Here is an 88,763-nt window from a genome sequence, read left to right on the forward strand (position 1 = left end):
CTCAGAAGGACAGGTCCAGGCCAGCCGCACGGACGGCGCGCTCAGCGGCCGCCTGGGCCTGGTCTACAAGCCGGCCAGCGAGGGCTCCATCTATGTCTCCTACAGCCGCGCGGCCCAGCCCTCGGCCATGGGCGTGACCACGAACAACGGCGTCTACGGCACGGCCGCCCAGCTGGCCTATGCGCCGGCCCTGTCACGAACCTGGGAGGCAGGCAGCAAGTGGGACGTGCTGGGCGGGCGCCTGTCGCTGACCGGCGCCGTGTTCCGCACCGAGCTGAGCGAATCGTGGGAGTACAGCCCCGACAGCGTCTCGCCCGTGCGCGCCCTGCCCGCCAAGCGGGTGCAGGGTTTCGAGCTGGGCGCCCAGGGCGAGATCACGTCGCGCTGGTCGGTGTACGCCGGCCTGTCCCACTTGAAGAGCCGCCTCACCAAGGGCGCAAACGAAGGTGCCGAGGCCAGGAACGTGCCCGACTGGAGCGGCAGCGTCTGGACCTCCTTCCTGGTCACGCCCGCCGTCACCCTGAGCTGGGGCGCGCAGTACGTGGGCGAGCGCCGCTATACGGACAACGTCATGGTGGGCGGCCAGAACAATACGTCGAGCACGGTCAACGGCCCCAACGGCGTGCACCCCATCTATGTGGCCGACCACGAAAAAGCGCCCAGCTACTTCGTGCAGAACCTGGCGCTGAGCTGGCGCATCAACCGCCAGCTCACGGCCCGCTTCAACATCAACAACCTCACCAACCGCTTCTACTGGAGCCGCATCGGCGCCTCGCTGGACGGCTTCCAGCTCTACGGCGTGCCGGGCGCGGGCCGCACCTACACGGCGGGCCTGGACCTGTCCTTCTGAGCCGGGGCCATACCATGACATCCATCCAACGTCTCCCCACACGCCGCGCCCTGCTGGCCCTGGCCGCAGCCTGCGCCGCCGCCCTGCTGTCCGCCTCCGCGCTTGCGGCCTCGCCTGCCGGCACCGCTGCCAATGCACCGGCCACCACCGTGGTCGACATCGTCGGCCGCACGGTCGAAATCCCCGCCAAGGTGGAGCGCATCCTGCTGGGCGAGGGCCGCTTCCTCTACGCCCTGGCCCTGATCGAGGGTGACCAGCCGCTGGCCCGCATCGCCGGCTGGCAGGGCGAGCTGCCCTTCGCCGACCCCAACGGCTATGCCGACTACCGGCGCCGCTTCCCGGCCATAGACCGCATCCCGGTCATCGGCCGCACCTCGGAAGACAGCGTCAGCGCCGAGCAATCGGTCTCCACCCGGCCCGACATCGCCATCTTCGGCCTGGGCGGACATGGGCCGGGGCGCCAGAGCGGCCTGGTCAACGATCTCAAGAAGGCCGGCGTGCCCGTGGTCTTCATCGACTTTCGCGCCCAGCCCGTGCGCAACACCCTGGCCAGCATGCGCATCCTGGGCAAGGCCGTGCACCGCGAGGAACAGGCCGAGGCCTATGCGCGCTTCTACGAGCAGCACCTGCAGCAGGTGCGCCAGCGCGTGGAGGGCATTCCCACCAGCCAGCGCCCGCGCGTCTTCGCCGAGCTGCTGGCCGGCGTCTGGGACGGCTGCTGCCACACCGTGGGCAAGGGCAACATGGGCGAATTCATCGAGGCGGCGGGCGGCATCAACGTCGCGGCCGGCAAGGTGCCCGGCGCCATAGGCGACATGCACCAGGAAGCCCTGATCGCCGCCGACCCCGAGGTCTACATCGCCACCGGCAGCCGCCCGCAGAGCAACCGCCTCATGCTCAAGGCCGGCAGCGGCGTGGCACCGGCCGACCTCTCGGCCAGCCTGCAGGCGCTGACCGCGCGCCCCGGTTTCGAGGTGCTGGGCGCCGTTCGCCAGGGCCGCGCCCACGGCCTGTGGCACAACTTCTACGACGCGCCCACCAACATCCTGGCCATCGAGGCCATGGCCAAGTGGTTCTACCCAGAGCGCTTTGGCGACATCGATGCCCAGGCCACACTGGACGAGATCAACCGCCGCTTCCTGCCCGCCCTGCCCATGCACGGCGCCTTCTGGGGCGATGCACCTGCCAAGGCAGCGGCCACAGCGGCCAGCGGAGCCGCGCGATGAACATGGCCGCCGACCTGCCCGTGGAGCTCGCCAGCCCGGCCGCCAGCGCCACGCCGCTGGCCAGGGGCTACCGGCGCCTGACCGCCCTGCGCGTGCTGGTGCTGGCCCTGCTGGCTGCGGCCATCGTGGGCGCGCTGCTGCTGGACTTCACCACCGGCCCCTCCGGGCTGGCGCTGAACCAGTTGATCGCCACCCTGGGCCATGCCGACCAGGCGCCGCCTGCGCTGCGCGTCATCGTCTGGGACATTCGCCTGCCCTACGCCTTGATGGCCGTGGCCGTGGGCCTGTCCCTGGGCCTGGCCGGCGCCGAGATGCAGACCGTGCTGGCCAACCCGCTGGCCAGCCCGTTCACGCTGGGCCTGTCCTCGGCCGCCGCCTTCGGCGCGGCCCTGGCCATCGTGCTGGACTGGAGCCTGCCCGGCGTGCCCACGGCCTGGGCCGTGCCTGCCAACGCCTTCCTGTTCGCCATGGCCTCGGCCCTGCTGCTGGACCTGGTGGCGCGCTGGGGCGGCATGAGCGCATCGGGCGTGGTGCTGTTCGGCATTGCACTGGTGTTCAGCTTCAACGCCCTGGTTTCGCTGCTGCAGTTCGTGGCCACGGCCGAGGCTCTGCAGGGCCTGGTCTTCTGGACCATGGGCAGCCTCTCGCGCGCCACCTGGCCCAAGGTGGCCGGGCTGGCCGCCGCGCTGGCACTGGTGCTGCCGTTCTCGCTGCTCAACGCCTGGCGCCTCACCGCCTTGCGCCTGGGCGAGGACCGTGCCGCCAGCTTTGGCGTGGACGTGCGCCGACTGCGCCTGGGCGCCCTGCTGCGCATCAGCCTGCTGGCCGCGCTGTCCGTGGCCTTTGTGGGCAGCATCGGCTTCATCGGCCTGGTGGCACCGCACATCGCGCGCCGCATGGTGGGGGATGACCACCGCTTCTACCTGCCCGCCGCCGCCCTCATCGGCGCGCTGGTGCTGTCGCTGGCCTCGGTGGCGTCCAAGACGCTGATCCCGGGCGTGATCATCCCGGTGGGCATCGTCACCTCGCTGGTGGGCATTCCCTTCTTTCTGGCCATCGTGTTGCGCACGCGGGGGCGGACATGAACACCACCCTGAACACCTCCCTGAATACTCCGCACTTCGCACCCACCTACCTGCCACCTCTCACGCAAGATGGTCTGCAGATCGAGGGTCTCAGCGTCGCCTACGGGCGCCGACGCGTCATCGAATCGCTGGACATCGCCCCGCTGCGCGCCGGCACGCTCACCGTGGTGCTGGGGCCCAACGGCAGCGGCAAATCCACCCTGCTGCGTGCCCTGGCCGGCCTGGTGCCCGCCCAGGGCAGCATCACGCTGGAAGGCCAGGAGCTGCAGCACGCCAGCCTGGCCGAGCGCGCGCGCCGCATCGTCTACCTGCCCCAGGCCCTGCCGGCCGCCGTGCACCTGCGCGTCATCGAATCACTGCTGGCCGCGCGCAAGGCCTCGCCACACGCCACGCGCCCGCAGCAGGCCGGCTCCCCGGATGCGGTCACCCAGGCTGCCGCCCTGCTTGAGCACCTGGGCATCGCCCACCTGGCCATGCGCCATCTGGATGAGCTGTCTGGCGGCCAGTCCCAGCTTGCAGGCCTGGCCCAGGCCCTGATCCGCGAACCGCGCGTGCTGCTGCTGGACGAACCCCTGTCCGCCCTGGACCTCAACCACCAGTTCCACGTCATGCAGCTGGTGCGCGAGCAAACGCGCCGCCACGGCATGACCACCCTGGTCGTCCTGCACGACCTGGGTGCCGCCCTGCGCCACGCCGACCGCGTCATCGTGCTCAAGCAAGGCCAGCTGCTGGCCGACGGCCCGCCCGCCCAGGCCGTCACCCCCGCCCTGCTGGCCCGCGTCTACGGCGTGCAGGCCCGGGTGGAGCCCTGCTCCCAGGGTCTGCCCCAGGTCATCGTGGACGGGCTGACGGCTGCGGCCTGAGCCCGGTCCCCGATTCCAGATCCATCCGCTTTTTTGGAGATTCCGAATGCATACCCGCATCACCGCAGCCGCTGCCTTGCTGGCCGCCTTCTGCCTGAACGCCCAGGCCCAGCATGCCCACGCCACGCCCGCATCCAGCGTGGCCCATCCCGCCTGCGAAACCACCATTGAAGGCCAGCCCGGCAAACGCTTCAGCCTGGCCGAAATCCGCGTCAGCGCGCGCTGCGAGAACTTCACTGTCCACCTGGTCCACACCGGCAGGAAGCCCTGGCAGGAAGCCGGCCACAACTGGGTGCTGGCCCGCAGCGCCGACATCGACGCCGTGATCGCCGACGGCCTGCGCGCCGGTCCAGACCGGGCCTGGGTGGACCACGCCGACGCACGCGTCATCGCCGCCACGCAAATGCTGTCGGGCGGCGAGCATGCCTCGGTCACCTTCCCCGTGGCGCGCCTGCAAAAGGGCGAGAGCTATACCTACTTTTGCTCGTATCCCTCGCATGCACTGCCCATGCGGGGAAGGCTGGTACTGGAGGATTGAGGCCGCGTCACCGCGCGGCAAAGGCCCAAAGGGCCTGCGCGTTCAATGCAGCAGCGTGGCCACCAGGGTCACCTCGGGCACGCCTGCCAGCGCCTTGGACAGCGGGCACTGGGACTTGGCCTCCTGGGCGATTTTCTGGAACTGCGCATCGTCGATGCCGGGCACCTTGGCCTGCAGCGTGAGCGCGATGCGGTCGATCTTGAAGCCCTCGCCATCCTTGGCAAGCCGGACCTTGGCCGTGGTGTCCAGCATCTCGGTGGCGATGCCCGCCTTCTCGCAGGCAAAGGCAAAGGCCATCGTGAAACACGCCGCATATGCGGCGCCCACGATCTCCTCGGGATTCGTTCCCTTGCGGTCATCCCCGAAGCGGCTGCCGAACCCGTAGGGATGGTCCTTGAGCGCGCCGGTCTCCGTGCTGATGCGGCCCTGGCCGGTCTTGCCTGCACCTTCCCAATGGACGGAAGCGGTTTTCTCGGACATGTGTTTCTCCTGTGCGTTGATTGGACAAGCCGCCATCACAGCACAGGCGCCACGGGGCAAGGCGTGGTCCCGGGGCGCGCCAGCCCCTGCGCGCACGTCCTACAGAGACAGAATCGACGACCCTGTCCCGGGCCATTCCTCCCTATTCGACACGAACAAGGCCATCTTCAAATTGCGGTGAACAGACGGGACGGACGAATGCGGCATCAAGTCGGCCGGGTGCATTGCCGACCCCGTTCGGTCGATCAGCACTTCCTCAGCCGAGGTTGCTGGCGTTGCCCAACTACGGCGAGGATATTGACAGTTTGCGCCTGGTCATCCACTTCATACAAAAGGTTCTGACCGGCAACACTGATGCGGCGGACACCATCGCCATAGCGCGGGTCAGCTTCATACAAGCGCGGAAACTCTGCAAGGCGGTCTGTGGAGCGCAGCACTTGCTCCGTGACGTTCTCCGCGTCCCACAGCGAAGCATGCTCGAGCAAATATTCAAAAAGCGCCCGCATATCCTCAATTGCAGGCGGACGCCAGTCGACCCTATGCGCCACCACGCAACTCCTCGGCACGATCCCGCAGGAGTTGCCGCACCTGATCCGTACTCATCCCGGTCTGTTTGTCCGAACGGGCGGCTGCCACCTTCGCGCGCACCCAATCGTCATATTCCGCCTGGGCCAGTTCCTCATCCGCCAGGCGCTGGAGCAGCTCCATCTTGTCGGAGCCACTGGTGGGGAGGATACGTGGCAGGTTCTCCGCAAGTTCACGCAGAAAATTGGCGTTCTCATAGTGCGTAGTGGTGGTCATAGCCGCTCTCCAGACGTTGCAGGCCGCACTGCCAGCGCAACAGACGGCTGTTACGCGGATGGACCTGACGGATGATGATAGCCCACGGTTTGTCGCTCTTTCTGCCGCTCCATCGCGTGAGCAATCGGCACCCCGTCCGCGCAGCGGTGCCTGCGCCAAACCCGAGCCCAGGCCCCGCCCACCCCATGGCACTACAAAGACTGCGGATACCCCCTCCTGCGGCTGGATCAGCCTCCTGCCTCCTCACCCCACAAACACCTGCCGCGTATCCGTTCGCCCCACGATCACCGCCGCCAGCACCGCCGCCCCGGCCGCAACCCCAAAATTCGCCAGATAGGCCGCCTGGGCCGAAGTCTCCAGCAAGGCCGCGAACAGCGATCCGCCAATGGCCAGGGTGGCCGCCACGGCAATGGCCTCGCACAGCTGCAGGGCCGAGCTGTTGGCACCCTGCTCGCCGGGCGCGGACATGGACAGCGTGAGCACCGACAGGCTTGCCGACAGCAGGCCCATGCCCAGCCCCGACACGATCCAGCCCACCACCGCCACCCACACGGGCACGGCCGGCCAGGCCACCGATGCCGTCAGCAGCACGCCCGCCAGCACCGCGCTGGTGCCCACGCGCAGGAAGCGGTGACGGCTCCAGCCGTTGCGGCTGTGTCCCTGGTACCAGGAAGCGGAGCACCAGCCCAGCGCACCCGCGCTCAGCACCAGCCCCGCCATGGGCGCTGACAGCCCGTGCTCGCGCGCCAGCACCAGCGGCAGAAACGCCTCGGCCCCGAAGAACGCTGCAAACACCAGACCGCGCAAGGCGATCACGCTGGGCAGCCCGCGCCCGGCGCGCAGCGTGCCGGCCGGCAAGAGCTTCCAGGTGCAGACCAGCGACAAGGCCGCGGCCACCGCCACCGCCCCCAAGGCGCCCGCCGATTGCCTCTGCCCGCCCACATACAGAAGGCAGATGCCCGTGGCCGCGCCCAGGGCCCACAGCCCGCGCCGCACACCGCCCTGCATGCCCTGGCCATGGCCGCCCAGGCCCTGGAGCGCCGGGCGCAGCATCGCCCCGGCCGGCAAGGCCAGCAGGGGCACGCCCAGGAACACCCAGCGCCAGCCCAGGTGCTCCACCACCAGGCCGCTCAACGCCGGCCCCACCAGCGCGGGCACCACCCAGGCCGTGGCAAACGCCGCAAAAATGCGCCGCCGCAGTGCCTCGGGATACCGCCGGCCCACCAGCACGTACAGCGCCACCGACATGCCACCGGCCCCCAGCCCCTGAACCAGCCTCCCCGCCAGAAACACCGGCATGGAAGGCGCAAAGCCCGCCAGCAGCAACCCCGCCACAAAACACGCCATGCCAGACCACAGCGGCGCCGCCGGCCCGCGCGCGTCGCACCAGCCGCCGGCCACCGTCATGCCCACCACGCTGGTAGCCAGGGTCACGCCAAACGCAACCGCATACAGCGGCACCCCATCGAGCGCGCGGGCCACCGCTGGCATGGCGGTGGCCACGGCCAGGGCCTCAAAGGCAATCAAGGCCACCAGCGAGACGATGCCGATCGTCGTCAGGCGGTAGGGGGAGGACAGGATGGACCAGCTCTCGGCGGTCGTCGGCCGGACCTGATCGTCCAGCGTGAGGGAATCTTGATGGGGCATGAATGCTTCTTGGTTGCAGGGTCTGCGCCGGCCATGGCGCAGTGCCATGGCGACGAGAAGCCTGGAGCATGCAACCTCAAGTGCGGTTGAGATCAAGGGGGTCCTGCCCCCAAGCGCCTCTTACCGATCAATCACACGCCAATACTGGCCAGAGGAGCGGCTGGTGGCCGGCAGCATGACGGCAATGCCATTGTCATTGGCCGTATCCAGCACGACGGCATCCGACAGGAAGCGGTTGTAGAGATGGAACTGGCCCGGCAGGTCGCTGGGCGCACAGCGCCATTGCTGGCCGCTGAAGCGTGGCGAGTCTCCCGCCGACGCCGTCATCTTCAGTTCAAGATGCGGTTTCCCCGCCACGCTGGTGACATCGAGCGCCATGGTGCCCGGTCCGAACGCCGCATTCTGGACCAGCCAGTAGCCCTTGCCGGTGCGCAGGAACCTCCATCTGTCGGCGCCCACAATCATGGCCGGGAAGGAAATCTGCCATGGCTTGACGTTGTACAGCCCCGGGGGCGACACAAGGCCCGTGCCCTGCAGCAGCGCTACCGCGTTGCGCCTTTCGCTCCAATACAGGTTCTGCAGCCCGACCCATTGGCGGTCCTTGAGCATGGGGCATTGGTCGTACAGGTAGTCGCCCGTCTCGTAGCGCCGAAAATCCGCATCGCTGAGCCGCTGGGCCGAGAGCGCGTGCGCCTCGGCGGAGATCCGCGCCAGTTCCCGCATGGCGGCCGTCATGGCGATCAAGGGCGCAGACGAGCCGCGCACCGGCCTCACCGGCAAGATGCGGCGAGCATTTGCAAGGTCGGAGGCCACGGCCCGCCAGCGCAACGCCAGGGTGCTGAATTCCGTTGCCATCGCCTGCGGCGCGGGCCCAAGGCGGACCACCGCGTTTGCCGGTGGCGGCTGCCTGGCATGGTGCGCGGCGGCCACGCGAAGCAGCGAGGCATGACTTTCCAGCTGCGCCACGACGGGTGCAGCCGCCGCAATGGCCGTATCCATCTCCGTCTCGACGGCTGCGACACCCGCATTCCACCGGGCCTCGTCCAGCGGTGCGTCGGGGGCCAGCGAAACGGCATCCAGCTGGTCGCACAGCTGCTGCAAACGCCCCACGGCCTGCCCCAGCTTTTGCACCGTATCGGCCAGCCCGTCGATACGAGCACGCAGCGTGCCCCAAGCGGCCGATGCCGCCTTCAGCGCAGGGAACGACTGCATGCTCTCCAGATTCCTTACCAGCGTCATGCGGCCGCTGGCATCGTCCAGATCAAGCCCGGTCAGGAACGAGAACTCGGCGATATCGGTCCATACCTGCCGTGCGACTGGCTCACGCGCGGGCTCGGCTTCGACGCGGCAGCTCGCTGCCATGGCGCCACCGCAGCACAGCGCCGTGGCAGCGGCGGGCAGCCACAGAAGCCGGGTCATCTGGCGGCAGTGCCGGCCATCAACAGGCGCAGGGCCCGAGGCGCTGCCGGCATCTGTCGGGGCTCCAGCACTTCGATCAGCCACGTCGTGAACGGCGTCGGGCAGACATCTCCCAGATGCTGCGAGAACTCGATCTGGTCGCCGGCGTAGGTGAAGTTGATCTTCAGGGGCGAGCAGAAAAGCCTCTCGTCCCCGTTGCCCGTGCTGTCGTGAAAGTCGCTTCCGGTCACCATGTCGATATTGATGCGCTGGGCCGAGGCATCGGCAAACTCCAGCCAGGCCTGCACCGACGAAAGGCGGATGCGGTGGTAGCTGGCCAGTGCCGGATGGCTGGTGGCAATGGACAGGCTGATGGGCTGCCCATGCGCCAGCTGCTGCAGCAGCGCGGCATCAGTGACCCGCAATTCCCGCCGCAAATCCCCCTTGGTCCTCGCATTGGCCGCCTGCGCGCTGGCGTGGTCTGCCAGCAAGGTGGCGTGTGCATCTGCCATGGCAGCGGCCGTACCTGGCATCGACAGACGGTGGCCGGGCTGCTTGCCGGTCTCGTAGGCCTGTGCGGCGCGGACACCGAAGCAGTCCACGAAGAAGCCGCGGCGCGCACTTTCTGCCCTGAGGGTGATTTCGCCCTGCAGCCGCGCGCTGCGCTCCAGCTCTGTCAGCGCCTGCTGCTCCAGCGCCTGCAGGCGCCTGCGCTTGCCGATCACCGCAACGTACTCCAGCTTGAGCGTGGCAAGCTCACGGGCAATGGCATTCTTGGATGCGCTTTGCTCAGCCAGCAGGCGGCCATAGACGGCCACCTTTTGCACCTGTGTCTTGAGGGTATTGGCAGCGTTGCGCACGGCCGCCTCGGTGCCTTCCGTGGCAAGCACCAGATCCAGCCGGTTGACTGCATCGTTCTCCAGCACCGTCCAGGCGGCCTTGGCTTCATTGGCATCCGGCATGAGCGCAAGTGCACGCATGGTGTCGCCCAGCTCCCGGGAAATCCCCTCGACATCCAGCCCGCCCAGCGGCCCACGGATCACCGGCAGCACCGCATTCAATGCGCCCTTGGCGGGATCCACCAGATTCTTGAGCGTGCTGGAGTTGTGCCTGGCCCATTGCAGCGGAATGGCAAACGACTGGCCCAGGGCCTTCAGCGCCTTGAGCGGGCCGTCTATGCTGCCGCCGAGCGTCTTGGCCTGCCCGTACAAATCCTTCAGGCCGAGCACGCCTTTCTGACCGGTCTCGGTCAACGCCTTCGGGTCGGGCGGCACGCCCACGCACAGGGCGGCCACACTGCCCGCGACTGCGATGACGCCAAAGGCGATTTCCAGGCTCATCTTCACGGTGCGCACGATCTGGGCAACGTCGCTTTCAAGCTTGAGCCGCATGGCGGAAAGTTCCGCTTCAAGCTCCTCCTGGCGCACCGTGCGTGCGGCGCGGTCAAGGGCCTCGATCTGCTGAATCAGCCGCTGCTCCAGCTCGGTGCAACGTGCCTCCAGCGTCTTGAGGTCCAATGTGTCCCGGTCTGCAAACGCCTGCGCGACGCTGCCCACGGCACCTGCCAGCTCGCCGCTGGCGCGCAGGCTGCGCAGGTGGGCCTCCATGGCCGCCATCACCTCCTGCCGGGCCTTGGCCAGCGACAGATAGCTGCCGGCGCTCAGATCAGGAATCGGCCTGGCCAGCCCGTCAACGTCCATGACCGGCAGCAGACGCTGCAGCGAACCCGCCGCCTGGATCAACTCGCCAAACCCGGACTCGACCCCTGACCAGCGCGTGATCCAGCCCAGCGCCTCATGGCACAACGCCAGCTCGGCCGCGCTGTGGTCGCTATGGCCGGGCCTGCCCGCCATGCCGGCGCTCAGGGCAAACAGCGCGGCCAGCACCCTGTGCATCGGCTCGCCATGCTCCAGCAGGCCGGGCGGCACGGGGGTGTGCTTCACCACAGCCCGGTTGTCCTGCCACAGGAAATTGCTGAACTGCGGCCGCGCCACCGTGTCCCAGGCCCCCTCCAGCGCATAAGGGGTGTCGCGCGTGGGGCCGCCGTACAGCGTGAACCGGCCCTCCACGGTTTCCACGAAAATGCGCACCCTGCTGAGCTCGTTGTCCGCGTCATGCAGCATCCTCAGAACCGTCGTACCTTCGGAAACAATGCGGCGGGCAACCACCGTCAGCCGCCGCACCGCACCGTCAAGCCGCCTGTCGAACCCCTCGGGCACCACCACGGTATCGGCATGGATGTCCAGCGCCTGCAGGCCAGCCGCGTCGGCCTCGTCCAGCGACACCTTCAGGTCCACCACCAGATCGGCCACGATGCCGAAGGGATTGAAGCTGCCGTCCGGCGCGCGGCCACCGCTGCATACCAGCGGCCCTGGCGGCACCAGGCCCTCGGCACGGTAGCGATCGATCAGGGTCCGCAATTCAATGGGAGTCATCGCGGAAGTGAGCGCGGGAGTCATTGCTGAAGTCATGGCGGGTGGTTCCAGGTAAGGCACTGCACCTGTGCAGCGGTGGGACAAAGGCCGGAGCAGACCGCTCAGGCTGCCTTCTTGCTGGCAAGCTCCACCAGTTGGTCCACGCTCTGCGCCTTCTTCGGCGTGCCGCCAAAACGGCGGAAATGGTCTGCCTGTCCGGCGACACGCGCCCAGCCCTTCTTGGCCGTTCCCAGCACCACCGTCAGGCTGAACCAGTTTTCCCCTTGCAGGGACTTGCGGCCGGTGGTGCTCAAGACCTTGTGTATGTTGCCCAGATCGGCAGAAATCGCACGCCATGCCTCGCCCAGCGTCTTGAGCTTGGGACCCAGGTCTTCAATGCTCTTGCTGATGCTGTCGAAGCGATCATTGCTTCGGTTGTAGTAGCCGATGAAGCGCTCGTTCGTGGCCATCGTGGCCTGGATGGTTCTCACCTCATCCACCTTCTCGGCAATCTTCCTGCGCGTGACCGCAAGGTCCGCACCCACACCGATATCCACCCCCGCCAGAATCAGCGGCCCGAAAAGCGGAATCGCCAGATAGGCCGGAGACGTGGACAGCACGATGACCTCATCCTTTTCCTTGCGGCGCAGGGCCTTCAAGTCGTTCTCCAGCTTCTCCACGGCGGCCTTCAGCTTCTGGTTGGCAGCACCCTCGGCGCCCAGAGTGGTCGTGAACTTCTGCTTTTGTCCATTGAACGCGGTCTTGCAGGCATTCAGGCGCATCAGTATTCCGTTGCCGTTGTCAAGAATGGAGTTCTGCAGCGCGAAGGCACGCACCGATCGCGCATTGGCGTCTTCAATCAACTGCTCCAGCGCGCTGCTGAAATTGCGCTTGATCTGCTCCGACCGCCCGCTGGGCGTATCGCTTTCCCAAACCTTGACCAGTGCCTTCCATTTCGCTTCCACCGCCGGCTCCGCCGATGGGGTAGGCGCTCCCTCCAGATCGAAACGGTCCACCAGCTCGATCAACCGCTCATAGGTGGTTGCCGCCACATCGTTGTACTGAACGATATCGTCGGCCAGCGTCAGCATCTTGTCCTGCACATCGGCCTTGAACTTCTGGCCGACACCCTTGAGCGTGACGAACAGCTCCACCGCTTCGGAAAACTCCGGCCTGAAAGCATCCTGCTTCTGCATGCCCAGCATGGCGCGCATCAGCTCCGTGGTGGTCGGGTTGTCGGTGACTGCAGACTCGAAGAACGTCGTCAGCCCGATCCAGTCCTCTGAACTGAGAACGGAAATTCCCTTGTAGATATCGGCAGACGGTGTGAATGCATTCGTTGAATTTGCAGAGTCGGACATGGCGAAGGCTCCTGATGGTGAAAGGCCGGATTCGGCCTCGAATCGGTGTGCAAACAAGCGGCGGCGTTGAAGAAATGACCGCACCGCAGTCATCGCCCGCCCCCCTTTTTGCGCTCCAGTCGACCGGATGCTAGGTAGCCACCGTGGCCCTGTATGTCCCCCAAACAAGTGACACAAATTCATACAGCACTGGGGATAAGGACAGCAGCCGGACTGCTCTCTCACACTCCAAGGAGCCTGTCCCCTGCGCGACCCATGGCAATGAGCACGATCAATCCATTGCCCCAAATGACAAGACAAGGAATTTTGCAGACCAGGCATACACCACCTGCTATGCAATCAATAGCGCATTGCACGCATTCATCGCCAGCCAGAAGACATCGTGAATGTCAATTTCTCTTGATTTCACCGCACCCATTGGCACAGGAATTCGCCTCACCCATAAATGTTGCAAAATGTTCGGCAATTTGAACGATGGAGGAGCGGGAGTGGCAAGAAAACGAAAGACCAGCACGGCAGAAGACCTCATGGATCTGATCGCCATGCTGCCCTGGTGGGCCGGCATTGCATTGGCACTCACCAGCTACATGGTGCTGCACTCCATTGCCGTCCGCCCCTTGCCTGCAGCACAAAGCCCGCAGCAAATAGGCCAATTGGCCACCACGGCCATATGGCAGGGCCTGGCTATCGGGGGCCAATACATCCTGCCCCTCATCTGCCTGGCCGGCGCGGCCATTTCCGCCGTGCGCCAACGCCGCCGCAGGCAGTTGTTCGAAACCACCTCGTCCAGCTCCAGCGCGGATGCGTTGCAAAACATGCCATGGCGGGAGTTTGAAACGCTGGTGGGTGAGGGATTTCGGAGGCGCGGCTACGGCGTCAAAGAAACCGGTGGTGGCGGGCCTGATGGTACGTGGACCTGATCCTCTGGAAGGATGGTGAAAAGATACTGATCAGCTAAAAATGGCCGAGGATCTCAAGCTCACACCACTTCTCCAAGCAGTCAAGGGTTTAGCGCTAGCGAATCACAATTTCACTGTTCAGATATGCACTCGACTCTGAGAAATTGTTGTAAAGTTCTGAATATTTAATTAGATATTTTCTAAGACAACATTAATATGTTTGATGCAGCCCGTAAATCAAAAGAGCCAGGTCGCAATGATCCGTGCCCCTGTGGGTCAAATAAAAAGTACAAGAAATGTCATGGAGGCATTGAAGTAATTCCAATTACACACCCCTCTCAATTGGACGTGCAACTGAAGAACTACGATCCGAAGAAGACTTGCCTAGCCCCCTTCGGCTGTTTGAAAGATTGCAAAGGACAGGTTATCGCTTCCCACACAGTTTCCCGTTCGGGGAGTCTCGGGGCGATCGCACGCAATAGTCACGTCTATTCGTACATTCCGAGCATTAAATCTCTTGATGCCGCACGGGGAAGGCTAGTTCCCAAATTGCTGGGATGGCGGACTGCATCGACATTTCCTGGGTTCTGCGCACATCATGACAAGCACGTCTTCGCCGCGCTAGAAGATGTGGAATTTACCGGAAGTCAACAACAATGCTTTCTTCTCAGCTACCGAGCGATTGCATGGGAGTACTTCACTAAATTGCGGGCAGTGAGCCGTGGGCCTCTACACGCTGCTATGGTTGCACAAATGCCTGAGTCGATAAGGGCGTTTATAGCGAAACAAAGCTATGCAAATGATTTAGGTCTCAAAGACATAACTCAGCATAAGACTACTTACGATGCTGCTCTCGAAAAAGAAAAATGGACTGAGTGCCACGGGCTATTGATTGAATTCAATGGAAGGTTCCCAATTCAATGCGCGGCGGCTTGGGCTCCTCTTGAAGACATAAATGGTACTAAGATTCAAAATCTTGACTTCTCGCCACGTGTGCCGCAGACAGCCGCGTTATTGTCATTTGCTGCGAACGAAAAAAGTTACTTTCTCCTTTCATGGCTTGACTACAGCGCAAAAGTAACTGAGCAACTGGCGAATTCGATCAGGACATTGCCGACCTCTGATATTTCGGGAGCGGTAGCTGCTCTTTTGCTGCTAACCTCTGAAAACTGTCACTTCTCTCCTGATTGGTATGATGGGCTCTCAAATGAGGGGAAAGAGTGGGTGCACGATTTGTGGCATCCTGCAGTCGGACCCAAACCTTCTGCCGTCGGCGCGGCTGGATCAATTTATGTACAGGGCATTTCAGTCGCTGCACTTCAGTGGTTTTAGAAATGAGCCGTCAACCTAGTACCAAATCAAATGTATTTAACTTGGGAAGAATGGTCTGCAATATCGCAAATACTGGTATATCTAGGAATATCTTGTCGCGATGAAAACTCTTTGGCAGTTAGTAGTATGTGAATTCAGCCTGAAGCCATCGTTCGGCGATGCACTGCGGCCCGTCCGTTTCTGACCGCCAACAGCTCCTCGCAGCGGGCTGCCACCGACCCTAAGAAGTCTTTCTGATTTAGATCTAAAGGCGGCCCCTCGATAGAGGGTTTATACTTTTTTGCAACAATACCAATTGCGGCTAGTGCCTAAAGAGGCTTCAGTGCCTTAAATTTACCAATTCATACAAGACCACATTGCTTTGCTGCGCGGTTAAATTCCAACACTTTTCCATAAAATGACTCTCGCTAATCATGTACAAAAACGTCTAGAAGCACTTGGACTATCTTGTGCGGTTGTAGATGACGAAGTACACGTAACACGTGATCCTCGACCCGTCAAGATCAAATTCGACGATGAATGGCGTGAAGCATTTCATCGCTATCAACGTGCCCGCAGTCTTTCCTTTGATGCGGAAACTCGAACCTTACAACACAACAACTCAGTGGAAGTCATGGCTGCGCGTCTGGCGCCTGTTTCAATACTCTCGCCAGACCAATACACGCTTACGGACCGGCTGGGCAATACTGTGATTATTGGCATATCAAGTCAAACATTTGCCTTGGCGTTTTTTGACTCTCCCGCTTACGAGGAATTTTTCAACTCACGCATCAAGAAGCGCCTCTTAGTAAATGAAATATTCGTTCGACGCCCTTCACATATTCTGTGGATGCCCACTACAGCCGTCTACACAATCAAAGCACGTAAAACGCCGACCGACCTAAAGGTGCGTGCGCAATCGGCATTCCGAGCCAGCCTTTTTAAAATTGCTGTCGAACAGGATGACTGTCTTTCGCTCTGGAAACCCCGCAAACCGCGCCTGAAGCATCGATATCCAATTGCAACCGGAGAAGATAATTCCATTCCGCATGCTATTTACGATGAGAATGTTATTAGCTACTACAAGGTTGCAAAGGCCAGCCCATTTCCCAGTCAAAGCTATCTAGCCTACTACCACGTACTTGAATACTATTTTCTACGGGTATCGGAACTCTTGCTGCATGACCGATTGACTGCGATTCTCAATAATCCCGGTTTTCATGTAACCCGAGAGTCCCTCGACAAAGTTATCTCCACTGTTCGTGGCCAAGATTCACGGTCTGACGAAACGGAAATGCTGCGAAACGTCCTTGAGCGCTTCGTTGAAGAGGTAGACCTTATTGACTTTATTCAAAAATTTGAGACTTTGGCTGGCGAGAAGGTCTACACTAAACAACGCAAGATATTTGGCGAACAACTTCACGTATCGCCTCAAAAGGGCCATGCGCTATCCAATTCAGCAAAACTTCTTAAACACATCCGAAATGCAATCGTTCACTCCAGCGATCGATATAGTCGAGAGGAGTGTCATATTCCATTGAGCGACTCGGAAGGGCTTATTGAGGAATTTGTTCCGTTGGTGAGGTTTTTTGCTGAGCGTGTCATCTATGGAACCTCCACGTGAGAGATTTTCTCTCCTCAATCCCACGCACCGTTTAGTCTCATATTGAATGCAACAGTTGTTTAACCGTTTCCTGTTGATTTTTTGCACTGCATTGGGCCGATAGCAGTCCTCAACAGACGCTCTCTCCACATGCTCCAACCCCCGCTAGCAGCCCCAAACCACCTAGAAAGGCCACGCATATCATGCGTGGCCTCCCAGCGCAGCACCCAGTCAATCCATCCCCCGCACCACCCCGCGCTCACTCAATCCCCCCATCACCCCCTCAAGTGCCTCTTCCTGCGCCTGAATAAATGCAAGCAATTGACCAGGAGTCACCGGCTCCAAGGCATGCCCCGGGTAGGCGCCAATGATCAAACTGGAAATCAGACCCAACTGATCCTGCACGCGCCGCAGGCTGTTGTACTCCGGCTCGGAAAGTTGAAAGTACAGCATGGCAACTCCTCAATGAGCGCGCTTGGCGGCTGAAACAAAGGAATGCTCATGCGCCAGAAGCACGGAGCCATGCAATGGATGGGGAGAGGGTTCGGGCATTGATACGCCCGCAAGGAAAGCAGCCATAAGGCCTCCTGTGAGTACGTCCAACTGCTTTCGGGAGTGTGGCGTGACCGCCTGTGAAGGTGTGTTCAGCACCTGGGCGAGATGATACAGCGCTCAGGCGCAGCTCCCGCATCCTTGTATTGCCCGCCCGCCGCAGCTCAGCCCGGCGAAGCGCCGCGCTCAAAGACCCCAGCGCCCTCGGAACGCAAGGAAGGCCCCCACGCAAACGCATGGCCAGACGCATACCATCAGGGCGACTCCAGCACGGCTTCGGGGCTTGCAGCCTTGGGTCTGCATCCAGGCCTCGGCCTGCTGGCGGCTGTCGGCCAACACGGCCGGGGGAAGCAGCCGCACGGTGAGCCAGATCAGCGCGGGCAGCAACAGGACGTCATCCACATAGCCCAGCACGGGGATGAAGTCAGGGATCAGGTCGATGGGGCTCAGGGCGTAGGCGACTACGAAGGCGCCCAGGGCCTTGGCATACCAGGGCGTCTGCGGGCTCTTGCAGGCAAACCACAGGGTGACGCCATCGCGCTTGATGCGTCGTGCCCAGGCCTTCAATTTTTCACCGGCTGTCATGGATATACGAGATTGTGACCGGGCTGGATGATGGCGGCTGGCCGTTGCGGTTGGGGCTGTGCTGCCGCGCTCGCTCGGCACCCGAGGATATGGACCGCCAGCCCGCTGCGCACAGTTTCCTTATACCGGGTCTTCATGACCGCATCGCCACGGTGCCGTGCCTGTGGCCGCAAAGGCCCGCAGCACGGCGGTGCCGGCTGGCCTGCGCCCACTGGGGCAAATGGCTGCACTGACTGGCAAAGCCTTGCCACCGCCCTCTTCCCCATTCCAACTCCATATCGACTGCACTCAAGGCGTGCATCTCGCATATGCATCTAGGAATAATCTGAAAATAATCAGCCACAAGCCTTTCTGCTTGACTTCCAGATACCCAAGAAATCAAATAGCCGGACTCCCACAACGGAATTCCCAGGCCATTGATTGACATTGGCCTTGGGAATGATTGCGAACGCGCAATTCCCACTCCCATACCTTGATCGGACCTGATTTCTCACAGGCCTGATGGGAGGCCTGCGTTTGTGATTTTTCTGGCATTTGGCAAACCACCATTTACTTATTCATTCCATTAACCATTCGCTTGCAGGCCATGGCACCATCCACCGATCTCACCCGCCCGTATATCAGATATGAAAAGGCCTTCAACAGGCAGATCACCCGTGCCATGGACAGCCAGCAGGTGGACGTGGTGGTACTCACGCCGCAAGAGTTCCTAGGCGTCCTGCAAGACAGGTCGCGCAATGACCCACGCCTGGAGGCCAGCCTGCGCGCCATCCTGGCCCAAAGCGCCTTGGGCAAGTATTGGACGCAGACGGCCAGCCCCAATGCCGGCAAACCCTGGACCATCCCCGCCTCCATGCTGGCCAATGACGCCTACCTGTTCACCAGAACGCTGATTGCATTGCGCCTTGCCGGTGCGCGCACCTATGTCAAGGCGACGCCCAAAGGCACCTATATCATCATCACGGGCCGAGCCGGGTTTCGCGGCAATCTGCTGCAGGGCACGCGCTTTCTCACCACCAATCCCCGCATGGTCCAGATGGGTCTGGGTATGCGCGGCCTTCAAGGCGTGGCCAGAGGGGGCTTCATGTTGAGCTTGGTCGTTGGCATCGGCGTGGAGACATTGGACTTCATCTTCAACGACGAGAAAACCATGCATGACCTTGTGGGAGGGATTGGAGTGGAAGCGGTCAAGGCGGGGTTGGCGACGATGGTTGGTATAGGGGCGGGAATTTTTGTCGCAAGCGTAACCACTATTGCTGTTTTTTCTTTAGGTGCCATGGCCTTAATGGTACTTTTTACCGGGATAACTTTAAATGGAATCGATAAAAGTTGGGAAATAAAGAAAAATGTTATTACTTCATTAAAAATTTTGACAAACAGCACACCTTCTGGCATATACCGCGTTAATACTGACGCTCTCGTCACAGAACAGTTGAGTGGCAATCATGAAACAACAGAGATCAAAGAAATACCTCAGAACCATCCTAAAAACTTACCATCTCCTATCAATCGCAAAAATTTATTAGTCTTGAAATGGAAAAAAGAAATTTAACCGAAATCAGAAAATCAATAATATGGAGTATTCCACTTTTTCTGCTGCTTCTAGCAATGTCAATTTGGAGTATTTTCTATTCTCTATGCGAAACCGTAAATGATTTGAATAAACTCGCACCATCAGTAAGAATCACACCATTTGAACCAATTGCGTTGTGTGTGCCAATAATTTCAATCACAGGAATTATCATTGCAATACAAAAAGCAATCCCTTGCATGGAAGACGCCATAAAAATCCCAACGCGTATTTTTTTATCCGCCATAGCCGCAGGAGTTTTTATTATGTTTTTTTGTATTTTTGCAATTACGCCTTTTCAATACTATGCCATGCCAAAACTTGGCTATACCCGCTGCAACATTCTGGAAGATCATCCCACCATATATTTCACGGACTGGGTAAAGAATCCGGATTGGTGCGTGCGCGGCAAAAGCCGGGAATGGGTCAATGAGCAAGCTCGCCTGCCCAATGATTCAGACCATGGATCTCGGTGAAATGTCGTCCAAGGCGTATCCACCTGAGTGGTGGTATGACAAAGGGAAATCAGAGATAGCGCCATCAACCTGAGAGAGTTAAGCAACAGAAGCAAAAGAAGAAAAACAAAGACAAACTCTCGGGAAAGTCCAGCAATCTGCTGGCACCTATTAACCAAAAAAATATGGATATTTAAGTGGAAGAAAATAATCTGACCGAGTTCAGAAAATCTTTAATCCATGGCATTCCTTCCCTTCTATTGGTTTCAGCACTATCAATATGGAGTACAAAATACTCATTTCTAAACACAATAATTGATCTGAAAAATTCCGCTCCATCCGTAAGAATTACACCATCCAGTTTGCTAGTGGCGTATTTCCCAATAATGTCAATCACAGGAATTATTTTTCTTGTACAAAGATCAATTCCTTGCAGATCAAGTATCCTGAAAATCTCAGAGCGCATTTTCACGATTACCACAATCACGGGAGTAGTGATCATGATTACTTGTCTTCTTGTAATAACTCCTTTGCAATACTATGCCATGCCAAAATTAGGCTATACACGCTGCAATATTCTGGAAGACCACCCCACCATTTATTTCACAGACTGGGTAAAGAATCCCGCCTGGTGCGTGCGTGGCAAAAGCCGGGAATGGATCAAAGAGCAAGCCCGTCTTGCCCAATGACCCGATGATTTTTCCCGGGTAGGTAAAAGAGGGTCGAATGGCCTACCGGCCCAGGAACAGGCGGGTGGCGCGCAGGCCCAGGGGCGTCCAGTGCAGGCCCGGTGACATGGCCTGTACCAGCAACTCATGCTGGGCCGCTGGATCGAGCGTGGGGTAGCGCTGCTCGAAGAGCATCAGGTCTGTGTCCAGCTCCTGCGCGCTGCGGCCCGGGTCCGGCCGCGCACCACGGGATGAGCGCAGGCGCTCGGCCACGCGAAAGCTCATGCGCCGCGCCGGTTTGCCGGGCTCGGCCACGGATTCGAAGGATGCGCCATCCGCACTGGCCGGCCCCCGCAGCCAGTCATGAATGACTTGCAGCTCATAGGGGGAGAAAACACCAAACATCTCTGCCCGCTCGCCCTGCAGCAGTTGCCAGAAGCGGCTTTCCTCCGCAGGCCGGTTGCGTTGTATCCAGCGTGCCTGCTCCAGCGCGGCCAAGAAAGCAGGCATGTCCTGCGGACGGGACAGCCAGTCATTGACGCTGCGGCCGGCCACCTTGCAGAAGTCCGAGTGCGCGCCATGCCCGGAAGGCGATTTGCGCGCCAGGATGCGCACCACCTCAGCTTCGATGTCGAAGGACCTGATCACGTCCAGCGTGCTGGTGCCTGTGTCTGCCAGCCGGGCGCCCGCGCGTACGCGGCGCCAGTATTCGCCGCCATCGTCAATGCGCGGCGCGTTCTCCCAGGCGGCAATGCAGGCGCGCCGGGCATGGCCGGTGTCGGCGTTGTCCACGGTGACATGCAGCGTGAAGTAGTAGGGGTCTATTCCCAGTTCATTGAGTTCGTAGGCGGTGATAAGCAGGTGCAGCGGCAATTGCTCATAGCCCAGGTTGAATCCCACGATCTCGGGCAGGAACTGCTGCGCATTCCAGCCCAGCGCCAGCTGTACCAGCCCCTGCCGGTACAGGTGGTCGGGCAGGTCCTCCACGGGGTCAAGGCCATACCTGGCCAGCAGCTCCCGGTAGAGCTTGACGTGGTTCTTGTCGGCCATGCCGTCGCCCAGTTCTTCCACATAGGTGGTGACCAGGTCCGACATGCGTGAGTTGCCCGCGTGCGCGCACAGGCCGTAGAGCCAGGAACCGTCCACCAGCTTGGTAGGTGCCACATTGCGCAGGAAGTACAGGGCATGGGCGCGGTTGCCGAAGTAGCGGCGAGCGGCACCCGCCTTGCGCTCTGCCAGGTAGGCCTGGTACTGGGCGTGCACTTTCTCGACATTGGCACGCATCCAGTCGGTCAGGTGCTCCGGGTTGTCCGGCAGGCCATCGGCATCGGCAGAGGTCTCGGCGATCACGCCGTGCAGGAAGTCCGCAGCAGCCTGGCGCTCCTGTTCGGTGGGCAGATGGTTGGCCAGGCGCTCGTAGAGCGGCACATGCAGGAAAGAAGGCTCAAGCGTGCCTGCGCCAGCGGCCAGCTCGGTACGTGGGGGGTCCAGCAGTTCTGTGTTCATGGTGGGGCTTTGGTCCGTAACGCCTTCAGGATGCGGTGTGGCCCTCGGTACAGCCATCGGGCCAACGCCTTCCTGTGCGTCGTAATACGCCTACCCTTGGCGCAGGCGCCCGGGCCGGACCGCCGTCGCCCTGGCGCCCGCGCTCATGGCAGGGGAACAGGATCCGGCCCGGCCTTGCCGGCGAGCATTGGCTGGTACTGGGCGCCGGCCTGCTGGCCCTGCTTCGTGCTCTTGGCCAATCCCTCGAATGTCTCCACAAGGTTGCGAAGGCAGGAGCCTGCCTGCTCAACCGACCAGTGCCTGAGCGTGTAGAGCCAGATTTCCTCCAGATCGGCTTCGGCCAGCGGCGACAGTCGGTAGGGCTTATCCATGCTTTGCGTGCATGCGGCTCAAAAACGCTTCGCTGTCAAACGGGCGCGGCTCGCCGGACTGACGGCCAGCGTTCAGAGCCTCTTGCAATGCCTTCACCCTGATTTCGTGCTCTTCCAGCAGCCGCAACCCGGCTCTGACCACATCACTGGCGGAGCCATAGCGCCCGCCTTGGACTTGGGCATCAATGAATTCCGTGAAGTGCGGCCCCAGGGCCACGGATGTGTTTCGGCTCATGGCGTTCTCCAGATGACGTACCGATATATCCAAATATTGGTACATCGTCACTGCAACAGTCGTTCAGCGCGCATCTTGGTGCCCACGTGTACTCCCCCTCCCCACCACCTCAAACCCCACATCCTGCGCGGCCGCCGCCACGCCACCGGCCATGCGCGCAATCAGCGCCTCTGCGCCCAGGCGGCCGATGGCGGCGCCGTCCACGCGCACGGTGGAGAGGGCAGGCCAGGCGTCCAGCGCCAGGGCCTGGTCGCCAAAGCCCAGCACGCCGAATTCCTCTGGCATGCGCAGGCCCAGTGCGTGGGCGTGGGAGAGAACGCCTTGCGCCAGCGCGTCGGAGCTGCAGAAGACGGCATCGACCTCCGGTGCCTGGGCGCGCAGGGCGTTCAAGGCATCGCGGCCACGGCCGGATTGGGGGATGGCTTCCGAGAAGACGATTTGCGCGGGAACCGGGGCACCGGCTTCCGCGGCGGCGCGGGTGAAGCCCAGGGCGCGGCGGGCGGCGCGGCTGTCATCGGCGCGCAGGATGGCCGGGCGCCGGTAGCCGCAGGCGGCGAGGTGACGGAAGGCGGCGCGGCCCGCGTCTTCCTGCGAGAAGCCGACCACCATGTCCAGCGGATGGGGCTGGTAGTCCCAGAGTTCGACCACGGGCACGTCGGCATTGACTAGCAGGCGCCGCGTGCGGGCCGTGTGCTCGGTGCCGGTGAGCACGATGCCGTCCGGGCGGCGGCTGAGCATGGCGGCCAGCCAGGTTTCCTCATGCTCCGGGTCATAGCTGGAGATGCCCAGCGTGGTTTCATAGCGCTGCGCGGCCAGGGTGTGGATGAGCGCATCGAGCATGTCGGAAAACAGCGAGTGCCCCACCGAGGGCACGATGGCCGCCACCAGCCGCGTCTGGCGCGAGGTCAGCCCGCCCGCCAGGGAGTTGGGCACGTAGCCCGATTGCTCCACGGCCTGCACCACGCGCAGCCGCGTGGCCTCGGCCACCAGTTCAGGCCGGTGCAGCGCGCGCGAGGCGGTGATGGGCGACACGCCGGCAATGCGGGCCAGGTCCTTGAGCGTGGGCGCATTGGCGTTGCGCAGGGTGCGGAGGGTCATGCGAGGCCTTTGCCTGGAATGGCGATGGAGAGGCGGCTTGAGGATGATTGCGTGCTCATGTTAACGATGATGTCCATCAGCACGGTCTGATTGTTTCCCCTCGTAGGTCCGAATGGAGAGCGCTGCCTTTGCTTGAAATGATTGCGCAATCATTCAAGAGGAGACCACCATGCGCCCTTCGCTCTCCAACCGCCGCAGCGCAATGGCGCGCCTGCTGGCTGCGGCCCTGGCTCCGGCCTCGATGCTGGCCCCGGCACACGCCCAGGCCCAGGCTGCCTGGCCGGTCAGGCCGATCACGCTGGTGATTCCCTTCCCTCCTGGTGGCCAGACCGATGTGGTGGGCCGGCTGGTGGGAGAGCGCCTGTCGCAGCGCCTGGGCCAGCCCGTGGTGGTGGAGAACCGGCCCGGCGTGAATGGCTCGCTGGCCTCCGAGGCCGTGGCGCGGGCGCGGGCCGATGGCTACACGCTGGTGATTGGCGGGCCGGGCACGCATGCCATCAACCAGCTGGTCAATTCCAACGTGAAGTACGACGCGCGGCGGGATTTCACGCACATTGCCATGCTGGGACGCGTGCCCATGCTGCTGCTGGCCTCGCCCAGGCTGAAGGTCGCTTCGGTGGCCGATGTGGTGGCCCTGGCCCGGGCCAGCCCCGGCACGGTGAATGTGGCGCTGACGGGCATTGGCTCGTCCAGCCATGTGACGACGGAGCTGCTGCGCCAGGCGGCCGGCGTGAGCTTCAACAACGTTCCCTACAAGGGCGATGTGCCCGCCATGACCGATGTGATGGGCGGCCAGGCCGACCTGCTGTTCGTGCCCGCCACCTCGGCCGTGGGCTTTGCGCAGGCGGGCAAGCTGCGTGCGCTGGCCGTGGCAGGCGAGGGGCGCCTGGCGGCCCTGCCCGATGTGCCCACCATGGCCGAGGCCGGCCAGCCGCAGGTCGTCAACTATTCATGGACCAGCCTGGCGGGGCCGCCGGGCATGCCGGCCGATGTGGTGGAGCGGCTCAACCAGGCCTGCCAGTCCCTCCTGGCCGAGCCCGAGGTGGTGGCCCGGCTGGCCGCCATGAGCAACGAGCCCACGCCGGGCACGCCCGCCCAGGCCGCCAGCTTCATCGCCGCCGAGGTGGCGCGCTGGAGCGAGGTGGTGCGCAAGGGAAACATCCAGGTCCAGTGAACAGCTTCAGGAGAGTCCCCATGAGCATGCTGCCCGCCAATACGTTCAAGCGCGCGCTGCGCGAAGGCCGCCCGCAGATCGGCCTGTGGTCCACCATTCCCTCCCCCTTTGTCTGCGAGATGATCGGCGGCGCGGGCTACGACTGGGTGCTGCTCGATACCGAGCACACGCCCACCGACGTGCCGCTGATGCTGGGCCAGCTGCAGGCCGTGGCCGCCGCCCTGCCCGCACCGGGCGCCCTGCCCGTGCATGCCGTGGTGCGGCCCGCCTGCAACGATGCAGTGCTGATCAAGCGCTACCTGGACCTGGGCGCCCAGTCCCTGCTGCTGCCCTTTGTGCAGAACGCGCAGCAAGCGCGGGATGCCGTGCGCGCCATGCGCTATGCACCCCAGGGCATGCGCGGCATGGGCGGTTCCACTCGCGCGGCCAACTTCGGGCGCACGGCCGACTATGTGGCACGTGCGGCCGACGAGCTGTGCCTGCTGGTGCAGGTGGAGACGGCCGAGGCGCTGGAGCAGATAGAGGCGATTGCGGCCGTCGATGGCGTGGACGGCATCTTCATCGGCCCCGCCGACCTGTCGGCCAGCCTGGGTTATCCGGGCCAGGCGCGCCACCCTGTGGTGAACCGGGCCATCGACCAGGCCATCGCCCGCATCCGCGCCTGCGGCAAGGCGCCGGGGATCCTGATGGTGGACGAGGCACGGGCGCGCGAATGCCTGGAGCTGGGCGCGCAGTTCGTGGCCGTGGCGCTGGACACGCTCTTGCTGCGCGACGGGCTGGATGCGGCGGCGGCGCGCTTCAGGAAAGGGCCGCTGGCCGCGAACCCGCCAGGGCCCGCATCCACCGCCGGCAGCTACTGAGGAGCCCCACAACCATGACACGTTCCCCCGAATCCCTGCGCAGCGCACGCTGGTTTGCCCCCGATGATTTCCGCTCCTTCGGCCACCGCTCGCGCGTGCTGCAGATGGGCTATGGCTACGAGGACTGGATGGGCAAGCCCGTGATCGCCATCGTCAACACCTGGAGCGATGCCAACCAGTGCCATGCCCACTTTCGGCAGCGCGTGGAAGACGTCAAGCGCGGCGTGCTGCAGGCGGGCGGCTTTCCGCTGGAGCTGCCGGCCATCTCGCTGTCGGAAAGCATGGTCAAGCCCACCACCATGGTCTATCGCAACTTCCTGGCCATGGAGACGGAGGAGCTGCTGCGCAGCCACCCGGTGGACGGCGCCGTGCTCATGGGCGGCTGCGACAAGACCACGCCGGGGCTGGCCATGGGGGCGATCTCCATGGGCCTTCCCTTCATCTACCTGCCGGCCGGCCCCATGCTGCGCGGCAACTGGAAGGGGCAGGTGCTGGGCTCGGGCTCGGACGCCTTCAAGTTCTGGGATGAACGCCGCGCCGGCCGCCTGGACGAGCAGGCCTGGCGCGAGATGGAAGCCGGCATTGCCCGCAGCCACGGCACCTGCATGACCATGGGCACGGCGGCCACCATGATGGGCATTGCCGAGGCCGTGGGCCTGGCGCTGCCCGGCGCTTCGTCCATTCCGGCCGCCGACGCCAACCACATCCGCATGAGCGCCGAGTGCGGCCGCCGCATCGTACAGATGGTGTGGGAAGACCTCACGCCCGCCCGCATGCTCACGCGTGCGCATTTCGAGAACGGCATTGCCTGCGCCATGGCCATGGGCTGCTCCACCAACGCCATCATTCACCTGATCGCCATGTCGCGGCGCGCGGGCCATCCGGTCAGCCTCGATGACTTCGACGCCTTCAGCCGCCGCGTGCCCGTGATCGCCAACATCCGGCCCAGCGGCGACCGCTATCTGATGGAGGACTTCTTCTATGCAGGCGGCCTGCGCGCCCTGCTGGAACGCATCCGCCCGCATCTGGACACCGAGGCCATGACGGTCAACGGCAAGACCCTGGGCGAGAACATTGCGGGCAGCCAGGTCCACCAGGACGACGTGATCCGCCCCCTGTCCCGCCCCATCTACGCTGAAGGGGCGCTGGCCGTGCTGCGCGGCAACCTGGCGCCGGACGGCGTGGTCATCAAGCCCAGCGCCTGCGCCCCGCACCTGCTGCGCCACACGGGCCGCGCGCTGGTGTTCGACGACTACCCCAGCCTCAAGCAGGCCGTGGACGACCCCCATCTCGATGTGAACGGCGAAGACATCCTGGTGCTGCGCAACGCCGGCCCCAAGGGCGCAGGCATGCCCGAATGGGGCATGCTGCCCATTCCCACCAGGCTGCTCAAGCAAGGCGTGAAAGACATGCTGCGCCTGTCCGACGCCCGCATGAGCGGCACCAGCTACGGCGGCTGCCTGCTGCATTGCTCTCCCGAGTCCGCCGTGGGCGGGCCGCTGGCCCTGGTGCGCACGGGCGACCGCATCACGGTGGACGTGCCCGCCCGCCGCATCCACCTGGAAGTCAGCGACTCAGAACTCGCCACCCGCCGCGCCGCATGGACTCCCCCGCCCGCGCGCTACGAGCGCGGCTATGGCTGGCTGTTCGGCCGCCATATCCTGCAGGCCAATGAGGGATGCGATTTTGATTTTCTGGAGACGGGTTTTGGAAGCGCTGTGCCGGAGCCGGACATTTTTTGAGAGCGTGAATGGCACAGGGTCTGCCCAGGCGCAGGGCGGCCCGTGCAGCCCTGCCTATCCAGGTCCTACGACATAAGCCGCCTCCAGGCTGACGGCCAAGTCCTACATCGCCACTCCTTTTTGTCATGAATAGTGGCTCTGTTTTCGACAAGATATTGATTCAAGCAAGCCAATGGAAACGCCATATCCAATTGAATATTGATGAATACGGAAACCACCGCATTCATCAAATATCGATAGGCATTTTCTAATAGCGACACACCGTTTCCCCCAGGTCCACGCGCACGCAAGCCCCCTGCCCTTCGCGGGCAGCCGTTCCCGTTTCCCCGCTGCCTTGCATCGCCGTGGACCTCAACCCAGAAGCAGAGGTGGCTGTGGACTTTCTCAGAAGCATCTTTCATCAGGCTCCGGAAATTGCGCTGTTCGCGGCCTTGGCGCTCGGTTACTGGGTGGGCAAGTTCAGGTTCGGGTCGTTCCAGCTGGGGGGCGTGGCGGGGTCGCTGCTGGCGGCGGTGCTGATCAGCCAGGTGGGGGTGACCATTGATTCGGGCATCAAGGCGGTGCTGTTTGCGCTGTTCATCTATGCCGTGGGTTTCGAGAGCGGGCCGCAGTTCTTCCGTTCGCTGGGGCGGCAGTCGGTCAAGGAGATCCTGATGGCCCTGGTGGTGGCCGTGTCGGGGCTGGTCACGGTGGTGGTGATCGCCCGGGTGTTCCATCTGGACAAGGGGCTGGCGGCGGGGCTGGCAGCGGGCGGGCTGACGCAGTCGGCCATCATCGGCACGGCGGGCTCTGCCATCGAGAAGCTGGGGCTGGCGCCCGACGAGGTGCAGCGCATGCAGGCCAATGTGGCCATCGGCTATGCGGTGACCTATATCTTCGGCTCCTTCGGCGCCATCATCATGTGCGTGAACGTGCTGCAGTGGCTGACGGGCCGCAAGATCCGCGAGGACGCGATCCAGGCCGAGCAGGAGCTGCTCAAGGGCGTGCGCGTGTACGGAACCGGCGAGTCACCGGCCGTGCCGGATCTGGTGGGCCGCATTTTCCGCGTGGGCCAGGCGGGCCGCACCGTGGCGGAGCTGGAGGCCAGCGCCACCGCCAACGGCGGCACGGTGACGGTGGAGCGCATACAGCGCAGGAACGCGATGGTGGGCGTGGACGGCCGCCTGGCGCTGGAGGACGGCGACATCATCTTGCTGGTGGGCCGGCGCGCGGCCGTGGTGGCGCTGGGCGCCTCGGTGGGCGAGGAGCTGCAGGGCGCCGAGGGCATGGACGTGGTGATGGTGCGGCGCGACGTGGCCATCTCCAACAACCAGTACCTGAACCGCAGCGTGAAGGACATCCTGGACAGCCTGTCGCAGGAGTTCAAGCACGGTGTATACGCAGTGGCGCTGATGCGCGCAGGCACGCCGGTGCCGATTGCGCCGGCCACCATGGTCATGCCGGGCGATGTGGTGACGCTGTTCGGCACGCCGCAGGATGTGCAAAAGGCTGCGCAGTCGGTGGGCCCCATCATCGTGCCCAGCGACAAGACGGACTTTGTCTTCCATGGCCTGGGCATCACGGTGGGCCTGCTGATCGGGCTGCTGGTGCTGCGCCTGGGCTCCATTCCCATCACGCTGGGCAGCGGCGGCGGCGCCCTGCTGGCGGGCCTGCTGTTCGGCTGGTGGCGCAGCCGCAAGCACACTTTCGGCAACATGCCCACGGCCGCTTCCACGCTGCTGCGCGACCTGGGCCTGGCCGGCTTCGTGGCCATGGTGGGCCTGCAGTCGGGCCAGCAGGCCGTGACCACGGTGATGCAGCAGGGCCTGACGCTGTTCCTGCTGGGCGTGGTGGTGACCATCGTGCCGCTGCTGATCGCCATGCTGTTCGGCAAGTACGTGCTGCGCTATGACAACGTGGCCGTGTTCGCGGGCTCGCTGTCGGGGGCGCGCAGCGCCAACCCGGCGTTTGGCGAGATTCTGGACAAGGCCGGCAACTCGATTCCCACGGCACCGTTTGCGATCACCTATGCGCTGGCCAATGTGTTCCTCACATTGCTGGGCCCGCTGGTCATCGCCTTTGCCTGATCACCCCTGACCGATCCCCAAGGACCACCAAGGACCATCACAAGGAGCTGCGCAATGAGCAAGGATTATCGGAGTCTGGCGAATTTGAGCCCGTTCGAACTCAAGGACGAACTGATCAAGGTGGCCTCGGGCAAGGCCAACCGCCTCATGCTCAATGCGGGGCGCGGCAATCCCAACTTCCTGGCGACCACGCCGCGCCGGGCGTTCTTCCGGCTGGGTCTGTTCGCAGCGGCGGAGTCGGAGCTGTCGTACTCCTACATGACGGTGGGCGTGGGCGGGCTGGCCAAGCTCGACGGCATCGAGGGGCGCTTCGAGCGCTTCATCGCCGAGCACCGCGACCAGGAGGGCGTGAAATTCCTGGGCAAATCGCTGAGCTATGTGCGCGACCAGCTGGGGCTGGACCCCGCCGCCTTCCTGCACGAGATGGTGGACGGCATCCTGGGCTGCAACTACCCCGTGCCGCCGCGCATGCTCACCGTGAGCGAGCAGGTCGTGCGCCAGTACATCGTCCGCGAGATGGCAGGCGGCGCCGTGCCGCCCGAGTCGGTGGACCTGTTCGCGGTCGAGGGCGGCACGGCAGCCATGGCCTATATCTTCGAGAGCCTGCGCATCAGCGGCCTGCTCAAGGCCGGCGACAAGGTGGCCATTGGCATGCCGGTGTTCACGCCGTATATAGAGATCCCCGAACTGGCCCAGTACGACCTCAAGGAAGTGCCTATACACGCGGACCCCGACAACGGCTGGCAGTACTCCGACGCCGAGCTGGACAAGCTCAAGGACCCGGACGTCAAGATCTTCTTCTGCGTGAACCCCAGCAACCCGCCGTCCGTGAAGATGGACCAGCGCAGCCTGGACCGCGTGCGCGCCATCGTGGCCGAGCAGCGGCCCGACCTGCTGATCCTCACCGACGATGTCTACGGCACCTTTGCCGATGAATTCCAGTCCCTGTTCTCGGTCTGCCCCCGGAACACGCTGCTGGTGTATTCGTTCTCCAAGTATTTCGGGGCCACGGGCTGGCGCCTGGGGGTGATCGCGGCGCACAAGGACAACGTGTTCGACCATGCGCTGGCGCAGTTGCCCGAGTCCGCCAAGAAGGCGCTGGACCACCGCTACCGCTCGCTGCTGCCCGATGTGCGCTCGCTCAAGTTCATCGACCGCCTGGTGGCCGACAGCCGCGTGGTGGCGCTGAACCACACGGCCGGCCTGTCCACGCCGCAGCAGGTGCAGATGGTGCTGTTCTCGCTGTTTGCGCTCATGGATGAAGCCGACGCCTACAAGCAGGCGCTCAAGCAACTGATCCGCCGCCGCGAGGCCACGCTGTACCGCGAGCTGGGCATGCCCCCGCTGGAAAATCCCAACTCGGTCAATTACTACACGCTGATCGACCTGCAGAACGTCACCTGCCGGCTCTACGGCGAGGCCTTCTCGCAATGGGCCGTGCAGCAGTCGTCCACGGGCGACATGCTGTTCCGCGTGGCGGATGAGACCGGCATCGTGCTGCTGCCGGGCCGAGGCTTCGGGTCCGACCGCCCTTCCGGTCGTGCCTCGCTGGCCAACCTCAACGAGTACGAGTACGCCGCCATAGGCCGCGCCCTGCGCCGGCTGGCCGACGAGCTGTACGAGCAGTACAAGGCGCTGGGCAAGGAGTAGGCCCTGCGCCAGGGCCCGCACGGCTCATCGCAGCTGTCGGGCCTTGACCACCAGCAGCGCCCCGGCCATCAGGCCCACACCGGCCAGTTGCACGGCGCCCAGCGTACGCCCGTAGACCACCCAGTCCAGCACGATGGCCGTCAGCGGATAGACGTACTGCAGCACGGCAATGCGGCCCAGCGTGAGGCGGGCCATGCCCGCAAAGAGAATGGCGTAGGCCAGGCCCGTGTGCAGCACGCCCAGCCCTGCCAGCCAGGCCCAGGACGACGGCGCCTGCGGCCAGCCATGAACCAGCGGCACCCACAGCAGCAGCACGGTGCCGACCGCGCATTGCCACCAGGCCAGCGCAAACGGCGTGACCACTTTCTCGGTCTTGGCCAGGATGGTCACAGCCGCATAGCACAGCGAGCCGGCCAGGCACATCAGCAGCCCGGACACATGGTCCGGCCCCCAGGCCGCCGCATCGCCACCCAGCAGCCCCGTGGTCAACACCAGTCCCAGCAACGCCGCCAGCATGGCCGCCACCTGCCGTGGTGCCACGGCCTCGCGCAGCACCAGGGTGCCGAACAGCATGATCCACATCGGCTGGATGTGGAACACGATGGTGGCCACGCCAATGGAGGTGCGCGGTATGGCGGCAAAGAACAGGGCCCAGTTCATCACCATGAGGACGCCGGTGGCCACCACCACCGGCCAGCTCCTGCCGCGCACGCACAACTCCCTCATGCGGCCCGTGGCCAGGCCCCAGGCCAGCAGCGCCAGGGCACCAAAGGCGCAGCGAAACAGCACGGTGACCAACGGGTGCTGGCGGGCTTCTTCCACAAATATGCCGACGGTGCCCAGCAGCACGCCGCCCGCAATCATCAGCCACTGACCGCGTGTCTCCGGCGCTGTGGGAGCGGCTTGTGCGGGCGCGGCGGAGGCTACGGATGCGGCCTGTAAGGAATGGGTTCTGTCTTGCATGGCCGCGATCGTCTCGTGGCAGGAAATTCTCGTAAAGCAAATAGTTTGCAGGTTTAGTATTCGATATTCGAATCCATGGAGCGTGCCGTGAACCACCCCGACCTGCAGATCGACTGGCTGCGCGCCCTGGTGGCCGTGGTGGATGCGGGCTCGCTCTCGGCTGCCGCGCCGCTGCTGCACCGATCACAGGCCGCCGTGAGCATGCAGATCAAGAAGCTGGAGACAGCGCTGGGCCAGCCCGTGCTGCTGCGCGGCCCGCGCCATCTGCAACTGACGCCCGCCGGCGCGGAGCTGCTGGGCTATGCGCGGCGCATGCTGGAGCTGCAGGCCCAGGCGCAGGCGGCCCTGTTCGGCCCCGACCTGTCCGGGCGCGTGCGGCTGGGCGTGCCGGACGACTACGCATCCACCTATCTGACGCCGGTGCTGCGCAGCTTTGCAGGCCGCTACCAGGGCGTGGAGATCGAGCTGACCTGCGAGCAGTCCACCGCGCTGATCCCGCAGGTGGTGCGCGGCACGCTGGACCTGGCCCTGGTCTCACGCGACAGGCCCCAGCGCGGGCGCCTGCTGTTCCACGAGCCCCTGGTCTGGGTGGGCGCGCCGCAGCACGAGGTGTGGAGGAAGAATCCCCTGCCGATTGCCGTCTACGAGGCGGCCAGCCTGGCGCGCACGGCGGCGCTGTCCAGCCTGGCGGCCCAGCGGCGCGCGCACCGCGTGGTCTATCACAGCTCCAGCCTTGCCGGCCAGCTGGCCGCCGTGGAAAGCGGCCTGGCCGTGGCCGTGTTCACGCGCTGCAGCGTGCCTCCGCACCTGCAGGTGCTGCAAAACCTGCCGGCCGGCTTCGAGCTGCCGCCGCTGGTGTCCATGCAAGTGTCGGCCCTGCGCAGCAAGGCCTCGCAGGGCTCGGCGGCCGTGGATGCCATGTACGAGCAGTTGATTGCGACGCTGGGCCAGGCACCTCAGGAACTGACCAAGGCCTGACGCCTGGCGAGGTTCGGCAAGCATTCTGCGCACGCATTTCGCTGTATTCTTGAAAACATAATGAAATCATCCACCGGCCATTTGCCGCAACCTGATTGGGCGCACGTGCAGGCCCGCGCTGGAGAACCGACTTGACGCAAAAATACATCCCCCATCTGCTGGCCCTGGACCGCGAGCGTGACTGGGCGCGCGCAGCGCAGGCCTGCGGCATCTCCGACAACGCGCTGGCCCAGGCCATACGCTCGGCCGAGGCGGAGTTCGGCCACGCGCTGGTGCGTGCGGGCCGGCCCTTCCAGGGGTTCACGCTGGAGGGCGAACAGGTGCTGGCCTGGGCCCGGCAGTTCGCCCAGGCGGTGGATGCACTCAAGCACTGCTTTGCCGACACGCGCAAGCGGGCGGGCCTGGCTCCCCTGCTGGCGCGGCGCTCCGTCTCGCCCAGGCGGCTGGCCATGCCGGGGCCGGACAGCGGCGACATGGACCTGATGATCGAGGCGGCGCTATGTTCACCAGATCATGGTGCATTGCATCCCTGGCGCATTCTGGAGTTTCCAGTCCATCAGCGTGCAGCATTGGCTGCTCTGTTCGAGCAGGAAAAACTGCGCCGTGACCCGCTGGCCCCGGCCGACGATATCCGCCGTGCGCGCGAGCATGCAACGCGCGCCCCGGCGCTGATCGCCTTCATCATCTCGCCCCGGCCGCGCTCGCGCGTGCCGGTACGTGAGCAATGGCTGGCTGCGGGTGCGGCCCTGGGCAACTTCCTCAATGCCGCCCACCATTTGGGCTTTGGTGCCATCGTGCTCAGTGGCGAGCGCTGTTTTGACCCGGCCCTGCATTCAGCGCTGGGTTTGCGCGAGGGCGAGCACCTGGCCGGCTTCATCAGCCTGGGCACCATCACCAGCCAGCCATCCCCGCGCGCAACGGTGGCGCCCTCTTCCATGCGCACGGCATGGCAGGCGGAGCAGACAGCAGCGGTCACGGCACAGGCCCTTCTCCAGCCAGACGGCAACCACGACAGCCACGGCAGCGATCTTTGAAGCCGCAGCCGGCGCGTGCTGGGTGGCGCATAAGTGGCGCACAGGTGGCGCGCAGGTGGCGCACTGACTGCGCGGGGGCGGTTAGAGTTGCGGGGCTGCTGCGCCCTCTTGCGTCCTCTTGCACCCTCTTGCGCCCTCTTTTCCATCACGGAACAAGCTTTCATGATCATCCGGACCCGCCCCCACTGGCTGCGCATGCTCTTCGTGCTGCGCGGCTCGGTGCTGCCCGACATCCTGCCCCAGCTGATGGCTGCCACCCTGTTCGCCGTGCTGGTCACGGCCCTGCACGGCCAGTTGTTCGCGTGGAAGGTGCCGCTGAACTTCGTGCCGTTTTCGCTGATCGGGCTGACGCTGGCCATCTTCCTGGGCTTTCGCAACAGCACCAGCTATGCGCGCTATTGGGAGGCGCGCACACTGTGGGGCACCCTGCTCAACGAGACACGCACCCTGGTGCGCCAGGCCCGGACCTTGACGGACGCGCCGCAGCACGCCCCGGCCCTGGCCATGGTGCTGGCGGCCTTCGTGCACGCGCTGCGCCACCAGTTGCGCGGCACCGATGCCGCGGCCGACATGCGCCGCCTGCTGCCCGCCGCCGACTGCGAGCGCCTGGCCACGGCGCGCTTCAAGCCTGCCGTGCTGCTGCTCATGGCCGGCGAATGGCTGCAGGCGCGCCGCCACGATGGCAGCCTGCAGCCGGTGCTGGTGCCCGCCATGGAGGCGCCGCTGTGCAAGCTGGGCGAGGCACTGGGCGGCTGCGAGCGCATTGCGGGCACGCCGATTCCCTTCACCTACGCGGTGATCATCCACCGCACCATCTACCTGTACTGCCTGCTGCTGCCCTTCGGCCTGGTGGACTCCATCGGCTTCATGACGCCGGTGATCGTGGCCTTCATCGCCTACACCTTCTTCGCGCTGGAGGCGCTGGGCGCCGAGCTGGAGGAGCCCTTCGGCACGGCGCCCAACGACCTGGCGCTGGACGCCATGTCGCAGATGATCGAGGCCACGCTGCGCGAGCTGACCGGCGAGGTGCTGCCGCCTGCGCCGCAGCACAAGGATGTGCTGTTCCTGACCTGACCCTGCCTGCCGGCCCGGACGGCGCCAGCGGCACAATCTGCCCACCCGCATCACAGAAAAAGGACAAGCGCCATGACGGAGACAAGCAAGGTCAAGGGACCGGCCTCGTATTTCCCTTCCATAGAGAAGACCTACGGCCAGCCGATTGCGCACTGGATGGACCTGCTGCAACAGCAGGACACCCGCAAGCACATGGAACTGGTGGGCTGGCTCAAGGCCCAGCACCAGATGGGGCACGGCCATGCGAATGCGCTGGTGGCCGTGTTCCTGGCACAGGCCTGACCTGCACCCAGCAACCCTCAGCCGATGGCCGTGCCGAAAGCCTGGCGCACGGCGGCACCCGCTTCGTCAAACAGGCGGCGTGATGCCGGCGCCAGCCCCAGCATGTGCATGCAGGCGTGCACCATGCCGGGCAGGCGCACGGCCTGCACCGCCACACCGGCCTGCGCCAGCCGCTGTGCATAGGCTTCGGCCTCGTCGCGCAGCGGGTCGTATTCGCAGCTGATCACTGTGGCAGGCGGCAGGCCTGCCAGGTGTTCCGCGCGCAGCGGAGAGAAAAGTTCTTGCCGCCCCGGTGCCGCATCGCCCAGGTACGCGCCATAGCAGTACTCCATGGCCGCACGCGTGAGGTAGTGACCCTCTCCAAACTGGTGGAACGACGGCGAGTCCATGGCCGCGTCCAGGGCCGGGTACAGCAGCAGCTGGTGGGCGATGGCCGGTGCGCCCGCCGCTCCCCAGCCTTGCTTTTCCTGCGCCAGCAGGCAGGCGGCGGCCGCAAGGTTGCCGCCCGCGCTGTCTCCGGCCACGCCGATGCGCCTGCTGTCCAGCCCTAGCGCATCGGCCTGCTCAAAGGTCCAGGCAATGGCATCGCAGAAGTCATGCAGCGGCCCGGGAAAGCGGTGCTCGGGCGCCAGCCGGTAGTCCACCGAGACCACGACGGCGCCCGTTGCCATGGCCAGCGCGCGGCAGGGGTTGTCATAGACCTCCAGCGAACCCAGGCACCAGCCGCCGCCGTGGGCGAAGACCAGGGCGGGCTGGGGCGTGGGTGTGTCCGAGACCAGCGGCCGGTAGATGCGCACGCGCAGCGGCGCACCGTCGCGCGCGGGCAGCGTGAAGTCTTCGGTGCGGACCATGGCCTCGGCCGGGCCGTGCAGGGCGCGCAGCCCGGCGTCGGTGGCCTCGCGCAGCGCCGCCAGCGTGGGCGGCGTGGGCGGGGCCACGGCCTGGGTCGCCTGCGCCAGCTCGGCGAGATAGCGCGCAATGTCAGCGTCCAGGCCCATGGTCACAGCGTCCTTTGCAGGAAGGGCAGCAGCTCGGCGATGAAGGGCTCGGCGGCTTCCTCCATGATGAAGTGGCCGCAGCCCGGCACGATCACGCCCGACAGGTCATCGGCATGGCCGCGCAGCGTGGCCAGCGGCGCATCGGCCGTGGCATGCTCGGCGCCAATGGCCAGCACGGGCATGGCCAGCGGGCGCAGCGCACGCTCGCGGTTCTGGCGGATGGTTTCGGGAATGGCGCGGTAGTAGGCAAAGCCGCCACGCAGGCCACCGGGCGCCGCATAGGCATCGACATAGACGTCGACGGCCACGCGGTCGCGCCGCAGCGACCAGCGGTTGAACATGAATTCCAGGTAGGCACGCTCGCGCCCCGCGATCAGGGTCTCGGGCAGGTCGGCCAGCTGGTTGAACATGAAGTGCCACAGGAAAATGTTCTGCTCGGGCGGCGCAAAGATGCTGGGCTCGGGCGCCAGGCCGGGGATCACGGCCTCGGTCAGCGCCAGGGACTGCACGGCCTGCGGCTGGTCGCTGGCCAGCGCATAGGCCACCCACATGCCCACGTCGTGGCCGGCGACCTGGTAGCGCTCATGGCCCAGCGCCAGCATGGTGCGGTGCAGGGTCAGCGCAATGGAGCCCGTGTCGTAGCCGGTGTCGGGCCGGTCCGAAAAGCCCGTGCCCGGCGGATCGACGGCAATGGCCTGGAAGCCCTGCGCCGCCAGTGCCTGCATGACATGGCGCCAGGCATACCAGGTCTGGGGCCAGCCCGGAATCAGCAGCACGGGCGCGCCCTGCCCGGCCGTGATGCAGTGGATGCGGCGGCCGTCGATGCGCACGTAGTCGTGCGAGAACTCGTGGGCCTGGTCTTCCTGCTTGCGCAGGGCGTTCGATGTGAAAGCGTTCATTGTTGGATTCTTTTTGAGGTTCTTTGGCTGCGGGCGTGCTCAGGCGATGCCGAGCATGGCGTTGATCTGGCGCTGGTCCACGGGGGCGCCGGCGAAGTCGTCAAAGATCTTGTCGGTCACGCGGATGATGTGGCGGTTGATGAAGTCCACGCCCTCGCGCGCACCGTCTTCCTGGTCCTTGAGGCAGCACTCCCATTCCAGCGAGGCCCAGCCCTGGTAGTCGTACTGGGCGAACTTGGAGAAGATGGCCTTGAAGTCCACCTGCCCGTCGCCCAGCGAACGGAAGCGCCCTGCCCGCTCCAGCCACGAGGAATAGCCGCCGTAGATGCCCTGGCGCCCGCTGGGCAGGAACTCCGCATCCTTCACATGGAACATGCGGATGTGCTCGCGGTAGATGTCGATGTAGTCGAGGTAGTTGAGCTGCTGCAGCACGAAATGGCTGGGATCGAACAGGATCTTGCAGCGCGTGTGCTGGCCCACCAGCTCATGGAAGCGCTCGAAGCTTGTGCCGTCGTGCAGGTCTTCGCTGGGGTGGATTTCGTAGCACAGGTTCACGCCCTGCTCGTCGCAGGCGTCGAGGATGGGGCGCCAGCGGCGCGCCAGCTCCTCGAAGGCGGTTTCGATCAGGCCGGCCGGGCGCTGCGGGAACGGGAACAGATAGGGCCAGACGAACGAGCCCGAGAACGTGCCCATGTCGCTCAGCCCCATGCGGCGCGATGCACTGGCCGACAGCTTGAGCTGCTCCAGCGCCCAGGCCGTGCGTGCGGCCGGATTGCCGCGCAGCGCCTCGGGCGCAAAGCTGTCGCACATGGCGTCGTAGGCCGGGTGCACGGCCACGAGCTGGCCAAAGATGTGCGTGGTCAGCTCGCTGGCCACCAGGCCGTGCGAGGCCAGCATGCCGTTGACATCGTCGCAGTAGGTCTGGCTGCTAGCGGCCGTGGCCACGTCGAACAGGCGCTGGTCCCAGGCGGGAATCTGCAGGCCCTTGAAGCCTACGCCGGCCGCCCAGCGTGCGATGTCTTCCAGGGAGTTGAACGGCGCCTTGTTGTCGGCGAACTGCGCCAGATGAAGGCTGGGGCCCTTGATGGTCTGCATGTGATTTCCTTGCGTTGAGCTATTGTTTGTTGATCGACAAAGAATAGTATCACGCCAATGCGGCTGCTTTTGCGAAGCCGATGCAAGACAGCATCACGGCGCCGCTAAGATGCCGCCCTGACTGTTGAGAAGGATGAGGAAGATGGCCGGAAGACCCAGGGAATTTGACCGAGACCAGGCGCTGGAGCGCGCCATGCTGGCGTTCTGGCGGCGCGGCTACGAGGGCACGTCCATGGCCGACCTGGTGCAGGCGCTGGGCATTGCGTCAGCGCGCATCTATGCGGCCTTCGGCAGCAAGCAGGACCTGTTCCGCGAGGCCGTGCAGCGCTACGAGGCCGGTGATGGCGGCTTTGCCGACCGCGCCATGGCCCAGGAGCCGCGCGTGCGCGACGCCCTGGCCCGCGTGCTGCGCGATGCCGTGGCCACCTACACGGACGATGCCCATCCGCTGGGCTGCATGGTGGTCACCGCCGCCACCAACTGCGCCGAGGAAAACGAGGCAGTCGCCGCCTGGCTGGCCGAACACCGCCGCCAGCGCACGCAGTCCCTGATCGACCGCCTTCAGCGCGCGCTGGATGAAGGCGAGTTGCGCGCCGGCACCGATGTGCAGGCGCTGGGCGATTTCTATGCCACGCAACTGCACGGCATCTCGGTGCAGGCCCGCGATGGCGTGCCGCGCGAACGGCTGCTGGCTGCAGTGCAAACCGCCTTGCTGCTGCTGGACACGGCGCTGGAGCCGGCGCTGCAGCCCGCATCCAAGGCGGGCTGAGCCGTCAAGCGCCGAGCTTTTGCAGTTTTTGCAGCTCGGCGCGCAACTGGATCACGCTGGGCGTGACGATGGGGATGAAGGCCGATTCACGCCAGCGGCGGGCAAAACCATCGTCCGCATCCAGGCTGTAGGCGCGGCCACCGGCCGTCTGCAGCTCCAGCTGCATGGCCTGCTGCACGCAGTCGTGCAGGGCCAGGCGCAGCGCGAAAAGCCGCTCGGGCGCCTCCACGAAATCGCCGGCCTCTACACCGGCCTTGAGTGCGGCCACCGCCTGCTCCAGATGGCTGCGGGTATCGTCCAGCGGCTGCTGCAGCACATGCCCGCCCTGCCCCATGCGCGAGGCGGCCTGCGCACAGGCCGCGCGCGCCAGCCCGATGGACAGGCCGCATTGCATGCCCAGGAAGGCCGGCCGCACACGCGGCAGGAATCCGCCGGCGCGCTCGGCCAGCAGATCGTCTTCGGTGATGGCCACGTCCTTGAGTTGCAGCGCGGCGGTGTTGGTGCCACGCAGGGCAATCAACTCCAGATCCGGCGAGCGCTCCAGGCCGGGACGATCGGACGGCAGGGCCACGATCATGGGCGGCGCGCCGTCGTCACGCGCCACGGCAATGGCGGCCAGAAAGCGCGGCCCGCGCAGGTTGGTGCACCAGGGCACGCTGCCGTTGAGCAGCCAGCCGCCGCCTTCCCGGGCCGTGGCGCGGATGTTGAGTGCCTCCAGCCCGCTGAGGAATTTCATGATGTTGGACAGCCCCGAGGCACCGGCCGCCTCGCCCGCCAGCAGCGCGGGCAGCCAGTGCTCGCGCAGGGCCGCATTGCCGGTGTTCGCCAGCATCTCGATCAGCACGCGCTGGCCCCAGAAGGCAAAGGCGGCGGACATGGAGTGCGTGGCCACCTGGGCAATCGCCTCGATGGCATCGCCGGCGCTGCCGCCCTGCCCGCCCAAGGCGTCCGCCAAGCCGTGGCCCAGCAGCCCGGCTTCGGCCAGATAGGGCACGACGGCGGCCGTGGCCTCGCCGTTGCCGGCATCCAGCGCCTGGGCACGTGCATCCAGCCATTGGCGGTTGGCGCCGGTCAGCAGGGGGAAATCGGGTATGTGGCTTGTCATCTTGCGGGTCACCATAAAAAAAGGGACCGCTGTGGGCACAGCGGTCCCTTGCCATCCTAGCGCAGCGCACAGGCTGCGCAGATGACGCAGCGCAGGCTCAGTGCGCCGCCACCTTGCCGGGGCGTGTTTCCTCGCGCAGGGCCTTGACCTTGTCGCTCAGGCCGGCCCAGGGCTGCAGGCCGTACTGGCTGCGCATGGTGTTGAGCAGCGTGGCGATCTGATCGTCGCTGAGGTTGTGGCGGAAGGCGGGCATGGTGCCCAGCTGCGGGCGCGCCGGTTGCGTGATGCCGTTGAGCACCACATGGATGGCGTTGGTCGGCGAGTCGCTGTACAGATTGGTGTTCAGCGACAGCTGGGGACGCACGCCGAAGCTGCTGCCGGCCAGCACGCCGCTGGGGTCGGCGCGGTGGCAGGCCATGCAGGCGCCCTGGTACAGGCGATAGCCCTGGGCGTCGACCGGCAGCTTGGCAACCTCGGTCTTTTCCTTCACCAGCGCCTGGGCGTCCCCTGCGCCAGCGGCGTCTGCCACGGGCTTGCGGTACGACATCAGGTAGGTGGCCATGGCGTTGATGTCCTCGGTCGACTGGTGGGACAGGCCTTCGATCACGGGCGCCATGGGGCCGGCGGCCACGCCGTGGCGCTCCGAGAAGCCGGTCTGCATGTAGCGGACCAGGTCTTCTCGCGTCCAGGGCAGCGGAGCCACGGCCTTGTCGTTGAGCGCGGGCGCATCCCAGCCGTCGATGAAGGCGCCGGCCAGGTGGTCGGCACCCTTTTTCTCGGCGCCGAACTGGTTGCGCGGCGAGTGGCAGGCGGCGCAGTGGCCCAGGCCTTCGACCAGGTAGGCGCCGCGAATCCACTCGCCCGACTGGTTGGCGGGCGCGGGCTGCTCGCCCGGCTCCAGGTACAGCGCATTCCACAGAGCCAGCCCACGGCGCACGTTGAACGGGAAGTTCAGCGCGGTCTTGGGTGCCTCGTTGGAGACAGCCGGCTCGGTCATCAGGAAGGCGTACAGCGCCTTCATGTCCTCATCGGTCACGCGGGTGAACGCGGTGTACGGGAAGGCGGGGTACAGGTAGTTGCCCTCGCGGTCCACGCCATGGCGCATGGCGCGCTCGAAGGCCTCGTACGACCAGCGGCCGATGCCGGTTTCGGCATCGGGCGTGATGTTGGTCGAGTAGATGGTGCCGAAGGGGCTGGGCATGGCCAGGCCGCCTGCGTTGCGCTGGCCGCCCGGTGCCGTGTGGCAGACAGCGCAGTCGCCCATGTGCGCCAGGCGGCGCCCCTGGTCGATCTGCTGCTGGCTGAATTCCTGCACCGGGATCTGCTGCAGGGGCGCGATTTCGCTGCGGCCCGTGGCCAGCCAGAAGGCGGCGCCGGCCACGGCGGCCAGGCCGACCACGCCGAGGGTGATTTTCTTGAGTGTGTGCATGTTCCGGTCCTCCGCTCTCAGTTCTGTGCCTTGTCGGCCGGGGCTGCATCGGCAGCCTGTGCCTTGAGTGCGGCCAGCACGCGTGCCGGGGTGAACGGCACTTCGCGCAGGCGCACGCCGGTGGCGTCGAACACGGCGTTGGAGACAGCGGCGGCGCTGGGCACGGAGGCGGATTCGCCCGCGCCCATGGGGTCTTCGCCCGGGCGCTCGACCAGTTGCACGTCGATCTCGGGCAGCTCGTCAAAGCGCAGGATGGGGTAGCCGCCCCAGTCCAGCGAGGTCACGCCCTTGTTGTCGAAGGTCACGTACTCCTTGAGCACGCGGCTGGTGGACTGGATGATGTTGCCGTGCACCTGGTGGCGCACGCCGGCCGGGTTGACCATCTCGCCGCAGTCATGGGCCACGAAGACCTTGTCCACCTTGATCACGCCGGTCTCGCGGTCCACGGTCACGTCGCAGATCCAGGTGGCCCAGGCCGCGCCGTAGCCAGGGAACTTGCTGTGGTAGTAGCGGGCATAGGCAAAGCCGCGGCCCTTGACCAGGCGCTGGTCGGCCGGCGCGGGGTTGCGGTGGGCCGGGCCATCCTGCCAGCCGGCCTGCTTGTGCGCAGCGTGCGTCAGCGCCACGGCGCGCGGGTCCTTCAGGTAGCGCAGGCGGTAGGCCAGCGGGTCTTCACCGGCCAGGTAGGCGCATTCATCAATCCAGCATTCATGGGCAAAGACGTTGGGCAGGGCCGAGACGCCGCGCATCCACGAAGCGCGCACGATGGGCGCCGCATCCTGCGAGACCACGCGCATCTTGGGGTACTCGTACTGCGGGATGGCCGTACGGTCGCCCATCTGCAGCACCTTGGGCTTGTTGGGCACCTTGCCCGTCAGGATCAGGGCCAGGGCCGCCGCGTCGTTGGACGGGTAGCAGGTCTTGAGTTCGTAGCCCAGCACGGCATGGTTCTCGTCCAGGCCGCCGCGCACGCGGATCAGCTGGCCCGTGCCCTTGGGCTCCCAGGCGGCTTCCTGCTCGCGCATCAGCTGCACGCGCACCGGGCGGCCCACGGCCTGCGACAGCAGCACGGCGTCGGATGCCACATCGTCCGCGCAATTGCGGCCGTAGCAGCCCGAGGCTTCCAGGCGCGTCACATTGATCTGGTCGGCCGCCATGCCGGTCAGCGTGGCGATGTCCTTGCGCACGTCGTGCGGGTTCTGCGATCCGGTCCAGACCTGGATCTGGCTGGCGGACACCTCGGCCACGGCGCAGGACGGGCCGATGGAGGCATGCAGGTGGTAGGGCCAGACGTAGTCGGCCTCGATCACCTTCTTGGCGCCCGAGAAGGCCTCGTCAATGCCCGCGTCCTCGCGCAGCATGCGGTCGGTCTTCTCGTGCTTGACCAGGGTGTCGTGCATGGCGTTCAGCGACAGGTCGGGCACGCCGGCCCAGTCCTTCCACTTCACCTCCAGCTGGCGCATGGCGGCAATGGCCTGCTCTTCGCGCTCGGCCACGATGCCCACGAAATCGCCCTGCACCACCACCTTGACGATGCCCGGCAGATGAGCGACCGACTGCTCGTTCACCGAAATCAGGCTGCTGCCCAGCGGCGCCGACGCATCGGCACCGCCATAGGGCGGGCGCACCACGCGGCCGTGCAGCATGCCGGGCACGCGCACATCGTGCACATAGGCCAGCGCGCCCAGCACCTTGGCCGGAATGTCCACGCGCGGCACGGACTTGCCGATGTAGTTGAAGCCGCCGGTGCGCAGCGGCACTTCCTTGTCCAGCGCAATGTTCAGGTCCTGGCCCTGGGCCAGTTCGCCGTAGCCGATGCGTCGCCCGCCCTTGGCCACCACCGCGCCCTTGGACGTGGTCAGTGCAGACACGGGCTGCTGCAGCTTCTCGGCAGCCAGGCCCAGCAGCAGCTGGCGCACCTGCGCGGCGGCCTTGCGCATGGGGATGGCATCCACCTGGATGGTGTTGCTGGCAATGGTCGGGCCCTGGTTGGGCGTGCGGCCCGTGTGGCCCAGCACCATGGTGATGCGCTCGAACTCCACATCGAGCTCATCGGCCACCAGTTGCGCCAGCGAGGTACGGATGCCCGTGCCCAGGTCCACGTGGCCGTGGTAGGCCGTGACGCTGCCGTCCGCGCCAATGGCGATGAAGCTGCTCACCCGGTCGATGGGGGGAATGGGGAAGGCGCCGGCCACGGCGGGCGCCGTACCCGTGCTTTCAGCCACCAGGCCAGCGGCCGCGACCGAGCTGACCATGACCATGCCGCCCAGCTTGAGCAGGTTGCGGCGCGTCAGTTGAAGAGGGTTGGATGCACTCATGCTGCACCTCCCTGGGCGATCAGCACGCGGGCGCGAGCAGCCGCACGCATGATTTCCACGTGCGTGCCGCAGCGGCACAGGTGGCCGGACAGGGCCTGGGTGACTTCCTCGTCGGTGGCCGTGGGCTTGTGGTCGAACAAGGCCACCAGGGCCATGACCATGCCGTTGGTGCAGTAGCCGCACTGGGCAGCCTGCTCGTCAATGAAAGCCTGCTGCACAGGGTGCAGTCGGTAGACGGCCTTGCCCTGTGCATCGGCTGCGGGCTTGCCGGCAGGCATGCCCGGCACGGCGGCCGGATGGGCTGCTTCCCAGTCACGCGCCACGCGGGCGTGCTCGGCCTGGGTCGCATCCTGGGACAGGCCTTCCAGCGTCGTGACCTTCATGCCCTGGACCACGCTCACGGGAACGGAGCAGGAGCGGGCCACCTTGCCGTCGATCAGCACGGCGCATGCGCCGCATTCGCCCAGGCCGCAGCCGAACTTGGGACCGTTGAGCTGCATGTCGTTGCGCAGCACATAAAGCAGCGGCGTCTCAGGGCTCACGCCCTGGATCTCGACCTCTTGTTGGTTGAGAGTGAATTTCATTGTGTGCAAACCTTGTGGTTGACAACAGGTGCAAACCATAGGTGCGCACTGAAAAATCAGGCGACGGGCTCGCCGCGGCCAAGCCCGAAAAAGAAAGCCCACCGCCAACGGGGTGGGCTGTTTTCACGTGGTTTTTAGAGGCAACTCTGATAGATGACTGCCTGTTGTATGCAAACGATTCTATGCCTCGGACTTGCCCATCACTGCCAGCCAGCGTCCATCCAAGGACCTGCACAGACCCGCAAACTCCGTGGCTTTTTGCTCACATAACTCACCATACAGATCGGAAATATCCGAAAAAACACAGCGCTACCAGCCGATCCGGAAACCTGCACCAAGCCCCGAAAGATGTGCACCACCACAGTGCACAAAGGGCAGAAATCCTTGCATCACAGCCCCGGCCCAGTCTTGCAGCCATGCACGGCTGGGCATAAAGACAGCAGGCCACCGTGGCAGCCGGCGCATCGGCACGGCCATCGCACCAACCAAGCAAAATACTCGGCTTTTATCTGCATCAAATTCCAGTGAGAACGCTTGAAATTCCCGAGCACGCCATGCACAGCACCCGCAAAACACGCGCCCGCCTGCAGCATCGATGAACACAAGGCGCGGCCCAGCGGCCCAGCCGTCAACGGGTGCCCGGCGTGATCTGGATGGTGCCCAGGCCCGAGCCCACGGCCTCACGCCGACGAGGTGCCAGCCAATGCACCCAAAGCCCCTTGAGCCAGCCCAGCGCAAAGGCGCCTGCCAAGGCCAACATGCCCCACTGCCCGGCCAACAGGGCCACATATATCCAGTAAGGCATGCATCCCAGGCCGAGAAGGCAGGCCCACCGCCGCAGGGCAACGGAACGGGACTGCGACAGCCAGACGGCAAGGACTGCGGGGAGTGCGAAGGCGATCTGATCGATGCTCATGGCTGCATCATACTGTATGAATAAACAGTTTTGTAGGCAAGAACGCGTGTCTTTTGCGAGGGATGTCACGGCACCACCAACACCCTCATATTTCGCTTGCAGTCCGCTCGCCACCCTCCCCCAACCCCACGCAAAAAACCGTTGGCAAGCAGCGTACAGACTGGACTTCAAGAACTTCCAATGTGCGGTGCAGTTTGATCACGGCATCGCCTTTCACATCCCCTTCAATAAGCCCAAACTCCTTCGCAGCCGGTCACTCACTCCTGTGAACCACCGCGCTTCAAACCTGAAAGCGAGGGCATACAGGATTTTGAAGGGCTCCGGAACATACAGCGCCCCATAACTGCCAGCTCTTTACATGGCCTTTACCTGGCGTTGACCGGTCATTTTGAACACGGTCAGGACGGCCAATGGCAGTCATAGGAGAAAATGATCGAAAGCATGCAAACTTGTTCTTAAAAAACCGTTAATATTCGCGCTTCAATCCATGAAAGGCAAACTACCGTGAACACCACATACAAAGAACTTCTGGCACAGCGCGAGGCACTCGAGGCCCAGATCCAGACAGCACGCAAGCAAGAAGTCAGTGATGTGATCGCCAAGATTCGCGGTCTGGTTCAGGATTACGGCCTGACTGCCGACGACATCTTCACGGCACGCCGCGCCCCCTCCACCGTGGCCCCCAAGTTCCGCAATCCCGAAACCGGTGACACCTGGACCGGCCGTGGCAAGCCCCCCGCCTGGATCAAGGACAAGGATCGCGCCCAGTTCGCCATCTGAAGCCTGGATAAACGCCTCCATGAAAACAGCCTGCAGTTCTCTGCAGGCTTTTTTCATTCTGGCGGCACTTGCTGCCACACCTGAATGCCCGGGCTTGGGCTTCCAAGGCCAGACGCCGCGCAGGTGAAACAAGAATGCTCTATGGACATGTCCTTAAACATGCACCATGCATGGATGCCGTGGTCCAATCTTCCAGCCGGATCTGAAGCGTCCAGCGAGTGACTGACTGCAGATGCCGGCTCCAGATGCTCGGCCACCCATGAAAAAACAGACATCCACCTTGGACAGTGCACCCACACCATACCGTTCTGAAAAGATCTCGACTGCCGCCGAATCGATAACCACCACAGAAGAGCCCCCCTCCTCCGCTTTGTCATTTTCAGGCGAGCAGGTTTTGTTCATCTCGTCCTCCGATGAACTGCACGCCCATCTGCTCCCGCACCTCAAAAGTTGGGGCCTGGCGACCACGGCCTGCCACCATCCCACGGCCATTCGCCAGGATCGCCTCCAGAAGTTCCAGGTTGTTGTGCTTTGCGGACCGAAAACGTCCTGGAATCCCAAGGATGAAAACCGCCTGGTGGCAGGAGCTGCAAGCATCATCGAATGCGAGGCTGATCACCCCCTGCAACCCAAGGTGATCAACGCCCGCATCATCGAAGTCTCCTGGCGTTCGCTGCAGGGCCTCTTTGATGCACTGCAACTGGCCGTTCAGCCCCGGCCTGCCAACAGCGGCCGCATTTCGTCGACCGATGACGTCGCCCATTTTCAACAGATCCCGGCCCCCATCAGAACGGCCTTTCTGGAGTCTGCACGTTCGTCGCTGGCGATCATCAAATCCAGCAAGAATCGCAAGGATGTGCAAAGAGAGCTGCACAATCTCTCCGGTTCACTGCGATTTTTTGACCTGACTGAGCTGTCAATACGCTGTGCCGGCCTGGAAAACGGCATCAACCATGATGGGCTGATGCACCATGCGCATTCGCTGCTGGCGCTGGAACTGCAGCTTGACCAGCTCCTGGAAGAAATCCGGACCTTGAACGGCAGATAAAGAGCCGGTCATCATTGAGATCTCGATGAGGTCACCCATCCGCACTCAAGGGCATACTTCATCAGATCAATGTCTCGTTCAATTCCAAGCTTGTGCATGGCCTTGACTTTCTGGGTACTGATGGTTTTCTTGCTTCTGTTCAGCTTGGCCGCGATCTCGTCGATACGCAAACCGGCCGCATAAAGCCTTACCACCTCAGATTCCTTGGGACTGAGCACCCCCGGTGATTTTCCTTCGCCTCCCATGACACCCGCATTCATTTTTTCCAGTCGCTCGGAAATGGCGGGGGAGAAGTAGGTGCCTCCTGTATAGGCCGCATGAATGGCTGGAACCAGATGCAGCACCGGGTCCGCCTTGCTCACGATGCTGATGTTCGACACCTTGCCCAGCGCCTGAAGAATGGCCGAATTGTCCAGCATGGTCAGAACCACCAAACCCAGGTTCGGGAATCTTCTGGATATATAGCCAAAAAGATTCAAGCCATCTCCGTATTGACCCGTAGGCATGGAGTAATCCGACACAAGCACGTCAAAGCCACCTTCATCCAACTTTTTCACCAGATCGGTTGAATTTGAAACGCTGGCTTTCAAAAGAATTTCCAGCTCGGAAGACAGTTCATGCCGGATGCCTGAGATGATTCCAGGATGATCATCAGCCAGCAGTACGGATATATTCAAATCTTTTCTATGATTCATATTGGAAAACATGATTTGGCACCATCAACGGAATAAACACAATCGTTTCAGTGCAGCATCATTGCACCATGGCTCATCAGATATCTTTCAGGTTCTCCAGCAGGTCAGTCAGGGCATCGTCCACTGCACGGAGGTGCCGCATATTGACAAGAGATGACAATCGGTCCATATCTTCCACTCTATCCTTCAGGCCAGCCACCGCAAATGACCCTTTCATGGCATGAATTTCACGGTGCACAGCCATCAGATCACCTTGCAGCAAATGCTTTCTCAACGCAGCCAATGAGCTTTCTGTTGCTGAAATCAATACATCACGATAAGGCAATCTGCTGCCCGGAACTTCCGCAGCTTCAGCGACACCCTTGCCAGACTTTCCTATATTTTTTCCAATGAATTCCTTGATGTTTTTCAAGGAGGCCGGCTTGACAAGAATATCTACGATGCCAAATTTTGCACATTTGAATTTTTCCTGCTTGCCTGCATGTGCCGTTATTGCGCCCACAGGAATTCCCGGATAATTCTGCTTGATGCGCTGAGCAAGTGCATAACCGCTCATGCCGGGCATTTGCAGGTCCGTAAGAACCAGGTCATAGATATTCCGCGACATCATTCGCAATGCGGATTCCCCGCCTTCTGCAGATTCCGCCTCGAAGCCGAGGATTTTCAGCTGATCCAGAAGCAGCAGCCTGTTGACCGGGTGATCATCGACGATGAGAATCCTTGCGCAATAACCTGCGCTTTCATCGTCTGCAAGCATGACATCGCCATGGTCCCACCCCAGGGAAGCAGGAACAGGCTGGGCGTGGCATGCGGGCAAGGTCAATTCGAAAATGCTGCCCTTTCCCGGCACGCTGAAGAACCGGATTTCCCCGCCCATGAGATGTGCCATACGCTGACACAGCGTCAGGCCCAGCCCCGTACCACCAAATTCCGCCGCTATATCCGAGCCTGCCTGCTTGAATGCATCAAAGATGAAGGGATGCTGTGAGGGATGGATGCCTATCCCGGTATCTGACACTTTGATCTTGAGCTCACCGGCCCTGTCTGATGCAAATACGTCAATCTTGCCAGCCTTGGTGAATTTCAAGGAGTTGCTGAGAAGATTGTTGAGGATTTGCTTTATTCTTTCGCCATCTCCTATATATCCTTCCCTCAGCGAATGGTCAATGATCAAGGAAAATCCTATACCTAGTTCCGCAGCCAGCGGTTTGTAAATGGCAGCCACCTGCCGGATCACAGACTTGAGATCAAAGCTGGCCAATTCCACACTCATCTGACCAGACTCGATCTTCGAGAAGTCAAGGACATCATTCAGCAGCGTCAAAAGAGAATGGGATGAAGATGATATGGTGGTGAGCCTGGTTTGCTGCTCTGCTGACATGGAGCTTCTTCCCAGTATTTCCAGATTGCCCAATATTGCATTCAGTGGCGTGCGTATCTCGTGGCTCATGGCAGCAAGAAAAGAAGATTTTTCCTGGTTCGCATCTTCTGCGGCCTTTTTGGCATCTTCCAGATTTCTTTGCACCTGCTTGTGCGCAGTGATATCGGCAAATCCACACAGCAGGACATGCCTCCCCTGATATTTGGCCTTCACCATGATCACTGAAAGCTCTGCAACTGTTCCGTTGTAAGAGATCACGACTTCGCTGACTACCGGCAAATATTCAGTCTTTTTTCCACTCAGATATTTCTCACCGTAGAATCTGAGAAAATATTCAATCAAACGCTCACCAGCAGACTTATCATCCAACACCATGCTTTCTTTGTACTTGTACATCATGCTGTTTTCCAACAGCATCTTCTTTTCCTTGAAATCAAGAAGACCAAGTCCATAAGGCGCCATGGCAATGATGGTGCGGCTCAGATGTTCCGTGTCGAACACATTCTTGGCTTTCCCATATATTGGAATAAAAACCCTATCATAAAAATATATCAAAAAGCACCAGAAAAAAATGATGAATATCAATGAAAACAGCAAATATACAAGAGACTTCCCATTTAAATACACAGCATCTTTCCAGGAAAACACCTGGAGAAGTATCATGTTCGTATTTGATATCCTTGAATAGTAATAAAAATGGCCATTTCTATAGACGGCACCATATTTGCTCAAAATATATCTACTTATCAGTCCTCCGTGAAATTTCGACGCCTCGATATCAAAAAAATCCCCTATTGCATCGCCGATCTCCCCCCCACCCAACGCAACGTTGCCTTGAGAATCAATAATAAACAAGGAGTTCCTGCCTTCACCCTGCTGCATAAGGCTCTCAATATATTGAGTCGGCATGTCGCTCACCACCGTGAGAAATGGCTTTCCATCTTGGAAAGCCGAGACAACAATCTGAAATGACATCTCCCCGGTCAGAATGCTTTTACTCGGAGGCAGCCATATGGGATGACGCAGCTGGACGGACGGAATGATGGTGCCGTTATCCTCAGGCAAAGTCGAAATCTGTTCCCTGAGTTTCAAGAGCATGTCTTTTCGCTCATGCTCGTTTGGCACCTGCGGCACAAGGACGCCTATGAACGATCTGTCCGGACTGAAGACATAGGCAGATATTGCTCTTCCATTTTGAAGAAAGCTGGAATTTGCCAAATATGCCAGCTCTCCCAACATATCTCTGTAGTGCTTGTGTACATTCTTGTTGATCTTATTCTCAAGCAATACTACAGGGCTCACCCCTGCCATCACAGCATCTGTCCCGGCAAAGACACCGGGATGAGATGTGTGCGTCTGCCCCCAAAGCAACTCTGATGCAATGATTCCTCGCATCATAATCACTTGCTTTGTTTCTATTTCCACCAAAACCCGGGTTCTCTTGCTCTGGAATACTGCTCTTCTTTCCTCCATGAAGTCATTGAGCTCGAACAGGGCCGCAAGCATTGCCAAAACAATGATAAGAAGAGAGAAAACCAAGCCACCGCCAAAAAGCAGTGTCTTGTTGTATTTGGTCAGAAGGTGGAGCTCTTCCTTTTCTCCAGCCTCTTTTTTATATATTTCCATCTGGGCATCAAGATACAACCATCGATCAGGCTGTGGATCTCCTCATGTAATAAAAGAAATCTTTGCAAGAAAGCTGCGGATGGCATGGAGCTTGGTCGGATCGTCTGCGGCAATGACGATGCATTTCTGCACCTATTTTCTTACGTCAATCCAGCCCATCTCAATTCCATAGCGAATGAGATCAATGTCCTTGCGTATACCCAGCTTGTTCATGACAGCCACCTTGTGCGTGCTGACCGTCTTGATACTGCGATAGAGCTTTTTTGCTATCTCGGACACCGTCATGCCAGAGATGAAAAGAAGCAGAACCTCTTCTTCCCGTTTTGAGAGTTCTATCGATGTACGAACCGCGCCCAGCCATTCTCCTCCCAGCAGCTTGCTCGCACTGGGAGATATGAATTGACCATCCGTGTATGCAGCGTAGATGGCGGGCAGCAGACTTCCCAAAGAATCCGTTTTATGGACAATTCTGTAGATTCCTTGGTTGGTAAGAGATTTGATGATTCCAATATTCTCGATCATTGTCAGCATGACGATCTTGACACTTGGAAATCTTTTACGAATGACATTCAGCATCACCAGACCATCACCGTAGGTTCCACCGGGCATGGAGTAATCAGTTACCAGAACATCACATTCATTTTTCTTCAGAAAGCTTATGATTTCCGTGGAGTTTTTCGCTCGACCTACAATCTCTATTTCATGCTTATCCTCCAAAACACTTTCTATGCCTGCCAGAACTGCCGGATGGTCATCGGCAATTAATATCCGCAAGACGAAATTTTTCATGACTCAAAAAATTAAAATAATTCGCACGAAGAACATTCCTATTCTAGGCAGCCGGCTACTAGGATTTAATTGGATTTGTCTGATTTTTCAATCCAAAAATCTAAGATTTGTCTGATTTGCAAGATTTATTGCCGAAAAATCGGGTACCAGTCCTAGGGTTCACTCCTAGAATTCAACAGACAGTTGAAGCAATGGTTGAATGGATTCAGGCCAGATGCCGTCGGGAGCTGAAGCGCCCGATCTGCGGGAAGGCGCCAGACCTGCGCGGGAGGAGATCAATGCGGCGCTTGGCGGGCGGCTGAAGAGATGGCGGAATCCCGGCACAATCGAGGGATGCGAATCCTCCACACCATGCTGCGCGTTGGCAACTTCCAGCGCTCCATCGATTTCTACACACAGGTTCTTGGCATGCAGCTGCTGCGAACCTCCGAGAACCCGGAGTACAAATACTCCCTGGCCTTCCTGGGCTTCGAGGGCGGCAACCCGGCCCAAGCCGAGATCGAGCTGACCTACAACTGGGGCACCGAGGCCTATGACATGGGCTCGGCCTATGGCCACATCGCCATTGGCGTGCCGGACGCGTATGCCGCCTGCGAGAAGATCAAGGCGTCCGGCGGCAACGTGACGCGCGAGGCAGGCCCCGTCAAGGGCGGCACCACGGTGATTGCCTTTGTGACGGATCCGGACGGCTACAAGATCGAACTCATACAAGAGAATTCGCGAGCCCACGCCGGGACCCAGCCTGACGGTGACGCGAAGTTCGACCCGCTGCGCAATTCCTGATCCACGCAGCCATCAAAAGAAAAGGCCCGGAGCGATTGACGCTCCGGGCCTTTTCTTTTTGGCCGTTTACAGCGGCAAGGCTGAGGCTCAGTCCACCAGGATCACTTCCACGCGGCGGGCTTCGGCGTTGCTGCCGTCAGCCTGCAGCTGCTCGGGCCTCTTGAGTTCGACCTTTTCCTCAGCCACGCCCAGAGCGGACAGGGCGGCCTGGACTGCCAGGGCGCGCTTCTTGGCCAGTTCGGCGTTGAGTTCGGCGCTGCCCGTGGCGTCGTGGTAGCCCGAGATCACGGCGCGCTTGCCGCCCTTCACACCGGCGACCACGTCGGCCAGCGCTTCATTGGCGCCCACGGCCAGCTCGGCCTTGGCCGATGCGAAGTAGAACTTGACCACGCCGTTTTCGACAACGACGCGGGCCACATCTTCCTCCACGACCACGGGCACCATTGCTGCCACAGGGGAAGCGCCGCCTGCCATCTTCGCCGGGCCATGCGCAATGCCGCGCTGGTAGACGACGACGCCAACGACCGTGGAGACGACGAGCGCAATCAGCGCGAACAGGAAACCCAGGGCAAAACGTTGTTGGCTGTCGTCGTCGGAATGACTGAAGGACATGAAGCACTCTCCGTGAATGAGCTGTTGGATGAAAACCAGAAAGACTGCGAAAAACCGGTGGATTGTAGAGGGCCACCGTCTAGGGCCCCGCGCCACGCCCAAACCCCGCAGTGACGGCCGGCAAAAACTGTGGTGCGGCGGAGACAGAAGACCAGCGCTGCAAGGGCAAAGCACGCGCTTGTGCACCGTTTGGGCGTCCAGGCGTTAAAACGTCATTGTTCTTTCATGCTGTCGCGCCCATGTCCGCCCTGCCAGAATTTTCATTCGCCCGCCGAGAGTCACAGCCCATGCTGGACGAGGCGCTGCACCGATGGGGCGGGAGCGATGACCTCTGGATCTTTGGCTACGGCTCGCTGATCTGGCGGCCGGATTTCGATTTCTGCGAACGCCGCACGGCGCGTGTCTTTGGCTGGCACCGGGCGCTGAAGATGTGGAGCACCATCAACCGCGGCACGCCCCAGAACCCTGGTCTGGTCTTTGGCATGCTGTCCGGCGGCAGCTGCCAGGGCATGGTGTTCCGCATTCCCCGGCACCACGGCCATGACGTCATGAGAAAGCTGTGGCAGCGCGAGATGGCCAATGCAGTCTACGACCCCCGCTGGCTGCCCTGCCGCACCGGCCAGGGCACGGTCCAGGCGCTGGCGTTCACGCTGTCCCGGCAAAGCCCCAATCACACAGGCGAGCTGGCGCCCGAGGACTATCGCCGCATCTTCAGCGAGGCCAAGGGCATCTACGGCAGCACGCATGACTATGCGCGCGCAACCTTCGATGAGCTCAAGCGCCTGGGCATCCGGGACCGCGCGCTCCAGCGCCTGCTCAGCTACGCAGGCCAGCCCGACGCAGGCGCGCGGCAAGGCTCCGTTTGACGCCATCGCCGCGCACGGCCGCAGAACGCTGTGCTCTCCGACATGGCCGCCGTATCGCACGCTGCATGATGGCGGCTGCGCGCCGTGCGCCCCGTGACTTTTTCAGTTCCCATTCCAACCAGGAGATTGCCGCCATGCCTTTGAACGCTTCCCAATCCAGCCACGCCGCCACTTCGCAGCCCTCCCCCCCGTCCACCGCCGTGAAGCTGTTGATGGCTGCCGGCATGGTGCTGGCCCTGGGCGCCTGTGGCAGCCAGCCCAAGCCTCCTGCCGCAGCCTCCGCCGCGACCCCGGCAGCCGTCGCGACAGCGCCCGCCTCCCGCAATGTGGCCATGGCCCAGCTGCAGCCCACGCAAGGCAGCAAGGTCAGCGGCAGCCTGCAGTTCACGGCACAGGCCGATGGCAGCGTGCGCGTGCAAGGCTCCGTCCAGGGGCTGGCGCCGAACAGCGAGCACGGCTTTCACGTCCATGAAAAAGGCGATTGCTCCAGCCCCGACGGCCTGAGCGCTGGCGGCCACTTCAACCCCACAGGCCAGGCCCATGGCCGATTCGATTCCGCGGCCCATCACACGGGCGACCTGCCCAGCCTGCGATCCGATGCGCAAGGCATGGCAAGCATCGACTTCGTGTCGCGCGGCCTCGCATTGGACCAGGGCCCCAACAGCGTGGTGGGTCGTGGCCTGATCGTGCACAAGGACCCGGACGACTACACCACGCAACCCACCGGCAATTCGGGGGCGCGCCTGGCCTGTGCGGTGATCACGCGCGGATGATGTGCTCGGCCGGGTCTGCGTTCAGCGCAGGCAGTCGCGCAGCCACGCCGCGCACTGCTCGGCGCGCGCGCCCGGCCATTGGACGCTGACCGTGGTATCGCCACGGCGCAGCTCGACATGAATGGTGTCGGCAGCGCCCGCGCTGCCCTCACCGCTCAAGCTGCCGATTAGCCGCCCCCACCAGCCACGGCCCCGCAGGTCTTGGGCCGTGGAGGAGAGCTCCGAAGCTGGCGCTGGTGCTGGCGAATTCCGGGCTTGCACCACCGTTTCCGTGGCTGGCTCGGAGGCCGGCGCGGGCGCGACAGGTGCAGGCGCCTGCATGGTCGCCTCGCCCGCAGCGGGCTCCCCTCCCCCGCCTTCGAGCCGCGCGGCCAGATTGTTACCGAACTCCTCCCATATTCGGTCGGCCTTGGTCTTCATCACGCTCAGGCCGAAGGCGCCCAGACGGCCCAGCAGGTCCACGTCGATCTTGATGCGCAGTTCGGTGCCTCCATCCGGCGTGGCGCTCAGGAAGATTTCACTGCGCTGCTTGAGCGAGCTGGCCACCGAGGTGTCTTCTCCCGTTCCTTCCACGCGCAGATACTCGGGAGCGCGTTGCTCGACGATGCGTGTGCGCAGCTTGAATCTGGCGCTGATGAAGGAGATCTTCTGGTGCATCACCGCCACGTATTCGGTGGGGCTGACCACTTCGATGGACTGCATGCCCGGCACGGCACCTCCCATGACCTGGGGATCGAGCAACAAGGCCCATACCCGCTCTCGCGAGGCAGAAACAGTCAGGGTTTTCTCAATTTCCATGCATTTTCTCCGCGGCCACAAGGACCGATTCCACGATCTGGGTGTAGCCCGTGCAACGGCACAGGTTGCCGTTGAGGCCATGGCGAACTTCGTCCGCGCCGGGAAGGGGGTTACGCCCCAGCAGATCGCAGGCGGCCATGATGAAGCCCGGTGTGCAGTAGCCGCACTGCAGGCCGCCGCATTGCATGAAGCTTTGCTGCAGCGGGTGCAGCCGTTGTGACGGGTCTGCGCCCGCACCCCCAGCATTACGGTCGGCCAGGCCTTCGATGGTGGTGAGCGCGCGGCCCTGGACCTGCACGGCCAGCAGCAGGCAGGACTTCACCACTTCGCCATCCAGCAGCACCGAGCAGGCGCCGCACACGCCCGTCTCGCAGCCGCGCTTGGTGCCCGTCAGGTGCAGGTCATCACGCAGAAAATCCGACAGCAGCCGGCGCGCAGGCACGTCCACGCTGCAGGGCTCGCCGTTGACGGTGCATTCGATGCGATGTCGGCTCATGCCAGCTCTCCTTGTTCCAGTGCCAGGTCCAGGCCAAACAGTTCGGCCACGGTGCGCCGCACGTTGACGCGCACCATTTCTCGGCGGAAATCCGCCGAGCCGCGCAGGTCCGAAACCGGTGTGATGTCGGCCGCGACGATGTCACCCGCCTCGGCCGCCAAGGCCCAGGTGAGGGCGCGGCCTTCAAGAAAGCCCTCGGCGCGCCGCTGGCGCACGGGTATGGGCGTAGAGGCGCCCACGACGAGACGCGCGTCGCGGCAGATGCCCCCGGCGGTGTGCGCCACCAGGGCCACGCTGGCCAGCGGCCGGTGTTCGGCCGCTGTGCGCAGAAAGCGCGTGTACACACCGCTGCGCCGGTCGTCTCCTTGCCCCATGGGCGGCACGCGGATCTCGCTGACGATCTCGTCGCCTTCCAGCGCCGTGGCGTAGTAGTCGACCAGGAAGTCCTCGATGTCCAGCAGGCGCTCGCCTCTTGCGCTGGCCAGCACGATCTGGGCGCCCAATGCCATCAGGCAGCCGGGCGGGTCGGTGGAGGGGTCGGCATAGCAGAGATTGCCGCCCACCGTGCCCTGATTGCGCACCTGCGGGTTGGCCATGCGCTGCGCCATGCCGGCCAGGACAGGATAGTGATGCGACACCAGCGGCGAGGCCGCCAGTTCGGCATGGCGCACCAGGGCGCCGATACGCAGGCCACGCACCGGGTCGAAGTCCAGGCCGCGCAACGCATCGATGCCAGCCAGCGAGACCAGGTGCGTGGGCGCGAGCATGCGCTGGCGCATGCCCAGCATCAAGGCCGTGCCGCCGGCGATCACGCGGCAGTCCTCGCCCAGTTCGGCCAGCAACCGGCTGGCCTCCGCCACCGAGGTGGGCTCCAGGAAGTCGAAGTCATGCATGACGGCCCTCCTCGGCGCGTGCGCGCAGCGCCGCCAGGATTTTCTCGGGCGTGATCGGCAGATCACATATGCGCACGCCGATGGCGTCGTACACGGCGTTGGCGATGGCAGGCGCTCCCGGCAGGATGGCGGTTTCGCTGGCCCCTTTGGCGCCATAGGGGCCGTTGGGGTCGTTGGACTCGACAAAGCCGCCGCGCAGCAAGGGCACGGCGTCGGCCGTTGGCATGGTGTAGTCGGCGAAGTTGCCGTTGGCCAGGCGCCCGCCTTCCAGGTGCAGTTGCTCGTAAAGGGCCCAGCCCATGGCCTGGACGGTGGCCCCGTTGGTCTGCCCATGGATGGCGACGGGGTTCAGCGCCTTGCCGCAGTCGTCGGCCACATAGCTGTCAAGCACCCGGACCTGGCCGGTTTCCGTATCGACCTCGACCTCCACTGCCTGGGCCGCGAAGGAATAGGCCGGCGCGATGTTGCCGTGCAGCTGGGCGTCGTGCATCTGCGTCTGGGCATCCCAGGTGTGGCTGACCTGTATGCCCTCGCCGCCATGGCGCCAGATGTGCTGGCGTGCGAGCTCGGCCATGCCTGCCGCACGGTCGGTGCCGCGCACGCGCACCTGGCCATCGGCCAGCTCCAGGTCGTCGACCTGCGCCTCCAGCACGACGGCGGCCAGGGCCAGCAGCTTGCTGCGGGCCGCCTGCGCGGCACCTATGGCGGCATTGCCTGCAGCCATGGTCACGCGCGAGGCCAGCGAGCCTATGGCGAAGGGCGCGCTGTCCGTGTCGGGTGCGGCCACGCGGACCTGCGACAACGGCAGCGTGAGTTCATGGGCGACGATCTGGCTGAGCATGGTGGCCGCGCCCTGGCCCATGTCGCACTCGCCACTGAGCACAAGCACCTGGCCATCCTCATGGATGCGCACCACCACGGTGGAGCCGTCCCAGTTGCCCATGGTGCGGTTGCCGCTGACATGCATGGCCGCGGCCATGCCCACGCCCCTGCGGCGGGCGCCAAGGGCCTGGCGGGGGCGGGCGCGCTTGCCGCGCCAGTCGATGGCATCGGTGGCCTGGTCTATGCACTCCTTGAGGCCGGCGCTGCCGATCTTCCAGCCATGCACTGTCACGTCGCCGGCCTCCACTGCATTGAGCTTGTGGACTTCGGCCGGATCCAGCCCCAGCTGCTCGGCCATGATGTGGATGTGGCTGTTGAGCGCGAACAGCATCTGCGTACCGCCAAAGCCGCGGAACGCGCCGTGCGGCGGGTTGTTGGTATAGACCAGGGTGGCGTGCGATCGGACGTTGCCCTGCCTGTGCATGTTGTCGCTGCGCATGGCACTGACGTGCATGACCTCGGCCGACAGACCCGCATAGGCACCGCACTCGGCAACGATGTGCACCTGCTTGGCGAGGATGCGGCCATCACGCGCCATGCCCAGCTTGAGCGTGATGCGCTCGGGGACGCTGGAGCAGCAGGCCAGGAAGTCCTCCAGCCGGTTGTTGACCAGGCGCACGGGCCGCCCGGTGCGCAGGGCCAGCAGGCCCGCCACGAGCTGGTTGTCGTCCTCGACGATCTTGCCGCCAAAGCCGCCGCCCGTGGTGGCCTGCACCACGCGGATGGCGGACACCGGCAGCTCCAGCGCCGCCGCCAGCCGGGCACGCGCCAGGAAAACCGACTGCGTGGAGGTCTGTACCAACAGGCGGCCATCGGCGTCGATGGAGGCCAGGGTTGCCATGGGTTCCAGGTAGCCCGGGTACTGCGCATGCGTGGTGTACGTGGCTTCGTGAACCAGATCAGCTGCGGCGAATCCGGCATCGGCATCGCCGCGCTCGAAGCGGATCTCGTGGGCGATGTTGCCCCGGCCCGGATGAACGCCGGGCGCTTCTTCATCCAGGGCTTCCTCGGGCGACAGGATGGCGGGCAGTTCTTCGTACTCGACCTCGATCAGGTCCAGCGCATCGCGGGCGATCTCTTCTGTGGCGGCAGCCACGGCTGCCACCTCTTCCCCCGCAAAGCGCACCAGGCCGTCGGCCAGGATGCGCCGCTCCTTGTGGCTCACGCCCCAGGGCGTGCGCGGTGCATCTGCCCCGGTCAGCACGGCTTTCACACCGGGCAGCGCACGCGCTGCAGCAATGTCGATGCGCACGATACGCGCATGCGGATAGGGGCTGCGCAACAGCTTGGCATGCAGCATGCCCGGCAGCTTGAGGTCGCCCGCGTACTGGGCACGACCTAGTACCTTGGACAGCGCCGTGACCTGGGCCGTCTCGCGGCCCAGCGTGGAATTCGAGGTATTCATGTCATTCAGCGGTGATGCCGAGTTCGCGGATCACCTTGCCCAGGCGCTCGTAGTCGGCAGCGTTGACATCGGCCAGCACCTGCGGCGACCCGCCCACGGGCACGGCACCGAAGGTGGCCATCTTTGCCACCACCTCCGGCATCCTGAGGATCTCGTTGAGATGGGTGTTCAAGGTCTGCACCACGGCGGCCGGCGTGCCCTTGGGCGCGAAGAAGCCATTCCAGGCACCCGCGGCGATGTCCCTGTAGCCCAGTTCCGCCAGTGAAGGCACATCGGGCAGCAGGGGCGAACGCTTCGGGTCGGTCACGGCCAGCGCGCGCAGCTTGCCCGCCTGGATGTACTGGGCCACCGGCCCCAGCGTGACGTAGGCCAGTCCTACATGGCCCGCAGCCACATCGTTGACGGCCGGTGCCACGCCGCGATAGGGCACATGCTGAATGCTCACTCCGGCAGCGCGGTTCAGCCACTCGGCACCTATGTGCATGGGCGAGCCTGCGCCGGGACTGGCGTAGCTGAGCGTCTTGCCGGCCTTGGCCGCAGCCACCATGTCGGCCACGCTTTTGAATCCCGTGGAGGGATGGGCCACGAGCAGCACGGCCTGGCTGGCGGTCTGCACCACGGGGGTGAAACCTTTCAAGGGGTCATAGGTCGCGGCAGGAGGGAGCCTCATCACCATGGGGGCGATGGTGAAGGGGTTGGGCGTGAACAGCAGCGTGTAGCCATCGGGCACGGCCCGCGCAACCAGGTTGTTGCCCACGGTGCCGCCCGCCCCGGGCCGGTTGTCCACCACCACGGGCTGGCGCAGACGCAACGTGAGCTTTTCGGCGAACAGGCGCGCCATGGCGTCCGTGTCACCACCTGCGGGATAGGCGACCACCACGGTGATCGGCCTGGCGGGGTAGTCCTGTGCAAATGCCGGACCACAGACAGCGGTGGCAAAAGCCAATGCTGCAATGGTCAGGCCTTGCCGACGATGGGGGGTCATCACTGGCTCCTTTGAAAGCGCGGACATGCATCGGTCAGATACGGGCATGGCAGCTGGGGCTGGCTATGGGATGAATTCATACGATTCACCAATGAAACATTGATCCTCAAAAGAATCAATAACGATTTTCTCCAGTAAGTTGATGAATCAACTTACCGAAAATACCGATTGACCTCTATTGATTTCTCTAAAGAAATTCCACAAGACAAACGTCAGGCAGCCTGTGAAACAATTGATGGGAACATGTCCATCCCACCTTCTCCTCTCCCTGTGCCCAGTACGCCCGCAGGCAATCCCTGGACCCACCTTGACGAGGCAGGCAGCAGCCTGACCGTCGATGCCTTTCTGACCACGCTGATGAGCCAGGTGGGCAATGCGCTGCGGCGCACCATCACCGTGCCCTATGCCGATACGGCGGGCTTGACGGTTTCGGAGTGGCGGCTGTTGGCCCTTGTCGCGCATGCAGGCGAGTTGCCGTTCAGCGCGCTGGTGGTGCAATCCACTTCGGACAAGGCCCTGGTGAGCCGGGCGCTGCGGCTGCTCGAGGAACGCGGCCTGGTGGCCCTGCTGGCGCAAGGCTCCACTCCACGCAAGAAGATCCTGTGCTCCATCACGCCTGCGGGCCGGCAGTTGCATGACGAGGTGATGCCCGTGGCCCGGCAACACCAGGCCGCTGCTCTGCTGGCGCTGACGCAGGAGGAACGGGAGGTGATGTATCGGGCCTTGCTCAAACTGCGCGGTTATTGCCAAGGCAGCCAAGCCGACCCAGCGACCGAAGGCGGCCCCGCTACGGCAGACGGCGAAGCCTGAATTCAGCCCACTTCAGGCCGGTTCTGCAGCAACACCTCAGCGCGCGCCAGATCGTCCAGCGTATCGATGTCGGTGAGCACACCAGCATCGTCCACATCGACCTGAACCACATGTCCGGCTTCGCGCAGCGCCTTCAGCACAGGCGCCCCGCCCTTCTCTCCGCTCAACGCCATGAGCGCCGCGCCGCATGCGGCGCCGAAACCCACGGGATGTCCACGCTCGCCTTGATGGACAGGCTGGGCGGCTCGGGCCCCCGCTTGCAATGCATCGGCCACTTTCAGCAAGGTCTGTGGACTCACCAGCGGCAGGTCGGCCGGCAAGACCAGCCAGCCTGGCGCATCGGTTGTGGCACGCACGGCCGCAGACAGCGAATCGCCCATTCCGGGGTGGCCCGCATCTTCCAGATGCCAGGGCAGGCCGCTGGCGCGGACGGCGGCCAGTGTGTGTTCCAGCACGGTGCTGCCGCCCAGCGGCGCGGCGAGCTTGTGCATGGTGCCGCCCGACGCGCGGAAACGCTCGCCACGGCCCGAGGCGAGGATGATCACGCAGGGGCGGCCTTTGAAGTCTCTGAGCATGCGCAACTCTAGCGCAGCAAATGAGAGGTCGGGCGCAGGCACAATGCAGGCCATGAGCAGCATTTCCACCTCGATCGCCGATCTGCGCAAAAGCTACGAGCGCGCGGAACTGAGCGAATCGGCCTCCCTGGCCGATCCGCTGCAGCAGTTTGACCAATGGCTGCAGGAAGCCATGAGCGCCCATGTGCCCGAGCCCAATGCCATGACGCTGGCGACCGTGGGCGGCGACCTGCGGCCCAGCACGCGCATCGTGCTCATCAAGGGCTACGACGAGCGCGGCCTGGTCTGGTACACGAACTACGACAGCCGCAAGGGCCAGCAACTGGCGGGCAACCCCTTTGCCGCGCTGCAGTTTCACTGGGTGGAGCTGGAGCGCGTGGTGCGCATCGAAGGCCGCGTGGAAAAGGTCAGCGATGCCGAAAGCGACGCCTACTTCAACAGCCGCCCGCTGGACTCGCGCATCGGTGCCTGGGCCAGTCCGCAAAGCCAGGTCATCAGCGGCCGCAGCGTGCTGGTGGCCAATGCGGCCAAGTACGGCGCGCAATTCCTGCTGAACCCGCCGCGCCCGCCGCACTGGGGTGGATTCAGGCTCGTACCCGAACGCTGGGAATTCTGGCAAGGCCGCAAGAGCCGCCTGCATGACCGCCTGTGCTACCAGCTTGAATCTGGAACCTGGCTGCGCCAGCGCCTGGCGCCCTGATCCCCTGGATTGCTGGCGCTGCTCCTGCTGAAAGCCGTCAGCCCAGCAGACGCTGGGCCAGCCACAGCATCAGCGGCACGGTAAGCAAGGCCAGCGCCGTGGACACCGCAATGCTGGCGGACACCTCCTCCTGCATCACGCCATAGCGCTGCGTGAACAGGAACACGTTGGCCCCCACGGGCAGTGCAGCCGCCGTGAACATCACGGCCACCGGCAGGCCGCCCAGACCGAAGGCCCAGGCCAGCGCAAGCAGCAGCAGCGGATGCACCAGGTTCTTGACCAGCGCGATGCCCACGGCCTCGCGCAGGTTCTGACCCACCTTGGTATAGGCCAGGGTCACACCCACCAGCAGCAGCGCCATGGGGCCCAGCGCCTGGCCCAAGACCTGCAGGGAGCGGTCCACCACGCCAGGAAGAGCCAGCCCGGTCTGTGCGAACAGCAGGCCGGCGAGTATGGGCAGCGGCACAGGATGGACGATGCCGTTGCGCACCGCCTGCAGCACCGTGCGCCACATGGGGCGCGGCGCGCTCTGGCCCGACCGCTGGTGCTCGCGGGCCTCGGCCAGCTCGAACACGATGGTGGCCGCCGTGAGCAGAATCAGCGCGTGCAGCGAAACGAGGGTGAACAGCGTGACCAATCCGTCCTCCCCGTAGACCAGCCCCACCAACGGCACGCCGATCATGACGGTGTTGCTGAACATATTGGCCAGCCCCCGCGCGGCCGAACGCGTGGAAAAACCGCCCAGGACCATGGACACCCCGAAGATCAGCGCGGTCGCCAGGAAATACAGCGCCACGGGCTGAAAGTCCAGCTCCTGCACCCGCACCGCGCCCATGGTGCGGAACAGCAGCGCCGGCGTGAGCACCAGGAAAACGAGGTTGGACAAATCCTTGATGGCAGCGGCCCGCACCCAGCCCAGACGGGCGGCGAGAAAGCCTGCGCCAATGCAAAGAATGACGGGGATGAGGGAGGCAAAGACGGGAGAGTTCACTGAAGCGGGATCGGGAAGCTGCGCCTGCGCAGGTTGGCGGCGCGCGCAGATTATGCGCCGCAGGCCAGGCCCTGCCTCATTCAGGCTTCTTCCAGGGCCTCGAAGGCCTGGGCCAGATGCTCGATGAGCAGCCGCACGGCGGGCAATTGCCCGCGCCGGGATGCGTACACCACATGGATCAGCTCGCGGCGCGGCTCCCAGCCGGGCAGGACGACCAGGCACTGCGCCCTTTCGGCCAGCACACGCAGCATGGTCATTGTTCTTTATTCAGGACGATGAAGGCAAATTTTGCTATCTACCGCATTCATCGTTCAAATCCTAAGATTCTCCCATGTGCAAAAAGTGGCTGGCGCTAACGCTGCGGCAGCCACGATTCCCAAGGAGAAGCAAATGCTCAAGAAGATGCTCGGCGTCTACAGCGCTCCCCGTGCCCATTGGGTGGGCGACGGCTTTCCCGTGCGCTCGCTGTTCAGCTATGGCAACCATGGTGCGGCTCTGAGCCCCTTTCTGCTGCTGGACCACGCAGGCCCCGCCAGCTTCGAGCCGGCTGCCCATCCTCCCGGCGTGGGCGTGCATCCGCACCGCGGCTTCGAGACCGTGACCATCGTCTATGAGGGCGAAGTCGAGCACCGGGACTCGACCGGCGCTGGCGGCCTGATCGGCCCTGGCGACGTGCAGTGGATGACGGCTGGCGCGGGCATCCTGCATGAGGAATTCCATTCCCATGCGTTCACCGAACGCGGCGGGCGGCTGGAGATGGTGCAGCTGTGGGTGAACCTGCCCGCCAAGGACAAGTCGGTTGCGCCTGGCTACCAGACCCTGGTGGATGGACAGATCCCGTCCGTGGAACTGCCAGGCGGCTCAGGCCGGGTGCGGGTGATTGCCGGAGCCTTTGGCAACAGCGAGGGGCCGGCGCGCACCTTCACGCCCATCAATGTCTGGGACCTGCGCCTGAAAGCCGGCAGCACCACCGAGCTGCGCGCCAAGCCCGGACATACGCTGGCCCTGGTCGTGCTGCATGGCACGGTGCTGGTCAACGACGGCGAGGTTGTTCGCGAAGGCCAGCTGGTGCACTTCGATCGCGAGGCTGATCTGGTGCGCCTGGAGGCCAACAACGACGCCACCGTGCTGTGGCTGGAGGGCGAGCCCATTGCAGAGCCCGTGGTGGGCCACGGCCCGTTCGTGATGAACAGCGAGGCCGAGATCCGCGAGGCCATTGCCGACTTCAACGCTGGCCGATTCGGGCGCATGGCGGCTTGACCGCTGCGGCCCCTGTCCTGAAGACAGGGGCCGCCTTCTGCCCTCCCCTTGCTTCCCCTGGACCAGCGCTTGCGATCACCAGCGCGCAGAGCCGGCGCGGGTGCTTGAAAGTGCACAACACACTCTAGAGACGTGCCAAGGACTCGAATCCAGGCCGAACGGCCCTTTTTTTGGCGACTTGTCGCCACTGGTGTTCATCAGTCGATAACAAGGTTGCCGCTTGACTTCATGTAAGTTACATTGAACAACTCCATTGGTTGACTCGTTTTGTTCTCAACGCCCATGACTTCATCACCATCTCAGGCACCCGCTGCCGGCAAGCCGCCGTCCACTGTCCCTGACGGACTGGCCCTGTTCCGGCATTGGCTGGAAACCGAAGGCGCCAAGGGCTGGGATGCCCTGGACACGGCGCCCGACAGCGGCTACGAAAAGGTATGGCGTGCCTGGCTGCGCAGCCTGGGCGATGCCGGCATGTCAGCCAAAGAAGCTCCCCCCTCCCCCGCCCCGCCGAAAGGCAAAGGCAAAGGCAAAGGCAAAGTCAAGGCCCGCGCCTGGCAACAGGCCACCGCCGTTGATGTCCAGAATTTCCTGCGCCCGCGCGAAGGCCAGTTGTCGGGCCACCAGCCCGGCCGCCGCATCAGCGAGGTCACGCGCAGGCGCTACTGGCGATTGCTGGAACGCATTTACGACCATGCGCTGGACCACGGCTGGGTCAGCGCCAATCCCGCCGCAGGGCTGGCGCCGCAGGAACGCCCACCTGCCGAAGACGGCCAGGGCCATTGCCTTCCCGCGCCGCTGTGGAATGCCCTGCCCCGCCACATACCGATGGCCGACGGCTTTCAGTCGGCGCGCGACCGCGCCATCTTGCTGCTGCTGTACGAACTGGCGCTGGCGCCCGAGGAGGTGCGCGGCCTGTGCTGGCGCGATGTGCAATGCGCCGGACCAAGCGATGGCCTCCCCTGTCAATTGCATATCGATGGCGCACGCGCCGCGCAGCAGCGCACGCTGGATCTGTCGGAAACGGTGGTGAAGGCGCTGCAGGACTGGAAAGGCTTCAGCGCCGGCCAGCGCGGGCCGGAGGCCGTTCAACCCGATGCCACGGTCTTTTATTCGCGTGAAGGGCAGCCGCTGTCGGTGCGCGTGCTGTTCCATGTGGCGTCGCAACTGATACAGCGCGCCCATGCCGCGCAGCCTGCCTCGGCGCAGCAGGCGCCGCTGCACCGCGTCGGCCCGCAGGTGCTGCGCAACACGGCCATCGTGCAGTGGCTGCGCGCGGGCCGTGCCGAGACCGAAGTCGTGCAGTGGATAGGCGTTGACAGCGCGCGCGCCCTGCGCCATCTGCAGCATTACCTGTAGCAGACGGCGCTGGTGCGCAGCGGGCAGTTCGCCCTGGAGTGCGTTCTTAGAACGACACCTTCACGCCCACCGTGATGTTGCGCCCCATCAGCGGCGCAGCGTTCTTGATGAACGAGGTGTGGGCGAAGGCCAGGCGGTTGGTCAGGTTGTTGCCCTTGATGAAGAACTGCCAGGGCATGCCACCCGAGGTGCGCAGCGTGTAGCTGGCAGAGACGTTGAGCATGCCGTAGCCGTCCGTCTCGGTCTCATAGGCGGTGACGCGGTTTTGGCGCAGCACCTGCACCCATTCGGCCTGGGCATCCCAGCCCTTGTAGAAGGTGTCCACGCGCAGGCCCACGCGCGCCGCGGGGATGCGCGGCAAGGCGGAGCCGTCTTCCAGCCGCGCACGCACGGCGTCACCGAACAGGGTCACGCCCCACTGGCGCGACAGCTTCTGGCGCACCTGACCCTCCACGCCGGTGAAGCGCGCATCGGCCTGGGTGTACTGCAGCAGTTGCAGGCCGTCATGCTCGTCCAGCGTGGCGCCATAGATATAGCCCTTGACGCGATGGTGGAAGGCATTGACGCTGAACGTGGTGTCGCCTGCCGTCTTGCGCAGGCCGATGTCCAGCGCCTGCGAGCGTTCGCGCTTGAGGTCGGCATTGCCGCGCTCATAGGTCGAAGTCGCCATGTGCAGGCCGTTGGCGTACAGCTCCTCGGCCGTGGGCAGGCGGTTGCCCTGCGTCAGCGAGGCCGAGAGGCTGTAGCCCGGGGTGAACTTCCACACCGAGCCCAGCGAGAACGATGTGCCGCTGTGGCTGCGCGAGATGCCGCTTTGCTGGGCGTCCACGGTCTGGCGCTCGTGGCGCAGCGCAGCCTGCCAGCGCCAGTCCTGCCAGCGGTATTCCTCCAGCAGGTAGATGCTGTTGCGGCGGGTTTCGGTGGGCTGCACATAGGCCTCCTCACCCTCGGCACTGAATTTGCGCTGCACGGTCTGCAGGCCGATGACGCCGCGCCAGCCCGCGATGGGCTCCAGCTCTGCCTCCACGCGCAGGTCATGGGCGCGGTTCTTGAACGTGGTCGAGACCTGGCCGTCTTCGATCTCGTCATGGCGATAGTCGGTCCAGCCACCGCGCACGCGCAGCGCCGCGATGCCAGCCGTCGGATTGCGCCATTCGCCGCGCAGATCCCAGCGCTCGCTGTTGAGATCGACCACCGGCACGCTGCCATGGTCGTGATCGTGGTCGTCGCCGCCATGGTCATGTCCGTCCTCGTCGCCGTGGTCATGGCCGCCGCAGTGCAGATGGTCGCCATGGGTGTGGCAGCCCTCGAAGCTGTGGTTGTGGCCTGGCAGGCCATAGCGCGCGGTCTGGCGCGTGTAGGCCAGGCCCAGGTAGCCTTGCGTGCCGATCCAGGACAGGCCCAGGCTGCCCGTGTCCGTGCGGTTGAAGCTGCCGCCCACGCGCCCCTGGGACTGGCCGTTGGGCGCCCAGCCGCTGCCCACGCGGTAGTCGCCGGCATCGCGCGCCATGCCCTCGGCGTGGATGGCCAGCTGGCCGGCGCCGCCCGTCAGCGAGAACGCGCCCGCCGTCTCGCCCGCGCCGGTGCTGCCGCGCAGTTGGGCCGAGCCCGTGATGCCGTTCTTGGGAATGGACGTGGGAATCTTGTCGTCCAGGATGTTGACCACGCCGCCCATGGCGCCACCGCCGCCGTAGATCAACGCCGAGGGGCCGCGCAGCACTTCGATCTGCGTGGCGAGCATGGGCTCGCTGGCCACGGCATGGTCAGGGCTGATGGTGGAGGCATCGTGCAGCTCGGAGCCATCGCTGAGGATTTGCACGCGCGGGCCGTCCATGCCGCGGATGATGGGCCGGCTTGCGCCTGCGCCGAAATGGCTGGCGTGGATGCCGGGCTCGCCGTCCAGCGTCTCGCCCAGCGTGGCCGCCTGGCGCAGCGTGAGCACGTCGCCTTCCAGCACCGTGGCCGGCGTGGACATGTCGGCCGAGGTCAGGCCCAGGCCGCTGGCCTTGACCGTCACCTCATTGAGCACGGGGGCATCACTGCGCGGCGCGCCCGCATCGGCAGCAGCTGCGGCTGCGGGTCCTGCTGCGGGTACGGGGTCGGCAGGCTCTGCCGCCATGGCCAGGCCGCCCGTCGCCGGGCCCAGCACGCCTGCCAGCAGCAGTTGCTGCAGCAGCGGGCGCAGTTTCGTCCTCTCCCCCTGCGCCTTGGCGTCCTGGTGGTATTGCTTTGTTGTCACTCTCATCACTGGTCTTCCCGGCAGCGGCCGGCCACGGCCCTGCGGGGCGTGGAAATCCGGGCGCTGCAAAAAATGGCGTCGGAAGCGGACGGCCACGGCGCGCCCTGCAGGCGCATGCGGCCATCCGATCGGATATGCATTCAAGGAACTGCCGGACCTGGGCGCGGCGCCTTGTTGCGATCAATGCAGCAAGGCGCGGCCAAACGGCTGTGCAGGGCCGGCGCATGCAGCGCCAGTCCCGGAGATTCAAGCCGCCAGGTAGACAGTGATGGGATGCGGGGGACCCCGCGCATCGAAGAAGGCCGCCAGCATGCGGCCATCGCGCACGACGACCGGCTGGACGGGTTCGGCCTGCTCGCCCCAGAAAGGCGGCAGCACCACGGCGGATGGCGGCCCCGCCATGCCTTCGTGCAACTGGTCCAGCAGTTGGCAATCCGCCGGGCCGTGGCCCGAGAACAGCGCATGGACCCAATCGACGGGTGCATTGCAGGAAGTGGCAACCACCTCCACCGGGCCATGCAGCGTGGCTGCAGCCAGGCCGCCCGCGTGCACCACGCGGTGCATCTGGCCCAGCAACGGCGCCAGGGCAATGGACCAGACCAGCAGCCAGGCCACCAGCCCGGCCCGACCCGGCACGGCGCCGCGCAACGCAAGCCTTGAGGCCTGCGCTGGCAAGTGACGTTCCGGGGGTTGCAAGGGCATGGAGGGATCAGGGGCTGGATGGGCAGCGCAGAGTGTATGCGCCAATTTGCGGGGCAGGTTTCACCATCCCGTCACAAAGACTGGCGATTGCTCACGGCGCCACACGGCGGGCAGGACCGCACTCAATGCGCATGGCGCATGCCGCAGAACTTGCCCAGCGCCAGGCCCTTGCAATCGGCCTGCAGCTGCTTTTGGCATTGTTCATGGTCGCGGCCGGCGGCCAGGCACTGCGCGGCGGCTTCGTGGGCCTTGGCCATGGCGCGATGGCGTTCCATGTCGGCCCGGGCATGGGCATCGAGCGGCGCCGAGGCGCCCTGTGCCTTGGCGTCCGGCTGGGCTTTCGCGTGGTCGTGGTCGTGGTCATGTGCCTGGGCTGCTGCGGCCAGGAAGACAGCGGCCAGGATCAAGGAAACGGAGCGCAATGGTGCAAGGGTCATGCGAAATCCTGAAGAGCTATGCAAGAGAAGAAAGGGGCTAGGGCGATCGCCTCAGGCAGACGGAGCATTTCGGGATGGCCCTGCACTGCTGCAGTCCTGGCACAGCCCTGTCACCGCCACGTCGATGGCCCGGCCCTGCAGGCCGCTGGCGGCCAGCGCCTGGCGCAGCTGCAGCAAAGCGGCCTGCAGCGGCTCGCCGCCCCCACCGCCCTCGCCGCCCAGCCGAAAAGCGCTGTGGCAATCAGCGCATTCGAAATGCGCAGCGGCATCGGCCTGCCTGGCCGCGCCCGGCACGGACCGGCTGTAGCGGGCCACGCGGGCAGCATCCACGCTGCGGCGCAACACACCGGCTGCCGCCAGGCGGTCCAGCAGCCGGTAGACGGTGACGCGGTTGACCTGCACGCCCTGGGCGTGCAGGTCCGCTTCCACATCGGCTTCGCTCAGGAGTGCGTCGGCCCGCGACTCCCACATCGCCAGCACGGCCCGCGTGGCACGCGTCGAACGCATGCCGGCAGGTATGGGCAGGGAAGTGGGGATCGGCAAGGACATCGGTGATCAAAGGTCAGGCCGCTGAACACGGCAGGCAGCCAGGCGGCATTATCGCAACCGGGTTGCATTATGCCTGCGAATCACAACCGCTTACATCACGCGCCACCACTAGCTCACGGCTTGACCCAGCGCGCAAAGGCACCCCGGAACTTCTGCACCTTGGGCCCCACGACAAAGGCGCAGTAGCCCTGGTTGGGATGGTTGAGGAAGTAGTCCTGGTGATAGTCCTCTGCCGGCCAGTAGCTGGCCAGGGGCTGCACCTCGGTGACGATGGGCGCGTCGTAGGCGCCGGCCTGGGTGAGTTCGGAGATCAGCGTGCGCGCCACTTCGGCCTGTTGCTCATTCGTGGTGTAGATGCCGCTGCGGTACTGCGTGCCCACATCATTGCCCTGGCGGTTGAGCGTGGTCGGGTCGTGCGTGCCGAAGAACACGGTGAGCAGGTCGCGCAGCGGGATCACGGCAGGATCGAACTGCACGCGGATGACCTCGGAATGGCCGGTCTCGCCAGTGCAGATGTCTTCGTAGCTGGGATCGTCCAGATCGCCATTGGCGTAGCCGCTTTGCACGTCGCTCACGCCGCGCACGCGGTCGAAAACGGCTTCGGTGCACCAGAAACAGCCGCCGCCCAGATAAATGGTTTCAGTCGCCATATGCGCCTTTTCTGTGAAGAAATCGAAAAAAATGACCACACGCAATGCATGCGGGCCGTCGCTCCTACAGGTTAGCCCATGCACAAGCCAGGTGACGACGAACGGTTCTGCGGTTACGATAACTAACCCATCAGTCATTAATTTTCCGTGACCGACTCCCCCGCCTCTTCACCCGCCCCCGCCGAGCCTTCCGGAAAGCGCAGCCGCCGCAAGCAGGAGCGTCCCGGCGAGTTGCTGGAAGCGGCACTCGACCTCTTCGTGGAAAAGGGCTACGCCGCCACCCGCGTCGAAGAAGTCGCCGCTCGCGCCGGGGTCTCCAAGGGCACGCTGTTCCTCTATTTCGCGAGCAAGCAGGAGCTTTTCAAGGCCGTGGTGCGCCACAGCATCGCGGGCCGCTTCGGCGAGTGGAGCGAAGAGCTCGACAACTACTGCGCACCTTCAACCGATCTGCTGCGCTACTGCTTCAAGTCCTGGTGGGAACGCATCGGCAGCACCAAGGCGTCGGGCATCACCAAGCTCATGCTCAGCGAGGCGGGCAATTTTCCCGAGCTGTCTCAGTTCTACCACCAGGAAGTGGTTCTTCCAGGCCATGAGCTGATCCGGCGCATCCTGCAGCGCGGCGTCGAGCGCGGCGAGTTCCGGCCCATGGATCTGGACCTGTCCGTGCACTGCGTGGTCGCCCCGATGATGTTTCTGATGATCTGGAAGCATTCGCTGGGCGGCTGCCTGCCCCATGGTGACTTCGATCCCGAGCAGTTTCTGGAATCCCAGATCGACTATCTGCTGCATGGCATGTGCCAGCCCCTTGCAGCCACCACACCACCCTCCTCCCCGCCCACACCATGAAGCGTCGCACCGGCTGGCTGATCGGCCTGGCCTTATTGATCGCCATCGGCGCCAGCGTATGGCGCGCCGCATCCACCCGGCACAGCAAGCAAAGCGCCATCGCCGCAGCCACCCAGCCGCGCGAGATGCCGGTGCGCGTGGGTCCGCAGGAAGTGGTGCAGCTGCAGCCGCGCCAGCTGCAATTGACCGTGCCCGTCAGCGGCGTGGTGCAGGCCGTGCGCAGCGCCGTGGTCAAGGCCTATGTGGCCGGCGAGCTGCGCGGCCTGCAGGTGCGCGAGGGCGACAGCGTGCGCAAGGGCCAGGAACTGGCCCGCGTGGACGCCACCGAGGTCGAGGCCCGCTGGCGCCAGACCCGCCAGCAGGCCGATGCGGCCCAGGCGCAGCTGCAGCTATCCCAGCGCCAGCACGACAACAACCAGGCCCTGGTCACGCAAGGCTTCATTTCGACCACGGCGCTGGCCACCTCCCAATCCAACCTCGACGCCGCACGCGCCAACCTGGCCGCCGCCCAGGCCGCCGCCGATGTGGCCCGCAAGAGCGTGACCGACAGCGTGCTGCGCAGTCCCATGGACGGCCAGGTCGCGCAGCGCCTGGTGCAGGACGGCGAACGCGTGGGCGTGGAAACGCGGGTGCTGGAAATCGTCGATCCGTCCGACCTCGAAGTCGTGGCCCAGCTGGCGCCCGCCGATTCGGTGCGCGTGCAGGTCGGCCAGCAGGCCCAGTTGCAGGTCCAGGGTGCGGGCGACGATGTGGCCGCCGTGCCCGCGCGCGTGGTGCGCATCAACCCCAGCGCCCAGGCAGGTTCGCGCAGCGTGGCCGTCTATCTGCGTGTGCAGGCTGCACCGGTCAACGCAGGCGCCGCCGGCAGATCCATCCCCATCGTGCGCCCGGGCCTGTACCTGCAGGGCAGCATTGTCACGGGGCAGACCGAACAGCTTGCCGTGCCCTTGACCGCCGTGCGCACCGACCAGCCCCAGCCCTATGTGCAGTTGCTGCAGCCTGCGGGCGAGTCCGAAGCGGACAAGACCCTGCTGCGCGTGCAGCACCGCCCTGTCACGCTGGGCAGCCAGAGCGCGCAGGATGGCGCCACCTGGATCGCCGTGTCCAGCGGCCTGCAGGCCGGTGACAGGGTACTGGCCGGCAGCGTGGGCGGCCTGCGCGCGGGCACGGCGGTGCAGATGCAGCAAATGCAGCAGGCCCCGCAGCCCCAGGCTGCGCCAGCCCCCGGAGCCCGCTGACCATGTGGTTCACGCGCGTCAGCCTGGCCAACCCTGTGTTCGCCACCATGCTCATGCTGGCCCTCATGGTGCTGGGTGTGTTTTCCTACCAGCGGCTCAAGGTGGACCAGTTCCCGAATGTGGACTTCCCCGTGGTCGTGGTCACCGTGGACTATCCGGGCGCCTCGCCCGAGATCGTGGAGTCCGAGGTCACCAAGAAGATCGAGGAAGGCGTCAACTCCATTGCCGGCATCAACGCGCTGACCTCGCGCAGCTATGAGAGCACCAGCGTCGTCATCATCGAATTCCAGCTGCATGTCGATGGCCGCCGCGCTGCCGAAGACGTGCGCGAGAAGGTGGCCTCGGTGCGCCCCACCCTGCGCGACGAGGTCAAGGAGCCGCGCGTGCTGCGCTTCGATCCGGCCAGCTCGCCCATCTGGTCCGTGGCCGTGCTGCCCCAGGCCGATGCCGGCGCCAAGGCGCCCGATGCCGTCGCGCTGACCAGCTGGGCCGACCAGGTCCTCAAGAAGCGGCTGGAGAACGTGCGCGGCGTGGGCGCCGTCAACCTGGTGGGCGCCACCCCGCGCGAAATCAACATCTACCTGCAGCCCGAGGCGCTGGAAGCCTATGCCATCACGCCCGACCAGATCGTGAACGCCGTGCGCAGCGAGAACCAGGACCTGCCGCTGGGCGCCATCCGCTCGCGCGAGCAGGAGCGCGTGGTGCAGATCGACGCACGCATGAAGCGCCCTCAGGACTTCGAGCGCATCATCGTCGCCCAGCGCGGCGGCGCTCCCGTGCGGCTGGGCCAGCTGGCGCGCGTGCAGGACGGCGCGGGCGAACTGGAGACCGTGGCCCTGTACAACAGCAGCCGCACCCTGCTGCTGTCCGTGCAGAAGGCCCAGGACGAGAACACCATCGAAGTCGTGGACGGCCTGAACGCCACGCTGCGCGAGATCGCCGCCGAAGTGCCGGCCGGCGTGCGGCTGGAGCCGATTGCCGACAGCGCCCGCCCCATCCGTGTGGCCGTCAACAACGTGCGCCAGACGCTGATCGAGGGCGCGGCACTGACGGTGCTCATCGTCTTCCTGTTCCTGAACTCCTGGCGCTCCACGGTGATCACGGGGCTGACGCTGCCCATTGCGCTGATCGGCACCTTTTTGTTCATGTACTGGTTCGGCTTCTCGATCAACATGATCACGCTGATGGCGCTGTCGCTGTGCGTGGGCCTGCTGATCGACGACGCCATCGTGGTGCGCGAGAACATCGTGCGCCACGTGCAGATGGGCAAGGACGCGCATGCCGCCGCGCTCGACGGCACGCAGGAGATCGGCCTGGCCGTGCTGGCCACCACGCTGTCCATCGTTGCGGTGTTCCTGCCCATCGGCTTCATGGGCGGCATCATCGGCAAGTTCTTCCACGAATTCGGCATCACCATCGTGGCGGCCGTGATGATCTCCATGTTCGTGAGCTTCACGCTGGACCCCATGCTCTCCAGCGTCTGGCATGACCCGACCATCCACGCCCACGGCGACAAGCGCGGCCGCAGCCTCTACGACCGCACGCTGGGCCGGGTCACGGCCTGGTTCGAGCGCGCCACCGACTCGCTGTCCCACTTCTACCAGGACGTGCTGGGCTGGGCGCTGCGCCACAAGATCGCCACGCTGGCGGCGGCGCTGGCCATCTTCGTGGCCAGCATCTTCCTGGTACCGCTGCTGGGCACGGAATTCGTGCCCAAGGCCGATTTCTCCGAGACCACGGTGAGCTTCAACACGCCCGTGGGCTCGTCCATCGAGGCCACGGAGGCCAAGGCCCGCCAGGTCGATGCCATCATCCGCGCCCTGCCCGAGGTCCGCTACACGCTGGCCACCATCAACACCGGCACGGCCCAGGGCAAGATATACGCCAGCATCTACATCCGCCTGCTGGACCGCCACCTGCGCCAGCGCAGCGGCGATGAACTGTCGGGCGTGCTGCGCGAGCAGCTGCAGAGCGTGCCCGGCATCACCGTCACCCATGTGGGCCAGCGCGAGCCCGTGGGCGGGCAAAAACAGGTCGAATTCTCGCTGCAGGGCCCGGACCTGGGCGAGCTGGAGCGCCTGAACCGCGTGGTGATGGAACGCCTGCGCGGCATTCCCGGACTGGTGGACCTGGACAGCAGCCTCAAGCCCGACAAGCCCGTGATCGACATCACCGTGCGGCGCGATGCGGCCGCCGATCTGGGCCTGTCGGTAGGCTCCATGGCAGCGGCGCTGCGCACCTGGGTGGCCGGCCAGACCGTGGGCAACTGGCGCGCCAGCGACGACCAGACCTATGACGTCAAGGTGCGCCTGGCGCCCGAGTCGCGCAGCACGCCCCAGGACCTGGAGCGCCTGCCCTTCGCCCTGCCCTCCACCTCGGGCGACGGCGGCATGCGCATCGTGCGGCTGAACCAGGTGGCCACCGTCACGCCCGCCACCGGCCCCAGCCAGATCAACCGCCGCGACATGACGCGCGAGGTCGCCTTCAGCGGCAATGTCTACCTGCGCTCCAGCGGCGAGGTCTCGGCCGACATCCGCAATGCCCTGGCCGACATCGCCCTGCCGCCCGGCTACCGCACGCAGTTCAGCGGCGCCACCAAGAGCATGAACGAATCGTTCGGCTATGCGGTGTCCGCCCTGGCGCTGGCCATCATCTTCATCTACATGATCCTGGCGAGCCAGTTCAAGAGCTTCCTGCAGCCGCTGGCGTTGATGACTTCGCTGCCGCTGACGCTGATCGGCGTGGTGCTGGCGCTGATGATGTTCGGCTCGGCCCTGTCCATGTTCTCCATCATCGGCGTGGTCATGCTCATGGGACTGGTCACCAAGAACGCCATCTTGCTGGTGGACTTCGCCATCCGCGCGCGCGGCCCGCACAGCGACCCGGACACCGGCCAGATCCGCGACGGCCTGCCGCGCGAGCAGGCCCTGCTGCTGGCGGCGCGCGTGCGGCTGCGCCCCATTCTGATGACCACGCTGGCCATGATCTTCGGCATGGTGCCGCTGGCCTTCGCACTCAGCGAAGGCTCCGAGCAGCGCGCGCCCATGGGCCAGTCGGTGATCGGCGGCGTGGTCACCTCGTCGCTGCTGACCCTGGTGGTCGTGCCCGTGGTCTATTGCTACCTTGACGACTTCTCCCAGTGGCTGCGGCGCCTGTGGAACGGCAACCGGCACGACGCGGCACCCGGCCAAGGCGCCGCCAGCGCCCCCACCCCGCCGCGAGACTCGTAGAATCAAAGGTTTGTCCTGACAAGTCTTTCTCCGGAGATACCCCATGAGCCTGCCCCTGAACAGCCTGCCCGAACACCACAGCGCCCAAGCGCACGCGCGCTACAACATGATCGAGCAACAGATCCGCCCCTGGAACGTGCTTGATGAAGAAGTGCTGGCGCTGCTGGGCAAGGTGCACCGCGAGAATTTCGTGCCGCCCGAGCATGCCGGCCTGGCCTTCATGGACCTGGAAATCCCCCTGGTCGCCCCGGCCGAAGAAGCCGCCGCCAAGGGCTGGTGCATGCTGGCCCCGCGCATCGAGTCCCGCATGCTGCAGGACCTGAAGATCAAGCCCACCGACCGCGTGCTGGAAATCGGCGCCGGCTCGGGCTACATGGCCGCCCTGCTGGCCGCCCAGGCCAAGGAAGTCGTGACACTGGAGATCGTGCCCGAGCTGGCCGAGATGGCCCGCGAGAACCTGCTGGGCGCCGGCATCACCAATGCCGAGGTCAAGCTGGCCGATGGCGCCACGGCTGCGGCCGCTCTGGGCCAGTTCGACGCCATCGTGCTCAGCGGCTCGGTCGCCCACGTGCCGCAGGCCCTGCTGGCCCAGCTCAACGACGGCGGCCGCCTGGCAGCCATCGTCGGCCAACTGCCCATGATGCGTTTCACGCTGGTGCAAAAGAACGGCCACCAGTTCGAAACCAGCCAGCCCTGGGACGTGGTGACCGCACGCCTGGCCAACTTCGAAGAGCCTTCGCGCTTCACGTTCTGAAATCCGCCACGGCGGCCCGGGTCCAGAGGATTTCGGCCGCTGCGGCAACTCCACTCCATTCCGCAAGGATCTTTCCGATGCTTCCCCAAGTGCCTCCCGCGCAACTCAACGATTGGCTGAACCAGCACTCCAGCGGCTCCGATGCCCTGCCCCTGGTGCTGGACGTGCGCGAGCCCTGGGAAGTGGCCCAGGCCAGCGTACGCCCCGAGGGCTTCGAGCTGCGCTGCATCCCCATGGGCGAGATTCCCTCGCGCCTGCAGGAACTCGATCCGGATCACCCCACAGCCTGCCTGTGCCATCACGGCGCACGCAGCATGCATGTCGCTGCCTTCCTGATGAACAACGGCTTCGAGACCGTGGCCAATATCAGCGGAGGCATCGATGCCTGGTCGCGCGAGCGCGACCCAGGCGTGCCGCGCTACTGAGCGGCAACACGCAAAAGAAACCCGGGACACGGCGGCACACCCGCCGTCCCCGGTGCTTCGTGACGACTGTGTTTTGATTCGAGGACCTCTATGCCCCTGCTTCGGCCCCTTGCCCCTGTCGCTTCCGCCCTGACCCGCCCATACGCCTGGCCCCTGCGCCACATGGCCTTGCTGCTGTGCGCGGCGGGCATGGGCTCGGCCCTGGCACAGGCTCCTGCCCCAGCCGTCCTTGCGCCCGCCCCTGCGGCCCCGCAGTCTGCCCTGCCCTCTCTGACAGCCTCTGCGGCCACGGGCCAGAACCTGTCCGAACTGGTGGCCAAGGCCCGCGGCTACGACGCCCAGTGGCAGGCCCAGCAGGCCGACGCCCAGGCCGCCGCCAGCCGCGCCGAGCAGGCACGCTCGGGCCTGTTGCCCAGCGTGGGTCTGCAGGCCGGTGCCAACACCTCGCATGTGGAAGTCAGCGTGCTGCCGGGGAGCTTTCGCTCGCCCCAGCAGAACCTGCAGCTCAGCGCCCAGCAGCCGCTGTACCGTCCGGCCAACAAGATCGCCTACGACCAGGGCCAGCGCGGCGTGGACGTGGCGCGCGCCCAGTTGGACAGCGGCGAGCAGAACCTGCTGGTGCGCGTGGCCCAGGCCTACTTCGATGTCCTCGGCGCCCAGGACAGCCTGGCCGTGGTCAAGGCACAGAAGGCCGCCATTGCACAGCAGCTGGAATTCGCCAAGCGCAACTTCGAGGTCGGCACGGCCACCATCACCGACTCGCGCGAAGCCCAGGCCCGGTTCGACCTGGCCGGCGCGCAGGAAATCGCCGCCGAGAACGATCTGCGCGTCAAGCGTCTGGTGCTGGACCAGATCGTTGGCGCCGTTGGCACCGTGCCCCGCCCCCTGGCCCAGCCGCTGCAGTTGCCGGCCCTAATGCCCGCTGATGCCCAGTCCTGGGTGGACACCGCACTGCAAGGCCAGCCCCAGCTGCGCCAGGCCCGCCTGGCGCTGGACATCGCCCAGCTGGAAACGAAGAAAGCCGAGGCCGGCCACAAGCCCACCGTGGACCTGCAGGCCGGCTACGTGGTCAACCGCTATCCCAATGGCTCGGTCACGCCGCAGATCGGCACCAGCTACCGCACCAATGCCGCCAGCGTGGGCGTGGTCATGAACCTGCCCCTGTTCGCCGGCTTTGCCGTGCAAAACCGCATCAAGGAAACCCTGGCGCTGGAAGACAAGGCGCGGGCACAGCTGGACGACGCCCAGCGCAACGTGGAGCAGAGCACGCGCACGGCCTTCTTCGGCGTGCAGTCGGGCCAGGCCCAGGTCAAGGCGCTGGAGGCCGCGCTGGCGTCCAGCCAGAGCGCGCTGGACGCCAACAAGCTCGGCTACGAGGTCGGCGTGCGCATCAACATCGACGTGCTCAACGCGCAAAGCCAGCTCTACCAGACCCAGCGCGACCTGGCCCTGGCGCGCTACCAGGTGCTGCTGGGCCAGCTCAAGCTGCGCCAGGCAGCCGGCACGCTCAGCGACGACGACCTGCGCGCCATCGATGCGCTGTCGCTCCGCGCGCCAGCCCCTTGAATCCCTGAAGCGCCCGCACGGCCGGCAGTGCCCCGGGCTGATGCCCGGCCGCCGCGGGCCGCGCGCCTGGCGCCGCAGCCCTGTGCTCTGGCAAAGCCGAGGCACGCAAACCCGCCACGACCAGCATCCAGGCAGCCAGCGCGCACAGCGCCGCCAGACGGCTCAGCAAGGAACAGCGGGAGAGTCTTGGCATGCGTGCCTTGCCTTCGTGGGAGTTGTCGAGCGGGCCACTGTGGCAAACCAGCCTGAAGACCTGCCCCGGCTTTCCTGAAGGGATGCTGAAGCGCATCGTCCCCGCCTTGACCGATACTCGCGGCAGCCCTCCCGCAGGCGCCGGTCCACGGCATGGGAGCGGCACAGGAAACACACGATGAGACTGCTGCTGGTGGAGGACGATCTGGATCTGGGCAATGGCGTGCGCATCGCATTGGGCGATCACGCCATGGACGTGGTCTGGGTGCGCCGCCTGTCCGATGCGCTGCGCACGCTGGAGCAGCAAAGCTTCGAGATGGTGTTGCTGGACCTGGGCCTGCCCGATGGCGACGGCATCAGCCTGCTCACGCGCCTGCGCCGCGAATGGCGCCGCCTGCCCGTGCTGATCCTGAGCGCACGCGACAGCCTGCACGACCGGCTGCACGGCCTGGACAGCGGCGCAGATGACTATCTGGTCAAACCCTTTGCCCTGGCCGAACTGGTGTCACGCGTGCGCGCCCTGGCACGCCGCAGCTATGGGCAGGGCGACGGAACGCTGCATCTGCGCGGCCTGTCGCTGCACGAGCCCACGCGCCGTGTCAGCGTTGCAGGCCAGAACGTCGAGCTGTCCCGCTGCGAATTCGACCTGCTGGCCCTGCTGCTGCGGCGCATGGACCGCGTGGTCACGCGCAGCGGCATCGAGGAGGAAGTCATCCCGGGCGGCAGCGCCAACGGCAGCAATGCGCTGGAGGTCCATGTCTCCAACCTGCGCCGCAAGATCGGGCCGGGCTTCATACGCACGGTGCGCGGCATTGGCTATGTCATCGACTCGCAGCCGATGGCCCCCCTGTCCTGACCATGACATCGCACACCCTGCAGGGGCAACAGGCCAGCCCGAGATGGCGCCGCTGGCTGCGGCCCACCCTGGGCCGGCGGATGCTGCTGGCCCAGATGGGCGTGCTCACCGCGATCTGGACTGCGTTGCTGGTGGCAGCCATCTACATGGCCCACTTCCACAATGAATTGCTGGTCAGCAAGCCTGTCTACGAACTTGTCATGGCTGTGGCCGAGGACCTGGCCGACCTTCCGGACCGCCAGCAGCACAGCCTGGCCGCGCTGGACACGGCCCTGCGCCATGAGTACGGCGACGGAGACGACGACATCCGCTTCACGCCCACGCTGCTGGTCTGGCAGCGCGGCCAGCTCCTGTACCGCTCGCCCACGCCGGCACCCACGCTGCGCAACCGCGTGCTGGACACGGTCGAGGACATAGATTTCGAAGGGCAGACCTGGCGCATGAGCACGCTGCGCTCGGCCTCGGGCCAGACCGAAGTCACGCTGATGCTGCCGTCCTTCAAGGAACTGCTGATCACCCTCAACACCCGCAGCTACTACCTGCTGCCGCTGCTGATCAGCCTGCCCTTCCTGGCCTTTCCTGCCTGGTGGTCGGTGCGCGCGGCACTGCGCCCGCTGCGCCGCGTGGGCGACGAGCTGGCCACGCGCGGCCCCGACGACCTCAGCACGCTCACCTATGCGCCGCCACACGCCGAGCTGCGGCCGCTGGTGCAGGACATCAACGCCCTGCTGGCCCGCGTGCGCTCCAGCAGCGAGCGCGAGCGCAACCTCATCGCCGATGCAGCCCACGAACTGCGCACGCCGCTGGCAGCCATGCACGTCAACGTCGAGGCCCTGCTGCGCCTTGGCAGCGAACCGCGCCAGCAGGAACTCATGGACAGCCTGCTGCGCAGCAACCAGCGCGCCAGCCGCATGGTGGCCCAGCTGCTGCAACTCATGCGCAGCGAGACCGAAGCGCCCGGCATGGCCATGCAGCCGCTGCGCCTGGACCTGCTGCTGGAAGACCGGCTCGCCGCACTCGATGCCCTGGCCTGCCGCCGCCCGGTGGAACTGGCCCTGGAAGCCAGCGAGCCACTGAGCGTGATGGGCGAACGCGAAGGCCTGGTCTCGCTGATCGACAACCTCGTGGACAACGCCATCAAATACAGCCCCGCGCACGCCACCATCAGCGTGCGCCTGCAGCGCCAGGGCGACCAGGCCGTGCTCCAGGTGCGCGACCGTGGCCCGGGCATCGCCGAGGCCTGGCGCCAGCGTGTCTTCGACCGCTTCTTCCGCGTACCCGACCAGAGCCAAAGCGGCAGCGGCCTGGGCCTGGCCATCGCCAGGACCGTGACCGAGCGGCACGGCGGCAGCATCGAGCTGCTCAGTGCGGAGGATGGAGGGCTGCTGGCGAGTGTGAGCCTGCCCGTTCTGCAGGACGCCGGCTGATCCGGCCTGCGGATACCGCCAGCCGAAAACCCAGTGCTCAGCGCAACGGTTGGGACTGCAACAGCCCGGCCACCGCCTGTGCCGTCGCCTGAGCTGCACCGCGGTGCTGGTCCAGGAAGCCGCGCGCCTGGGCCACCGCATGGGCGTGGGCCTGTCGGTCCCGGGCCAGGTCCACGGCCAGGCGCAGCCCGTGCTCCATGTCGGGCGCCCGCAGCGCGGCGCCGGCTTCGCAGGCCAGGTCCGAGGCTTCGCTGAAGTTGAAGGTATGCGGCCCCAGCACCACGGGGCAGTCGCAGGCCAGGGCCTCGATAAGGTTCTGGCCGCCCAGCGGCGCAAAGCTGCCGCCCATGAGCGTGGCGTCGGCCAGGCCGTAGTACAGGGCCATCTCGCCCAGCGAATCACCCAGCCAGATGTCGATGTCATCCGCCGCAGCCCCGCAGGGCGGGCCACCCACCCACTGGCTGCGGCGCGAGACATGCAGGCCGCCGCCAGCCAGCAGCGCCGCCACTTCGTCAAAGCGCTGCGGATGGCGCGGCACGACCAGCCATTGCACGGCCCGGCCTGCCGGCCCCAGCGTGCGCAGGGCGGACAGCAGCATGGCCTCCTCGCCCTCGCGGCTGCTGGCCAGCAGCACCACAGGGCGGGACAGGCCGGACTTCCATTGCCGGGCGCGCTCCAGCAGCACCGCGTCCGGACGCGCATCGAATTTCAGGTTGCCGAGCACGCCGCGCACGGGCGCACCCAGCAGGCGCAGGCGCTGCGCATCGGCCTCGGTCTGCGCCCAGGCGGCGGCCAGGGCGGCATAGGTAGGGCGCGCCAGCGGCGCCACGCGCAGCGCCTGGCCCAGCGATTTGTCGCTGAGCCGCGCATTGGCCAGCGCCAGCGGCACGCCCTCTTCGCGGCAGATGGCGACCAGGTTGGGCCACACTTCGGTCTCCATGAGCACGCCGACCGCGGGCCTGAATTGCTGCACGAAGCGGCGCACGGCCGCTGGGGTATCCCAGGGCTGCCAGACCTGCAGGTCCCCGGGCTGCAGCAGCCGGCGGCCTTCGGTGCGGCCTGTGGCCGTGCCATGGGTCAGCAGCAGGCGCATACCGGGCAGGCGTTCGCGCAGCGCGGTCAGCAAGATGGCGGCAGCGCGCGTCTCACCCAGCGATACGGCATGAATCCAGATCCACCGGCCGCGTCCGTCCTGCCCCAGCGTGGCCGGCTGGTAGCGGCCAAAGCGCTCGGGAATGTGCTCGGCATAGACGGGCTCGGCCTCGGCGCGGCGCAGCAGCTTGCGGCGCAGAAGCGGCTGCGCCGCCCAGGTCACGGCGCTGTACAGCGCGCGCGCCCAGGACGTGGGAGAGCGTGGAGTCATCGCCTGGCGCGCAAATCAGTGCGCGGCGCCGCCAACCTGCGCGCCGGGCTTGACGCGCTCCAGCAGCGCCAGCATCTGCGCCTCGATGCGCGACAGCGCCTCCTGGGTCTGGCCCTCGAAGCGCAGAACCAGCACGGGCGTGGTGTTGCTGGCGCGGATCAGGCCGAAGCCGTCGGCCCAGTCCACGCGCAGGCCGTCGATGGTGCTGACCTGGGCCGGTGCGGCAAAGGTCTCGGCGGCCAGGGCCTGCAGTTCGGCGGCCAGGCGATGGGGCTCGCCTTCGGCGCAGGCCACATTCAGTTCAGGGGTGGAAAAGCTGGTGGGCAGCGCGTTGAGCAAGGCGCTGGGGTCGGCCTCGCGGCTGACGATCTCCAGCAGGCGGCAGCCCGCGTAGGTGCCGTCATCGAAGCCATACCAGCGCTCCTTGAAGAAGATGTGGCCGCTCATCTCGCCGCCCAGCGGCGCGTCCAGTTCCTTCATGCGGGCCTTGACCAGGGAGTGCCCGGTCTTGAACATCACGGGCTCGCCCCCAGCCTCGCGGATGGCGGGCGCCAGGCGCTGCGTGCATTTCACGTCGTAGACGATGCTGCCGCCCGGCACGCGCGAGAGCACGTCCTTGGCAAACAGCATCATCTGGCGGTCGGGGAAGATGTTCTGGCCGTCCTTGGTGACGATGCCCAGGCGGTCGCCGTCACCGTCGAAGGCCAGACCCAGCTCGGCGTCCGAGGTGCGCAGCGCCTCGATCACGTCGCGCAGGTTCTCGGGCTTGCTGGGGTCGGGATGGTGGTTGGGGAATTCACCGTCCACTTCGGAGAACAGCTCGATCACCTCGCAGCCCAGGGCGCGGAAGATGCCGGGCGCCGAGGCACCGGCCACGCCGTTGCCGCAGTCCACCACGATCTTGATGGGGCGCGCCAGCTTCACGTCACCCACGATGCGCGCCTGGTAGTCGGCCTGCACATCGGCGCGGCGCACGCTGCCGGTGCCCGTCAGGGTCCAGTCGTCGCTCTCGACGCGGCGGCGCAGCGCCTGGATTTCCTCGCCGTAGATGGCGCGGCCGGCCAGCACCATCTTGAAGCCGTTGTAGTCCTTGGGGTTGTGGCTGCCCGTGACCTGGATGCCCGAGCGCGCCAGTGTGCTGGCCGCGTAGTACAGCATGGGCGTGGTGGCCAGGCCGATGTCGATCACCTCGATGCCGACCTCGGTCAGGCCGGCGATCAGCGCCGCGGACAGCGAGGGTCCCGACAGGCGGCCATCGCGTCCCACGGCCACCACGGTCTCGCCGGCCGCCAGGGCCGCCATGCCGAAGGCGCGGCCCACGCCGAGCGCCACCTCCTCGTTGAGCGTGGACGGCACGATGCCGCGGATGTCATAGGCTTTGAAGATGGAAGATGCGACCTGCACGTCGAAAACGCTTTCTCGTCGGTTGAAAACAGGGCGCCGCAGCCTGGGGACCTGGCCCGGCTGCGGCCCAAGGCGCGATTGTAGGCGCGGCAGGCAGGGGCGCCGGCGCACATCACCCAGGCTGCAAGCGGTTGCGGCGCGCGCCCTGCCTCACAGCTGCTGCTGCACCTGGGCCAGCGCAGCCGGGTCTTCCATGGTGCTGAGGTCGCCCGGGTCGCGCCCCTCGGCCACGGCCTGCATGGCGCGGCGCAGCAGCTTGCCGCTGCGCGTCTTGGGCAGCGCACTGACGAAGACCACGCGCGAGGGCCGGGCCACGGCGCCCAGCCGCGCATCGACCAGCTTCATCACATCGGCCTGCAGCGCCGCGCGCTCGGCCTCGCCCTCCAGCGCCGTCCGGGGCACGGCAAAGGCCAGCGCCACCTGGCCCTTGAGCGTATCGGCCACGCCGACCACGGCGACTTCGGCCACCTGGGGGTGGGCGGAGATGCATTCCTCGATCTCGCGCGTGCCAAGGCGGTGGCCGGCCACGTTGATCACGTCGTCCGTGCGGCCCAGGATGAAGAAGTAGCCATCCTCGTCGCGAATGCCCCAGTCGAAGGTGCTGTAGACCATGCGGCCCGGAATGCTCTTCCAGTAGGTATTGACGAAGCGCTGATCGTCACGCCAGACGGTCTGCATGCAGCCCGGCGGCAGCGGTCCCTCGATGGCCAGCACGCCCTTTTGCCCGGCGCCGAGCAGTTCCTCGCCCGTGGCCTCGTCGATCAGTTTCACGTCATAGCCATAGACGGCCTTGCCGGGACTGCCGAAGCGCGTGGTCTGCTGCTCCACGCCGTTGCACAGCGTGAGGATGGGCCAGCCGGTCTCGGTCTGCCAGTAGTTGTCGATGATGGGCTTGCCCAGGGCCTGGCTGATCCACTGCGCCGTGGGCTCGTCCAGCGGCTCGCCGGCCAGCCACAGCGCCTTGAGGCTGGAGATATCGTGGCGGTGCAGGTACTCGGCATCGTGCTTCTTGAGCACGCGGATGGCCGTGGGCGCCGAGAACATGTGGGTGACCCGGTACTTCTCCACGATGCTCCACCAGATGCCTGCGTCGGGGCGTATGGGCAGGCCCTCGTAGAGCACGGTGGCCATGCCTGCGATCAGCGGCGCATAGATGATGTAGCTGTGGCCCACGACCCAGCCGATGTCGCTGGTGCAGAAAAAAGTCTGCCCTGCCTCGGCCCCGAAGATCAGCGGCATGCTGGCGGCCAGCGCCACCGTGTAGCCGCCTGTATCGCGCTGCACGCCCTTGGGGCGCCCCGTGGTGCCGCTGGTGTAGAGCGTGTAGCTGGGGTCGGTGGACTCCACCCAGGTGCAGGCGACCTGGGCGTCGGCATGCAGCGCACGCAGGCTGGCCCAGTCGTGGTCACGCCCGGCGCGCATGGGCGCAGGCGCCAGGCCACGGTCCACGATGAGCACGGCCGCTGGCTTGTGGCTGGCCAGTTGCAGGGCCTCGTCCAGCAAGGGCTTGTAGGCCACCACACGACCGCCGCGCGAGCCCGCGTCGGCACTGATGATGACCTTGGGCTCGGCATCGTCGATGCGCGAGGCCAGCGCCGCCGAGGCAAAGCCGCCGAACACCACTGAATGGATGGCACCCAGCCGCGCGCAGGCCAGCATGGCAAAGGCCGCCTCGGCAATCATGGGCATGTAGATCTGGACACGGTCGCCCTTTTGCACGCCCAGCGACTGCAGCACGGCGGCCATGCGCTGCACCTCGGCATGCAGTTCGCGGTAGGTGTAGACCTTTTCCGTGCCGGTCTCGGTGGAGATGGCGATCAGCGCGTTCTGGTCGGCGCGCTCGGCCAGGTGCCGGTCCACGGCGTTGTGGCAGAGATTGGTCTGCCCCCCGACAAACCACCGTGCAAACGGCGGATTGTCGTAGTCGCAGATGCGCTGGGGCGGCACATACCAGTCGATGCGGCGGGCCTGCTCGGCCCAGAAGGCATCGCGCTCCTCGATGGAGCGGCGGTGGAAATCGTCAAAACGCGGGGCCATTGTCTGTCTCCTGTCGTTGTCATGGATTGGCGGCTTCTGAATTCATAATTATTCATAATGCGCTTGCCAAAAGCTGACAACTCCGCGCTGCGCGGACAGACAGGCCCCTTCAAACTCAGAAGCTGTAGCGCAGGCCGACCGAGATCTCGCTGGAACTCAGCTTGGCGCGCATCTGCTCATCCTGCAGGCCACGGACATTGGTGAAGTTGTTGGCGCCGCTGTGGGTCTTGCCCATGCCCACATAGCGGTAGCCCAGGTCGATGCTGACCTTTTGAATCGGCGAGTAGCTGACGCCAAAGCCCAGCGCATAGGCCAGATTGTTCTGGGAATCGCTGAAGTACTGGCGATTCGGATTGCCTTGCCAGCCGCTGGACTGCAGGTGGGCCAGGCCCAGGCCCGCCGTGCCGTACACGGAGAACTGCGCGTTCAGGGGGAAATCCTTGTACGCATTGATCATCAGGCGCTGAGAACGGATGCTGTGGTGATTGAAGCTCGTGGGAAAGCGCGTGGAGCCGCTGGTGAATTCGTTGCTCCTGGGCAGGGTGTATTCGGCTTCCAGGCGCCAGTCCGACGGGAGCTCATAGCCCAGGGCCAGAGAGCCGCCTGTAGCGCGGCGGCTGTCGTCGCCAGGCACGAACTGCCCCAGGCCGGGGCGGGCGCTGGAGTCCATGTCTTGGGCCTTGTAGTTGGCGGAGTTTATGCGGACGGCGCCATAGAAATTGTCGGCAGCTAAAGCGCTGCCCGAGGCGGTCAGGATCAGGGCGGTGAAGGTCAGAACGTGCTTCATACAGTCTCTCTTGGGGGAATGCCGCCACTGTAGAAAAACGCCCTGCCCGCGCCTATTCGGCCGGCTACGCACGCAGCTCCGTAGAACTACGCGGTGCAGCGACAGCCCGCCTCCCAAGAAGAGGCCGGTCACCATGAAAAAAGGCGCTCCAAAGAGCGCCCCAAGACGGCGGACCCAGGAACCCGTGCCTTACTTGACCAGGGCAAGCAGCTCCTTGAAGGCCGGATGCTCGCAGCTGCGCAGCCACTCGAAGGCCACCATCTCCGTGGTCACCAGCTCGGCACCCGCGCCGGCCAGGCGGTCGAAGGCGGCATCGCGGTTGCGCTCGGTGCGCGAACTGCAGGCGTCGGTGACGACCCAGACATCGAACTCATCTTCCAGCAGCTCCAGCGCCGTCTGCAGCAGGCAGACATGGGCTTCACAGCCGGCAATCACCACCATGCTGCGCTCGGGCGCCTGCTGCTGGGGCTTTTGCAGGTGCTTGGGCAGGCTGCGTGCATTGCCGCCCTGGGGCCGTGCAGGAGGACGCAGCCACTCGCCCAGGCCCTCGGCCACGGCGCTGAAATGCATCTTGGACAGGGTCCGGTCGCACAGCGCGCGAAGTTCGGCGTCGTTGGCGCCCAGGCGCGAGGGGTTCTGCTCGGTGCCGAAGACCGGCACGTCCACCAGCTGCGCCAGGCGCGCCAGCTTCACGGCATTGGCCAGAACTGCCGGTCCCTCGAAGATGGCCGGCATCAGGCGCTCCTGGTAATCGACGAGTACGAGCTGGGAGTCGGTGGCTTCAAGCAGCATGGCGGATCTTTCTTGGGAATATGGAGCGGCGCGGGCCGCCCTTCTTATACAGGACAAAAGGGAAAGCTTTCCATTGTCGCAGCTTGCGTGCGCTCCCTGCCGCGCAGCCCGGATTCCTGAGGTAACTCAAAAACCCAGGCTTTCGGGGGTCTTATCGAATTTGTCCTACGTTTTTGCGTGGTAATCTCGCGCCCCATGTCCCGATGGCTTATTGCACTCCTGTTTGTCAGCGTCACGGCACACGCGGCTCCGCCCGAAATGCGTGACGACGATATGAACCAGCTGCTGGTCAACCGCAGCCTCATCTCGCAGCTGCGCGAAGCCCGCCACCACATGGCGGAACGCACTTCCGACTTCGTCAAGGAAGCACGACAAAGCGTCGCCGAAAAGACCTCCGATCTGGTCGTGACCGCCATGGGCTTCATCGGCGTTCCCTACCGCCGCGGCGGCAACAGTGCCGAGACCGGCTTCGACTGCAGCGGTTTCGTCCGCGCCATCTACTCCGAAACCCTGGGCAAGGTCCTGCCGCGCCGCGCTGACCAGCAGGCACAGGCCACGGAAAAAATCGACAAGAACGAACTCAAGCCCGGTGATCTGGTGTTCTTCAACACCATGCGCCGCACCTTCAGCCATGTCGGCATCTATGTCGGCGACGGCAACTTCATCCATGCACCGCGCACCGGTGCGCAGGTTCGCGTGGAAAGCATGCAAAGCGCGTACTGGGCCCGCCGCTTCGATGGCGCCCGCCGCGTGCAGGACGCCGACGGCCTGGGCCTTGACGCCAGCAAGGCCGCTCTGGCCCTGCAGATGCAGGCAAGCCAGCTGCAGTGATCGCAGCGTCTTTTGCGCCAATCCACAAACGCCTGCACATGCAGGCGTTTTTGTTTTTCAGGGCCCTGCCCTGGCTTCGTCCCAGGTTGAGATGCTGTCCGACAGGGCCACCCGGTGCCGGGCCCTAGAGTCGCGGCATGGAAGCTTCAGTTCGGAGAAAAGCATGATGTCCTTGATTGGTACCCTCATCGTTGGCCTGGTCGTTGGCTTGCTGGCGCGGGCACTCAAACCCGGCGATGACAGCCTTGGCTGGATCATGACCATCCTGCTCGGCGTGGCAGGATCGTTTCTTGCCAGCTACGTCGGTGTCGCCATGGGTTGGTACGAGGCCGGGCAACCCGCCGGCTGGATCGCCTCCATCGTGGGCGCCATCGTCATCCTCTTCATCTACAGTCTGGTGCGCAGCAAGAGCGCACGCTGACCACCCTGCGCGCCAGCCGCATCCGCCGGCTGGTGCATTCTCTTGATCGACATCTGCCCCG

At 64.6% G+C, this 88,763-nt stretch carries 82 protein-coding genes and 2 pseudogenes; 39 read left to right on the forward strand and 45 right to left on the reverse strand.

What is annotated here, in order from left to right:
- From ACM14_RS14750 to azu, 5 genes are all read left to right on the forward strand, one after another.
- Positions 1 to 850, forward strand: an 850-nt coding sequence (locus ACM14_RS14750) for a TonB-dependent siderophore receptor (protein ID WP_139093433.1), incomplete at its 5' end; no start/stop codon positions are given.
- Between the two features lie 14 nt (positions 851 to 864).
- Positions 865 to 2,076, forward strand: coding sequence for an ABC transporter substrate-binding protein (locus tag ACM14_RS14755; RefSeq protein ID WP_065346542.1), 1,212 nt, complete (start codon positions 865 to 867; stop codon positions 2,074 to 2,076).
- The gene (locus ACM14_RS14760; RefSeq protein ID WP_084027381.1) at positions 2,073 to 3,161 is read left to right on the forward strand and encodes an iron ABC transporter permease; all 1,089 of its coding nucleotides are present in this window, start codon (positions 2,073 to 2,075) and stop codon (positions 3,159 to 3,161) included. Before ACM14_RS14755 ends, ACM14_RS14760 begins: the two co-directional genes overlap by 4 nt.
- The gene (locus ACM14_RS14765; protein ID WP_139093434.1) at positions 3,158 to 4,024 is read left to right on the forward strand and encodes an ABC transporter ATP-binding protein; all 867 of its coding nucleotides are present in this window, start codon (positions 3,158 to 3,160) and stop codon (positions 4,022 to 4,024) included. The genes ACM14_RS14760 and ACM14_RS14765 overlap by 4 nt, the downstream gene beginning before the upstream one ends.
- A gap of 46 nt (positions 4,025 to 4,070) precedes the next feature.
- Positions 4,071 to 4,562 (forward strand): azurin, encoded by a 492-nt coding sequence (azu, locus tag ACM14_RS14770; RefSeq protein WP_065346543.1) that lies wholly within the window; start codon positions 4,071 to 4,073, stop codon positions 4,560 to 4,562.
- A 42-nt stretch (positions 4,563 to 4,604) separates the two neighbouring features.
- Here the strand turns inward: azu and ACM14_RS14775 are convergent, their stop codons facing one another.
- The 7 genes from ACM14_RS14775 to ACM14_RS14805 form a co-directional block, all read right to left on the reverse strand.
- The gene (locus ACM14_RS14775; protein WP_065346544.1) at positions 4,605 to 5,042 is read right to left on the reverse strand and encodes an OsmC family protein; all 438 of its coding nucleotides are present in this window, start codon (positions 5,040 to 5,042) and stop codon (positions 4,605 to 4,607) included.
- A gap of 245 nt (positions 5,043 to 5,287) precedes the next feature.
- Entirely contained in the window at positions 5,288 to 5,590 is a 303-nt protein-coding gene (locus ACM14_RS14780; RefSeq protein ID WP_065346545.1) for a type II toxin-antitoxin system RelE/ParE family toxin, read from the reverse strand.
- Positions 5,580 to 5,843, reverse strand: coding sequence for a plasmid stabilization protein (locus ACM14_RS14785; protein WP_034367074.1), 264 nt, complete (start codon positions 5,841 to 5,843; stop codon positions 5,580 to 5,582). The genes ACM14_RS14780 and ACM14_RS14785 overlap by 11 nt, the downstream gene beginning before the upstream one ends.
- A 243-nt stretch (positions 5,844 to 6,086) precedes the next feature.
- Positions 6,087 to 7,490, reverse strand: coding sequence for an MFS transporter (locus ACM14_RS14790; RefSeq protein ID WP_175403274.1), 1,404 nt, complete (start codon positions 7,488 to 7,490; stop codon positions 6,087 to 6,089).
- Positions 7,491 to 7,610: 120 nt separating this feature from the next.
- Positions 7,611 to 8,909 (reverse strand): hypothetical protein, encoded by a 1,299-nt coding sequence (locus ACM14_RS14795; RefSeq protein WP_065346547.1) that lies wholly within the window; start codon positions 8,907 to 8,909, stop codon positions 7,611 to 7,613.
- Positions 8,906 to 11,359 carry a hypothetical protein gene (locus tag ACM14_RS14800; protein WP_065346548.1) on the reverse strand — a complete coding sequence of 818 codons (2,454 nt, stop codon included), beginning with the start codon at positions 11,357 to 11,359 and terminating at the stop codon, positions 8,906 to 8,908. The genes ACM14_RS14795 and ACM14_RS14800 overlap by 4 nt, the downstream gene beginning before the upstream one ends.
- 65 nt (positions 11,360 to 11,424) lie before the next feature.
- Positions 11,425 to 12,663, reverse strand: coding sequence for an alpha-xenorhabdolysin family binary toxin subunit A (locus ACM14_RS14805; RefSeq protein ID WP_034367069.1), 1,239 nt, complete (start codon positions 12,661 to 12,663; stop codon positions 11,425 to 11,427).
- Positions 12,664 to 13,049: 386 nt separating this feature from the next.
- Here ACM14_RS14805 and ACM14_RS14810 point away from each other — a divergent pair, with 386 nt between their 5' ends.
- From ACM14_RS14810 to ACM14_RS31600, 3 genes and pseudogenes are all read left to right on the forward strand, one after another.
- Complete coding sequence (locus ACM14_RS14810) at positions 13,050 to 13,583, forward strand: restriction endonuclease (RefSeq protein WP_254662061.1); 534 nt, start codon at positions 13,050 to 13,052, stop codon at positions 13,581 to 13,583.
- Between the two features lie 210 nt (positions 13,584 to 13,793).
- Positions 13,794 to 13,868, forward strand: a pseudogene (locus tag ACM14_RS32730) (SEC-C metal-binding domain-containing protein); the annotation flags it as partial.
- Positions 13,869 to 15,291: 1,423 nt separating this feature from the next.
- Positions 15,292 to 16,497 carry a hypothetical protein gene (locus tag ACM14_RS31600; protein WP_139093436.1) on the forward strand — a complete coding sequence of 402 codons (1,206 nt, stop codon included), beginning with the start codon at positions 15,292 to 15,294 and terminating at the stop codon, positions 16,495 to 16,497.
- A gap of 210 nt (positions 16,498 to 16,707) precedes the next feature.
- Here the strand turns inward: ACM14_RS31600 and ACM14_RS14815 are convergent, their stop codons facing one another.
- Both ACM14_RS14815 and ACM14_RS14820 read right to left on the reverse strand, forming a co-directional pair.
- Entirely contained in the window at positions 16,708 to 16,929 is a 222-nt protein-coding gene (locus ACM14_RS14815; RefSeq protein WP_065346549.1) for a hypothetical protein, read from the reverse strand.
- 285 nt (positions 16,930 to 17,214) lie between these two features.
- Positions 17,215 to 17,613 carry a YkvA family protein gene (locus ACM14_RS14820; RefSeq protein WP_065346550.1) on the reverse strand — a complete coding sequence of 133 codons (399 nt, stop codon included), beginning with the start codon at positions 17,611 to 17,613 and terminating at the stop codon, positions 17,215 to 17,217.
- Positions 17,614 to 18,199: 586 nt separating this feature from the next.
- On the opposite strand from ACM14_RS14820, the gene ACM14_RS14825 reads away from it, so the two are divergent.
- Together ACM14_RS14825 and ACM14_RS30715 are read left to right on the forward strand one after the other, a co-directional pair.
- Positions 18,200 to 19,165: a hypothetical protein gene (locus ACM14_RS14825; RefSeq protein WP_065346587.1), complete on the forward strand. Its 966-nt coding sequence runs from the start codon at positions 18,200 to 18,202 to the stop codon at positions 19,163 to 19,165.
- Positions 19,147 to 19,659, forward strand: a complete 513-nt coding sequence (locus ACM14_RS30715) for a hypothetical protein (protein WP_084027383.1) — start codon at positions 19,147 to 19,149, stop codon at positions 19,657 to 19,659. The genes ACM14_RS14825 and ACM14_RS30715 overlap by 19 nt, the downstream gene beginning before the upstream one ends.
- A 172-nt stretch (positions 19,660 to 19,831) precedes the next feature.
- Here ACM14_RS30715 and ACM14_RS32070 read toward each other — a convergent pair whose 3' ends face one another.
- From ACM14_RS32070 to ACM14_RS14845, 5 genes are all read right to left on the reverse strand, one after another.
- Positions 19,832 to 20,140, reverse strand: coding sequence for a hypothetical protein (locus ACM14_RS32070; protein WP_175403275.1), 309 nt, complete (start codon positions 20,138 to 20,140; stop codon positions 19,832 to 19,834).
- Between the two features lie 229 nt (positions 20,141 to 20,369).
- Positions 20,370 to 21,812: an iron-containing redox enzyme family protein gene (locus ACM14_RS14830; protein ID WP_065346551.1), complete on the reverse strand. Its 1,443-nt coding sequence runs from the start codon at positions 21,810 to 21,812 to the stop codon at positions 20,370 to 20,372.
- A 143-nt stretch (positions 21,813 to 21,955) separates the two neighbouring features.
- Complete coding sequence (locus ACM14_RS14835) at positions 21,956 to 22,183, reverse strand: type II toxin-antitoxin system RelE/ParE family toxin (RefSeq protein ID WP_084027385.1); 228 nt, start codon at positions 22,181 to 22,183, stop codon at positions 21,956 to 21,958.
- Complete coding sequence (locus tag ACM14_RS14840; protein WP_016447039.1) at positions 22,176 to 22,418, reverse strand: type II toxin-antitoxin system ParD family antitoxin; 243 nt, start codon at positions 22,416 to 22,418, stop codon at positions 22,176 to 22,178. The genes ACM14_RS14835 and ACM14_RS14840 overlap by 8 nt, the downstream gene beginning before the upstream one ends.
- Before the next feature lie 63 nt (positions 22,419 to 22,481).
- Positions 22,482 to 23,516 carry a LacI family DNA-binding transcriptional regulator gene (locus ACM14_RS14845; RefSeq protein ID WP_065346552.1) on the reverse strand — a complete coding sequence of 345 codons (1,035 nt, stop codon included), beginning with the start codon at positions 23,514 to 23,516 and terminating at the stop codon, positions 22,482 to 22,484.
- Between the two features lie 169 nt (positions 23,517 to 23,685).
- Here ACM14_RS14845 and ACM14_RS14850 point away from each other — a divergent pair, with 169 nt between their 5' ends.
- The 5 genes from ACM14_RS14850 (at position 23,686) to ACM14_RS14870 (ending at position 31,008) form a co-directional block, all read left to right on the forward strand.
- Complete coding sequence (locus ACM14_RS14850) at positions 23,686 to 24,690, forward strand: tripartite tricarboxylate transporter substrate binding protein (protein WP_065346553.1); 1,005 nt, start codon at positions 23,686 to 23,688, stop codon at positions 24,688 to 24,690.
- A gap of 20 nt (positions 24,691 to 24,710) precedes the next feature.
- Positions 24,711 to 25,550 (forward strand): HpcH/HpaI aldolase/citrate lyase family protein, encoded by an 840-nt coding sequence (locus tag ACM14_RS14855; protein ID WP_065346554.1) that lies wholly within the window; start codon positions 24,711 to 24,713, stop codon positions 25,548 to 25,550.
- Positions 25,551 to 25,564: 14 nt separating this feature from the next.
- Entirely contained in the window at positions 25,565 to 27,292 is a 1,728-nt protein-coding gene (gene araD / locus ACM14_RS14860) for an L-arabinonate dehydratase (protein ID WP_065346555.1), read from the forward strand.
- A 374-nt stretch (positions 27,293 to 27,666) separates the two neighbouring features.
- Positions 27,667 to 29,358, forward strand: a complete 1,692-nt coding sequence (gene aspT, locus ACM14_RS14865; RefSeq protein ID WP_217491962.1) for an aspartate-alanine antiporter — start codon at positions 27,667 to 27,669, stop codon at positions 29,356 to 29,358.
- A 54-nt stretch (positions 29,359 to 29,412) separates the two neighbouring features.
- The gene (locus ACM14_RS14870) at positions 29,413 to 31,008 is read left to right on the forward strand and encodes a bifunctional aspartate transaminase/aspartate 4-decarboxylase (RefSeq protein ID WP_047327311.1); all 1,596 of its coding nucleotides are present in this window, start codon (positions 29,413 to 29,415) and stop codon (positions 31,006 to 31,008) included.
- A gap of 24 nt (positions 31,009 to 31,032) precedes the next feature.
- On the opposite strand, the gene ACM14_RS14875 is transcribed toward ACM14_RS14870, so the two are convergent.
- On the reverse strand, positions 31,033 to 31,971 hold the full coding sequence (locus ACM14_RS14875) for a DMT family transporter (RefSeq protein ID WP_065346557.1): 939 nt from the start codon (positions 31,969 to 31,971) through the stop codon (positions 31,033 to 31,035).
- A 75-nt stretch (positions 31,972 to 32,046) separates the two neighbouring features.
- Between ACM14_RS14875 and ACM14_RS14880 the strand changes: the two genes are divergently transcribed.
- The 4 genes from ACM14_RS14880 (at position 32,047) to ACM14_RS14895 (ending at position 35,339) form a co-directional block, all read left to right on the forward strand.
- Positions 32,047 to 32,949: a LysR family transcriptional regulator gene (locus ACM14_RS14880; RefSeq protein ID WP_013802293.1), complete on the forward strand. Its 903-nt coding sequence runs from the start codon at positions 32,047 to 32,049 to the stop codon at positions 32,947 to 32,949.
- A 131-nt stretch (positions 32,950 to 33,080) separates the two neighbouring features.
- Positions 33,081 to 33,983, forward strand: coding sequence for a nitroreductase (locus ACM14_RS30725; RefSeq protein WP_084027386.1), 903 nt, complete (start codon positions 33,081 to 33,083; stop codon positions 33,981 to 33,983).
- Between the two features lie 162 nt (positions 33,984 to 34,145).
- Positions 34,146 to 35,057 carry a bestrophin family protein gene (locus ACM14_RS14890; protein ID WP_065346558.1) on the forward strand — a complete coding sequence of 304 codons (912 nt, stop codon included), beginning with the start codon at positions 34,146 to 34,148 and terminating at the stop codon, positions 35,055 to 35,057.
- 72 nt (positions 35,058 to 35,129) lie between these two features.
- Positions 35,130 to 35,339, forward strand: coding sequence for a DUF4287 domain-containing protein (locus ACM14_RS14895; protein WP_013802290.1), 210 nt, complete (start codon positions 35,130 to 35,132; stop codon positions 35,337 to 35,339).
- Between the two features lie 17 nt (positions 35,340 to 35,356).
- Here ACM14_RS14895 and ACM14_RS14900 read toward each other — a convergent pair whose 3' ends face one another.
- The 3 genes from ACM14_RS14900 to ACM14_RS14910 are packed head-to-tail and all read right to left on the reverse strand — an operon-like array spanning position 35,357 to position 38,331.
- Positions 35,357 to 36,337, reverse strand: coding sequence for an alpha/beta hydrolase (locus ACM14_RS14900; protein ID WP_065346559.1), 981 nt, complete (start codon positions 36,335 to 36,337; stop codon positions 35,357 to 35,359).
- Positions 36,338 to 36,339: 2 nt separating this feature from the next.
- Entirely contained in the window at positions 36,340 to 37,236 is an 897-nt protein-coding gene (locus ACM14_RS14905; RefSeq protein WP_065346560.1) for an alpha/beta fold hydrolase, read from the reverse strand.
- A 39-nt stretch (positions 37,237 to 37,275) separates the two neighbouring features.
- The gene (locus tag ACM14_RS14910; protein ID WP_065346561.1) at positions 37,276 to 38,331 is read right to left on the reverse strand and encodes a sugar phosphate isomerase/epimerase; all 1,056 of its coding nucleotides are present in this window, start codon (positions 38,329 to 38,331) and stop codon (positions 37,276 to 37,278) included.
- A 142-nt stretch (positions 38,332 to 38,473) separates the two neighbouring features.
- On the opposite strand from ACM14_RS14910, the gene ACM14_RS14915 reads away from it, so the two are divergent.
- Positions 38,474 to 39,100 carry a TetR/AcrR family transcriptional regulator gene (locus ACM14_RS14915; protein WP_065346562.1) on the forward strand — a complete coding sequence of 209 codons (627 nt, stop codon included), beginning with the start codon at positions 38,474 to 38,476 and terminating at the stop codon, positions 39,098 to 39,100.
- 4 nt (positions 39,101 to 39,104) lie between these two features.
- On the opposite strand, the gene ACM14_RS14920 is transcribed toward ACM14_RS14915, so the two are convergent.
- The 5 genes from ACM14_RS14920 to ACM14_RS14940 form a co-directional block, all read right to left on the reverse strand.
- Positions 39,105 to 40,220, reverse strand: coding sequence for an acyl-CoA dehydrogenase family protein (locus ACM14_RS14920; protein WP_065346563.1), 1,116 nt, complete (start codon positions 40,218 to 40,220; stop codon positions 39,105 to 39,107).
- 82 nt (positions 40,221 to 40,302) lie between these two features.
- On the reverse strand, positions 40,303 to 41,634 hold the full coding sequence (locus ACM14_RS14925; RefSeq protein ID WP_065346564.1) for a cytochrome c: 1,332 nt from the start codon (positions 41,632 to 41,634) through the stop codon (positions 40,303 to 40,305).
- Positions 41,635 to 41,651: 17 nt separating this feature from the next.
- Positions 41,652 to 43,952 (reverse strand): molybdopterin cofactor-binding domain-containing protein, encoded by a 2,301-nt coding sequence (locus ACM14_RS14930; RefSeq protein ID WP_065346565.1) that lies wholly within the window; start codon positions 43,950 to 43,952, stop codon positions 41,652 to 41,654.
- The gene (locus tag ACM14_RS14935; RefSeq protein WP_013802282.1) at positions 43,949 to 44,536 is read right to left on the reverse strand and encodes a (2Fe-2S)-binding protein; all 588 of its coding nucleotides are present in this window, start codon (positions 44,534 to 44,536) and stop codon (positions 43,949 to 43,951) included. The genes ACM14_RS14930 and ACM14_RS14935 overlap by 4 nt, the downstream gene beginning before the upstream one ends.
- Before the next feature lie 628 nt (positions 44,537 to 45,164).
- Entirely contained in the window at positions 45,165 to 45,452 is a 288-nt protein-coding gene (locus tag ACM14_RS14940; RefSeq protein ID WP_043782035.1) for a hypothetical protein, read from the reverse strand.
- 504 nt (positions 45,453 to 45,956) lie between these two features.
- Here ACM14_RS14940 and ACM14_RS14945 point away from each other — a divergent pair.
- On the forward strand, positions 45,957 to 46,232 hold the full coding sequence (locus ACM14_RS14945) for an H-NS family nucleoid-associated regulatory protein (RefSeq protein ID WP_013802280.1): 276 nt from the start codon (positions 45,957 to 45,959) through the stop codon (positions 46,230 to 46,232).
- Between the two features lie 259 nt (positions 46,233 to 46,491).
- Positions 46,492 to 47,280 carry an Hpt domain-containing protein gene (locus ACM14_RS14950; protein WP_254662062.1) on the forward strand — a complete coding sequence of 263 codons (789 nt, stop codon included), beginning with the start codon at positions 46,492 to 46,494 and terminating at the stop codon, positions 47,278 to 47,280.
- An 11-nt stretch (positions 47,281 to 47,291) separates the two neighbouring features.
- Here ACM14_RS14950 and ACM14_RS14955 read toward each other — a convergent pair whose 3' ends face one another.
- The 3 genes from ACM14_RS14955 to ACM14_RS14965 form a co-directional block, all read right to left on the reverse strand.
- The gene (locus ACM14_RS14955; RefSeq protein WP_081816131.1) at positions 47,292 to 47,987 is read right to left on the reverse strand and encodes a response regulator; all 696 of its coding nucleotides are present in this window, start codon (positions 47,985 to 47,987) and stop codon (positions 47,292 to 47,294) included.
- Positions 47,988 to 48,051: 64 nt separating this feature from the next.
- Entirely contained in the window at positions 48,052 to 51,000 is a 2,949-nt protein-coding gene (locus ACM14_RS14960) for an ATP-binding protein (RefSeq protein ID WP_254662063.1), read from the reverse strand.
- A 114-nt stretch (positions 51,001 to 51,114) separates the two neighbouring features.
- Positions 51,115 to 51,771 (reverse strand): response regulator transcription factor, encoded by a 657-nt coding sequence (locus tag ACM14_RS14965; protein WP_013802276.1) that lies wholly within the window; start codon positions 51,769 to 51,771, stop codon positions 51,115 to 51,117.
- A gap of 333 nt (positions 51,772 to 52,104) precedes the next feature.
- On the opposite strand from ACM14_RS14965, the gene gloA reads away from it, so the two are divergent.
- Positions 52,105 to 52,554, forward strand: a complete 450-nt coding sequence (gene gloA, locus ACM14_RS14970) for a lactoylglutathione lyase (protein ID WP_043796127.1) — start codon at positions 52,105 to 52,107, stop codon at positions 52,552 to 52,554.
- 87 nt (positions 52,555 to 52,641) lie between these two features.
- Here gloA and ACM14_RS14975 read toward each other — a convergent pair whose 3' ends face one another.
- The gene (locus ACM14_RS14975; RefSeq protein ID WP_065346566.1) at positions 52,642 to 53,166 is read right to left on the reverse strand and encodes an OmpA family protein; all 525 of its coding nucleotides are present in this window, start codon (positions 53,164 to 53,166) and stop codon (positions 52,642 to 52,644) included.
- A 239-nt stretch (positions 53,167 to 53,405) separates the two neighbouring features.
- Here ACM14_RS14975 and ACM14_RS14980 point away from each other — a divergent pair, with 239 nt between their 5' ends.
- Both ACM14_RS14980 and ACM14_RS14985 read left to right on the forward strand, forming a co-directional pair.
- On the forward strand, positions 53,406 to 54,032 hold the full coding sequence (locus ACM14_RS14980; protein ID WP_013802273.1) for a gamma-glutamylcyclotransferase: 627 nt from the start codon (positions 53,406 to 53,408) through the stop codon (positions 54,030 to 54,032).
- Between the two features lie 134 nt (positions 54,033 to 54,166).
- A complete protein-coding gene (locus ACM14_RS14985; protein WP_065346591.1) occupies positions 54,167 to 54,805 on the forward strand; it encodes a superoxide dismutase family protein in 639 nt (212 codons plus the stop codon).
- A gap of 21 nt (positions 54,806 to 54,826) precedes the next feature.
- Here the strand turns inward: ACM14_RS14985 and ACM14_RS14990 are convergent, their stop codons facing one another.
- The 5 genes from ACM14_RS14990 to ACM14_RS15010 are packed head-to-tail and all read right to left on the reverse strand — an operon-like array spanning position 54,827 to position 60,264.
- Positions 54,827 to 55,603, reverse strand: a complete 777-nt coding sequence (locus ACM14_RS14990) for a CoxG family protein (protein ID WP_065346567.1) — start codon at positions 55,601 to 55,603, stop codon at positions 54,827 to 54,829.
- The gene (locus ACM14_RS14995) at positions 55,593 to 56,099 is read right to left on the reverse strand and encodes a (2Fe-2S)-binding protein (protein ID WP_043820455.1); all 507 of its coding nucleotides are present in this window, start codon (positions 56,097 to 56,099) and stop codon (positions 55,593 to 55,595) included. The genes ACM14_RS14990 and ACM14_RS14995 overlap by 11 nt, the downstream gene beginning before the upstream one ends.
- A complete protein-coding gene (locus ACM14_RS15000; RefSeq protein ID WP_016447072.1) occupies positions 56,096 to 56,992 on the reverse strand; it encodes a xanthine dehydrogenase family protein subunit M in 897 nt (298 codons plus the stop codon). The genes ACM14_RS14995 and ACM14_RS15000 overlap by 4 nt, the downstream gene beginning before the upstream one ends.
- Positions 56,985 to 59,279: a xanthine dehydrogenase family protein molybdopterin-binding subunit gene (locus tag ACM14_RS15005; protein WP_065346568.1), complete on the reverse strand. Its 2,295-nt coding sequence runs from the start codon at positions 59,277 to 59,279 to the stop codon at positions 56,985 to 56,987. The genes ACM14_RS15000 and ACM14_RS15005 overlap by 8 nt, the downstream gene beginning before the upstream one ends.
- Position 59,280: 1 nt before the next feature.
- Positions 59,281 to 60,264 (reverse strand): tripartite tricarboxylate transporter substrate binding protein, encoded by a 984-nt coding sequence (locus ACM14_RS15010; RefSeq protein WP_065346569.1) that lies wholly within the window; start codon positions 60,262 to 60,264, stop codon positions 59,281 to 59,283.
- Between the two features lie 243 nt (positions 60,265 to 60,507).
- Here ACM14_RS15010 and ACM14_RS15015 point away from each other — a divergent pair, with 243 nt between their 5' ends.
- Positions 60,508 to 61,074, forward strand: a complete 567-nt coding sequence (locus ACM14_RS15015; RefSeq protein WP_013802266.1) for a MarR family winged helix-turn-helix transcriptional regulator — start codon at positions 60,508 to 60,510, stop codon at positions 61,072 to 61,074.
- 2 nt (positions 61,075 to 61,076) lie between these two features.
- Here ACM14_RS15015 and ACM14_RS15020 read toward each other — a convergent pair whose 3' ends face one another.
- On the reverse strand, positions 61,077 to 61,649 hold the full coding sequence (locus ACM14_RS15020) for an NTP transferase domain-containing protein (RefSeq protein WP_065346593.1): 573 nt from the start codon (positions 61,647 to 61,649) through the stop codon (positions 61,077 to 61,079).
- 52 nt (positions 61,650 to 61,701) lie between these two features.
- Here ACM14_RS15020 and pdxH point away from each other — a divergent pair, with 52 nt between their 5' ends.
- Entirely contained in the window at positions 61,702 to 62,349 is a 648-nt protein-coding gene (gene pdxH, locus ACM14_RS15025) for a pyridoxamine 5'-phosphate oxidase (protein ID WP_065346592.1), read from the forward strand.
- Positions 62,350 to 62,386: 37 nt separating this feature from the next.
- Here pdxH and ACM14_RS15030 read toward each other — a convergent pair whose 3' ends face one another.
- A complete protein-coding gene (locus ACM14_RS15030; protein ID WP_063325991.1) occupies positions 62,387 to 63,340 on the reverse strand; it encodes an AEC family transporter in 954 nt (317 codons plus the stop codon).
- 80 nt (positions 63,341 to 63,420) lie between these two features.
- Positions 63,421 to 63,552 (reverse strand): annotated as a pseudogene (locus tag ACM14_RS31605) (LysR family transcriptional regulator); the annotation flags it as partial.
- 178 nt (positions 63,553 to 63,730) lie between these two features.
- Between ACM14_RS31605 and ACM14_RS15035 the strand changes: the two are divergent.
- A complete protein-coding gene (locus ACM14_RS15035) occupies positions 63,731 to 64,600 on the forward strand; it encodes a pirin family protein (RefSeq protein WP_065346570.1) in 870 nt (289 codons plus the stop codon).
- 282 nt (positions 64,601 to 64,882) lie between these two features.
- Entirely contained in the window at positions 64,883 to 65,956 is a 1,074-nt protein-coding gene (locus ACM14_RS15040) for a tyrosine-type recombinase/integrase (RefSeq protein ID WP_065346571.1), read from the forward strand.
- A gap of 46 nt (positions 65,957 to 66,002) precedes the next feature.
- Here the strand turns inward: ACM14_RS15040 and ACM14_RS15045 are convergent, their stop codons facing one another.
- The 5 genes from ACM14_RS15045 to msrA form a co-directional block, all read right to left on the reverse strand.
- Positions 66,003 to 68,201, reverse strand: coding sequence for a TonB-dependent receptor (locus ACM14_RS15045; protein ID WP_065346572.1), 2,199 nt, complete (start codon positions 68,199 to 68,201; stop codon positions 66,003 to 66,005).
- Positions 68,202 to 68,441: 240 nt separating this feature from the next.
- Positions 68,442 to 68,897: a hypothetical protein gene (locus tag ACM14_RS15050; RefSeq protein WP_065346573.1), complete on the reverse strand. Its 456-nt coding sequence runs from the start codon at positions 68,895 to 68,897 to the stop codon at positions 68,442 to 68,444.
- A 122-nt stretch (positions 68,898 to 69,019) separates the two neighbouring features.
- Positions 69,020 to 69,334, reverse strand: coding sequence for a hypothetical protein (locus ACM14_RS15055; protein WP_065346574.1), 315 nt, complete (start codon positions 69,332 to 69,334; stop codon positions 69,020 to 69,022).
- A 51-nt stretch (positions 69,335 to 69,385) separates the two neighbouring features.
- Entirely contained in the window at positions 69,386 to 69,883 is a 498-nt protein-coding gene (locus tag ACM14_RS15060) for a Fur family transcriptional regulator (protein ID WP_254662064.1), read from the reverse strand.
- A 113-nt stretch (positions 69,884 to 69,996) separates the two neighbouring features.
- Entirely contained in the window at positions 69,997 to 70,533 is a 537-nt protein-coding gene (gene msrA, locus ACM14_RS15065) for a peptide-methionine (S)-S-oxide reductase MsrA (RefSeq protein WP_034394147.1), read from the reverse strand.
- A 147-nt stretch (positions 70,534 to 70,680) separates the two neighbouring features.
- Between msrA and ACM14_RS15070 the strand changes: the two genes are divergently transcribed.
- From ACM14_RS15070 to ACM14_RS15105, 8 genes are all read left to right on the forward strand, one after another.
- On the forward strand, positions 70,681 to 71,379 hold the full coding sequence (locus tag ACM14_RS15070; RefSeq protein WP_013802244.1) for a TetR/AcrR family transcriptional regulator: 699 nt from the start codon (positions 70,681 to 70,683) through the stop codon (positions 71,377 to 71,379).
- Positions 71,376 to 72,617, forward strand: a complete 1,242-nt coding sequence (locus tag ACM14_RS15075; protein ID WP_065346576.1) for an efflux RND transporter periplasmic adaptor subunit — start codon at positions 71,376 to 71,378, stop codon at positions 72,615 to 72,617. Before ACM14_RS15070 ends, ACM14_RS15075 begins: the two co-directional genes overlap by 4 nt.
- 2 nt (positions 72,618 to 72,619) lie before the next feature.
- The gene (locus ACM14_RS15080) at positions 72,620 to 75,847 is read left to right on the forward strand and encodes an efflux RND transporter permease subunit (RefSeq protein ID WP_065346577.1); all 3,228 of its coding nucleotides are present in this window, start codon (positions 72,620 to 72,622) and stop codon (positions 75,845 to 75,847) included.
- Positions 75,848 to 75,890: 43 nt separating this feature from the next.
- Entirely contained in the window at positions 75,891 to 76,601 is a 711-nt protein-coding gene (locus tag ACM14_RS15085; protein ID WP_065346578.1) for a protein-L-isoaspartate O-methyltransferase, read from the forward strand.
- Positions 76,602 to 76,678: 77 nt separating this feature from the next.
- Positions 76,679 to 77,026, forward strand: coding sequence for a rhodanese-like domain-containing protein (locus ACM14_RS15090; protein WP_012205782.1), 348 nt, complete (start codon positions 76,679 to 76,681; stop codon positions 77,024 to 77,026).
- A 90-nt stretch (positions 77,027 to 77,116) separates the two neighbouring features.
- Entirely contained in the window at positions 77,117 to 78,592 is a 1,476-nt protein-coding gene (locus tag ACM14_RS15095; protein ID WP_065346579.1) for a TolC family outer membrane protein, read from the forward strand.
- A gap of 370 nt (positions 78,593 to 78,962) precedes the next feature.
- Positions 78,963 to 79,640: a response regulator gene (locus ACM14_RS15100; RefSeq protein ID WP_013802240.1), complete on the forward strand. Its 678-nt coding sequence runs from the start codon at positions 78,963 to 78,965 to the stop codon at positions 79,638 to 79,640.
- A gap of 2 nt (positions 79,641 to 79,642) precedes the next feature.
- Positions 79,643 to 81,067, forward strand: coding sequence for a cell wall metabolism sensor histidine kinase WalK (locus ACM14_RS15105; RefSeq protein WP_065346580.1), 1,425 nt, complete (start codon positions 79,643 to 79,645; stop codon positions 81,065 to 81,067).
- 37 nt (positions 81,068 to 81,104) lie between these two features.
- Here the strand turns inward: ACM14_RS15105 and ACM14_RS15110 are convergent, their stop codons facing one another.
- From ACM14_RS15110 to ACM14_RS15130, 5 genes are all read right to left on the reverse strand, one after another.
- Positions 81,105 to 82,430: a 3-deoxy-D-manno-octulosonic acid transferase gene (locus ACM14_RS15110; RefSeq protein ID WP_065346581.1), complete on the reverse strand. Its 1,326-nt coding sequence runs from the start codon at positions 82,428 to 82,430 to the stop codon at positions 81,105 to 81,107.
- A 15-nt stretch (positions 82,431 to 82,445) separates the two neighbouring features.
- Positions 82,446 to 83,834, reverse strand: a complete 1,389-nt coding sequence (locus tag ACM14_RS15115) for a phosphomannomutase/phosphoglucomutase (RefSeq protein WP_065346582.1) — start codon at positions 83,832 to 83,834, stop codon at positions 82,446 to 82,448.
- A 150-nt stretch (positions 83,835 to 83,984) separates the two neighbouring features.
- Positions 83,985 to 85,871: a propionate--CoA ligase gene (locus tag ACM14_RS15120; RefSeq protein WP_065346583.1), complete on the reverse strand. Its 1,887-nt coding sequence runs from the start codon at positions 85,869 to 85,871 to the stop codon at positions 83,985 to 83,987.
- A gap of 115 nt (positions 85,872 to 85,986) precedes the next feature.
- A complete protein-coding gene (locus ACM14_RS15125) occupies positions 85,987 to 86,658 on the reverse strand; it encodes an outer membrane protein (protein ID WP_065346584.1) in 672 nt (223 codons plus the stop codon).
- Between the two features lie 189 nt (positions 86,659 to 86,847).
- The gene (locus ACM14_RS15130) at positions 86,848 to 87,450 is read right to left on the reverse strand and encodes an isochorismatase family protein (protein WP_063325974.1); all 603 of its coding nucleotides are present in this window, start codon (positions 87,448 to 87,450) and stop codon (positions 86,848 to 86,850) included.
- Between the two features lie 195 nt (positions 87,451 to 87,645).
- On the opposite strand from ACM14_RS15130, the gene ACM14_RS15135 reads away from it, so the two are divergent.
- Both ACM14_RS15135 and ACM14_RS15140 read left to right on the forward strand, forming a co-directional pair.
- Entirely contained in the window at positions 87,646 to 88,281 is a 636-nt protein-coding gene (locus ACM14_RS15135) for a C40 family peptidase (protein WP_012205793.1), read from the forward strand.
- A 163-nt stretch (positions 88,282 to 88,444) separates the two neighbouring features.
- Complete coding sequence (locus ACM14_RS15140) at positions 88,445 to 88,702, forward strand: GlsB/YeaQ/YmgE family stress response membrane protein (protein ID WP_012205794.1); 258 nt, start codon at positions 88,445 to 88,447, stop codon at positions 88,700 to 88,702.
- Positions 88,703 to 88,763 lie beyond the last annotated feature (61 nt).

This window comes from Delftia sp. JD2 (assembly GCF_001682645.1).
Lineage (GTDB): Bacteria > Pseudomonadota > Gammaproteobacteria > Burkholderiales > Burkholderiaceae_C > Comamonas > Comamonas acidovorans.

Excerpts from the sequence above, each read along its gene's own strand:
- ACM14_RS14790 (WP_175403274.1), bottom strand. The coding sequence starts at position 7,490 with ATGCCCCATCAAGATTCCCTCACGCTGGACGATCAGGTCCGGCCGACG.
- ACM14_RS14955 (WP_081816131.1), bottom strand. The coding sequence starts at position 47,987 with ATGTTTTCCAATATGAATCATAGAAAAGATTTGAATATATCCGTACTG.
- ACM14_RS14815 (WP_065346549.1), bottom strand. The coding sequence starts at position 16,929 with ATGCTGTACTTTCAACTTTCCGAGCCGGAGTACAACAGCCTGCGGCGC.
- ACM14_RS14950 (WP_254662062.1), top strand. The coding sequence starts at position 46,492 with ATGAAAAAACAGACATCCACCTTGGACAGTGCACCCACACCATACCGT.
- ACM14_RS30715 (WP_084027383.1), top strand. The coding sequence starts at position 19,147 with ATGGAAAAAAGAAATTTAACCGAAATCAGAAAATCAATAATATGGAGT.
- ACM14_RS14880 (WP_013802293.1), top strand. The coding sequence starts at position 32,047 with ATGGAGCGTGCCGTGAACCACCCCGACCTGCAGATCGACTGGCTGCGC.
- ACM14_RS14870 (WP_047327311.1), top strand. The coding sequence starts at position 29,413 with ATGAGCAAGGATTATCGGAGTCTGGCGAATTTGAGCCCGTTCGAACTC.
- ACM14_RS14795 (WP_065346547.1), bottom strand. The coding sequence starts at position 8,909 with ATGACCCGGCTTCTGTGGCTGCCCGCCGCTGCCACGGCGCTGTGCTGC.
- ACM14_RS14925 (WP_065346564.1), bottom strand. The coding sequence starts at position 41,634 with ATGCACACACTCAAGAAAATCACCCTCGGCGTGGTCGGCCTGGCCGCC.
- ACM14_RS14765 (WP_139093434.1), top strand. The coding sequence starts at position 3,158 with ATGAACACCACCCTGAACACCTCCCTGAATACTCCGCACTTCGCACCC.
- msrA (WP_034394147.1), bottom strand. The coding sequence starts at position 70,533 with ATGGCGACTGAAACCATTTATCTGGGCGGCGGCTGTTTCTGGTGCACC.
- ACM14_RS14965 (WP_013802276.1), bottom strand. The coding sequence starts at position 51,771 with ATGAAAAATTTCGTCTTGCGGATATTAATTGCCGATGACCATCCGGCA.
- ACM14_RS15075 (WP_065346576.1), top strand. The coding sequence starts at position 71,376 with ATGAAGCGTCGCACCGGCTGGCTGATCGGCCTGGCCTTATTGATCGCC.
- ACM14_RS15060 (WP_254662064.1), bottom strand. The coding sequence starts at position 69,883 with ATGTCCTTGCCGATCCCCACTTCCCTGCCCATACCTGCCGGCATGCGT.
- ACM14_RS15050 (WP_065346573.1), bottom strand. The coding sequence starts at position 68,897 with ATGCCCTTGCAACCCCCGGAACGTCACTTGCCAGCGCAGGCCTCAAGG.
- ACM14_RS14985 (WP_065346591.1), top strand. The coding sequence starts at position 54,167 with ATGCCTTTGAACGCTTCCCAATCCAGCCACGCCGCCACTTCGCAGCCC.
- ACM14_RS14805 (WP_034367069.1), bottom strand. The coding sequence starts at position 12,663 with ATGTCCGACTCTGCAAATTCAACGAATGCATTCACACCGTCTGCCGAT.
- ACM14_RS14850 (WP_065346553.1), top strand. The coding sequence starts at position 23,686 with ATGCGCCCTTCGCTCTCCAACCGCCGCAGCGCAATGGCGCGCCTGCTG.
- ACM14_RS14775 (WP_065346544.1), bottom strand. The coding sequence starts at position 5,042 with ATGTCCGAGAAAACCGCTTCCGTCCATTGGGAAGGTGCAGGCAAGACC.
- ACM14_RS14855 (WP_065346554.1), top strand. The coding sequence starts at position 24,711 with ATGAGCATGCTGCCCGCCAATACGTTCAAGCGCGCGCTGCGCGAAGGC.
- ACM14_RS14875 (WP_065346557.1), bottom strand. The coding sequence starts at position 31,971 with ATGCAAGACAGAACCCATTCCTTACAGGCCGCATCCGTAGCCTCCGCC.
- araD (WP_065346555.1), top strand. The coding sequence starts at position 25,565 with ATGACACGTTCCCCCGAATCCCTGCGCAGCGCACGCTGGTTTGCCCCC.
- ACM14_RS15105 (WP_065346580.1), top strand. The coding sequence starts at position 79,643 with ATGACATCGCACACCCTGCAGGGGCAACAGGCCAGCCCGAGATGGCGC.
- ACM14_RS15015 (WP_013802266.1), top strand. The coding sequence starts at position 60,508 with ATGTCCATCCCACCTTCTCCTCTCCCTGTGCCCAGTACGCCCGCAGGC.
- ACM14_RS14930 (WP_065346565.1), bottom strand. The coding sequence starts at position 43,952 with ATGAGTGCATCCAACCCTCTTCAACTGACGCGCCGCAACCTGCTCAAG.
- ACM14_RS14760 (WP_084027381.1), top strand. The coding sequence starts at position 2,073 with ATGAACATGGCCGCCGACCTGCCCGTGGAGCTCGCCAGCCCGGCCGCC.
- ACM14_RS15135 (WP_012205793.1), top strand. The coding sequence starts at position 87,646 with ATGTCCCGATGGCTTATTGCACTCCTGTTTGTCAGCGTCACGGCACAC.
- ACM14_RS32070 (WP_175403275.1), bottom strand. The coding sequence starts at position 20,140 with ATGATCACTACTCCCGTGATTGTGGTAATCGTGAAAATGCGCTCTGAG.
- ACM14_RS14905 (WP_065346560.1), bottom strand. The coding sequence starts at position 37,236 with ATGAACGCTTTCACATCGAACGCCCTGCGCAAGCAGGAAGACCAGGCC.
- ACM14_RS14935 (WP_013802282.1), bottom strand. The coding sequence starts at position 44,536 with ATGAAATTCACTCTCAACCAACAAGAGGTCGAGATCCAGGGCGTGAGC.
- ACM14_RS15110 (WP_065346581.1), bottom strand. The coding sequence starts at position 82,430 with ATGACTCCACGCTCTCCCACGTCCTGGGCGCGCGCGCTGTACAGCGCC.
- ACM14_RS14975 (WP_065346566.1), bottom strand. The coding sequence starts at position 53,166 with ATGTCCTTCAGTCATTCCGACGACGACAGCCAACAACGTTTTGCCCTG.
- pdxH (WP_065346592.1), top strand. The coding sequence starts at position 61,702 with ATGAGCAGCATTTCCACCTCGATCGCCGATCTGCGCAAAAGCTACGAG.
- ACM14_RS14920 (WP_065346563.1), bottom strand. The coding sequence starts at position 40,220 with ATGGTGACCCGCAAGATGACAAGCCACATACCCGATTTCCCCCTGCTG.
- ACM14_RS15130 (WP_063325974.1), bottom strand. The coding sequence starts at position 87,450 with ATGCTGCTTGAAGCCACCGACTCCCAGCTCGTACTCGTCGATTACCAG.
- ACM14_RS14840 (WP_016447039.1), bottom strand. The coding sequence starts at position 22,418 with ATGAGCCGAAACACATCCGTGGCCCTGGGGCCGCACTTCACGGAATTC.
- ACM14_RS15045 (WP_065346572.1), bottom strand. The coding sequence starts at position 68,201 with ATGAGAGTGACAACAAAGCAATACCACCAGGACGCCAAGGCGCAGGGG.
- ACM14_RS14810 (WP_254662061.1), top strand. The coding sequence starts at position 13,050 with ATGTCAATTTCTCTTGATTTCACCGCACCCATTGGCACAGGAATTCGC.
- ACM14_RS15080 (WP_065346577.1), top strand. The coding sequence starts at position 72,620 with ATGTGGTTCACGCGCGTCAGCCTGGCCAACCCTGTGTTCGCCACCATG.
- ACM14_RS15100 (WP_013802240.1), top strand. The coding sequence starts at position 78,963 with ATGAGACTGCTGCTGGTGGAGGACGATCTGGATCTGGGCAATGGCGTG.
- gloA (WP_043796127.1), top strand. The coding sequence starts at position 52,105 with ATGCGAATCCTCCACACCATGCTGCGCGTTGGCAACTTCCAGCGCTCC.
- ACM14_RS15140 (WP_012205794.1), top strand. The coding sequence starts at position 88,445 with ATGATGTCCTTGATTGGTACCCTCATCGTTGGCCTGGTCGTTGGCTTG.
- ACM14_RS14830 (WP_065346551.1), bottom strand. The coding sequence starts at position 21,812 with ATGAACACAGAACTGCTGGACCCCCCACGTACCGAGCTGGCCGCTGGC.
- ACM14_RS15090 (WP_012205782.1), top strand. The coding sequence starts at position 76,679 with ATGCTTCCCCAAGTGCCTCCCGCGCAACTCAACGATTGGCTGAACCAG.
- ACM14_RS31600 (WP_139093436.1), top strand. The coding sequence starts at position 15,292 with ATGACTCTCGCTAATCATGTACAAAAACGTCTAGAAGCACTTGGACTA.
- ACM14_RS14755 (WP_065346542.1), top strand. The coding sequence starts at position 865 with ATGACATCCATCCAACGTCTCCCCACACGCCGCGCCCTGCTGGCCCTG.
- ACM14_RS14910 (WP_065346561.1), bottom strand. The coding sequence starts at position 38,331 with ATGCAGACCATCAAGGGCCCCAGCCTTCATCTGGCGCAGTTCGCCGAC.
- ACM14_RS14835 (WP_084027385.1), bottom strand. The coding sequence starts at position 22,183 with ATGGATAAGCCCTACCGACTGTCGCCGCTGGCCGAAGCCGATCTGGAG.
- ACM14_RS14785 (WP_034367074.1), bottom strand. The coding sequence starts at position 5,843 with ATGACCACCACTACGCACTATGAGAACGCCAATTTTCTGCGTGAACTT.
- azu (WP_065346543.1), top strand. The coding sequence starts at position 4,071 with ATGCATACCCGCATCACCGCAGCCGCTGCCTTGCTGGCCGCCTTCTGC.
- ACM14_RS14900 (WP_065346559.1), bottom strand. The coding sequence starts at position 36,337 with ATGGGCCTGGACGCTGACATTGCGCGCTATCTCGCCGAGCTGGCGCAG.
- ACM14_RS14825 (WP_065346587.1), top strand. The coding sequence starts at position 18,200 with ATGGCACCATCCACCGATCTCACCCGCCCGTATATCAGATATGAAAAG.
- ACM14_RS14800 (WP_065346548.1), bottom strand. The coding sequence starts at position 11,359 with ATGACTTCAGCAATGACTCCCGCGCTCACTTCCGCGATGACTCCCATT.
- ACM14_RS14940 (WP_043782035.1), bottom strand. The coding sequence starts at position 45,452 with ATGAGCATCGATCAGATCGCCTTCGCACTCCCCGCAGTCCTTGCCGTC.
- ACM14_RS14990 (WP_065346567.1), bottom strand. The coding sequence starts at position 55,603 with ATGGAAATTGAGAAAACCCTGACTGTTTCTGCCTCGCGAGAGCGGGTA.
- ACM14_RS14895 (WP_013802290.1), top strand. The coding sequence starts at position 35,130 with ATGACGGAGACAAGCAAGGTCAAGGGACCGGCCTCGTATTTCCCTTCC.
- ACM14_RS14820 (WP_065346550.1), bottom strand. The coding sequence starts at position 17,613 with ATGACAGCCGGTGAAAAATTGAAGGCCTGGGCACGACGCATCAAGCGC.
- ACM14_RS14995 (WP_043820455.1), bottom strand. The coding sequence starts at position 56,099 with ATGAGCCGACATCGCATCGAATGCACCGTCAACGGCGAGCCCTGCAGC.
- ACM14_RS15000 (WP_016447072.1), bottom strand. The coding sequence starts at position 56,992 with ATGCATGACTTCGACTTCCTGGAGCCCACCTCGGTGGCGGAGGCCAGC.
- ACM14_RS15040 (WP_065346571.1), top strand. The coding sequence starts at position 64,883 with ATGACTTCATCACCATCTCAGGCACCCGCTGCCGGCAAGCCGCCGTCC.
- ACM14_RS15020 (WP_065346593.1), bottom strand. The coding sequence starts at position 61,649 with ATGCTCAGAGACTTCAAAGGCCGCCCCTGCGTGATCATCCTCGCCTCG.
- ACM14_RS15035 (WP_065346570.1), top strand. The coding sequence starts at position 63,731 with ATGCTCAAGAAGATGCTCGGCGTCTACAGCGCTCCCCGTGCCCATTGG.
- ACM14_RS15125 (WP_065346584.1), bottom strand. The coding sequence starts at position 86,658 with ATGAAGCACGTTCTGACCTTCACCGCCCTGATCCTGACCGCCTCGGGC.
- ACM14_RS14890 (WP_065346558.1), top strand. The coding sequence starts at position 34,146 with ATGATCATCCGGACCCGCCCCCACTGGCTGCGCATGCTCTTCGTGCTG.
- ACM14_RS15120 (WP_065346583.1), bottom strand. The coding sequence starts at position 85,871 with ATGGCCCCGCGTTTTGACGATTTCCACCGCCGCTCCATCGAGGAGCGC.
- ACM14_RS14980 (WP_013802273.1), top strand. The coding sequence starts at position 53,406 with ATGTCCGCCCTGCCAGAATTTTCATTCGCCCGCCGAGAGTCACAGCCC.
- ACM14_RS15095 (WP_065346579.1), top strand. The coding sequence starts at position 77,117 with ATGCCCCTGCTTCGGCCCCTTGCCCCTGTCGCTTCCGCCCTGACCCGC.
- ACM14_RS15085 (WP_065346578.1), top strand. The coding sequence starts at position 75,891 with ATGAGCCTGCCCCTGAACAGCCTGCCCGAACACCACAGCGCCCAAGCG.
- ACM14_RS15055 (WP_065346574.1), bottom strand. The coding sequence starts at position 69,334 with ATGACCCTTGCACCATTGCGCTCCGTTTCCTTGATCCTGGCCGCTGTC.
- ACM14_RS14915 (WP_065346562.1), top strand. The coding sequence starts at position 38,474 with ATGGCCGGAAGACCCAGGGAATTTGACCGAGACCAGGCGCTGGAGCGC.
- ACM14_RS15010 (WP_065346569.1), bottom strand. The coding sequence starts at position 60,264 with ATGACCCCCCATCGTCGGCAAGGCCTGACCATTGCAGCATTGGCTTTT.
- ACM14_RS15005 (WP_065346568.1), bottom strand. The coding sequence starts at position 59,279 with ATGAATACCTCGAATTCCACGCTGGGCCGCGAGACGGCCCAGGTCACG.
- ACM14_RS14845 (WP_065346552.1), bottom strand. The coding sequence starts at position 23,516 with ATGACCCTCCGCACCCTGCGCAACGCCAATGCGCCCACGCTCAAGGAC.